Source organism: Erythrobacter sp. 3-20A1M (assembly GCF_018636735.1).
GTDB lineage: Bacteria > Pseudomonadota > Alphaproteobacteria > Sphingomonadales > Sphingomonadaceae > Alteriqipengyuania.
In genome coordinates this window covers 1,563,881-1,677,718 of the sequence record NZ_CP045200.1, presented here as the reverse complement: position 1 = coordinate 1,677,718, position 113,838 = coordinate 1,563,881, and the positions used below count along the sequence as shown (strand labels likewise).

110 protein-coding genes and 3 pseudogenes (2 of these 113 only partly in view) are annotated in these 113,838 nt (G+C 61.3%); 49 read left to right on the top strand and 64 right to left on the bottom strand.

What is annotated here, in order from left to right:
* Positions 1 to 534, bottom strand: the 5' portion of a protein-coding gene (locus tag F7D01_RS08290; protein ID WP_050775909.1) for an acyl-homoserine-lactone synthase. Its footprint begins 93 nt before the window's first position; only the first 534 of its 627 coding nucleotides appear in the window; it begins with the start codon at positions 532 to 534; its stop codon lies off the left edge, out of view.
* A 219-nt stretch (positions 535 to 753) separates the two neighbouring features.
* Between F7D01_RS08290 and F7D01_RS08285 the strand changes: the two genes are divergently transcribed.
* Positions 754 to 1,833, top strand: a complete 1,080-nt coding sequence (locus tag F7D01_RS08285; RefSeq protein WP_054522828.1) for a sensor histidine kinase — start codon at positions 754 to 756, stop codon at positions 1,831 to 1,833.
* On the opposite strand, the gene F7D01_RS08280 is transcribed toward F7D01_RS08285, so the two are convergent.
* Complete coding sequence (locus F7D01_RS08280; RefSeq protein WP_010240358.1) at positions 1,826 to 2,230, bottom strand: response regulator; 405 nt, start codon at positions 2,228 to 2,230, stop codon at positions 1,826 to 1,828. The two genes, F7D01_RS08285 and F7D01_RS08280, sit on opposite strands and share 8 nt — an antisense overlap.
* Positions 2,231 to 2,369: 139 nt before the next feature.
* A complete protein-coding gene (locus F7D01_RS08275; RefSeq protein ID WP_010240361.1) occupies positions 2,370 to 2,792 on the bottom strand; it encodes a helix-turn-helix domain-containing protein in 423 nt (140 codons plus the stop codon).
* 59 nt (positions 2,793 to 2,851) lie between these two features.
* Here F7D01_RS08275 and F7D01_RS08270 point away from each other — a divergent pair, with 59 nt between their 5' ends.
* The 5 genes from F7D01_RS08270 to F7D01_RS08255 all read left to right on the top strand — a co-directional run bounded on the left by F7D01_RS08270 (position 2,852) and on the right by F7D01_RS08255 (position 5,565).
* Positions 2,852 to 3,214: a mercuric transporter MerT family protein gene (locus F7D01_RS08270; RefSeq protein ID WP_010240364.1), complete on the top strand. Its 363-nt coding sequence runs from the start codon at positions 2,852 to 2,854 to the stop codon at positions 3,212 to 3,214.
* Between the two features lie 11 nt (positions 3,215 to 3,225).
* Positions 3,226 to 3,567, top strand: coding sequence for a heavy-metal-associated domain-containing protein (locus F7D01_RS08265; RefSeq protein WP_047819462.1), 342 nt, complete (start codon positions 3,226 to 3,228; stop codon positions 3,565 to 3,567).
* Positions 3,564 to 3,794 carry a GDCCVxC domain-containing (seleno)protein gene (locus F7D01_RS15540; RefSeq protein WP_082379137.1) on the top strand — a complete coding sequence of 77 codons (231 nt, stop codon included), beginning with the start codon at positions 3,564 to 3,566 and terminating at the stop codon, positions 3,792 to 3,794. The genes F7D01_RS08265 and F7D01_RS15540 overlap by 4 nt, the downstream gene beginning before the upstream one ends.
* A complete protein-coding gene (locus tag F7D01_RS08260; RefSeq protein WP_215227156.1) occupies positions 3,688 to 5,157 on the top strand; it encodes an NAD(P)/FAD-dependent oxidoreductase in 1,470 nt (489 codons plus the stop codon). The genes F7D01_RS15540 and F7D01_RS08260 overlap by 107 nt, the downstream gene beginning before the upstream one ends.
* Before the next feature lie 81 nt (positions 5,158 to 5,238).
* A complete protein-coding gene (locus F7D01_RS08255; RefSeq protein ID WP_054522830.1) occupies positions 5,239 to 5,565 on the top strand; it encodes a YnfA family protein in 327 nt (108 codons plus the stop codon).
* Positions 5,566 to 5,577: 12 nt separating this feature from the next.
* On the opposite strand, the gene arsB is transcribed toward F7D01_RS08255, so the two are convergent.
* From arsB to F7D01_RS15530, 7 genes and pseudogenes are all read right to left on the bottom strand, one after another.
* On the bottom strand, positions 5,578 to 6,648 hold the full coding sequence (arsB, locus tag F7D01_RS08250) for an ACR3 family arsenite efflux transporter (protein WP_054522831.1): 1,071 nt from the start codon (positions 6,646 to 6,648) through the stop codon (positions 5,578 to 5,580).
* Positions 6,645 to 7,144, bottom strand: a pseudogene (locus F7D01_RS08245) (arsenate reductase ArsC). The gene arsB and the pseudogene F7D01_RS08245 overlap by 4 nt, the downstream one beginning before the upstream one ends.
* An 8-nt stretch (positions 7,145 to 7,152) precedes the next feature.
* A complete protein-coding gene (locus F7D01_RS08240) occupies positions 7,153 to 7,623 on the bottom strand; it encodes an ArsI/CadI family heavy metal resistance metalloenzyme (protein WP_010240701.1) in 471 nt (156 codons plus the stop codon).
* Positions 7,623 to 7,961: a helix-turn-helix transcriptional regulator gene (locus F7D01_RS08235; RefSeq protein ID WP_010240699.1), complete on the bottom strand. Its 339-nt coding sequence runs from the start codon at positions 7,959 to 7,961 to the stop codon at positions 7,623 to 7,625. Before F7D01_RS08235 ends, F7D01_RS08240 begins: the two co-directional genes overlap by 1 nt.
* A gap of 128 nt (positions 7,962 to 8,089) precedes the next feature.
* A complete protein-coding gene (locus F7D01_RS08230) occupies positions 8,090 to 8,842 on the bottom strand; it encodes a LuxR family transcriptional regulator (protein WP_054522832.1) in 753 nt (250 codons plus the stop codon).
* Positions 8,843 to 9,026: 184 nt separating this feature from the next.
* On the bottom strand, positions 9,027 to 9,428 hold the full coding sequence (locus F7D01_RS15535; RefSeq protein WP_050775923.1) for a DUF2285 domain-containing protein: 402 nt from the start codon (positions 9,426 to 9,428) through the stop codon (positions 9,027 to 9,029).
* Between the two features lie 190 nt (positions 9,429 to 9,618).
* The gene (locus F7D01_RS15530) at positions 9,619 to 9,810 is read right to left on the bottom strand and encodes a transcriptional regulator domain-containing protein (protein ID WP_029140658.1); all 192 of its coding nucleotides are present in this window, start codon (positions 9,808 to 9,810) and stop codon (positions 9,619 to 9,621) included.
* A gap of 246 nt (positions 9,811 to 10,056) precedes the next feature.
* Here F7D01_RS15530 and F7D01_RS08220 point away from each other — a divergent pair, with 246 nt between their 5' ends.
* From F7D01_RS08220 to F7D01_RS08210, 3 genes are all read left to right on the top strand, one after another.
* Entirely contained in the window at positions 10,057 to 10,800 is a 744-nt protein-coding gene (locus F7D01_RS08220) for an RNA polymerase sigma factor (protein WP_156501996.1), read from the top strand.
* 120 nt (positions 10,801 to 10,920) lie between these two features.
* Entirely contained in the window at positions 10,921 to 13,275 is a 2,355-nt protein-coding gene (locus F7D01_RS08215; RefSeq protein WP_082379134.1) for a TonB-dependent siderophore receptor, read from the top strand.
* A complete protein-coding gene (locus F7D01_RS08210) occupies positions 13,275 to 15,422 on the top strand; it encodes an Atxe2 family lasso peptide isopeptidase (protein WP_215227155.1) in 2,148 nt (715 codons plus the stop codon). Before F7D01_RS08215 ends, F7D01_RS08210 begins: the two co-directional genes overlap by 1 nt.
* Here the strand turns inward: F7D01_RS08210 and F7D01_RS08205 are convergent.
* From F7D01_RS08205 to F7D01_RS08115, 19 genes and pseudogenes are all read right to left on the bottom strand, one after another.
* Positions 15,408 to 16,940 carry an asparagine synthetase B family protein gene (locus F7D01_RS08205; protein ID WP_060703631.1) on the bottom strand — a complete coding sequence of 511 codons (1,533 nt, stop codon included), beginning with the start codon at positions 16,938 to 16,940 and terminating at the stop codon, positions 15,408 to 15,410. The two genes, F7D01_RS08210 and F7D01_RS08205, sit on opposite strands and share 15 nt — an antisense overlap.
* A 191-nt stretch (positions 16,941 to 17,131) precedes the next feature.
* Entirely contained in the window at positions 17,132 to 17,746 is a 615-nt protein-coding gene (locus F7D01_RS08200) for a lasso peptide biosynthesis B2 protein (RefSeq protein ID WP_010240191.1), read from the bottom strand.
* A 62-nt stretch (positions 17,747 to 17,808) separates the two neighbouring features.
* On the bottom strand, positions 17,809 to 17,946 hold the full coding sequence (locus F7D01_RS08195) for a benenodin family lasso peptide (protein WP_010240188.1): 138 nt from the start codon (positions 17,944 to 17,946) through the stop codon (positions 17,809 to 17,811).
* A 329-nt stretch (positions 17,947 to 18,275) separates the two neighbouring features.
* Positions 18,276 to 18,512 (bottom strand): DUF2274 domain-containing protein, encoded by a 237-nt coding sequence (locus tag F7D01_RS08190; protein ID WP_010240186.1) that lies wholly within the window; start codon positions 18,510 to 18,512, stop codon positions 18,276 to 18,278.
* On the bottom strand, positions 18,509 to 19,687 hold the full coding sequence (locus F7D01_RS08185) for a TrbI/VirB10 family protein (RefSeq protein WP_215227154.1): 1,179 nt from the start codon (positions 19,685 to 19,687) through the stop codon (positions 18,509 to 18,511). The genes F7D01_RS08190 and F7D01_RS08185 overlap by 4 nt, the downstream gene beginning before the upstream one ends.
* Positions 19,684 to 20,685 carry a P-type conjugative transfer protein TrbG gene (gene trbG / locus F7D01_RS08180; RefSeq protein ID WP_029140648.1) on the bottom strand — a complete coding sequence of 334 codons (1,002 nt, stop codon included), beginning with the start codon at positions 20,683 to 20,685 and terminating at the stop codon, positions 19,684 to 19,686. The genes F7D01_RS08185 and trbG overlap by 4 nt, the downstream gene beginning before the upstream one ends.
* Positions 20,685 to 21,365, bottom strand: coding sequence for a conjugal transfer protein TrbF (trbF, locus tag F7D01_RS08175; protein WP_010240179.1), 681 nt, complete (start codon positions 21,363 to 21,365; stop codon positions 20,685 to 20,687). The genes trbG and trbF overlap by 1 nt, the downstream gene beginning before the upstream one ends.
* A 113-nt stretch (positions 21,366 to 21,478) precedes the next feature.
* Positions 21,479 to 22,267 carry a relaxase/mobilization nuclease domain-containing protein gene (locus tag F7D01_RS08170; RefSeq protein WP_371819568.1) on the bottom strand — a complete coding sequence of 263 codons (789 nt, stop codon included), beginning with the start codon at positions 22,265 to 22,267 and terminating at the stop codon, positions 21,479 to 21,481.
* A 139-nt stretch (positions 22,268 to 22,406) separates the two neighbouring features.
* Positions 22,407 to 22,607: pseudogene (locus F7D01_RS15525) on the bottom strand (single-stranded DNA-binding protein); the annotation flags it as partial.
* A 269-nt stretch (positions 22,608 to 22,876) separates the two neighbouring features.
* Positions 22,877 to 23,146, bottom strand: coding sequence for a hypothetical protein (locus F7D01_RS08160; RefSeq protein ID WP_160661428.1), 270 nt, complete (start codon positions 23,144 to 23,146; stop codon positions 22,877 to 22,879).
* Between the two features lie 71 nt (positions 23,147 to 23,217).
* Positions 23,218 to 23,571: a hypothetical protein gene (locus tag F7D01_RS08155; RefSeq protein WP_010240464.1), complete on the bottom strand. Its 354-nt coding sequence runs from the start codon at positions 23,569 to 23,571 to the stop codon at positions 23,218 to 23,220.
* A gap of 708 nt (positions 23,572 to 24,279) precedes the next feature.
* Positions 24,280 to 24,951, bottom strand: a complete 672-nt coding sequence (locus F7D01_RS08150; protein ID WP_215227153.1) for a DUF2231 domain-containing protein — start codon at positions 24,949 to 24,951, stop codon at positions 24,280 to 24,282.
* A gap of 231 nt (positions 24,952 to 25,182) precedes the next feature.
* A complete protein-coding gene (locus F7D01_RS08145) occupies positions 25,183 to 25,914 on the bottom strand; it encodes a PepSY domain-containing protein (protein ID WP_215227152.1) in 732 nt (243 codons plus the stop codon).
* Positions 25,915 to 25,941: 27 nt separating this feature from the next.
* Complete coding sequence (locus tag F7D01_RS08140) at positions 25,942 to 26,460, bottom strand: nuclear transport factor 2 family protein (protein ID WP_160661430.1); 519 nt, start codon at positions 26,458 to 26,460, stop codon at positions 25,942 to 25,944.
* A 24-nt stretch (positions 26,461 to 26,484) separates the two neighbouring features.
* Complete coding sequence (locus F7D01_RS08135) at positions 26,485 to 27,798, bottom strand: copper resistance protein B (RefSeq protein ID WP_215227151.1); 1,314 nt, start codon at positions 27,796 to 27,798, stop codon at positions 26,485 to 26,487.
* A complete protein-coding gene (locus tag F7D01_RS08130) occupies positions 27,795 to 29,603 on the bottom strand; it encodes a copper resistance system multicopper oxidase (RefSeq protein ID WP_215227150.1) in 1,809 nt (602 codons plus the stop codon). Before F7D01_RS08130 ends, F7D01_RS08135 begins: the two co-directional genes overlap by 4 nt.
* Before the next feature lie 55 nt (positions 29,604 to 29,658).
* Complete coding sequence (locus tag F7D01_RS08125; protein ID WP_151884812.1) at positions 29,659 to 30,219, bottom strand: RNA polymerase sigma factor; 561 nt, start codon at positions 30,217 to 30,219, stop codon at positions 29,659 to 29,661.
* 6 nt (positions 30,220 to 30,225) lie between these two features.
* Complete coding sequence (locus F7D01_RS08120; protein WP_009823993.1) at positions 30,226 to 30,660, bottom strand: Spy/CpxP family protein refolding chaperone; 435 nt, start codon at positions 30,658 to 30,660, stop codon at positions 30,226 to 30,228.
* A gap of 3 nt (positions 30,661 to 30,663) precedes the next feature.
* Positions 30,664 to 30,960 (bottom strand): hypothetical protein, encoded by a 297-nt coding sequence (locus F7D01_RS08115; RefSeq protein WP_009823994.1) that lies wholly within the window; start codon positions 30,958 to 30,960, stop codon positions 30,664 to 30,666.
* A gap of 133 nt (positions 30,961 to 31,093) precedes the next feature.
* Between F7D01_RS08115 and F7D01_RS08110 the strand changes: the two genes are divergently transcribed.
* The 10 genes from F7D01_RS08110 to F7D01_RS08065 all read left to right on the top strand — a co-directional run bounded on the left by F7D01_RS08110 (position 31,094) and on the right by F7D01_RS08065 (position 38,732).
* Positions 31,094 to 31,798: a class I SAM-dependent methyltransferase gene (locus F7D01_RS08110; RefSeq protein WP_038283671.1), complete on the top strand. Its 705-nt coding sequence runs from the start codon at positions 31,094 to 31,096 to the stop codon at positions 31,796 to 31,798.
* Positions 31,795 to 32,259, top strand: coding sequence for a DUF411 domain-containing protein (locus F7D01_RS08105; protein WP_008603937.1), 465 nt, complete (start codon positions 31,795 to 31,797; stop codon positions 32,257 to 32,259). The genes F7D01_RS08110 and F7D01_RS08105 overlap by 4 nt, the downstream gene beginning before the upstream one ends.
* A gap of 286 nt (positions 32,260 to 32,545) precedes the next feature.
* Positions 32,546 to 33,898 carry an APC family permease gene (locus F7D01_RS08100; RefSeq protein WP_009823996.1) on the top strand — a complete coding sequence of 451 codons (1,353 nt, stop codon included), beginning with the start codon at positions 32,546 to 32,548 and terminating at the stop codon, positions 33,896 to 33,898.
* 130 nt (positions 33,899 to 34,028) lie between these two features.
* Positions 34,029 to 34,760: a glutaredoxin gene (locus F7D01_RS08095; protein ID WP_009823997.1), complete on the top strand. Its 732-nt coding sequence runs from the start codon at positions 34,029 to 34,031 to the stop codon at positions 34,758 to 34,760.
* Complete coding sequence (locus F7D01_RS08090; protein ID WP_008603934.1) at positions 34,757 to 35,173, top strand: potassium channel family protein; 417 nt, start codon at positions 34,757 to 34,759, stop codon at positions 35,171 to 35,173. The genes F7D01_RS08095 and F7D01_RS08090 overlap by 4 nt, the downstream gene beginning before the upstream one ends.
* Before the next feature lie 70 nt (positions 35,174 to 35,243).
* Positions 35,244 to 35,708, top strand: a complete 465-nt coding sequence (locus tag F7D01_RS08085; RefSeq protein WP_008603933.1) for a DUF305 domain-containing protein — start codon at positions 35,244 to 35,246, stop codon at positions 35,706 to 35,708.
* Positions 35,705 to 36,193, top strand: coding sequence for a DUF6692 family protein (locus F7D01_RS08080; RefSeq protein ID WP_009823998.1), 489 nt, complete (start codon positions 35,705 to 35,707; stop codon positions 36,191 to 36,193). The genes F7D01_RS08085 and F7D01_RS08080 overlap by 4 nt, the downstream gene beginning before the upstream one ends.
* Positions 36,194 to 36,301: 108 nt before the next feature.
* A complete protein-coding gene (locus tag F7D01_RS08075; RefSeq protein WP_215227149.1) occupies positions 36,302 to 37,006 on the top strand; it encodes an NAD(P)-dependent oxidoreductase in 705 nt (234 codons plus the stop codon).
* Positions 37,007 to 37,049: 43 nt separating this feature from the next.
* Positions 37,050 to 38,402 carry a rhodanese-like domain-containing protein gene (locus F7D01_RS08070; RefSeq protein WP_156842685.1) on the top strand — a complete coding sequence of 451 codons (1,353 nt, stop codon included), beginning with the start codon at positions 37,050 to 37,052 and terminating at the stop codon, positions 38,400 to 38,402.
* A 162-nt stretch (positions 38,403 to 38,564) separates the two neighbouring features.
* Positions 38,565 to 38,732, top strand: coding sequence for a hypothetical protein (locus tag F7D01_RS08065; RefSeq protein ID WP_182849628.1), 168 nt, complete (start codon positions 38,565 to 38,567; stop codon positions 38,730 to 38,732).
* Between the two features lie 358 nt (positions 38,733 to 39,090).
* Here the strand turns inward: F7D01_RS08065 and F7D01_RS08060 are convergent, their stop codons facing one another.
* The 4 genes from F7D01_RS08060 to F7D01_RS08045 form a co-directional block, all read right to left on the bottom strand.
* Positions 39,091 to 39,492: a hypothetical protein gene (locus tag F7D01_RS08060; RefSeq protein ID WP_156842684.1), complete on the bottom strand. Its 402-nt coding sequence runs from the start codon at positions 39,490 to 39,492 to the stop codon at positions 39,091 to 39,093.
* Between the two features lie 551 nt (positions 39,493 to 40,043).
* A complete protein-coding gene (locus F7D01_RS08055; RefSeq protein WP_215227148.1) occupies positions 40,044 to 40,706 on the bottom strand; it encodes a peroxiredoxin in 663 nt (220 codons plus the stop codon).
* A gap of 135 nt (positions 40,707 to 40,841) precedes the next feature.
* Complete coding sequence (locus tag F7D01_RS08050; RefSeq protein ID WP_054527526.1) at positions 40,842 to 43,406, bottom strand: NAD-dependent epimerase/dehydratase family protein; 2,565 nt, start codon at positions 43,404 to 43,406, stop codon at positions 40,842 to 40,844.
* A gap of 98 nt (positions 43,407 to 43,504) precedes the next feature.
* The gene (locus F7D01_RS08045; RefSeq protein WP_215227147.1) at positions 43,505 to 43,948 is read right to left on the bottom strand and encodes a CBS domain-containing protein; all 444 of its coding nucleotides are present in this window, start codon (positions 43,946 to 43,948) and stop codon (positions 43,505 to 43,507) included.
* Positions 43,949 to 44,404: 456 nt separating this feature from the next.
* On the opposite strand from F7D01_RS08045, the gene F7D01_RS08040 reads away from it, so the two are divergent.
* From F7D01_RS08040 to F7D01_RS08030, 3 genes are all read left to right on the top strand, one after another.
* Positions 44,405 to 45,028, top strand: a complete 624-nt coding sequence (locus F7D01_RS08040; RefSeq protein ID WP_215227146.1) for an isoprenylcysteine carboxylmethyltransferase family protein — start codon at positions 44,405 to 44,407, stop codon at positions 45,026 to 45,028.
* A gap of 275 nt (positions 45,029 to 45,303) precedes the next feature.
* Positions 45,304 to 46,773, top strand: a complete 1,470-nt coding sequence (locus F7D01_RS08035) for a multicopper oxidase family protein (RefSeq protein ID WP_215227145.1) — start codon at positions 45,304 to 45,306, stop codon at positions 46,771 to 46,773.
* A 16-nt stretch (positions 46,774 to 46,789) separates the two neighbouring features.
* Positions 46,790 to 47,236: a DUF411 domain-containing protein gene (locus tag F7D01_RS08030; protein WP_054527531.1), complete on the top strand. Its 447-nt coding sequence runs from the start codon at positions 46,790 to 46,792 to the stop codon at positions 47,234 to 47,236.
* 14 nt (positions 47,237 to 47,250) lie between these two features.
* Here F7D01_RS08030 and F7D01_RS08025 read toward each other — a convergent pair whose 3' ends face one another.
* Complete coding sequence (locus F7D01_RS08025) at positions 47,251 to 47,709, bottom strand: Cu(I)-responsive transcriptional regulator (RefSeq protein WP_215227144.1); 459 nt, start codon at positions 47,707 to 47,709, stop codon at positions 47,251 to 47,253.
* Between the two features lie 139 nt (positions 47,710 to 47,848).
* Between F7D01_RS08025 and F7D01_RS08020 the strand changes: the two genes are divergently transcribed.
* The 10 genes from F7D01_RS08020 (at position 47,849) to F7D01_RS07975 (ending at position 59,880) form a co-directional block, all read left to right on the top strand.
* Positions 47,849 to 48,115, top strand: coding sequence for a hypothetical protein (locus tag F7D01_RS08020; protein WP_008603835.1), 267 nt, complete (start codon positions 47,849 to 47,851; stop codon positions 48,113 to 48,115).
* An 83-nt stretch (positions 48,116 to 48,198) separates the two neighbouring features.
* Positions 48,199 to 48,483 carry a hypothetical protein gene (locus F7D01_RS08015; RefSeq protein ID WP_054523306.1) on the top strand — a complete coding sequence of 95 codons (285 nt, stop codon included), beginning with the start codon at positions 48,199 to 48,201 and terminating at the stop codon, positions 48,481 to 48,483.
* Positions 48,484 to 48,681: 198 nt separating this feature from the next.
* Positions 48,682 to 49,023 (top strand): hypothetical protein, encoded by a 342-nt coding sequence (locus tag F7D01_RS08010; RefSeq protein WP_215227143.1) that lies wholly within the window; start codon positions 48,682 to 48,684, stop codon positions 49,021 to 49,023.
* Between the two features lie 5 nt (positions 49,024 to 49,028).
* Positions 49,029 to 50,372, top strand: a complete 1,344-nt coding sequence (locus F7D01_RS08005; protein ID WP_231679378.1) for a TolC family protein — start codon at positions 49,029 to 49,031, stop codon at positions 50,370 to 50,372.
* Positions 50,373 to 50,380: 8 nt separating this feature from the next.
* Positions 50,381 to 51,877: an efflux RND transporter periplasmic adaptor subunit gene (locus F7D01_RS08000; protein WP_215229727.1), complete on the top strand. Its 1,497-nt coding sequence runs from the start codon at positions 50,381 to 50,383 to the stop codon at positions 51,875 to 51,877.
* Entirely contained in the window at positions 51,874 to 55,041 is a 3,168-nt protein-coding gene (locus F7D01_RS07995) for an efflux RND transporter permease subunit (RefSeq protein WP_215227142.1), read from the top strand. The genes F7D01_RS08000 and F7D01_RS07995 overlap by 4 nt, the downstream gene beginning before the upstream one ends.
* Positions 55,020 to 55,406, top strand: a complete 387-nt coding sequence (locus F7D01_RS07990) for a copper-binding protein (RefSeq protein ID WP_225082053.1) — start codon at positions 55,020 to 55,022, stop codon at positions 55,404 to 55,406. The genes F7D01_RS07995 and F7D01_RS07990 overlap by 22 nt, the downstream gene beginning before the upstream one ends.
* Positions 55,407 to 55,464: 58 nt before the next feature.
* Positions 55,465 to 57,006 carry a multicopper oxidase family protein gene (locus F7D01_RS07985; RefSeq protein WP_215229726.1) on the top strand — a complete coding sequence of 514 codons (1,542 nt, stop codon included), beginning with the start codon at positions 55,465 to 55,467 and terminating at the stop codon, positions 57,004 to 57,006.
* A gap of 13 nt (positions 57,007 to 57,019) precedes the next feature.
* Positions 57,020 to 59,359, top strand: coding sequence for a heavy metal translocating P-type ATPase (locus F7D01_RS07980; protein WP_215227141.1), 2,340 nt, complete (start codon positions 57,020 to 57,022; stop codon positions 59,357 to 59,359).
* Between the two features lie 29 nt (positions 59,360 to 59,388).
* Positions 59,389 to 59,880, top strand: a complete 492-nt coding sequence (locus tag F7D01_RS07975) for a hypothetical protein (protein ID WP_224801916.1) — start codon at positions 59,389 to 59,391, stop codon at positions 59,878 to 59,880.
* 17 nt (positions 59,881 to 59,897) lie between these two features.
* Here the strand turns inward: F7D01_RS07975 and F7D01_RS07970 are convergent, their stop codons facing one another.
* Positions 59,898 to 61,850, bottom strand: a complete 1,953-nt coding sequence (locus F7D01_RS07970) for a cytochrome c/FTR1 family iron permease (protein ID WP_215227140.1) — start codon at positions 61,848 to 61,850, stop codon at positions 59,898 to 59,900.
* 96 nt (positions 61,851 to 61,946) lie between these two features.
* Positions 61,947 to 62,564, bottom strand: coding sequence for a cation transporter (locus F7D01_RS07965; protein WP_215227139.1), 618 nt, complete (start codon positions 62,562 to 62,564; stop codon positions 61,947 to 61,949).
* Positions 62,565 to 62,639: 75 nt separating this feature from the next.
* Between F7D01_RS07965 and F7D01_RS07960 the strand changes: the two genes are divergently transcribed.
* The gene (locus tag F7D01_RS07960; RefSeq protein WP_215227138.1) at positions 62,640 to 63,038 is read left to right on the top strand and encodes a helix-turn-helix domain-containing protein; all 399 of its coding nucleotides are present in this window, start codon (positions 62,640 to 62,642) and stop codon (positions 63,036 to 63,038) included.
* Positions 63,039 to 63,176: 138 nt separating this feature from the next.
* On the opposite strand, the gene F7D01_RS07955 is transcribed toward F7D01_RS07960, so the two are convergent.
* Complete coding sequence (locus F7D01_RS07955; protein ID WP_251566643.1) at positions 63,177 to 63,503, bottom strand: aldehyde dehydrogenase family protein; 327 nt, start codon at positions 63,501 to 63,503, stop codon at positions 63,177 to 63,179.
* A gap of 573 nt (positions 63,504 to 64,076) precedes the next feature.
* Here F7D01_RS07955 and F7D01_RS07950 point away from each other — a divergent pair.
* The gene (locus F7D01_RS07950) at positions 64,077 to 64,808 is read left to right on the top strand and encodes a cytochrome c oxidase assembly protein (protein ID WP_251566641.1); all 732 of its coding nucleotides are present in this window, start codon (positions 64,077 to 64,079) and stop codon (positions 64,806 to 64,808) included.
* Positions 64,805 to 65,476 (top strand): cytochrome b, encoded by a 672-nt coding sequence (locus F7D01_RS07945; RefSeq protein ID WP_215227137.1) that lies wholly within the window; start codon positions 64,805 to 64,807, stop codon positions 65,474 to 65,476. The genes F7D01_RS07950 and F7D01_RS07945 overlap by 4 nt, the downstream gene beginning before the upstream one ends.
* A gap of 13 nt (positions 65,477 to 65,489) precedes the next feature.
* On the opposite strand, the pseudogene F7D01_RS15520 reads toward F7D01_RS07945, so the two are convergent.
* Positions 65,490 to 65,858, bottom strand: a pseudogene (locus tag F7D01_RS15520) (cytochrome c); the annotation flags it as partial.
* Between F7D01_RS15520 and F7D01_RS15245 the strand changes: the two are divergent.
* The 4 genes from F7D01_RS15245 to F7D01_RS07925 are packed head-to-tail and all read left to right on the top strand — an operon-like array spanning position 65,790 to position 70,392.
* Positions 65,790 to 66,506: a cytochrome c family protein gene (locus tag F7D01_RS15245; RefSeq protein WP_251566639.1), complete on the top strand. Its 717-nt coding sequence runs from the start codon at positions 65,790 to 65,792 to the stop codon at positions 66,504 to 66,506. The pseudogene F7D01_RS15520 and the gene F7D01_RS15245 overlap by 69 nt on opposite strands.
* The gene (locus F7D01_RS07935) at positions 66,499 to 67,521 is read left to right on the top strand and encodes a c-type cytochrome (protein ID WP_215227135.1); all 1,023 of its coding nucleotides are present in this window, start codon (positions 66,499 to 66,501) and stop codon (positions 67,519 to 67,521) included. The genes F7D01_RS15245 and F7D01_RS07935 overlap by 8 nt, the downstream gene beginning before the upstream one ends.
* The gene (locus tag F7D01_RS07930) at positions 67,518 to 70,106 is read left to right on the top strand and encodes a cbb3-type cytochrome c oxidase subunit I (RefSeq protein WP_251566637.1); all 2,589 of its coding nucleotides are present in this window, start codon (positions 67,518 to 67,520) and stop codon (positions 70,104 to 70,106) included. Before F7D01_RS07935 ends, F7D01_RS07930 begins: the two co-directional genes overlap by 4 nt.
* A gap of 4 nt (positions 70,107 to 70,110) precedes the next feature.
* Positions 70,111 to 70,392 (top strand): hypothetical protein, encoded by a 282-nt coding sequence (locus F7D01_RS07925; RefSeq protein WP_215227134.1) that lies wholly within the window; start codon positions 70,111 to 70,113, stop codon positions 70,390 to 70,392.
* A gap of 56 nt (positions 70,393 to 70,448) precedes the next feature.
* Here the strand turns inward: F7D01_RS07925 and F7D01_RS07920 are convergent, their stop codons facing one another.
* The 15 genes from F7D01_RS07920 to F7D01_RS07850 all read right to left on the bottom strand — a co-directional run bounded on the left by F7D01_RS07920 (position 70,449) and on the right by F7D01_RS07850 (position 88,429).
* Entirely contained in the window at positions 70,449 to 71,138 is a 690-nt protein-coding gene (locus F7D01_RS07920; RefSeq protein ID WP_215227133.1) for a ZIP family metal transporter, read from the bottom strand.
* A 185-nt stretch (positions 71,139 to 71,323) separates the two neighbouring features.
* Entirely contained in the window at positions 71,324 to 72,484 is a 1,161-nt protein-coding gene (locus tag F7D01_RS07915; RefSeq protein WP_251567254.1) for an aldehyde dehydrogenase family protein, read from the bottom strand.
* A gap of 226 nt (positions 72,485 to 72,710) precedes the next feature.
* A complete protein-coding gene (locus F7D01_RS07910) occupies positions 72,711 to 74,351 on the bottom strand; it encodes an acetolactate synthase large subunit (protein WP_215227132.1) in 1,641 nt (546 codons plus the stop codon).
* Between the two features lie 177 nt (positions 74,352 to 74,528).
* A complete protein-coding gene (locus F7D01_RS07905) occupies positions 74,529 to 75,398 on the bottom strand; it encodes a hypothetical protein (protein WP_215227131.1) in 870 nt (289 codons plus the stop codon).
* Between the two features lie 118 nt (positions 75,399 to 75,516).
* Complete coding sequence (locus F7D01_RS07900; protein ID WP_215227130.1) at positions 75,517 to 76,146, bottom strand: cation diffusion facilitator family transporter; 630 nt, start codon at positions 76,144 to 76,146, stop codon at positions 75,517 to 75,519.
* 13 nt (positions 76,147 to 76,159) lie between these two features.
* Positions 76,160 to 76,519 (bottom strand): STAS/SEC14 domain-containing protein, encoded by a 360-nt coding sequence (locus tag F7D01_RS07895; RefSeq protein ID WP_215229723.1) that lies wholly within the window; start codon positions 76,517 to 76,519, stop codon positions 76,160 to 76,162.
* A 34-nt stretch (positions 76,520 to 76,553) separates the two neighbouring features.
* The gene (locus F7D01_RS07890) at positions 76,554 to 78,626 is read right to left on the bottom strand and encodes a heavy metal translocating P-type ATPase (protein WP_251566635.1); all 2,073 of its coding nucleotides are present in this window, start codon (positions 78,624 to 78,626) and stop codon (positions 76,554 to 76,556) included.
* 182 nt (positions 78,627 to 78,808) lie between these two features.
* A complete protein-coding gene (locus F7D01_RS07885) occupies positions 78,809 to 79,156 on the bottom strand; it encodes a DUF190 domain-containing protein (protein ID WP_215227129.1) in 348 nt (115 codons plus the stop codon).
* Positions 79,157 to 79,193: 37 nt separating this feature from the next.
* Positions 79,194 to 82,469, bottom strand: a complete 3,276-nt coding sequence (locus tag F7D01_RS07880; RefSeq protein ID WP_215227128.1) for an efflux RND transporter permease subunit — start codon at positions 82,467 to 82,469, stop codon at positions 79,194 to 79,196.
* 25 nt (positions 82,470 to 82,494) lie between these two features.
* Positions 82,495 to 83,643 carry an efflux RND transporter periplasmic adaptor subunit gene (locus tag F7D01_RS07875; protein ID WP_215227127.1) on the bottom strand — a complete coding sequence of 383 codons (1,149 nt, stop codon included), beginning with the start codon at positions 83,641 to 83,643 and terminating at the stop codon, positions 82,495 to 82,497.
* Between the two features lie 13 nt (positions 83,644 to 83,656).
* Positions 83,657 to 84,922: a TolC family protein gene (locus tag F7D01_RS07870; RefSeq protein WP_215227126.1), complete on the bottom strand. Its 1,266-nt coding sequence runs from the start codon at positions 84,920 to 84,922 to the stop codon at positions 83,657 to 83,659.
* Positions 84,923 to 84,985: 63 nt separating this feature from the next.
* The gene (locus F7D01_RS07865) at positions 84,986 to 85,360 is read right to left on the bottom strand and encodes a hypothetical protein (RefSeq protein WP_215227125.1); all 375 of its coding nucleotides are present in this window, start codon (positions 85,358 to 85,360) and stop codon (positions 84,986 to 84,988) included.
* Between the two features lie 123 nt (positions 85,361 to 85,483).
* Entirely contained in the window at positions 85,484 to 86,437 is a 954-nt protein-coding gene (gene dmeF, locus F7D01_RS07860) for a CDF family Co(II)/Ni(II) efflux transporter DmeF (RefSeq protein ID WP_196847467.1), read from the bottom strand.
* 97 nt (positions 86,438 to 86,534) lie between these two features.
* Positions 86,535 to 87,206: a DsbA family protein gene (locus F7D01_RS07855; RefSeq protein WP_119511755.1), complete on the bottom strand. Its 672-nt coding sequence runs from the start codon at positions 87,204 to 87,206 to the stop codon at positions 86,535 to 86,537.
* A gap of 398 nt (positions 87,207 to 87,604) precedes the next feature.
* Positions 87,605 to 88,429, bottom strand: a complete 825-nt coding sequence (locus F7D01_RS07850; RefSeq protein ID WP_151884805.1) for a hypothetical protein — start codon at positions 88,427 to 88,429, stop codon at positions 87,605 to 87,607.
* Positions 88,430 to 88,756: 327 nt separating this feature from the next.
* Between F7D01_RS07850 and lnt the strand changes: the two genes are divergently transcribed.
* Positions 88,757 to 90,274 carry an apolipoprotein N-acyltransferase gene (lnt, locus tag F7D01_RS07845; RefSeq protein WP_225082058.1) on the top strand — a complete coding sequence of 506 codons (1,518 nt, stop codon included), beginning with the start codon at positions 88,757 to 88,759 and terminating at the stop codon, positions 90,272 to 90,274.
* Here the strand turns inward: lnt and F7D01_RS07840 are convergent.
* From F7D01_RS07840 to F7D01_RS07825, 4 genes are all read right to left on the bottom strand, one after another.
* The gene (locus tag F7D01_RS07840) at positions 90,234 to 91,667 is read right to left on the bottom strand and encodes a bifunctional UDP-sugar hydrolase/5'-nucleotidase (RefSeq protein WP_215227123.1); all 1,434 of its coding nucleotides are present in this window, start codon (positions 91,665 to 91,667) and stop codon (positions 90,234 to 90,236) included. The genes lnt and F7D01_RS07840 overlap by 41 nt on opposite strands.
* 145 nt (positions 91,668 to 91,812) lie before the next feature.
* Positions 91,813 to 93,993: a protein-disulfide reductase DsbD gene (locus F7D01_RS07835; protein ID WP_215227122.1), complete on the bottom strand. Its 2,181-nt coding sequence runs from the start codon at positions 93,991 to 93,993 to the stop codon at positions 91,813 to 91,815.
* A gap of 3 nt (positions 93,994 to 93,996) precedes the next feature.
* Complete coding sequence (locus tag F7D01_RS07830) at positions 93,997 to 94,698, bottom strand: DsbA family protein (RefSeq protein WP_215227121.1); 702 nt, start codon at positions 94,696 to 94,698, stop codon at positions 93,997 to 93,999.
* A gap of 2 nt (positions 94,699 to 94,700) precedes the next feature.
* Positions 94,701 to 95,501 carry a TlpA disulfide reductase family protein gene (locus tag F7D01_RS07825; protein WP_196847461.1) on the bottom strand — a complete coding sequence of 267 codons (801 nt, stop codon included), beginning with the start codon at positions 95,499 to 95,501 and terminating at the stop codon, positions 94,701 to 94,703.
* A gap of 94 nt (positions 95,502 to 95,595) precedes the next feature.
* On the opposite strand from F7D01_RS07825, the gene F7D01_RS07820 reads away from it, so the two are divergent.
* The 3 genes from F7D01_RS07820 (at position 95,596) to F7D01_RS07810 (ending at position 99,328) form a co-directional block, all read left to right on the top strand.
* Complete coding sequence (locus F7D01_RS07820; RefSeq protein ID WP_196847460.1) at positions 95,596 to 96,255, top strand: response regulator transcription factor; 660 nt, start codon at positions 95,596 to 95,598, stop codon at positions 96,253 to 96,255.
* Between the two features lie 29 nt (positions 96,256 to 96,284).
* The gene (locus F7D01_RS07815; RefSeq protein ID WP_215227119.1) at positions 96,285 to 97,619 is read left to right on the top strand and encodes a sensor histidine kinase; all 1,335 of its coding nucleotides are present in this window, start codon (positions 96,285 to 96,287) and stop codon (positions 97,617 to 97,619) included.
* 119 nt (positions 97,620 to 97,738) lie between these two features.
* Positions 97,739 to 99,328, top strand: a complete 1,590-nt coding sequence (locus tag F7D01_RS07810) for a bifunctional UDP-sugar hydrolase/5'-nucleotidase (RefSeq protein ID WP_371819566.1) — start codon at positions 97,739 to 97,741, stop codon at positions 99,326 to 99,328.
* Between the two features lie 55 nt (positions 99,329 to 99,383).
* Here F7D01_RS07810 and F7D01_RS07805 read toward each other — a convergent pair whose 3' ends face one another.
* From F7D01_RS07805 to F7D01_RS15235, 6 genes are read right to left on the bottom strand one after another with little or no spacing between them, the layout of a single operon-like run.
* Positions 99,384 to 101,582: a cation-translocating P-type ATPase gene (locus F7D01_RS07805; protein ID WP_215227117.1), complete on the bottom strand. Its 2,199-nt coding sequence runs from the start codon at positions 101,580 to 101,582 to the stop codon at positions 99,384 to 99,386.
* Positions 101,533 to 102,555, bottom strand: a complete 1,023-nt coding sequence (locus F7D01_RS07800) for a c-type cytochrome (protein WP_196847456.1) — start codon at positions 102,553 to 102,555, stop codon at positions 101,533 to 101,535. Before F7D01_RS07800 ends, F7D01_RS07805 begins: the two co-directional genes overlap by 50 nt.
* The gene (locus F7D01_RS07795) at positions 102,552 to 103,778 is read right to left on the bottom strand and encodes a c-type cytochrome (protein WP_196847455.1); all 1,227 of its coding nucleotides are present in this window, start codon (positions 103,776 to 103,778) and stop codon (positions 102,552 to 102,554) included. Before F7D01_RS07795 ends, F7D01_RS07800 begins: the two co-directional genes overlap by 4 nt.
* Positions 103,775 to 104,395, bottom strand: a complete 621-nt coding sequence (locus F7D01_RS07790; protein ID WP_215227116.1) for a cbb3-type cytochrome c oxidase subunit II — start codon at positions 104,393 to 104,395, stop codon at positions 103,775 to 103,777. The genes F7D01_RS07795 and F7D01_RS07790 overlap by 4 nt, the downstream gene beginning before the upstream one ends.
* A complete protein-coding gene (locus F7D01_RS15240) occupies positions 104,392 to 105,177 on the bottom strand; it encodes a cbb3-type cytochrome c oxidase subunit I (protein WP_371819718.1) in 786 nt (261 codons plus the stop codon). The genes F7D01_RS07790 and F7D01_RS15240 overlap by 4 nt, the downstream gene beginning before the upstream one ends.
* 29 nt (positions 105,178 to 105,206) lie before the next feature.
* Positions 105,207 to 105,986 carry a cbb3-type cytochrome c oxidase subunit I gene (locus tag F7D01_RS15235; protein ID WP_251566633.1) on the bottom strand — a complete coding sequence of 260 codons (780 nt, stop codon included), beginning with the start codon at positions 105,984 to 105,986 and terminating at the stop codon, positions 105,207 to 105,209.
* Positions 105,987 to 106,700: 714 nt separating this feature from the next.
* Between F7D01_RS15235 and F7D01_RS07780 the strand changes: the two genes are divergently transcribed.
* Positions 106,701 to 107,507, top strand: a complete 807-nt coding sequence (locus tag F7D01_RS07780) for a substrate-binding domain-containing protein (RefSeq protein ID WP_196847453.1) — start codon at positions 106,701 to 106,703, stop codon at positions 107,505 to 107,507.
* A 92-nt stretch (positions 107,508 to 107,599) separates the two neighbouring features.
* Here the strand turns inward: F7D01_RS07780 and F7D01_RS07775 are convergent, their stop codons facing one another.
* Entirely contained in the window at positions 107,600 to 108,529 is a 930-nt protein-coding gene (locus F7D01_RS07775; protein ID WP_196847452.1) for a DUF2493 domain-containing protein, read from the bottom strand.
* A gap of 450 nt (positions 108,530 to 108,979) precedes the next feature.
* Here F7D01_RS07775 and F7D01_RS07770 point away from each other — a divergent pair, with 450 nt between their 5' ends.
* The 5 genes from F7D01_RS07770 to F7D01_RS07755 all read left to right on the top strand — a co-directional run.
* Positions 108,980 to 110,389: a bifunctional UDP-sugar hydrolase/5'-nucleotidase gene (locus F7D01_RS07770; RefSeq protein ID WP_215227115.1), complete on the top strand. Its 1,410-nt coding sequence runs from the start codon at positions 108,980 to 108,982 to the stop codon at positions 110,387 to 110,389.
* A 114-nt stretch (positions 110,390 to 110,503) separates the two neighbouring features.
* The gene (locus F7D01_RS15385; RefSeq protein ID WP_255548752.1) at positions 110,504 to 110,638 is read left to right on the top strand and encodes a hypothetical protein; all 135 of its coding nucleotides are present in this window, start codon (positions 110,504 to 110,506) and stop codon (positions 110,636 to 110,638) included.
* A gap of 42 nt (positions 110,639 to 110,680) precedes the next feature.
* Positions 110,681 to 111,232: a DsrE family protein gene (locus F7D01_RS07765; RefSeq protein WP_119511773.1), complete on the top strand. Its 552-nt coding sequence runs from the start codon at positions 110,681 to 110,683 to the stop codon at positions 111,230 to 111,232.
* A 283-nt stretch (positions 111,233 to 111,515) separates the two neighbouring features.
* On the top strand, positions 111,516 to 112,868 hold the full coding sequence (locus F7D01_RS07760) for an alginate export family protein (protein WP_215229722.1): 1,353 nt from the start codon (positions 111,516 to 111,518) through the stop codon (positions 112,866 to 112,868).
* A 261-nt stretch (positions 112,869 to 113,129) separates the two neighbouring features.
* A protein-coding gene (locus tag F7D01_RS07755; protein WP_215227114.1) for a DUF3422 domain-containing protein crosses the window boundary here: on the top strand, positions 113,130 to 113,838 show its 5' portion. 530 nt of this gene lie beyond the right edge of the window; the window shows 709 of its 1,239 coding nt (coding positions 1-709); it begins with the start codon at positions 113,130 to 113,132; its stop codon lies off the right edge, out of view.

Genomic DNA, 113,838 nt, shown 5'->3' with positions numbered 1-113,838 from the left:
GATGTCGATCCGAAGAGCGACAAGCTGCTGCCCATCGATAGAAACGCACGGTCCAAGCTGCTGGCAGCGCCAGCCGAACTGGGCGATCTGACGGAACCAGGGCACTGGGGCGACCGCCGAATAACCAGAGATCCCTTCCGATATTGCAAAATCGGCGAGTGCGGAGACGAGCTGGTTGCGGACACTCCGGCGATCAGCGCGCGGCAACGTGGGATCGATACAGAATCGGGTAATCTCGCGAAATGCCTCATCCTGCGGAACAGGTCCGGTGCACAGCTGCGGAAAGAGATCGCGTAAGATATGAGGTCCATCAGAACGCAGGAGCCGGGCCGATGCGCGATGCTCGCACTTTTCGCCGGTGAGGACGAGATAGGCGGCCGAGGGCGTATCGAACTGGTCGATTTCAAAGGTCCCGTCGAGCACCGGAACGTCCCACCCAAGAAGATCCACGAACACGCGCTTGCGCGCCTCGAACATGGCGCGAAGTGCCGGATCGACCAAGTTTGCACCATTTATACCGCTGCTTTGCTGCATGAAGATTACCTGTGAACTTGATGACTGCTCGCATCTCATCAAATCCGGATAGGCAGCGACATACCAAGAACTGGGGAGGGCCACATCTGGCGCTCTACAGGGGAGAGTTTACTGGCCATCCCACCTTTGCGATGAGCGTCAGCGTTTGAAAATCATCAAGATACGACAGGTATCTTATCGGTCCGATTCTGTTCATCCCGGGAAGGTCACAAGCTGGCTATGAATGCAAAAGTCATCACGAACTTCCAGCTTGGCAGCCGCGAATCCTCTTCGGCGCCTGATGTCTTGCCCCTCGCTACAGAGCATGCGCTGCAATCCGCCGGAGCTGCTTTCCATGCGCTCGCCGACACCATGCCGCAGATGGTATGGTCGACTCTTCCCGACGGCTCCCACGATTATTACAATGCGCGCTGGTATGAATTCACGGGTGTCCCTGTCGGATCAACCGACGGCGAAGGATGGGCCGGGATGTTCCATGAGGATGACCAGGCCGACACATGGAAGAAATGGAACCACAGCCTCGCTACCGGCGAACCGTACGAGGTTGAATATCGCCTGAGGCATCACAGCGGCGATTATCGCTGGATGATCGGTCGTGCGCTGCCGATCCTCAACGAGGAGGGTGAGATCCAGCGCTGGATCGGCACTTGTACGGATATCGACGAGCAGAAGCGCACCGCCCTCCAAAACGAAATCCTGAGTCAAGAGCTCAGCCATCGCATCAAGAACATCTTCGCGATTGTTTCCGGTTTGATCAGCCTGACAGCGCGCGCAAATGAAGCGTTCGGTGAAGCGTCGCGCGACCTGCTGGGCCGGATTTCCGCGCTGGGGCGCGCGCACGAATTCGTCCGGCCCCACAGCGAAAAGTCCCAGCCCGAGGGCAAGGAAGTGACCCTCGCCACGCTGCTTGCGACGATCTTCGAGACCTATCCTGCCTTTTCCGAAAGAAGGATTGCTATTTCCGGCCCCGATATCGCGGTCGAAAGCCGCGCCGCCACGCCGGTTGCATTGGTGTTCCACGAGCTGGCTACCAACGCGATGAAGTACGGAGCTCTGTCCAATCCCGAGGGAAGGATTTCGCTGGACCTTTCAACCGAGGACGAGATGGTCCGCTTCCGCTGGAGGGAACACGGAGCTCACATCGACAAGGCGAGTGAGCCTCAAACGGGTTTCGGAAGTCGCCTCATCGAGTTGGCCGTGAAGCAACAGCTAGGAGGCAATTACGAGAGAACCTGGCATGACGATGGCGTTGAACTCGTCATGGATGTCCGAAAAAGCAGGTTGCAGGAGCCTAGTTAAAGAAGAGCCTAAGACGGGCTGGCGGATCGATTTTTTCGCCCTTCCGGACCGCAATGACATAGTCGAGAACCTGCTTGAGAATGCTAAGATCGACCGGTTTTTCCAGCGCGCCCAGCGTTCCGCTCACCCCTTCGCCGAGTTGTGCGGGATTGGCGGTTACGAAAATAACCTCGATCCCGAAATCCGCAGCAAGCTTCTCGCCGATCCTCGGACCAGTGGCTCCATCGGCCAGATTGACATCGACGAGCGCCACATCGATCGCGTCTGAAGCCTTTGCCAATGCCGATTGCATGTCGTCGGCTATGCCTGCGGATTCATGACCGAGATCGTGAACCACCGCCTCCATTTCGACAGCTATGAGGAATTCGTCTTCGACAATCAGAATGGTGGTCGGCATGGAAAGCTATCAAAAGTTAAATGACGAGGCTCTGTAGTGAGGGGACGGACAGGGCGCATATTCGTTCCCTCGCCTCGTCGCATCCGGCTTCGATCGAAATAGCTTCAAGACGCGCACCCGTTCCGACGGCATAGCTTCACTATCGGGCGCCAGGACCACGACCAAAGAGCGTATCTATGATGGGGCATTCCGGAACATCACCGCCTTCGCAGCGGGCTGATACATCGGCTAGCGTGCGCTCCAACCTAGTCAAATCAGCAATTTTAGCTCGCACGCTGGCCAGATGGTTATTGGTCAGATCCCGAACCTCGCCGCAGCTGTAGGGGTGCGAATCAACGAGGCTGAGCAGGCTTTTGAGCTCCTCGATCGAAAAACCCAGATCGCGGCCGCGCAAGATAAAGCCGAGCCGCGCCTGGTCGCCGGGTGGATAGAGCCTGTGCCCGCTTGCCGTACGCTCGGGAGGCTGAAGCAGACCGATGTTCTCGTAGTAGCGGATTGTCTCAAGGTTGCAGCCCGACCGTCTGGCCAGTTCTCCCCGTTTGATCACTTGCGATGCTGTCATGAGCCATATGCCAATTAGTGCTTGAACCTGTAGTTACTACAGGGAGTACATTGGTTTCCATGGTCGATCAAATGCACAAGAACGCGCAGCGCTTATGGGCGAGCGGCGGGACGCTCGGCGCGATACTCGCCTCGTCCTGCTGTATTGCCCCGCTGTTATTGCTGAGCCTTGGCATCAGCGGCGCGTGGATCGGCAATCTCACTGCGCTCGAACCGTACAAATGGGTATTTATCGCCATTGCGGTTGTCTTTTTGGCCCTTGGATTCCGGCACGTCTATTTTCGGCAAGCCGAACCTTGCGAAGACGGAACATATTGCGCGCGGCCCGGAGCAAACCTGCTCGTCAAAAGCTCCCTGTGGCTGGCGACCGTATTGGTCGCTGCCTCGTCCACGGTCGAGTGGTGGGCGCCGCAATTCTACTAGGAGTTCGAAAGATGAAGAAGACGATGATCGTCGCAGTTGCGATACTGGGACTGGCCGGAGCGGGTATCTGGGCAGCGACCTTGTTTCCGCCAAACTCCGACGAACGGGTTCAACAAAATTCCGCGCATCTGCAATCGGCAAGTTTTGCGGTCGAGAATATGACCTGCGCGACCTGCCCGATAACGGTTCGGCGCGCGATGGAAGGCGTGGCAGGCGTGCACGAGGTGACTATCGATTACGAGACCAGGACGGCGACTGCGCAGTTCGATCCTGAGCGAACAACCACAAGCGCGATCGCCGCGGCGTCGACCGAGGCCGGATATCCGGCGATCCTTTCAGAGAGCGCGCTATGATCGAACTGAAGTCCGAGATCACATGCCCTACTTGCGGGTACAAAAAGCTCGAAAGAATGCCGACGGATGCCTGCTGGTTTTTCTACGATTGCAATGGTTGCGGTGTGAAACTCCGCCCCAATGCGGGCGATTGCTGTGTCTTCTGCTCATTCGGCACCATCCCCTGCCCGCCGATCCAGGAAACGCGTGCCGATCGCAAGGGCGCCACATGTTGCGGAGGGCGGTGAGATGAGTACGCGAAACTTCGATCTTATAGTGCTGGGTGTTGGTATGGCGGCCGTAAATGCCGCCAACAAATGCGCCTCAGCCGGTTGGTCGGTCGCGGTGGTCGACGAACTGCCTTATGGCGGCACCTGCGCCCTGCGCGGCTGCGATCCGAAGAAAATGCTCCGCCGCGGGGCGGAAATCATCGACGCAGCGCGGCTCATGCACGGCAAGGGCATCGAACCGAACGACATCGCCATCAACTGGCCCGATCTGGTCGCCTTCACGCAGACGTTCACCGACAAAATGCCCGGTCGGATCGAAAACGGTCTGGAGAGCAACGGCGTCACTACCCTTCACGGGAAAGCGCGCTTCGTCGGCGAAGATACCGTCGAAATCGACGGCGAGGGGCAGTTTCAGGCAAACCATTTCCTGATCGCAACGGGTGCCAAGCCGCGGACGATAGATGTTCCCGGCTCCGAACACCTTACCGACAGCACCGAGTTCATGCGGCTCGATGCGCTGCCCGAACGCATCCTGTTCATCGGCGGCGGCTTCATCTCGTTCGAGTTTGGCCATATCGCAGCACGCGCCGGCAGCGAGGTGTGCATGATCGATCGCGGCGAGAGACCGCTTAAAGGTTTCGATGCCGATCTTGTTGAAAGACTCGTCGCGCGAGGCGAGGAAGTCGGCGTCCAACTGCGACGGCGCACGTCACTCAAATCCATCAAGAAGGACGGGACGGACTTTCTTGTCACGGTAGAAACGGGTAGCGAAACGAAAGATTTGCGCGCCGATCTCGTCGTCCAAGGCGCGGGCCGCGTCGCGGCAATTGATCAGCTCGATCTGGCCGCAGCCAATGTCGAGGCAGGTGACAAGGGCGTTGCGGTCAACGCCTACCTGCAAAGCACGTCCAACCCGAAAATCTACGCTGCCGGGGATGCCGCCGATACGCAGGGTGCCCCGCTTACGCCTGTCGCGGTTTTCGAGGGCAAGGTAGCTGCGTCCAATATGCTCAAGGGCAACCGGACCAAGCCGGATTATTCGGGAGTTCCGAGCGCTGTATTTACCGTACCGGAGCTAACCCGCGTTGGCATGCTCGAACAGGATGCACGAGAGGCCGGGCACGATATCCGCGTCGTCGAGAATGACACCGGCGACTGGTATTCCAACCTTCGCGTTGGCGAAAGCTGCGCTGCAACCAAGGTTATAATCGATAAGGACAGCGACACTATCCTGGGCGCCCATCTGCTCGGACCCGAATATGGCGAAATCATTAATTTCTTCGGTTTGGCCATCCGACTTGGACTGACAACAAGCGATCTCAAGAAAATGGTATCGGTGTATCCGAGCGTGGGCTCCGATCTTGGCTCCATGCTATCGTAGTTGCGCCTCGCTTGGTCCAGTAAAGCCATCAACCGGGTAATCCCGTTTGCGATCGACAGTCGAAATCTCGATAGAGGTCAGATGATGACCTTTCTCGCATATCTCGGTGCTGCAATTGCTGAAATTGCGGGCTGTTTCGCTTTCTGGGCGTGGTTGCGTATGGACAAGTCGGCTTGGTGGCTCGTTCCGGGCGTGGCTTCACTCGTCCTTTTTGCCTATTTGCTAACGCTGGTCGATGCCGAGCATGCAGGTCGAACTTATGCTGCCTACGGCGGGGTCTACATTCTGTCCGCGCTTTTGTGGCTTTGGATCGCAGAAGGCGTGAAGCCCGATCGGTGGGACACTCTGGGCGTGGCGATCTGCCTTGTAGGCGCCGGCGTCATCTTGCTCGCCCCCAGACCGGTATGAGGCACATCCGCATCAAGCCAAAGGGAATATACCACGCGTCCGATTGGCGATCGCTACCAGCGACAACATGACAGGCACTTCTACGAGGACGCCTACCACCGTAGCCAAAGCAGCTCCGCTCCCTAGGCCGAACAGGCCGATCGCAACCGCCACCGCCAGTTCGAAAAAATTGGACGTGCCGATAAGAGCGCAGGGCGCGGCTACTGCGTGCGGGACCTTCCACGCTTTGGCCCAGCCATAAGCGATGAAGAAGATGCCGTAGCTTTGGACAACAATGGGCGCTGCAATCAGCGCGATCAACAGCGGTCGGGCGACAATGGTTTCCGCCTGGAAGCCGAACAGCAGCAACACCGTCAGCAGCAGGCCGATGATCGAGAGCGGCTTCATGCGCCCCGTGAATTCGGACACCGCCGCTTCATCGCCGCCATGGGTCGCGAGAAGCCGATGCCGCACAATGGCACCGGCTGCGAGCGGCACGACCACATAGAGCGCGACCGAGAGCAGCAGCGTCTCCCACGGGACCGCAATGTCGGTCACGCCCAGCAGCAGCGCGACAATGGGCGCGAAGGCCACGATCATGATGAGATCATTCGCCGCGACTTGCACCAGCGTATAGGCAGGATCGCCCCTGGTGAGCTGCGACCATACGAAGACCATCGCGGTGCAAGGGGCCGCACCCAGCAGGATCAGCCCGGCGATGTATTGCTGGGCATCGGCAGGCGCGATCAGGTCGGCAAAGACGACCTCGAAGAACAACACGCCAAGTGCAGCCATCGTGAAAGGCTTGATGAACCAGTTCACTACCAGCGTGATGATCAGGCCCTTTGGCTTGTCACCGACGCGACGCACCGCGCCGAAATCGACCGCCACCATCATCGGGAATATCATCGCCCAGATCAGTACTGCGACGACAAGATTGACCGAGGCGTATTCGATGCCCGCTAGCGAGGCGAATAGCTCTGGCGCTGCATTGCCGAGCGCAATCCCGGCGAGGATCGCGCCGCCGACCCAGACCGAAAGCCATTTCTCGAACAGGCCTAGCCCCGCCGCGCGGGCGTCCATGTCAGCAGCTGCAGCGGTCATTGTTCATCCGCCTCGTGGCCAATGGCTTGCAGCTTTTCGCGCAGGGCAATCTGCTCGAAGCTGGCAATCGGCAGCGCCAGCATCAGGTCGATACGGCGCTTCAGCATGCGAAACGCATCGAGGAAGGCCGCTGCCTTCTCTGCATCGCTGCCCTCGACCGCCGCCGGATCAGGAATGCCCCAGTGCGCGGAAGTCGGACGACCCGGCCATACTGGGCAAGTCTCGGCCGCCGCGCTGTCGCAGACGGTGAAGATCAGATCGAATTCTGGTCCTTCGGCAAACTCGCTCCAGCTCTTTGAGGAATAGCCATCTGCCGGATAGCCCAGTGTCTTGAGCGTATGGATCGCCCAGGGATTCACTGGCCGATCGGATTGCTTCCGGCGCTGTAGGCCTTGAATCGACCCTCACCGTCTTGGTTGAGGATTGCCTCACCCAGGATCGAACGAGCGGAATTGCCCGTGCACAGGAACAGCACGTTCAGCGGTTGATCTAACATCAGTTACCTCAGCAGCAGGACGTCTTGGCAGGTGCCAGTTGCGGCGCGCAGCAGGCGCCCAAAGTGGCAATGGCAGATGCGAGCTGGTCGAGGTCAGGACTGCCGCCATAGGTCGTGCTCTCGCCATCGGTCAGAAAAGCTTCCCAGACGACGCCATCTGGATCGGCGATCCAGCTCTTTTCCGACTGCGCGTAGCAGCAAGTCGTCGCGCCTTCTTCGAGCACCGGGCGGTCAGCAGCCTTGAGGCGGCCATAGACCTCTTCGAGTTCGCTCTTGTCCTCGACCTGCAAGCCGACATGCTCGATGCCTTTGGCAGCAGCCTCGCGCATCGAAATCGCGAAGTTGATGCGCGGATCTTCCAGCATCCACTTGGCATAGTCGGCCTTCACCACGTCGGGCTCGGCACCGAACAGGCTTGAATAGAAGGCAATAGAGTGGTCGATGTCGGTCACGCCGACATGCACGTGAAAGCGTTTCATCAGGCGCTCTTTCGTTGAGGAGAAGGAAAGCATTCGGTATCCTGGGAACAGGACATGCCGCCGCAGCAGTTCTCGGTGAGGTAGCCCATCAGGCCATTCATCGCGGCATAGTCCGCCGAATAGATGATCGAGCGGCTTTCGCGCCGCTGGGTGACCAGCCCCGCATTGCCCAGTTGGGCAAGGTGAAAGCTCATTGAAGACGGAGGCACTTGGAGTTTCTCAGCTAGCACCCCAGCGGCAACGCCTTGCTCCCCGGCCTGCACGAGCAGGCGGAATGCGGCGAGGCGATGCTCCTGTGCCAGAGCAGATAGGGCTCGGATCACGCGGTCGGCTTGCATCGCTCACTCCAATGATTCGATAACTATTAAAATATCGAAATGCCGAGAGAAGTCAAATTGCTTTCTGAACGGTTGCGAAATAGGCAGTACGGCCATGTTCGAGTGATTGAGAGGCAGTGGCGCGAAAACTAGCCTGTGTCCCGCCAACGGATAATGTCGGCAAACCCGATCAACCCGTCGAACAGCGCCGCGACGACGAGGGACTGTTTACAATGGACCTGGTAGCGCTCGCGGGCCATCTTAAGATGCTGAATGACGGTTTCGGTGCTGATTTCGAGTATCATGGCCGTTTCAGCTGCAGTCTTCCCTCTTGCAACCCAAAGCAGACACTCCCGCTGCCGATCGGTCAGGGAAGGGACCTTCTCATCGAACTTTTCTGAACTCAGGCCCAGCGCACAGCTCAAAGCCAGCGTCCCGATCATTTCCGCGACGGCGAAGCGCCGTCGGGGCAGTTCTCGCTCGGGTCGAACAGCAAAGGTGCAGGTGCCGCGCCCTATCCCGGGCAAATGCCGCGGAACAGTATAACCATTGCCAATTCCGCATTCCCGGCCGACATTGAGCATTTGACGGTCGCCGCGCGTGAGAGGGACGAGTTCGTCAATCCAGTCCCAGGCGAAACCGATGATGGTCTTGTCACAGGCTCTTCGCACCGGATCCTGCCCTGCGAGGTCGAAGGCAATATAGACTTTCGCCCATTCGTCGGGATAGTCGTGCAATAGCAGGCCCGGTGCCTCGCACGATGTCGAACGCATCTCCAGGCTAAGCGCGAAGTGGTCGAAGCCAAGGCGCCGGGAAACCTGTTTAAGCGCACCGTCGAGTTCAGTGTCCGAACGGACATTGATAAGTTCAGTTGCGAATTCCTCCGCGAGATATGCGTACATAGACCTGCCGTTCGATCGGCAGCACGCAATCCAACACGCCGCCACCTGACCGCCTGCTCGGTGCCGGATCAGACGGTTCCATTCCACCTGTTCCAGCAGTTGCAGTTGCGACCCTCAAGGTCCGGTTCCAATCCGGGCGCGCCGCAAAATTCAGCAGCATGCCCCACGAAAAACCATAGTGCATTCAGTGCGTTTGAAAAGAGCGGAGCCGGCTTTGGCGAAGCAAGCCGAGATAGCCGTGCGACGCCATTCGCCGCGCCTCAACCACGAGACGCTGGGTCTGGCGGCGTTGCGATGACGATTTCCAGTCAATGGCGCGCTGCGCGGACAATCCCCGATAAACAATGGTTCCAGCGATATCTTTTAGCATAACACCCTCAGGCGCCCGGGATAAAGCATCAAGTATGGCGAGCAGCAAGTGGAAGCGGTGGGACTGATAGGCAGTGGGCTGCAACTGGTTTCGCACGCTGGGAGCAGCGGAACCATCTACACAGCAGTGAAACGCATCGAGCGCCGCCAGCCTGATCGGAAACGACTGGTCCCGAGGGATCAGATAATTGTCTCCACCCAACCGGGCGGAGGCCATAACGAGCAGCCGATGGCGAGCGCCACCACCGGCGAGGACCAGATGATCTCCCGCATTGCTGGTTCGCTTGGAGATCAGGTCGCACGTTGCGCGCGCCGCCTTGACTGCGCGCCCACCGCCAAGAATTACCACATGAGCGTTTTCCTCGGCTTGCCAGATCGCCGGATGGCTGCGAGCTGAAAGGTCGGGATCAATCGGGAAATTCAAGGCCCCATGAACGCGCCATTCGGCGGCAAGCTGGGGATTGCGGGTCGAAACCGCTTTCGCTGGCGATCCGTGCGTATTGTTGCCGGTACGCGGCATTGCGGCGCAGGAATTCCTGCGCGAAATCCGAATAGTCGAATGCGCCTGTCCGGTCGTTGCTGTCAAATGGTCGATCCATGAAGCACCTCCTTTCTCGCCGATTTCGCTAGAGGCGCCAGCACCGCGCCGACATTCCATGACCTAGGGGGCCGCCTCCCCAATATTGGGCATATTTGATCAGGCGCTCGCCGAGACCGTTGCTTTCTTAGGGAAGGCGACGACCGCCGCCACAAGCGGGTCCAAAACGGCTCTACTTACCTCTTGCAAGCCATTCCTATGTTGGGCAGATTGACAGCGCGCGGATTGATATTCTGGCACCATCCGCGTGGATCTTTCCGCCGGACATCATGCACGCCGGTCCATCGCAGGCCCGGCGGCCGGACCGATCAAGGGGCACAAACTAGGCCCCGGACGGCGGCACAGACCTGGAACCCGCACGCAGTTCGCCACGGCGAACTCAGGTTGCGGTCGCCTCCAAGTTCGAAGCATGACTCAAATTGCCGCCGAAATTCGGCACCAATCTCCCCAGTGCGTGGGTCCCGCATATTGCGCTGCAAAGGTAAGCCGAACGGTCGGTCGCCGCCGCACACTCGATGCCCTCTACCGCGAGGAACGGGCTGGACTGATCGCCTATCTTGCGCGCCGCGTGGGCTCCGAACGCGCCCGCGACCTGGCACAGGACGTGTTCCTGCGTGCGGCGACCAGCAAGCAGCTGACGGAACTCGTCAATCCGGCGGGCTTTCTGAGGCGGATTGCATTCAACTTGATGGTGGACGAGGCGCGGCGGCAAAAGTGCCGGGTCAGGACCCAGCCACTTCTGGAGAACGCAGACGCGCCAAGCCGTGCTGCGCAAGAAGATGCCGTGCATGTCCGTGAAACCCGGCAAGCGCTGGAAATCGCGCTCGCAGAGCTCCCCGAAAAGTGCGCGCGTATCTTCGCGATGAACCGCTTCGAGAAGAAATCCTACCGAGAGATACATATCGAACTCGGCATCGCACTGCCGACGGTCGACTATCACATGATGAAAGCTCTTGCGCATTTGCGTCAAGCGCTGGGTCACAGTTGGTGACTGCAGGCATCCGGCCAAAAGGGACCACTCAAAATTTAATTTCAATTGAAACTAAGGTGCTCGCAAAAGTGAGCGTCATCTTCTGTAGCGGCCGGTCCGCGCCAAAACAGGGAGATATCAATGTCGTCGACAATTCGCACACTTTCCGTCCTTCTAACCGGGGCAGCATTTGCAGGTGCCGCTCCTCCTCTTTTCGCCCAAGACAGTCCAGGCGAACAGGCACAAGATGACGCTGCCGAGGTTGGCGATACAGCTTTGGACGAAGAGAGTTCCGCGATCGTTGTCACGGGAACGCGTATCCGAGGCGCACGGGTCGTAGGTGAAGTCATCGAGCTTGATCGCGAGACGATCGTCGAGACGGGCCAGGTGGACCTCGGCGAAGCGATCCGCAACCTACCCCAGAATTTCTCGGGCGGTCAGAACCCTGGGGTTGGTTCGGGCGGCGGCATCGGCAATGAAAATGTAAATTCAGCATCGTCTCCCAATCTGCGCGGGCTTGGGCCCGATGCGACGCTGACATTGCTCAACGGTCATCGCCTTCCATACAACTCGGCGTCCCAGGGCGTCGACATCTCCGCCATTCCGCTCGCCATTGTCGACCGGCTCGAGGTCGTCCCCGATGGAGCTTCAGCGCTCTATGGCTCGGACGCGGTTGGCGGCGTTGTGAACGTCATCCTGCGCCGCGACTTTGAGGGCGTGACAACCTCGGCCCAGATTGGAGCGAGCACCGATGGAGGCAACTTTCGCCAACAGGCCGACATAGTCGCAGGCACAATCTGGAACAGTGGCGGCTTCGTCTTCGCCTACGACTTCGCGAACAATTCCGGGATTGAGGCGAGGGAGCGCGCCTATGCAGGATCACTGCTACCGGAAACCTTGCTTTATCCCTCAAACCGGCGCCACGCCGTAACATTTTCGGCGCACCAGAGCTTGTCAGAAGGCGTGGAGGCCAATCTCGACGCGCTCTATTCGTATCGCGAATCAACCACCATTGATGGCACGCCGGCCCAGCGCATTCGGCGTGAGCCCGACCTCGAGACCTTTTCCGTAGCGCCGTCGCTGCAGTTTGACCTTGGGCCGAGTTGGAAGGCCAATCTCGCGGGTGTCTTCGGGCGCGATCGAACCCGCTTCCAGACCAGTTTCATTCCAGAGACAGGTCCGGCGCGCGTCTCTACGGGAAGCTACCTGCATCAGATCACCTCGCTGGAAATGGGTGCGGAAGGCCCGGTTATCACTCTTCCCGGCGGCGAGACGCGCTTGGCTGTCGGCATCGGATTTCGTAACAATCGACTCGAGTACTCTCTGGAAAGCGCGATCCTCAATGCGCAATTCGATGCAACGCAGCGGGCTCGCTTCGCCTATGCGGAACTGTATGTTCCATTCGTGTCGGGTCGGAACGCCGTCGATGGAATCGAGCAGCTAACGCTATCCGCTGCAGTTCGCTACGAAGACTATCCCGGACTCGACCAGCTCGCCACCCCGCGCCTTGGGATTACCTATTCGCCAAGTGGTGATCTGATGTTCAGAGCGAGTTGGGCACGCTCGTTCAAGGCTCCCACGCTTTTCCAGCAAAACATCTTTTCTCAGGCCATTCTGGTGCCTGCTGCGGTGTTCGGAGCGGGCACCGGCTCCGACACAGTCTTTCTGAGCGGGGGCGGCAATCCCAACCTCCGTCCCGAGCGCGCCCGAAGCTGGACGGCGGGATTCGAGTTCCAGCCTGCGGCAGTCCGAGGATTGACCGCCTCCGCGACGTGGTATGATATCCGCTATGACAACCGCGTCGTTGCGCCGATCGCTGGATCGATCGCAGCTGCTATCAACAATCCGGGCTATGCCAGCCTCATCGATTTTTCACCTGATCCGGCCGATTTGGCCGAACTCATCGCGGGTGCCCAGTTCGGATTGGAGAACTTTACAGGCCGCCCGTTCGATCCTGCAGATGTTGTCGTTCTGTTCGATAACAGGAACATCAATGTCGCGGCGTGGAGCGTAGAAGGGCTGGATGCCAGGATTGCCTGGAACCGCGATCTCGGGAATGACCGCTCGATAGGATTGGATCTCAACGGCAGCTGGTTGCGCAGCAGGCAAACCATCACATCCGAACTACCTGAAGTCCAGCTTGCCGGTACGACTTTCAACCCGCCCCGCTACCGCGCGCGTGGAGCAGCAAGATATCGGGCAGGCCGCCTTACCGCCAATGCGGCAGTCAGTTATATCGGTGCGCTCGTCGACAGACGGCTTGCAACCGTGCAGCGGCTGTCACCAAGCGCAACTGTCGATCTTGGCATGCACTATGCGGTCATTCGCGGCGACGACCGTGATCCCGGCCTCGAGTTCTCGTTGACCATTCAAAACCTGTTTAACGATAAGCCGGACGTGATCGGCCAAACCGGTCCCAACACAACACCCTACGATTCAACCAATTATTCTCCGATCGGGCGCTTCATCGCGTTTGGCGTAAGGAGGCATTGGTAATGACTGCGCTCCTTACCCTAGCGCTCAGCCTGACGATCGTGCCGACAGCTGAAGATCCGCCATCGGCCGAAGATCCGTGTGATGCACTGCCCATCGCCCAGGAAACGGCAAATGCGGAATTAGGTGAGTGGACAGTGGACGGACAAGTCCGGATTGCGGATATTGGCGCACCGGTCGGAACTCCCAATCGAAGTGTATTTGGCATCTCGCCTGACGACAGCCAAATTGCCTTCACCGTCCGTCGCGCAATTCCCGAGACGAATAGCTATTGCCAAAGACTGCTGGTCGCGCCGTTGAACGGCGAAGGTTCTCCAATCGAGGTGGCGCGCGGCGGGGAATTCATTCGCGACGATTTCCGGCTTCGCGACTTCACCGCGATACTGGCCGGTTGGCCTAGGACAAGCGCGCCGCGATGGTCGCCGGATGGCATGCGAATTGCGTATCTGAGGAGAGAAGCCGGTTCGACACAGGTTTGGTTGGCCAGCCCAACCGGGCAAACGGGTGCGGTCCGAGCAACCAATCTGGCCGACGATGTCGACGATTTCGCCTGGGCTCAGGACGGAATGGGTCTCATTGTCAGCACAAGGCCTGCAATTCGCCTCGCCGCCGCGGCAATCGCCAGCGAAGGCAGACGCGGCTTTCTCTTCGACGCGCGGTTTGCGCCGCAGGCAGCCGACCGACCGATACCGACCGGCCATGCCGATCCGATCTATACATGGGTTTCGCTTCGGGACGGGTCATCGCGACCTGCAACCGAAATGGAGCAGGTGCTTATTGCCCCGCCGCGACCGGCAGCGATACCGGACAACGCACGAAATGTTCGATCAGGAGAGGGTGGATTTTCGGCCTGGCTCGAAGCAGAGTTCCCCGAGCGTCTCCTCAGCCCGACGCGGCTGGTTCTGGCCGCTCCGGACGGCAGCCGAAAAGTCTGCCCTGTCACGCAATGCGACGGCATCCGAGAACTGTTCTGGTCGGCCTCGGAGCGCGCCCTTTTCCTCGTCCAGCGTACTGGATGGGCCGACAGCCAGACGGCATTGTTGCGCTGGGATCCCCGCGATGCTGCGCCTCGCCAAGTCCTGATTTCCGATGATGTGTTCATCGGGTGCGCCCCTCATGCCAACGAACTTATTTGCGGGCGTGAGGGCAGCACACAGCCTCGCCGATTGGTGGCGCTCGACATGCGAACGGGATCAGAACGACTGATCCACGATCCAAACCCGCAGCTTGAGAACATGGAGTATGGCTCCGTCCAGCGTTTCCGCTTCCGCCTGGCAAGCGGTGTCGAGAGTTTCGCCGACCTTGTCCTGCCGCCCACTCATCGACCTGGCGAACTGCATCCCCTGATCGTGGTGCAGTACCGGAGCCGGGGCTTCCTTCGCGGAGGAACCGGGGACGAGGTTCCGATCCAGCCTCTCGCCGCACGCGGATTCGCGGTCCTCAGTTTCGACCGGCCTGATTTCCCGCCAGAGGCGTATCTGGCAACAACCGATGCAGAAATACGGACATTGAGCGAAGATGACTGGGCGGACCGGCGCCAGGTGCAGGAAGCACTAGAGCTCGCTGTACGACGCGCCGTCGAGACTGGTGCGGTCGATCCAACGCGCATGGGGATCAGCGGATTCAGTGATGGCGGATCGACCGTCCAGTGGGCGCTGATCAACTCGGACCTTTTCCAGGTCGCTTCGATGGGATCGTGCTGCGAGGATCTCTACTCCTTCGCTCTCGCTGCAGGGCCACGGTTTACCGAGTATTTGCGGGACATGGGTTATCGCTATTTCGAGCCCGGTGCCGAAACATTCTGGGAGCCCATGTCGCTCATACTCAATGTGGACCGGATCGATGTTCCAATTTTGATCCAGGCAGGGGACAGCGAGTACGAAGGCAGCCTCGATGTCGTTGAAGCCTTCTCGCATAACAATAAGGCTATCGAACTCTACGTGTTCCCCGATGAGTCTCATGTCAAATGGCAATCGTCGCATCGCCTGGCGATGTACGAGCGCGTCGTCGAATGGTTCGAGTTCTGGCTTATGGGCAGGCTGAACTGCAATCCTTCAAGAGAAGCACAGTACGCCCGCTGGAGCGCCATGGAGGGTGCCCCGCCCACACGCGACCTTCGCTGCCATGCTGAACCATTAGCGGGTCCATGAGCGAGCCCAATTCTCGGCTTCGAGCAGGTCAAGTATGCGACCGAACATGCTGTTGTCGTCTCGTTCATCAGTGCGCAGCGCGGCTTCCACGGCATGGCGGTCGATTACCCCGTTCGCGGCGAGCAACCCATCCAGCAAGCGCTCGGCGATCGAATTTCGGTTCAGGGCGAAAATTTGCCTTACGAAGCTGTCGGGTCCGGCCTTCGATGTTCTGGCCAGCACGGCAGGCGGCAATTCCTGTGCGAATGCCGCCCGGGCCAAAGCGCGGTTCCTGCCGCCGTGTGCCCATATCCAAGTCGGAACACCGAGACAAAACTCCATGAGCGGCTGACTCATTAGTGGCGAAAATCGAGGCGGGCCGGCGGCCAGTCCATGAATGTGGTTCTGTGCCCGCATGATCAGGACCATATGGTCGCGTTTTCCCGAACCTGAGATCCCTAGAGGACTCAGCCAGGGCACGAGTGGCTCGCTGTACGCAGCGTCAGTTCCGCAGGTAAGCAGACTCGCATCGACCGGCCAGCTTTCCCTCGTTCCCTTACCAAGCCGTCTGCGAAGAACTGCGGCGACCATGGTGGGGACCGAGCATCCGGTGATATGGCACATGTCAATCAGGGAGCGCAGCACGCCTGTCCCCAGACCCTCCGCTGCCAGCCGGTCGGCTACCGGCGCAGAGGAATGGAGGAAACAGAACAGATTGTCGCCTCCGTTGCCATCGTAGATGACCGAGGCGCCGAGGTCCGCCATCGCATCGACAAGCAAGGCGTCAAGAATGTGCTGGAATGAACGTCGGGCCGGTCGCGGCAACCCCCGGGAGGAAGACCTCGAAGGATCGTAAAACGCCGGGTCGTATATCCGTTCGACACACCGAACCCCGAACCATTCCGCCACGCGATTGGCGTATATGCGCTCGTCGCCGGACGGATCCGGAGTGGCGAGAGTAACGCAATCGAAGCGTTCGCCCGAATGGGCCAGAGCAGCGCAAATGAATGACGAATCGACGCCGCCCGATGCCGCTACGCTTGCTCTTCCAAACATGCCGCTCCAGCTTTGCAGCACTGCGGCGCCGAGCTCCTTCAGTTGCGCGGCGTAATCCGTGAATGCCGGGATCGGCATTCGTGGGAGAAAGTCGGTTGCATGCCATATCCTACGGATCTGCAAACCCTGGCGCGCGAGTAAATGCAGCGATCCAGGCGCGAGTTCGTCAATTCCCTCAAGACACGTTTTCCGGTGGCGTTGTTCAGGCCGTAGCAGGTGCGCGTGCAGCGCCGGGTACGAAACCGGCGTCTCCAATCCTCCCGCTTCCGCAATCAGGAGCGGGTCACTGGTCAGTATGACGTGCTCGGATGTGGAGAGAAGGTAAACGGGCAAGAGTCCGGAAGGATCGACCAGCACACCCATTGGCCCATTGCTCCAATCGCCTAGGATGGCGACATATCCACCCCAGACGTTGGCGACGAGATGCTTGGCGGCCTCCTCGGCTTCGGCCGGGGCCAACCCGAGTTCCTCGGCGGCGCGCACGCGGCGATATGTCGTTCGGGAAAAAGCGATCCCGATCAGGCAGCACTGTCGGTTCAGGAAATGGCAGGGCGTTTCGCTGTCACACCACAAGGCCGCGACATCGGAACAAACCTGACCCGGGGTTGCAACGATTGACGGCAAGATTTGGCCGTTCGCGCCATGAGGAACCGCAAGAACAAAACGTAGCGGTCTCATACGACAAGAATTGGTTCATAGCGGAGCACTTCTTCGACACTGTCGTTCAAGACCGTGTCTCGGTGCTGCGTCCAGCAGTGTGCTGCAAAAGGGGGTGTATGGACGCCGATGACGATCCGCGCCCGGTCGCCATATGCGGCAAGACAAGTCGCGAGAGCGATGGAGCGCGAAAGACACCGGTCCGCAGCGGTGCGCAACAATCGTGCATCCTCAAAAGCCCCGATACACCTGCGTCCCTTCTCACTGATCTCGAATTGGCTTTCCGACCTGGATTCGACAACGCTCCGTAATTGGGAAAGGACCAGCGCCAAAGAGTGTTTCGCGAGCCGCGCTTCAACGCGGCGTTGCATCCAAAGCGCTCTCGCGACTGCGGGCAGACTAAAGGTGTGCTCGGCGATTGCCGGGCTCGATTGTTCTGGGACGGTCCAGTCCGCAGGCCGGGCGAGGCTGCTCGGTTGGTGCCATTGCTTCTCGGGATACCGGCCAAGTTTTTCGAGACATCTGCGATTTTCGTCATCCGACAACCGAAAGTAGCGATCGTTGGAAACATCGAGAAATAGGAGCTGGCCATCCAAAATGCGCCACGCCAGTCCTTCGCGGTGGAGATCCATCGATTGGGAGCCCGAATCGGCGGGTCGCGCGGCAGGATTGCGCCGCACGGCCCGCCGAGGACTTATTCGTCGAGCAGGCCCGGGCTGTTGGCCAATTGCCCGCCGCTGGCGTCGATGTAGAAACCGACGGCGCCCTTGGTCTCAACCGAGGCCTTGCCGAGGTCGATAACCTCATTCTGGTTATGGTCGAACTCCTTCATGATTCACTCCTGTGGTTGGTATCGCGACTCGGACGTCGCAAGTGGAGAGTGAGCGCGGAGCGGAATTCAGACCAACTTATAATGGAATTATAAATACAGTGTGGTCGAAGATGCGACCGGGTGATGGAAACACCCGTTGGCGAGTGTATCGACACCTTTAGCTTTTCGCCTGGACATGCGTGTCGCCACCCGGTCGCTAGGAACATGCGTTCGCTACTTCACGATAAGGCCAATCATGCACGCGGAAACAGCGCAATTCTACCTACGTGTGCATTTCGCAAGTAAGAATGGCTTGGAAGAACCAGAAAAAGTTCCGATATTGTAGGTGCTTATTGTTTGGATAGTGCGCGCGATCCTCTGCGTGCCTTGGCAAAATCCCGGTCACTTGCAACAAAGCGCTCGATCATCGGCGGAATAAGCAGCTCAGGCACAGGCGCACCCTCTGATACCCCGCCATTGAGCACGGTCCCATATTCGATCAGCCGGCGATGGAGCCGGGCAGGGATTTCGATCGTTAACTTTACAGGCTTGCCATCGGTGATGTCGGAGAGTTTGAGCCGGGTCATGCTCCACCCTCCAGCACGATATCGCGCGTCACCAGCACCCGCACGGGAAAGCCGGGGCGGATCGTCAGCGTCGGGCGGATATCGAGCTCGCGTGCAATCACCTGCTCGCCAGCGCGATTGATGCTGTCCTGACTGCCGCGGCGAACAGCGCGCAGCAGATCATCATCTCCACCTGCGCCGAGTTCGCCACCAATCCCGAGCAAAGTGGAAACGAGCGCCGCCTTGACGACACCGCCCCAATGGTAATCGACGCCGTCTTCCAGTCCGGCATAGCCCGAGGGATCGGCGACTGGCTGGCGATCGAGCACAATCGAGCGACCATCAAGCAGGATGAGCCTGTTCCAGGCCAGCAGCACCCGGCGTTGCCCGAACCCGACATCGGATTCGTACTCACCGATCAGGCGCGCACCCTGCGGGATCAGAAGATGCCGTCCGGTCAGGCTGTCATAGATATTCTCGGTAACCTGCGCGGTCACGAGGCCGGGCTGGTCTGAGCGGATGCCGGTGATCAGCGCTGCCGGAATGATCGACCCGGCCTGAAGCAGCGCGCCAGATGGCACCGCCTCAAGCCGCTGCACGGACGCTGTCCGCGTCTCGGCAGGCTGTTGGAGAAAACTTGCCCGCGCGGTCGAGACGGAGGGCTGAAATGGTACTGCCGGTTGTGGCCCAGCCCCCGAAGCTGCCGGACCAGAACTGGCAGCTTGTGTCCCGCCGCCGAAAAACAGGCGGCTGCCGCGCGCCGCCTCGCGTTCCTGTTCTAGGCGTTCGCGCTCTATTTCTTCAGGGCTCGGCGCCGCCCGCTGGGGCGGGACCGGAGGCGGGGCGCCGACAGGGGGCAGCGCGGCAATAGCACCGCGATCCTGCGCCTCGAGGATCGGTTGACCGAGATCGCCCGGCAGCGGTGGCCCTAACCTCGGAACCTGGGAATAGTCCGCCGGGGCTGCGGCAAGCCCGTCTGCCACAGCGATCCCGTCGGTGTTCACCAGCTCTTCGCCGCTGTCCTGTGAGGGCGGCTGCAGGCCGTAGAGCAATATACCGCCAAGGACGGTCAGACCCGCGGCGCTGGCAATGCCGATAGCCTTGCGCGACAGCCTGACCACGCGCGGCCCTTCCCCGCGCAATTGAACGATACTTTCGGCATCGGGTGGCGGCTCGGTCTTGCTTTCCTCGTTCACGACCGCCCCCTCTTGCGGTTTTCAATCTTCACTCGGACCTGTCTGCGACCGGCACCGAGGCGCAGTTCGGCCTTGTGGAAGAGGCGGTCGACGATGAGATAGCGCCCGGAGACCCGGTAATTGACCAGCTCGGCTGCGCCACCGGCGCCAACCACGAAAAATGGCGGCATTTCGCCCCGGGCGATATCGGGTGGAAACTCGACCAGGGTCCGCTGTCCGTCGTCGAAGACCCGTAGCGGGCGCCAGTCAGGCTTGTCACCCGAGATGCGGTAATCGAAATTGAGCGCCTCAAGCGTGAACCCGTCGGCGACTGGTGTGGCTCGCGCCGCTCGCTCTTCTTCAAGGCGCAGCGCGATCAGTTCGTCTGCCGGATAGGACCAGCTGACCGAGGCCATATAGATGTCCGGATTGGCGCGCAGTTCGATATGATAGGTGCGGCGGTCGGTATTGATGACCAGATTGGTGGCGATGTCGGGCCGCGTCGGTTTGATAAGGATATGCACCCGCTGCGTCGCTCCCGAGCCGCTCAGCGTGTCGCCGATCATCCAGCGCACGGTATCACCTGCAGCGACCGGCCCGGGGCCGACCAGCGTTTCGCCCTCCTGCAAGGCGATGTCGGTCACCTGCCCGGGTTTGGCGTAGACCTGGAACAACGCACCTTCGCGATAGGCATAGCGCTGGATGGCATTGTCAAATCCGGCATTGTCCGGTTCGATCCTGGCGGCCTCGTTCGCCGCTCCCACATGGCTCTGAGGATCAGGGGCGGGGTCAGAGGCAGGGGAGCGGCGCGCGGCAGTGGGGGAGGCCTGCCGCGAGGGGGTGTTGGCATATGCAATGGCCTGAACAAGGCGGGATGCATCGGCGAGGTCGAAGGCGGTGATCGCCCGCGATGCGGCCCGGGCCTGCGGCGCAGGCGTCGCTGACGCGGGCGATCCGGCAAGGAGTAGAACGCCGGCTGCGAGCAGCGCCGGACGGGAGAATTGAAGTAAGTGCGTCATCAGCCAAGCTCCTTTGACCAGTTGATCGAGGTGACGAAGATCCCGAGCGGATTGCTGGTGAGCGCGTCGGGCGTTCTGGGAGGCTGGACGGCAACGCCGAGGATAGCGGTCCAGCGAGTGGTTTCGGCGAGCGCGCCGTCGCGGTAGCGCCGCTCGACCCAGGCCACGCGGAAGCTGCGCGGCGAGGCTCGGATCACGCTGGTGACATCGACCGCAACCTGTTCGCGGCCGATTGCCGCGAACGGGTCGTTGGCCCGCGCATAATCGTTGAGCGCCAAGGCGCCCTTGTCGCTGGCGAACTGGTAGGCTCTGAGCCAGTTCTCGCGCACCACAATCGGATCGTCGGGGATAGCGCGGACATGCTCGATAAACCGGGCGAGGTGAAAGGCGATCTGCGGATCGGTCGGCTCGTAATCCGCAGCGGCAGGAGCGACGGTGCGGGCCTCGCCGAGCCTATCGACCTCGACCACCCAGGGCACGATGGTGCCGCGCGCATTCTGCCACACGAGCCCGCCCGTCAGCGCTGCCGACAGGCCGAGGGCGCCGAAAAAGGCGTAGCGCCAGCTCTTTGCCTGGACGCGCGCGGAACCGATGCGTTCGTCCCAGACCTGCGCCGCGCGCTGGTAGGGCGTCTCTGCTTGAGGCGTTTTTGCGTAGCGGATCGAAGGCCGTTTGAACATTGAAAGCTAATCCTTCTCTTTGGTGTCGATGGAAGCGCCTGCACCGTGGCCATCACCGGAGCGCACGGTGTGCGCGGCAAGCGAGGCCGAGTGCCCCAGGCTCTGCCTGTGCTTCATGGACCGCGCCCAGGCCGGCGGGCCGTTCGTCTGTTCCGGATCCGGTGACGAAGCACCGTGAGCGGGCACGATGCGGCCACCCATGTTCCCGACCGACGCACGCGCCCCGTCGCGGAAATTGCTCCTGGCGCTGTCTGCCGCTTTGCGTAGCGGCGACATGGCGGCACCGCCTGCTGCGCGGCCAACAGCGCGCGCAATGTCGGTTCGAGGTCTGCGGTCAAGGTCCAGCGCGCCGACCCGACCCGCTCGGCCAATCCCATGCGTTCGAGCATTTGTGCGCGGCCAATAAGGAATGCGCGGTTGCTGCGGCGTGTCGCATCGTCCTCGGGGGACAAATCGACCACGCCAAGATCGTCGCGCTGATTTTGCAAGCGGCGGTCGAGCGAGGTCCAGCGCTCGGCATCGACCTCGCGGCGGAGCGCTTGCTGAATATTGCGCTCGCTGCGCGGGCCGAGCTCGACGGTGACGCGCTCCTGGGCGCGGGCCCGCATACCTTCGCTGATATAAGAGCGATCGATCACCAGGTCCCTGCCGTCCGAGGCAACGCCGCGGACCAGGACATGGACATGCGGGTTGTCGGTATTCCAGTGATCGACCGCCACCCAGTCGGGCTTGGTGTCGAGATCGCTCGCCATATCCTCAAGGAGTTCGCGCGTGAAAGCGCGCAGGTCAGCCATCTCGCTTGCGTCTTCCGGCGACACGATGAAGCGGAAGTGATGCCGGTCGTCTTCGCAGCGCGCGGCGAAGGCATCGCCATCGACCTCATCCGATAAGGCATCGAACATCTGGGCATCCGATCCGTCACGGGTGACGCCGTCGCGTTCGAGATAGGCGATGTGGCGGGCGAGCGGTGCCGAGCGGAACCGGCTGCCGCCATGGCGAACGACGCGCGCCTTGATGATGACCCGCCGCTGGAAAGCATGGGAGGCCGTTGAAGCAGGTCACACGGTGGAATTCGCTGTCCTTGGCGGTGTAGCCGTTCTCGTCCTTGTAGGTCTTGCCGTCCTTGTCGCGTGCAGGACGATCGGTGACGACAGTGATCCCGGTAACGCTGGTTCCGCCCTTGGTTTCGCGGGTGTCCGGATCGCGGGCGATACGGCCGGTGAGGATTGCGATATTGGTCATGAGATAAGTTCCTTCAGTTCCTCAAACCGGAGACCATCTCCGGCTTGCGAACATCCAGAAGAAGCAGGGCATGGGAGGACTGCACCGCAGGCCTGAAGGGCCGAAGGGAAACCTGTTCATGACGGGGGGTGCGGGCAGGCGGCGAAGCCGCCAACACGGCCGGAAAGGAACGGGTTGCGGCTCCTCAGCTGACCTGGTTCAGGACTGTTCGCGAAGAAAGCCGGATGGGTATCGGGTGCGGGTCTGAAGGTGCCAAGACCCTGCTGCAATCAGCTTACCTCATTGCCTTCCGATACCGCCAGGAGATCCATGAAGTTGCGGGCTGCTTCCCGGTCTTCCTCGTTCTCGAAGGCCACGTCGAGGTCGGGGGCAGACCCGAGCAGGTAGAGCATGGCCCACAGGGCAAAGCGTTTTCCCCGGTCCTGCTCCAGACCGAGATCGACCTGGCATCGCTCGATCCCCGAGGCCAAGGTTTCTGCGCCAACCGCTCCAGGATCGGCAGTGCCAAAATAGCGCATGAGAAGCGTATCGAGGTCCATCGCACTCTTTTCGGATCATCGGTCGGGCCGCGGCGAGGAAGGCCAGCATTCGTGGCCCGGTCAAGCGTCGCTCAATCAGCGGTGGGTTGCTCGCGAAGCCGCCGGGCGCGCTCGACGAAGTGCTCCATCTGGGTGGCGGCATGCAGGGTAAGCGGATGCGGCTTCGCATCGGCACGCGGGGATATGAATTCCGCGATTTCTTCGATTGCTGCAAGCTGATCGGCGCTGGCCTTCGACAGAAGGCCGAGCACCATGTTCTCAAGGGCGATCACCCTGATGCGCAATTGGATGATCTCGGCATCGGAAAGTGGCGGAATATCCCATTTCTCGCAGTCGGCAGCGAGCGCTTCCTGCGGCCCGCAGGGCAATGCCCCGCCTTCGTCTTCCCAGCGCGACAGCGCCCCGGCTTTTCCCGTTTCCGACATATGCGGTTCCTTTCATAACCAACGAGGCGATCGTCTGCACGCTGCTCACATAACACAAAGCCCTACCGGGATGCGCTTGGCACGGCGACAGCGAAGCCGGGCAAACGGAACCCCGCGCGTCGGGTTGGTCTTCACGCGTGGTTCCTGAACGACCCCTTGGGGGCACCTGCGACCCGCAGGGCGTCGGGGGGAGGCGGGGCCGTCCTTTCCTGATCTTGCGTTGTTCGTTGCGATTTCTTGCCGAGGATATCTCCTGAATTGCCGGGTCACCGGGAAACGCGTCCGATCACATACCTTCCATGTCGTGATCGGCCATCGAGGACATGTCATGGCCCGCATGGGGATCGGCGGGTTGGGTCCCTTCGCTCGCGGGTTGCGTCCGCGCTGCTGGCGCTGCGGGTGTGGCAGTTGCGCGTGATGCGGGGGAGGCAGGGTGCCGTGAGGCGGGCGTGGCGGCCCCATTTGTCGAAAGAGCGTCCTCCCGAGCGGTCGCTGCCTCATCTTCGGAGGGAGAGGCTGCCGGATCGGCAAGACCCGACTCGGGAGCCGTGGCAGCCACCACTGCAGCTTGGCCCATAGGCGAAACCTCGGTAATCGGTGTGCTCTCCTGCGCCTCGTCGCAAGCAGCAAGAGCGGACATCAAGGGCGCGATCGCGAGAAACCCGATCGCTGCATTCAATCTGGAAAAACGCATGCTCTTCAACTCCTTCAGAGCCAGGAAATACCGAGGTGGTTCGGCCCATGCGCGAGCTCGCCGCCAAGGAAGCCCTGGATGAGAACGAGCGCCGCGATGGAGAATATCGACGCGCGCAACCATGCGCGGCTCTGGCTCGGCCTGCTCGCGAGATAGGCCATCGCAATACCGAGAACGGCGATCAGCATACCGTTCCATCGATGCACCTGCATGACGGTGTCGCCGCCGAACCACAGACCGGTGTGAATCCATCCGAACAGGACTGCGACCACTGCGCCGATGGCTCCGCCGTAGACAAGCACGCGCACCGCACTTTCCAGGCCCGCTCCTTTCCGGCGCATCACGAACAATTCGGTGGCCGCAGCCATGAGAAACAAGGCGATCGGGAAGTGGATCGTTGCCGGATGCAGCTTCTTCAGTACGGCCATGACGCCGGTTTCACCCTCCTCCGCATGGCCACCGGCTTCGTCATGGCCTCCACTTGCTTCGTCGTGCCCGGCTGAGGGCTCGCCGGCCGCTCCGCCGTCGCCCATCTGCGCCATGGCCGCCTGGTCGGGCGCATCGCCATTGGTGACAGCAGGTGCGGCGCTCGTCTCTTCGCCGTGCTTTTCGTCGCCATGAGCCTGAACGGGTCCGACGAAGAGCAGGCTTGCGGCGAGCAGCGCCAAGAATGAGGGGGCTTTCATGTCTCGTATCTCTCCCGACCCTGCAGTTGCAGTGCGACCTATGTGCCTGATACGCACGGCAGCCGCGTGCCCCTCACATTAATTTGATGGTATTGGCGCGACAGATGTGCGTCCGCCGTATCACGTCTGATGGCGGCACCATCGCGATCGTCGAACGCAGTCGGCTCCTGGCCCCGTTCGGCCTGACGAACGGGGTTAAGGCGTTCGCCCACGCGCATTAGCCCCATGGGCTCAGGCGAGTTTGCTCTTCTTTGTGCGACGACGCAGCCGCGGCATCCGGTTCGCAAGCAGGACGAAACCCGACAGGGCTATGATCGTGCCGCCAATGCCGAACAGCAGAAGCCACCAACTGTTGATGCGATCGCGCTCGGTCCAGTCCATGATGTGCAGGCCCCAGATGAAATCGAACAGGCGCCAAGTATCACTACGCGCCGCCCCGAGGGTACCGCTGCTGGCATCGATGTAGAGGCGCGTCGAAGCCTCGTCAGCATAGGTGACCTGCCAGGCCGGAAAAGGGCCGCGAAACTCGGTCCCCACCGGTTCGTGAACGAGCCGCGCGCCTTCGATCGTCGTGCGCGGTCCGGTCCATGCGCGCAACGCGATGGATCTTGCCGTCGGAGCCGAGATGGGGGAGAGTTTGCGCCCTGTCACCGGATCGTGAAGGCTCACGCTACCGTCGACCTTTCGGACCTCGGTCACGGCATCGCCGTCGAGCGAACGTGTCGTCACCGCTGCAAGAGTACCGTCATTTGCGACCCAGGCCGGGAGCGGGGCATCGGCGGGCAGCGCCTCTCGTTCACGCGAAACGACATGTTCGGAGCGAACTTCTTCCAGGTCGAGAAACGACATGAGGGCGCCGGTTCCCATCCACAAGAGAACCTGGACACCGACGAAAATCGCCAGCCATTTGTGGATCTTGCTGCCGAGCACATGCAGGCGCAGCTTCAGCGACGGCGTTGCCAACCGGTGCTACCTCTTCGAAAGCCGTAATCAGTTGCGCAGCGCGCGCGACGAGGAATGGTACTGGACGATTCTCCACCCGTCCGCATCGTGAGCAAGCACCGATGTCGCCACGCCGTCGCGCTCGATCACCCGGCCATCGCTAAGTTCGATGCGATAGCCATACGTCTCATAGGCATGGGCCATGTGCCCCATCCGGGTGACGGTCAGCGTGGGGTCGGTAAAGGTGAAGCTCACAATCGCGTCGAGCTCGGGGCCCAAATGGTGCTCCATGTAATTGGCAAAGCTTCCTTCCGCCTTGCCATTCTCGAAGATCGCCGAGTCCTCGGCGAAGAGCGCGCGCATTGCCTGCGCGTCGCGCGCTTCAAGAGCGGTGCGATAGGCCTTGAGGGTTTCTTCAGCGCCCGCGACATCCTCCGCCGAGGCGTCCATCGCGTGCATCTGATGGTTCGCATGAGAAGAGTGGTCCATCTGCTGCGCGAAGGCTGGCAGCGGTATCAGCGCGGCAACAAACGCAGTCGCCGCGATGCGCGTCAAAGTCTTGGTCATGGAAGTTTTATCCTTTTTGAGATTTCAGAACCAGAATCGCACACCGACGACATAATTGGTGACGCTCGGATCCTCTCCGGCGGCCCGCGCAAAATCCGCGCTGTCGCCGATGCGCCATTCTTGCGAAACGCCGACATAGGGTGCGAATTCGCGCGCGAACTCGTAGCGAAGACGCAGGCCCGCCTCGATCCGATCGAGCCCGGCACCGATGCCCAGCTCGGGAATGTCCTGCGCAGAAAGCGCGAGTTCGGCTCTGGGCTGGAGGATCAACCGCTGCATGATGCGCTGATCGAGTTCGCCCTCGATACGCGCGGTCACATCGCCCTTGGTGGAGACGAAGGCCGCGGCATCGACCTCGAAGCGGTACGGCATGAGACCCTGGATACCGATAACCGCGTGCGTGCGCTCCGGACCGGTGAGGTCCTGGCGAACACCCGCCTGGAAATCGAAGAAGGGCGCAATGGCGCGACTCCAGAGCGCCTGGACCTCGGCGCCTTCTATGGGTTCGCCAAAGCTGCCCTCACCCTCGGACTTGAACCAGAATTTGTCGATGTCGCCGCCATAATATCCCTGGATGTCCCACAGATATCCATCCTTCCCCTCGCGGGCGCGGTATTCGAGCCGGTCGCCCTGAAACCAGAAGCGCATTCCTCCGTCGGTCTCGCGGACAAGCTCGCGGCGCGCTTCGTTCATGGCTTCCTCGCCCCAGATGGCGACCGCCGCGCGCGCTGGGCCGCTCCCTGCTTCTGGAGGAGGCGGCAGCAGCGGGATATCATCGTCCGAGCCCATCTGCATCGCCGAATGGTCCATGCCCTGCCTGTCCTGCGAAGGCGTCTCCCCATGGTTCATCTGGCTGTGATCCATCTGCCCATGGTCCATCGACGAACTGGCCTCCGCCTGACCCATCTCGCCGTGATTCATCTGCGAATGATCCATCGCGCCTTCGGCGGGCTTGCCCTGCGGCATCGAGCCGTGATCCATTCCTTCATGACTTTCGGGCGATGCCTGTGGACGGGCAGCGTCCACAGGCATTGTCATGCCAGAATGGCCATCCTGAGCGGTCATCGCACCATGATCCATGGTTGAGTGATCCATCTCGGAGCGGTCCATGGCGGCTTCAGGTTGAGCAGCCGGTTCGCATGCTCCATCTGCAACCGGATGCCCCATCGCGCGATGGCGCTCGGCTTCTTCCTCGCACTTCGTCTTCGCGTCAGCCTGCGCCTCGGCGCTTTGCTGCGGCTCCGCCGGCGAATGACCGGCATGCTGCGCCGCCGCGGGGGAGGCGAGAACTGAGCCGGCTGCGACCGATGCGAGCAGGCTGACAATACGAATTTTCATGCTTCGCTCCCGTCGGGATTGGCGACCGTGACGATCTGAAACATCCCGGCATGCATGTGGTAGAGAAGGTGACAGTGGAAGGCCCAGTCGCCCGGCTCGTCCGCCGTCAGGTCGAACTGCGCGCTGCCACCCGGCTGCAGGATTACCGTGTGCTTGAGCGGTTGACGATCGGCCGGCGCGCCATTGACCAGCTCGAAGAAATGACCGTGCAAGTGAATGGGGTGCGCCATCATCGTGTCGTTGACGAGCTTCACGCGCACGCGCTCGTTATAGGCGAAACGGATCGGCTCGTCTGAGACGGCGGAGAACTTCTTGCCGTCGAACGACCACATGTAGCGCTCCATATTGCCGGTCAGATGAATTTCCATTCGCCGGGACGGCGTGCGGCCCTCGCGGTGTGGAGTCAGAGCGCGCAGCTTGCGATAGTCGAGCGTACGATGCGGCACATCGGCGAGACCGATGCCGGGATCGCCCATGCGGTCGACCGGGTTCATCGAGACCATGTCGAGACCGGGCCCGACCTTCACATCGGGCGGCAGAAGCGACGTGTCGCGCATCTGCATCCCCGACATGCCGGCCATGCCTGCCATCTCGGATTGGCCGGACGAACCATGATCCATCCCCGCCATGTCGCCGCCACTTCCGTGGTCCATGCCCGACATGCCGGCATCGCCAGACGAGCCGTGGTCCATGCCGCTCATGCCCATGTCGGCCATGGTCAGAAGCGGCGGATCGCGCAGCGGCGGAATGGCGGCGCGAGCGCCGGGTGCGCTCGCGAGTGTGGCAATACCCATGCCCGAGCGGTCCATCGACTCCGCGACCAGCGTGTAGGCTTGTTGCGCGCCCGGCGTCACGACGACGTCGTATGTCTCGGCCACACCGATCTGGAACTCGTCGACCTCCACCGGCTCGACGTTCTGCCCGTCCGCCTGAACGATGGTCATCGGCAGGCCGGGAATGCGAATATTGAAGAAGGTCATGGCGCCGGCATTGATGAAGCGCAGCCGCACGCGTTCGCCCGGGCGGAAGAGGTATTCCAGATTGTCGAGCGGGCCATGGCCGTTCAGAAGATAGGTATAAGCCGCGCTCGACACGTCGAGGATGTCCGTCGGCATCATGCGCATTTTCGCCCACATCCGGCGATCCTCGCCCGAAAGCGGGTAATCGTCGGTCCAGGTGTTCTGGTTGTAGTTGAAGTAGCCTTCGCCCTTCTTGAGCTTGTCGAAAATCGTGTGGGGCGACATTTCGCTGAATTCGCTCAGCACCACGATATATTCGCGGTCGGCCTGGACCGGATCGGGTCCGGCGGGGTCGACCACGATCGCGCCGTAATGCCCGGCCTGTTCCTGCAGGCCGCTATGCGAGTGCCACCAGTAGGTACCCGACTGGCGAACCGGAAATTCGGCGGTGAAGGTCTCTCCCGGTTTGACGCCGGGAAAGCTCACGCCAGGCACTCCATCGAGCTGAAACGGCACGAGCAGACCGTGCCAGTGGATCGAGGTATCTTCCTCGAGCTGGTTATGGACATTGAGCCGGACGGTCATGCCTTCCTGCAATCGCAACAGCGGACCGGGGATCGTGCCATTGACGGCGATCGCGCCGCCGCGCCTGTTGCCGGTCGCGAAGGCCGATCGGGCAACGGTGAGGTCGATATTGGGGCCGGATATCTCGTCCAGCCCCTTGCGGGCGTTACCTGCGAGGATGTCCGCGCCCCGTGCCCAGGCAGGCATCGCCCCGGCAAGGCCGAGCAGACCCATTCCTCCTGCTCCGGCTCCGAGAAACTTGCGTCGATTGACGGCGATCATAAAGGGCTCCTGACTTGGCGTTTACCGTTACTTACGCGCGCGCCCAGCCAACCCCTCAAAGTTTTTCGAAGCGCTCCTTCAGCCTGTTGCGCGCGCGATATACGCGGGTTTCGATCGCCTTTTCGGTCGTTCCGAGAAGATCGGCCGCCTCGGCCTGGCTACGCCCCTCGATGGTCACGAGCACAAGCGCTTCGCGCAGCCTTACAGGCATTCGCGCGATCTCGGCCTGAACGAGATTGAGCTCTTCCCTGGAAACGGCCAACGCTTCAGGACCCGGCAAATCGTCGGCGATGGAATGGAGTTCGTCATCACCCGACAGTCCGAAAAAGCCCGCGACCTTGCGCCTGCGCAAACGGTCCCGGCAGCGGTTGAGGACGACGGTTGTCAGATAGGGTCCGATCGGCTTGTCCGGATCAAGCCGATGGCGCGTCAGCCACACCGAAGCGAGGCTGTCCTGAACAACGTCCTCGGCCTGAGAAGGAGAGGAAAGCATGCGTGTCCCGAGCGCGAGAAGCCGACCAGTTTCATGCTCGACGAGTTGGCTGAAAGCCCGCTTGTTTCCAGCCCTCGCCTGCGAAACAAGGGCCTCATCCGGATTGTCGCCCGCCCCCGACATGGCGCTTCAGTCGCGAGGGTCGCGGGTCAAGGCGTCGGAGACCTTGCGGTCGAACTGGCGTTGCTGCTCGGGTTCGAGAATTTCGCGCATGTCGAAGACATGGCGCACCGTTGCTTTCTGCAGATCGCCCATGCGTGCATGCACCTCGTCGATCGCGGCCGAGACCTCGGGACCGTACTCATGCTCGGTTTCCATCGCCTGGGCGAGCCGGGCATTGGCTGCACGCGCCGATCCTTCGAGCCGTGCCCTTTCGACAGCGAAACGAGCCTCGAGCGCATCGAGACGCTGCTCCTGGTCGGCCGTCAGGGTGAGTTCGTCGTGCACGAAATCGTGGAGGCCGGAGCCAGCCTCGTGATTGGCCCAGCGGTCCGCGGCAATCGCGCCGAGGCATCCTGCAAGTGCTGCGAGAAGCACCGCGAGAACGATATGCGTCGTCTTCAAACCCTATTGCTCCACATGGAGGAGCGCCGATGGGGACAGCTGTTCGCCGAGGATAAGACTCTCGCCAAATGACGCGGAAGACGTGCCATAGCCGCCGGGCCAACCGCTCGTTCCGGCGCCAGCTCCAAGCCCGACGACGAACAGACCGACGAACAGAGCCGTCCGGCGGCGTCGGTCGGCGATTTCGCCAAGCTGTCCGGCGCGCTGCCAAACGCCATCCATGAAGTCGGCGGGGACCTCGCTGGTGCCGGTGGCGGAAAGGGTTCCGAGCACCGCATCAAGAGAGTGATTGTCACGCATCCGAAAAACTCCTGTGGGTTGCACGTGTCCTATACGCGCTCGCCTGCACAATCCCTTAAACTTCTTTTTTTGAGGGAATGTCCACCACCATACGTAATCGAGACGGGTCTGTCAGAATCGGGTCGAACCCGGGATGAATGGAAACCAACTCGTGAGCAATATCACCGCACCTGAAGATCACGGCGAATTTACGCCTCTTCTTGGCAAGAGCTTTCTGACGCCGCTTTACGACCGGGCGATCGGTCTGTTCACCCGCGAACATCTCTGGCGCCAAAGGATTGTCGAAGAGCTGCACCTTGTCCCCGGCGACCGGGTGATCGATGTTGGCAGCGGAACCGGCACTCTTCTCAAGGCCTTGATGACGGATTGTCCGGAAGCGGGTCTGATCGGTGTCGAACCCGACCCGGATGCGCTCGCGCTTGCGCGGCGCAAGTTTGGCGCGGGAGCCGATCTCGTGAAATGGCACAATGGCTTTCTCGAAAGCCTCAAGCTACCCGCAGGGTGGCAGCCGAACAAGATCGTCAGCAGCCTCGTCCTGCACCAGGTCCCCTTGCGCAAGAAGCAGACAATCCTGGAAACCATCGAAAGCTTGCTCGTGCCAGGCGGAACCGTGTTGATCTCCGATTATATGAAGCAGGATAGCCCACTCATGCGGAGCCTCTTCCGGGCGACCGTCCAGTCTCTTGACGGCATAAGCGACACGCAGCCCAGCGCCGACGGCGAAGTCGAAAAACTGTTCGCCGAAATCTTCACCGAGCCATGCCTGCTCCAACGGTTCCCGACGGCAACCGGGACGATCTCGCTATGGCGCGGATACAAGAAAGGAATTGCACAATGAATTTGAAAAAGCCTTCGCTGCTCCGGCGATCGATTAGCGGCGCGGCCTTGCTCGTGCTGGCAGCCTGTTCGAACGTGGCTCAGGCAGCGACCTATACGATGTTCCGGGATCCAGGATGTGGGTGCTGTCTCAACTGGGCAGGCCATGTCGAAGACGGGATGAACACGAAGGTGGCATCGGTCGACAGCAACGACATGGCGGCGATCAAGACCGCGCGGGGCGTACCCCAAGAGTTATGGTCATGCCATACGATGGAGGTCGATGGATACATCATCGAAGGTCACGTGCCTGCAGAAGCCGTCGCCAAGCTTTTGCGCGAACGGCCCGCCGGCGTTGCCGGCCTCGCGGTTCCGGGAATGCCTCTGGGATCGCCCGGCATGGAGGCCGGAAACCGGATCCAGCCTTACGACGTCATCGCCTTTGGCCCAACCGGACAGAGCGTCTTCGCGTCCTTTCCGTAAGGGGGTGAAGCCACTCCATGCGTCGGCATGAAAGGTTGCAGGCGATGAGGACTAATTGCGGGAAGCGACACAGAAGCCTGTCGAACTTCTCGCCGGGTCCGGGCTGGCTGCCCCCACAGTCCCGGACCCTTCCAATTTGTATGATTGCAGCACGCACGAAATAGGAGAAATGCGATAGTCAAAAGCTCGGTCAGAAATGCTGGATCTTTTTAAGGGGTGAACCTCTGCCCAACGTACTGCTTGTCGTGATGCTTCTCGGACGGGATGACATAGACAGGGGAAAGACTTGCAGACAGATGGCGACGATCAACATAGCGAGAATGCGGGCTCGATAACGTTGCTGGGCGGTGTCGCGATGGGGACCGGCGTCATGATTGGCGCAGGTATCTTCGCACTGACCGGCCAGATTGCCGAACTGGCTGGACCGTTATTTCCGCTTTCTTTCATAGTCGGCGCGCTGGTTACCTCGCTTGCCGCCTACAGCTACATCAAGATGTCGAACCGCTGGCCCTCCTCTGGCGGCATCGCGATGATCCTTCAGAAGGCTTACGGACCGGGCGTCGTTGCAGCATCGGCATCGCTCCTGATGGCGCTGTCGATGGTCATCAACGAAAGCCTGGTCGCTCGGACCTTCGCGACCTATGCCTTGCGGCCCTTTGGGCTCGAAAGCAGCGGCATTCTGGTCTCCGTCGCGGCACTGGCCCTCATCGTTTTCGCCTATTTCGTGAATGCTGCCGGCAACAAATCGGTCAGCGGGTTTTCGCTCATTATGTCGGCAATCAAGATCGGCGGCATCGCCCTGTTCGCAATTGCGGCGATCTGGGCCACCGGATTTTCAGGCGGTGCCTTCGCAGAGCCGGTCGCGCTTTCGGGCCTCGACGCGTTGCTCGCTTCGGTCGCTTTCTCGATCCTCGCTTTCAAGGGTTTCACCACCATCACCAACAGCGGCGGCGAAATCATCGATCCGCATCGGAATGTCGGCAGAACCATTATCATTTCGATCGCAGTATGCGTGGTCGTCTACCTTCTCGTCGCGGTGGCGGTCGGCGCCAGCCTCAGCACTTCAGAAATAGCCGAGGCGCGCGATTACTCTCTTGCGGCAGCTGCGCGCCCCGCGCTCGGAGAGCTTGGCTTCTATTTCACAGTCGCAATCGCGATCGCAGCCACGACCTCGGGTGTCATCGCCAGTGTTTTCGCCGTTTCGCGAATGCTGACGATGCTGACCGAGATGAAGATGATCCCGCATAGCCATTTCGGCATGAGCGGACCGATCCGCAGTCACATGCTGGTCTATACCGTAGTGATTGCCGGCACGCTCGCGGTCCTGTTCGATCTGTCGCGGATCGCTTCGCTCGGAGCATTTTTCTATCTCGTAATGGACATGCTTGTGCATTGGGGCGTGCTGCGCGGTTTGCGGGAAGAGATCGGTGCGCGTGCCTGGGTGCTATGGTCGGCACTCGTGGCGGACAGCGTAGTCCTGACAGCTTTTGCCTTCGCCAAGCTCAAAACCGACCCTGCGGTCGTCGCCTATGCGGTCGCAGGCATTGCCGCCGTTTTCATCGCCGAATGGTTCTATTTGTCCAGGCGTTCGCAAGCGATGGACTCCGCTTCAGAAAGACCGGCGGAAGAGAGGCGATGACCCCGTTAGTAGAACACGAGCGCAAAGGCAGCGACCAAAAGCCGACGAGGATCGAGGCGCCAAGTTCGCGGATCAAAAGAAATTCAAGACGGAGCATATCGTGACGACTAAAACTGCCACCGTTTACCGAATGGTCATGCCGGACCACGTTTGTCCGTATGGATTGAAAACGGTCGATTTGCTCAAACGCGAAGGTTTCGAGGTGGACGACCACCATTTGAAAACGCGCGAGGAGACCGATGCGTTCAAAGAGCAGCATGGGGTAGAAACCACCCCCCAAACCTTCATCGGCGGGAAGCGCATCGGAGGTTACGACGATGTCCGTGAGCATGTCGGCAAGAAAAGAACGCAAGCCGGTGATGACGAGACCAGCTACCAGCCCGTCATTGCCATTTTCGGCGTCGCTTTCCTCCTGGGTCTGGCAATTAGCTGGTACGTTTTCGACACGATTTTCACGGTGGAAGCGGTCGAATGGTTTGTCAGCCTATCGATGGCCTTGCTCGCGATCCAGAAGTTGCAGGACGTGCGCAGCTTCTCGACCATGTTCCTCAACTACGATCTGCTGGCGCGACGCTGGGTACGATATGGATTTCTATATCCGTTCGGTGAGGGTTTGGCTGGAATATTAATGGTCGCGCACGCGCTTCCGATCGTCTCGGTTCCGGTATCGCTGTTCATAGGGACGGTCGGCGCGGTCAGCGTGTTCAAGGCGGTCTACATCGACAAGCGCGAGTTGAAATGCGCTTGCGTCGGCGGAAGCAGCAACGTGCCGCTCGGCTTCGTATCGTTGACCGAGAACCTGTTCATGATCGGTATGGGTCTTTGGATGGGTGCCAAGGCCCTGGGTTGGGTCTCGCTATGATTTGGGCACTGCTTCTCGGTTTCGCGCTGTTCGCGATCTCTCTCTACTTCCACATGTTGATGCTGCGCGGGGCGAAAGCCGTTTCTCCGCCAGGCAAGGACCCACGCCATTTCCGGCTGCTTGCAGGCTCCAGCCTCGTTCTTCTCAGCCATCTGGTCATCGCCGGCATATTCGCGGGCGGAATGTATCTCGCTTCCGTCTGGGGCCTTGGCGGGCTCGAGAAGGACGTCATCAACAGCTGGATGGATTATTACTACTTCGCGCTGATCACGATCTCGACGGTCGGTCTCGGCGATATTCTGCCCGCCGGGCACATGCGCGCCATTTCCGGCATCGCCGCCCTTACCGGGTTCCTGATGATCAGTTGCACCGCCCAATATGTCTATCAAACCATGAGCGAAAAGGAGAATTGATATGGCTGAAGCTAGGCACGATGCACACGAAAAAGGTGGAGGGGGCGGCAACTACTGGCGGTTCATGGCAATGGTATCGACCTCGACCGTGATCATGTTCTTCCTGATGTATGCCAACAGCTTCGACATGGACGACGTTTTCTGGAGCGAGACGCGCTTCTGGATGATGTTCGTCATGGGCGCGATGATGATGGTGGTCATGCTTCTCTTCATGTGGGGCATGTACAAGGACCGGACCAAGAACTTCATCATCTTGGGTGTCGGAGCCGTCGTCTTCGCGCTCGCGCTATGGCTCGTACGCAGCCAGACCACGGTGGACGATACCGAATACATGGCCGCGATGATCCCGCACCACTCGATCGCGATCATGACTAGCGAGAGGGCGAGCCTGAAGGATCCGCGGGTTCGCGAACTCGCGCAGGCCATCATCGTCGCGCAGCGGCGCGAGATCGCCGAGATGAAATATCTCATCCAGGACATCGAGGAAAACGGTCCGCGCACCGAAGAACGCCTGCCCGAGGAGATGCAGCAATGAACAAGATCGCAATCCTGACGCTTGCAGCCCTCCCTCTGGCGGCCTGCAACACCAATACCGCGGTCGGCAATGATCGCGAAGCACAGCTCGATCCCCCGGCAACTGCGGCGCCGATAGAGAGTGCTGCGAGCGCTCTTGCCAACCTCAGCCCGGGCCTCATGCTGCCCGAGACCATGAGCGACGCGGACCTCGCCACGCTGGGAGCCGAGAACACGTGTCAGTTTCGCCTGACTGAGGTCGCGTTTCCGTCGTTCGTCTACGACAACAGCGGTGGCGGCGCGATCAAGATCAACGGCAAGCTGATCCCTGTCACAGCAAGCGCCTCGGGTGAGTATGCGAATGGTGAGCTTCGTATCCGCACGCGCCTTCTCGATGACGAAGGAGACGCGGGCCTGCAGATGCAGGAACTCATCGTCGCCGGACCTCGGATGAAGGACGAGTTCGGGTTCTGGGGGTACACGACCTGCGGCAACAGCGAGGCGTGAACACGAGCGAGCGGGCGCCAGCGTGCGTCGGTGCCCGCTCTATGATCATGTTCGGCCCGGCACGCGCGGCCGAATTTATAATGAGGTGCTACAGTGGAAGCTGAGCCTGTGAGCGATGCAGCCCCCCTTGCGGTCTTCGGTGCCGGAGGAAAGACCGGCACGGAAATACTGCGCCATGCGGTTCACAAGGGCATCGAAGTTCGAGCGTTCGAGCACACCTTGCCCGAACCATCGGACCGGGTCGACAACGTCGAGTACCACCAGTGCGATGTACTCAATGACGACTTCAGCAGCGAGCTCGAAGGTTGCCGTGCTGTTATTTCCGCACTCGGTATAGGATTTAGCCCATCCACGGCGATCGATCCGCCTCCGCTTTACACGGAGGGAACCCGCAGGCTTGTGGAAGCGATGTCGGCGACCGGCATTTCCCGGATCGTCGTGATATCGGCGGCGTTCGTAGAGCCGCAGCCCAGCGTTCCTGCATGGTTCGAGCTCACAGCAAGACCAGCCTTGCACAATATTCTCGAACAGATGCGCGCCATGGAAGATCTTCTGGAGCGCGCGAAAGGCCTGAAATGGACGGCTGCGCGACCGGGCTGGCTCCTCGACGAACCCTATACGGGTGAAGCCGTCATTACCGACGAGCGCCTTGCCCAAGATTGCTTTCGCTGCAGGCACGCCGACCTCGCGGCAGCGATGCTCGAATTCGTCTGCGAGAACACCTGGGTCAACGCTAAACCCGCTATCGCCCGGCCAGAAGAAGACCGCTTCGAGAACGTCTCGGCGCTCAAGGCCGAACTCGGGATCGACTAGATCGATGCGGACTTGCGGAAACATTCCAACAACGAGGTAAGATATGCTGCTTGAGAAGATAAAGACCCCCGGCCTTTCGCACCTTTCCTATCTGATCGGTTCGCAGGGCAAGGCAGCGGTCATCGATCCGCGCCGCGACTGCGAGATATATCTCGAGCGAGCCCGCGCCGAAGGGCTGGAGATCACGCATATCTTCGAAACGCACAGGAATGAGGATCTCATCACGGGATCGCCGGTACTGGCCAAAATGACCGGTGCCCGCGTTCTGCACGGTCCAAACCCTGCGGATGAGGTTGTGTTCGCCGACACCGCGCGAGAGGGCGACGTTTTCGAGATCGGTAAGATCAGGGTCGAAGTGCTCGAAACCCCCGGTCACACCGACGATCATCTCGCCTTCGTCTTTCACGACGACGATTATCCCGAAGGACCGGTCGGCGTGTTCACCGGCGATGCGCTCTTCGTGGGCGACGTCGGCCGAACCGATTTCTATCCCGAGCGCGCGCGGGAGGTCGCGGGCCTCCTGTACGATTCATTGCAAAAGATTTGCGCTCTGGGTGACCAGACAATCATATACCCGGCGCACGGTGCCGGATCGGTTTGCGGGTCCGGAATGGCAGACCGGGAATTCTCGACAATCGGCCATGAGCGGCGCAACAACCCGCGGCTGCGCATTGCTGACCGCGACGAGTTCATCAAGGCGAAGGTAGAAGAGCATCATTACCAGCCACCTTATTTTCGGCTAATGGAGCGGCTCAATCTCGAAGGCGCCAATGCCGCGCCGCGAGTCATGCGGCCAAGGCTTCTGGGGCTGGAAGACCTCGGCGAGAGCGGCGCCGATCATCTGGTCGATGTACGCGAGCCGCTCGCCTATGCCGCCGGTCATATGCAGGGTGCCGTGTGCCTTCCAGTGGGAATGATACCCGCCTTTGCCGGGTGGTTCATCAGCGAAGGCGACACGATAGCCCTAATCGCTTCCGAAGAAGACGAGCTCGCTCAAGCTATGGCGCATTTGGTGCGCATTGGTCTCGATAATATTGTCGGCGGCTATGTCGGCGTGATCCCAGCCGCCGCACAGGGCAAAGCGATGCAAAGTATTGCCATGATCGACACCGAGGAAGTCGCACGCAGGCTCGCTGAGGACAGCGAAGATTGGACCTTGCTCGACGTGCGCGCCCTTGACGAACGGCAGCAAGGCAGCATCGATGAATCCGAACATGTCTATGTCGGCGAGCTCAACACCCGCTGGAAAGAGCTCGATCGCGACCGTCATTACACTTTGATGTGCGCCAGCGGCATGAGGGCGAGCGTAGCAGCGGGCTGGCTCGCAAGCCAAGGCTTCAAACACCTCGACGTCTATCTGGGCTCCATGGGCGCATGGACAAACGCGCAGGGCTAAAAAGCTGGAAAACCTCGAAAATGGCCAACCCGCGATCCCTTCAGGGCCGTGCGCGAAAGCTGTTTGGCCTACCGGAAGACACGCTGGTCTATCCTGCGCTTGATTGTGCAGGGGGGCGCGTCTCGACGATCATACAGGCAGGCAAACGCAACCCCCGCTTGAATGGCGATGTCTCACTTTTTCGAATTTCAGCAGATCAGGGCCGTGCTGGACCTGCCCTACCTTGAAAAAATCGACGTGGCCGTGCCTACCAATCTGAAATGCGGAAATTGCTCTGAAGATGCTGTCGAGCGACTGCACGAGCTCGGCGGGAAATCACCGCAGGGATAGGTTGGATTGCCTTGGCCACCGCGGAGCCATGTGCGGGCTATTGCGCGCTATCCGCATTCCCAATCATTTGAACGAACCGGGGAGGCTATCATCAGAACCACATCGGGATGACAATCGAATTGGAGTCCTTCGGGATTGGGGAGCTTTTTTGAACCTGTCGCAATTAAGACCGCTTTTTTTCGCTCGATTCCGAAAATGCTTACCCTCGAACATTGCCAAGGCGCATTTGTCTGTAGGACGTTGCGCGCAGAAGATCGTCTGAACCCTCATTGTCCGGTCGCGCTTTATAGATCCCCGCAAAGTTTCGCTATCGCAGTAAAAGGAGCCAATCCGAGTGTCGTTCTCTCAGAACCTCGGATTACATAAATGCTTTCATGAGAGTTGGCTCGAAATAGCCCCAGGCGGCCGCGATGAAGCTCATCACGGTTGCAACCAGGAGCAAAATTATCTGACGGTTCTTGAGCCATTTAACTGCGGCCCGGGAGTGGCAATGACTCGTGTGCCGATGTTTGCGCAGAACAATGAGCCAACTAGCCGCCACCGCAATCATCGAAAATGCGGTCATTGGCCAATGGAGCGAACCCAGAGGCGCCAAAACACTGCTCAGGCTCGCACTCAGCCCGGCGGCAACCAGCACCATCGGTAGAATGCAGCAAGAGCAAGCTGCCAAAACAGCAGCCGAACTGCTTATGACGCTCACAACGGTCGTCTTGCCGTCGTGCAAAGGTAGTGGTTCGACAGCATGAGTCGGTTCGGCCATCAAGCGACTAGCAACCACGAACGGCCCTTACCCATATGAAGTCTTCAAATAGGTCTGCCATAGTACTCGTTCGAACAGAGGCTTCACACGCGAGGGTTCATTGTATTTCGCCGATGTGGCATAGCCCTCCACCAATTGAAGGTCGAGGTCAATTGCGTCACACTGACAGCTCCTCAACCCCGTCACGCAGCTGAGGTGTCCAAGCTCGGCGGACGCCGCAGTCCTTTGACCAACATAGCCGCGCTCAACAGCTATTGTACCTGAAAGACGGAACCCGCGCCAGGGTTGGGTGAAGCGCGGGGTTCCTGAACGGCCCCGGGACACCTGCGATCCGCAGGGTTCAGGGGGAGGTGGGGCCGCCATTCGATTAACGAGGAGAAAACCGATCGGGACCGGATTTGGTTTTACCGTACACCTAATCGCTTACGCTTCTTGCCAATCTATATATCGAACAGATAGATCCACTCGCAGGTGTGGCGACGCGCTCAAATTCTAGCATGAGCATGCTATATTCACGCCGACATGCAATTGCTGGCAACCTGTTCGCGCAATTAGTCGATCGGTTCTTGGATCACACGCAAATACGGTTTCTTTTCGTCCCAGCCATCGGGATATTTGGCTTTCGCATCTTCGTCCGACAAGGAAGGCGGAATAATCACATCATCACCCTTCTGCCAATTGACCGGCGTCGCTACACCCTTGCGTTCGGTGAGTTGCACCGAATCAAGCAGCCGGAGCACTTCATCGAAATTCCGCCCGCTGCTCATCGGATAAAGCAGCACGGCGCGAATTTTCTTGTCTGGCCCGATGATATAGACAGCGCGGACGGTGGCGTTATCGGCTGCGGTTCGCCTCTCCGCATTACCCGCTTCGTCGGCCGGCAGCATATTATAAAGCTTGGCGACCTGTAGGTCGCTGTCGCCGACCACGGGATAGTCGACCTTATTTCCGCTCACCTCCTCGATATCGGGAAGCCAATCGCGATTATCCTGGCTGCTGTCGACCGACAGGCCGATAATCTTAGTGCCGCGTTTGGCAAATTCCTCGCCGAGCCCGGCCATGTAACCAAGCTCGGTCGTGCAAACCGGTGTAAATGCCTTGGGATGGGAAAAGAGGATTGCCCAGCTGTCACCCATCCAATGATGGAAGTGAATGCTGCCTTGTGTGGTCTGAGCTGTGAAGTCGGGGGCTGTCGAGCCAATTGAAAGGGTCATGTAGATACTCCTATTTATCTTGTGGGAACTCAGGGCACATTACTAGCGATGCTCTGAGAAGAATGCGGGTCCGACCTCGTCTTCATCCTGTTCCTCAAGGATGGGCACCAGATCCGCTTTGCTCGGGTCAACCGGTCATACGACAAACCGATCCCAGCCAGCATAATGCTCACCGCTACGCTTGCCTTGAGGCAGGCTCAGTCCGATCAAGAGCAGGCCGGCCACAACCGACGCCACCGTTCCGGCAGACGACGCCCCCGCAAGGAGGAATGGCGCTGCGACAAGCCAGGCACCGAATGCAGCATTGATGAAGCGGAGGGCGCGCGCGACTTCCGCAGTCGCGATGATTGCCACCGTAATCACCAAAGCACCCACCACGTGATCGCTGTTGGCCATCGCGCCCTCGCTGCCAAGCGTGATCCTTGTCAGCATCAGCCAGGCTCCCAGAGCCGTGCTGGCCATCAGGGTCCAGGGGAAGGTTACGCCGCGCACCGTGTTGTTCCAGATCGAGCGCGCATCGGTCATATAGTCGGTATCGTCGATTTCGCCGTGTGACACTGCGCCGCCCTTGAAGAAGGTTCGGATAAGCGGTTTGCCTTCCTTTTTCGACCAGTAGAGATACTGTCCCATGGCGATGACTTCATCGAGCGAGAACGGGATCATGATGAGCATCGCAAGGGCAGCGATCAGAGCCGGCGTACTCCACGTTCCGATCATGATCGGCTGAATGATCACGAAGTAGATACTGACCACGCCCAGCGGAATGACCAGAATGCCGAAAAAGGTGACCATCCACGGCATCGTGCGCCAGCGCGCGCGGGTTCCCATGACCGCCATCAGGATTTCGAGCACATAGCTGACCGCGCCAAGCCCGGCATCCGGGATCGGCCAGGCCTTGGATACATCCGAAGTGATGATTTCCTCGGTCCCGTTCTTGGGATCGGCGAGCGATCCGGAAAAAAACGGTTCCCACGCCACATCGATATGGCCCAGCTGGTAGGAGGTGAGCATGCGCGATATCAACAGGCCGATAATGCCCATCGCAACAATCGGGAATCGCTGGGCATCTGTCGAGGGACTGTAGGTCCACCCGGGCGGGATGGACTTCTTGTCCATCATCCCTTCCATGCTCATGCCGGGCATCATTGGCACCAGCACCGAAAATGCGATCGCCAGTGTACCGACAAGCAGATTGGTCAGATATTGGGCCGCGCTCGGACTCCAGAAGAACAACGGCGCGAAAAGCAGCCAGATGCCAATGAAGGCTGTCGCCCACTGTCCGAACCAGGCGGTGCGCTTCGAAAGCGACATCGCGCCGAAGATCATCAATGCGATCCCGCTCAGCATATCGCTTAGGGCAAGAGCGTTGGCCCGCCATTCGATCGATGGCAAACCCCGCTCCAGAGTGACCGCTACGACCGACGCACGGGCAGTATCGGCGGATACGACGTCATAGACACCCGGACTTGCAGCGAGCCACAGACCGAGCCCGATGACAGCAAACTGCGTCCAGCGGGTACCACGCTGGGGGCCGTCCATGTCGTGCATGTCGCCGTCCATCTGGTGCCCATCATGAGCCATATCGGTGTCATGCGATTGGGGCCGCGCCGGTTCGGTCTTCCCTGCATCCGAACTCTTTGGATGCCAAGCCACGCGGGACGTGTTCAGCTTATTCGTTTCGTACCAGTCCTGCGGGTCGGCTTTCAACGCGTCGATGATGGTCGGAAGCGTGTCGCGGAGCGAATGTTCTGGCTCCCACCCCAACAGGTTCCGGGCACGGGAGATATCAAGGATGTAGTGAGCGTTGGCATCATCGACCATCCATTGCTTGATGAATCCGTCATGGCCAAGGACTTCTTCCTCGATCCACGTGCCCAGTTTCGCCACGCTCTTTGGAATGCGCACTGTCGTCCATTCCTCGCCGTGGATCCGGCAATGGACGATGTCCTGAATCTCGGCGTAGCCCAGCGTTTCGGGCTCGCCGACAAGTATCGGCGTCTCGCCCTCGAGGTCAGCGCGATTTGCAATTGTACGCTCTACCGCTCTGGTCAGATCTTCGAGGTGCAGTGCCGATTGCGCTGCGCACAACATGCCGGGATACAGATGCGCCGACACGCGGTGCTCATAGACACCGGCAATTTGTTCGGCGAGAAAGGCGGAGTGCCCCTTATCGTCATAGACTCCGGCGAACCGCAGGAACACAACCGGAATGTCGCCACGGTTCTCGCGCAGTACCTGCTCGGCGTCGGCTTTCGACTGGGGGTAAGGCCAGGTTGGTCCGAGCGGGCTCGATTCGTCGATACGTACGCCCGGCAGCGGTTTGGGCTCGTGTACAAGCATTGAGCTTGCATAGATGAACTGTTCGATGTCGAAGGCCTGCAGCGCCGTGATCAGTCGGCGTGAACCCTCAACGTTGACCTTCTCGTAGAGAGGATTGGGCTCGCCGGTGATATCGAAATAGGCGGCCAGATGGATACAGGCAGCAAGCTCGTTTCCGAAATCGTCCCTGACCTTTTCGAGGGCAGCAGACACGGACGCGTCATCGGCGAGATCTATCGAATAAGAAGCGGCGAGATCGGGATTATCCTCGACGGGAGACCGGTCGAGACCAATCACGCGATATGTCCTGCCGAGGCGCTGCGTCAGCGCGCGCCCAATATATCCGTTCGCGCCTGTAATCAGAACGATACGCTTGTCCATGGGAGTGCCCTCGATTTGGTAGCCGGAAGATGTTCGACTTCGGTACGATGAAGACGGCAGCCGCTCCCTTCAAGGAGCGGCTGCTGCATGTCGCCGCCCTAACAACAGCCGGAGGATTTCCCATCTGCGCGTGACTGGGAAACTTCCTGCACGAGCTCGGCCGTCTTCGCATCGCTTCCGGTACGGGCGACATCGGCTTGCGAAACCATGCCGCAGCATTTCCCGTCATCGTCGATAACCGGGACACGGCGAACCTGGTTTTTCTCCATGGATGCTAGACAGTCTTCCAGAGAGGTGTCGGGGGTAACGCTTACAACCGACCGGGTCATCACGTCTCCGACGCGTGTCTTCGCCGACATTCCCTCGGCCACGGCCCTGCAACACACGTCGCGATCCGTGATCACGCCGACAAGACCACCTTCATCGTCGACGACCGGAATTTGCCCACAATCATTGTCAATCATAAGCCTGGCGGCGTCCTGAAGGCTTTGGTTTTCCTTGCAGCATGCCGGATCGCTAGTCATAATTTCGCTGGTTTTCATCTGTCTCTCCAAAAGTTCGGCGTTCCGTTCAATGGGAAGCCATCTCCGCCTAAGCAAATGGAGGACGTGACCGCCGCATCGAATCATCGGGTCCAGCAAACCTAGTGCTTGCCATCATTGGAAGGTCAAGGCCGGCTTGCGAGATTCCAGACTTCCAACAATCTGGCGCCGGGTCGGTTTCCATGGCCCAAGGCTGAAACGATCAAGCATTGGTTTGTCTCAATAGAGACGTTTATTCGTGCTCGATGCAAATACCTCCTGACCCTCCAACGATGGCAAGCGGCACCGTGGGGCCAGGGCCCGGTGAGTGGATCTTCGTAGGCTGTTCGGTTTGGAGCTACGGAACTCGACCCAGCATATTCGGGTCTGTGGCGATGCCAGAACTTCGTGGCAGCGGGCTGCATTACGCAAGACAGGAAACCCTGTCGGCATAGGCAAGCGAAGGGGGAAAGACCGATGGCTTGGGGTTTAGCGGCGATCATGGTCGTCATCGTATCGTGGGTTTTCTACCGGTACTTCGCCCCGCGCGAATGGACCGGCGCCGGCCTCGTGCAGGCTTTCATCATCGCCCTCTACGCTGAAATGTTCGGCTTTCCGCTGACAGTCTATGTGCTCATACGGACGTTCGGACTAGACCGGGAGTATATCAGCGCCAATCTGTGGTCGACACTCGTGGGTCTGGGCGAAACCGGGATGTTTGTCTCGATGCTGGTAGGCTACTCGCTAGCGATCATCGGCGTGGGAATGTTCATTCACGGATGGCGCGCGGTCTATAAGGCGCGTCACGATGACCGGCTTGTCACCGATGGACAATATCGTTTCGTACGGCACCCGCAGTATACCGGGCTGTTTCTCGCTCTGTTCGGAGAAGGCGTCATTCATTGGCCGACAATCTTTTCGGTCGTTCTCTTCCCGGTCATCGTGCTTGCCTACTATCTTCTCGCGCGCAAGGAAGAACGCGGCATGATCCGTAAATTTGGCGACGAGTATCGCGCTTATATGCGCAAGGTCCCAATGCTGCTGCCACGCCCCAGTCGTTGGAAAGAGCTGGCCAAGAAATCGCAGCAGCCAAGAAGCTAACGGGACCTGGGCCAAGCGCCAACTCTGCATACCCATATCAAGAGAAACGGCGCTGGACCCGGCGAACGGTAGGCGTGAAATTTCGGGGTGGAGGATAATTGTCCTGCACCTGCCTGCGCGTCCTCATACAGAGAAGTTTCGGGGTCTTCCGTGCCTTTAACGGCTGATGTCCAATGGGCCGCCTTGACCTTCCCATGATGGGAAGGACTACATTGTGGGTCGAACCTTAATCTGGCGCTGCGGAGATGCTTTCTATGCAATCAAAAGAATCACGATTGACGCGCCGCGCGGTCCTCGCCGGTTCCGGTGCTCTGGCCATTGGCGGCGGATTGGCCGCCGTTCTGGGAGCCGGAGGTAGAACGCCGGTGGGTGCCAGCACAACCGCCGGCCGCCGCGTCCTCAAAACCGGAACGACCAGCGCGCCACTCGTCGGCGAAGCCTCTCAAATACCGGTGTGGGGTTACAATGGCTCGGTACCGGGTCCTGCTCTCAGGCTTGGGCAGGGAGAGGCCTTCGAGGTCCTGCTGGAAAACGCTCTCGAGGAAAAAACAACCATCCATTGGCACGGCGTTCGTGTTCCCAACGCGATGGATGGCGTTCCCCACCTCACCCAGCCCCCCGTGGAGCCCGGCGAAAGGTTCAGATATGCCTTTACGCCGGAGGATGCGGGCACTTTCTGGTACCATCCCCATCAGCGCAGCTTCGAGCAGGTCGGTCGCGGCCTCTACGGACCGCTCATTATCGAAGAGGCAGATCCGCCGCAGGTCGATCGCGACCTCGTCTGGATGCTCGACGACTGGAGGCTCAATGACCAGGGGCAAATAAGTGGAGGGTTCGGCAGTCGGCACGACGCGATGATGGCAGGCCGGATCGGCAACACGATCACTATCAACGGAAAGCCGGCGGCACCACTGATCGCGAGGCCGAATGAGCGGATCAGGCTGCGGCTCGTGAACGCTGCCAATGCCCGCATCTTCGGGCTCGATTTCGGTGAACTCGATCCAATGGTCGTCGCGCTCGACGGCCAGCCCGTCGAGCCTCACCGTCTAAGCGCGCCCCTGCTTCTCGGGCCGGCAATGCGGGCGGATCTGATCGTCGATTTCGATTATCCCGCCGGGACCCGGCATTCACTGCGCGATGTCTTCTATGATGGACTGGAATACGAACTCACCACATTCGAGTGTCAGGGCAAAGAGGTCAGGGAAAGACGCCTGCCCGACCCCGCGCCGCTACCGCCCAACGCTCTCGCCGAACCCGAACTGGCAACGGCCGAGCGTCACCGGATCATATTCGGTGGCGGGATGATGGGCATGACGGGGCGAACAGCCAGCGGCTCTGACGCGAGGAACGAACAACGAACCGGCTCCGGCATGATGATGGAGCGGATGGGAGGTTCGGGAATGATGTCCGGAGGAATGATGGGCTGGACCGTCAACGGTGTTTCGGCGAGCGGCCATGTTCACGATCCGATTATTTCCGCCGCGCGAGGGACCACGCTTCTCCTCGACATGACCAATGAGACTGCGTGGTGGCACCCGATCCATCTGCATGGCCACAGTTTCCGTGTCTTGTCGCGCAATGGACAGCCGACACAATATCGCGAGTGGCAGGATACCGTGCTCATGGCGCCCGAAGAGCGCGTCGAGATCGCATTCGTAGCGGACAACCCGGGCGACTGGATGTTCCATTGCCATATTCTCGAACACCAGGCCGCAGGAATGATGGCCACCATTCAAGTTAACTGAAAGAAAGGAAAAACTGATGCGTTTGTTACCCAAGGTCTTGATGTCGTTTTCGGCCCTCGCGCTGCTGCCCTCGGCCGCGGCGGCACAGGAAGCAAGACCGTTTGCCACGATCTTCAAGAACCCTCAGTGTAGTTGCTGTGAAAGCTACGGCGACTATCTCGAAGCCAGCGGATATGAGGTGAAGATGGTCGCGACCCACGACCTCGCCCTAATCAAGGAACGCCAGGGTGTGCCCGCCGGGCTCGAGGGATGCCATACGATGCTCATCGGCGGCTACTTCGTCGATGGACATGTGCCGGCCGACAGCGTTGACCGCCTGCTGGAGGAACGTCCGCGGATTTCAGGCATCACGCTTCCCGGCATGCCTGCAGGTTCGCCGGGCATGGGCGGTGCCAAGACAGGCACGTGGACGATTACGGGGGTAAGAGCGGATGGTGCCACGAGCGTCTTTGCGCGATACTGAGCACCGTCCGAAGCCTAGCAAACGCGCTCGAAGCCAAACTTGTGACCAACGTCCTTGGGACGAGCCGGATTGGCATCGTCCGCGAGGTCCTTGAGGATGGGACAGTCGGGACGTTCGTCATTCGTGCAATTCTCGAAAAGATGTTCGAGCGCGTCTATCATCGAATGGATTTCGGCAGCCTTCGATCGCAGGGCCGAAAGATGGCCATCCGCTACTCGGCGCACGTCCTTGCTCGCTCGGGCACTATCTTTCCATAAATCGAGCAGTTCGGAAATATCGTCGACCGAAAAGCCCAGATTGCGGGCGCGCCGCACAAACCGGAGCGTATGAATATCTGCCGGAGTGTAGAGGCGGTACCCGGCATCGGTCCGGTCCGCCGCCTCGATCAAACCGATCTTTTCATAATGTCGGATCATCTTGGCAGAAACCCCGCTCGCTGCAGCCGCCTCGCCAATCGTGTGTGAATGTTTCATGCGGGCGCTTTAACCTTCCAATGATGGGAATGCAAGGTGGCTGGCTGAAAGCCGAGAAAATCTCCACAAAATGCCTTGACCTTCCAATGATGGGAAGCCCTATCTTCTTCGTATTGGTTGATTCGATGAAGGAAAAGAAATGAACATCCCGTCGTCCCGCGCCCTGGTGCCGGTCTCTGCGACCGCCAGTACCTCGAATAAGAAGTCGGGCGTATCTTGTTCGGGTGTTTCGAGCCAGCGGCGCAAATGGCTGCTCGCAGCCAGCGCTGTTTTGGCACTCGCTGCGCTTGCGCTCGGATCCATGTGGCTCGGCTTCGCAGCAATTCTTCCGTTTCTTTATGTACTGCCCTGCCTGGCCATGCTTGCAATGTGCATGCGCAAGAACGGGACATCTACCGGGACGTGATTTCGATACGATTCGCATGTGTGCTCGCACGATGACCTGAAGATTTGTGCAGCGCGCTATTTGATAAATGAAAGGAAAACCCCATGAACAACTTCAAAATTACCGCGCTTGGTGCTCTTGCAACGATTGGCCTCGCATCAGCGGCCATAGCGCAGCCGAAGGTCGATCATCAGCCCGACAGAGCGCAAGGCGCGCAGCAACAGGAGCGCGGCGAGATGCAGGGCGATATGTCCGGAATGGAGATGTCGGGCATGATGGCCATGATGAACGATCCCGAAATGCGCGCCGAAATGATGGAGATGATGCGTAACTGCAACGAAATGATGAAGAAAAAGCAGGAACAGATGTCGCAGGGCGAAGAAGGTTAAAACCGGGCGCCAATCTTTGTCGAATGCTTCACCCCCCACCTGCCCCGCACTAGCCTGCGGGGCAGGACCCTTTTGCTCATAAGAGCCAGCAAACTTCATGATAACACCTAGCCCGACAACAACGATTTTCCCTTGGCTGAGGCGGTTTGACTCGCGCCTGACTGCCAAGTCGCGCCCTCTTGGTGCCGGGTGATCGGAATGCTGCGCGCATTCGGCCTCATTCTGATTGGATTTGGACTTTTCGTCCAATCGGCAGCTCATGCGTCGACGCTTCCGCAGGAGCCGATAATGGTCGAGCGCCAGTGCGATGAACTGCTCACGTCTGGGGTTCCAAACGAAGGTGAAAAACCGCCTTGTGATAAGGTAGGCGCTGGTTGCCTTGTTTCGCTCGGCTGTATCGCGCCGATGGCGATTGGCAACGATGCGTCGGAAGTACGCACGCTGTCAGCCGCGCGCTTGCGATTCACCGGTTTCGGCAGCTCTACACCGGGTGAGACTGGAGCAGGACCGGAACCGCCACCTCCGCAAGCTGAGGCCTGAAATCGATGCAGGGGGATCTCTGCAAATTATGGCTGGACATTCTGCTGGCACCAAAGTCGCTGGCTGATTGTCCCGAACGCGTACTGGTCGCGCACTCTAGCGGAATGAGAATCATGAAACGACTACGTTGGACCGCACTTCCGGTTCTGCTGGCCTTGGCGCCCGCAAGTTACGCCCAGTCGATTGGGTATGAAGAAACCTTGAGAGCCGCCGTGGCCGACCAGCCCCAGGTTAGAGCGCGAGAACTACAAGTCGATGCCCGCCGCCAGGTCGCGGATGCTGCCGACGAACTGCCGGATCCCAGGCTGCGTGCGGGTATCCAGAATCTGCCAATCAGCGGCCCGGCCGCGTTTCAGCTGGATCGACAGCTTCCCACGCAGATCCAGGTCGGCGTCGAGCAGGATATTCCCAATCTTGCGAAACGACACGCCCGAGCCGGGATGGCCACAGCCGATATCGACTTCGCCACCGCGCAGCTCGCTCATGCGCGCCATATGGCGCGTCTTGGTGCGGGAAGGGCCTGGATTTCGCTCGCTTACTCACAACAGGCCCTCAACGTTGCCGATGACGCCCTTGCACAGATCGAAAGGCTGGTGCCCCTGGCGCGAAGCGCCGTTGCGGCGGGATCGGCGAGGCCAGGTGAAAGCCTCGAAATTCGCCGGGCCGTGCTGGAGGTCGAGGATATGCGGACGCGCATCGACGCTGAGCGCGAGGCGGCGCAGGCCATGCTTGCGCGATACATTGCCTTGCAAGACGCAACGGCGACTGGAAGCATTCCGGCGCCCGATGTCGATGTTGAACAACTTCGGGCGACCCTGGAATATAATCCTGAGATCATTCTCGCTGTCGCGCAGGTGCGCCAGGCCGAGGCGAGGATCGATCTCGCCCGGTCGGAGAAGCGGCCCGATTTCGGCATCAATGTCAGCTATGGCCGGCGCGATCCGATGTTCGGCGATGTCGTCTCGGTCATGGGCTCGATCACGCTCCCCATTTTTGCGGGCAGGCGGCAGAATCCGAGGATTGCCGCCGCTGAAACCGAAGCGAGCGCAGCGCAAGCAATCCAGCTTGATCGCTTGCGCGAACTGCAAGCGCAATTCGAGGCCGACCTTGCCGCCTGGCGCAGCGCATACCGGCAGTGGCAGCGAGCCACGGAGGAGTTGCTACCCCTCGCCCAAAGCCGTGCTGATCTGGAAAGGGCCAGCTTCGCGGCAAACCGCGCCGAACTGCTCGACGTCATCGAAGCGATCAAGGCGCTGGCGCTCTTACAAATCGAGATCCTTGAGCGTGAGGAGGCGACAGTTGAAGCCGCTACGACCTTGCGACTGACCTATACGGAGTTCCAGCCATGAGAGCCAAAATGGGAGCCGCGTGGGACAAACTGTCGCCGCGCCAGAAATCCTGGACGATGGCGGCAACGGTCGCCCTGATCAGCGTCACCGCAGGATACGGGTTATCGCAGCTGGGTGAGAGCGGAAGTCAGGCAAATGGCAACGGGGGATCATCCAGCGCCGAATGTGAGGACGTGCTTTACTGGTACGATCCGATGGTGCCGGGACAGCGTTTCGACGAGCCTGGAAAATCGCCGTTCATGGATATGGAACTTGTTCCCAAATGCGCTGGCGAGGAGGCCACCTCCGGGGTTCAGATCGACGCGGGGCTTGTCCAGAACTTCGGCATCCGCACCGCCGAGGCCGAATACGGCGTACTTGAGCCGGACGTGTCCGTTACCGGTGTTCTCGCTTACAACGGGCGGGACGTTGCAATTGTCCAGCCAAGGGCTGGCGGCTTTGTACAACGAACCTATGGGCGTGCTCCAGACGATGTGGTGAGCCGAGGCGCGCCGCTGGCCGATATTCTCGTACCCGAATGGGGAGGAGCGCAGCAGGAATATCTGGCCGTCCTGAACAGCGGCGATGAACAGCTTGCACAGGCCATGCGCGAGCGGATGCGGCTGCTCGGCATGTCGAATGGGCAAATTTCATCGGTGGGCCGGACCGGCCGCGCGCAGGCGACGATCACGGTCACCGCGCCGACCGGCGGGGCCATCACCATGCTCGGCGTGCGACCCGGCATGACCGTGATGGCAGGCCAGACCCTGGCGGAAATAACCGGATTCTCGCCGATCTGGCTCGAGGCATCGGTGCCCGAAACACAAGCAGCGAATATCCGGGTCGGCCAACCTGTCAGTGCAACCCTGACCGCGTTTCCCGATGAGAGATTTTCCGGACCGATCATCGCGATCTTGCCGAGCGTACAGGATGCCAGCCGGACAATCACCGTCCGCGCACAATTGCCCAATCCTTCCGGACGGCTCAAGCCGGGCATGTTCGCGCAGGTCTCGCTGACCCCCGACACCCGGCGCGCTCTGCTGGTTCCTTCCGAAGCGGTGATCCGGACCGGGCGCCGCACCATCGTCATGATCAAGCAGGACGAGGGCGGCTTCATGCCTGCCGAAGTCCGGATCGGCCGTGAGGCGGGAGGCAGGACCGAAGTGCTGGCCGGCCTTTCGCAAGGCGAAGAGGTCGTGACCTCGGGCCAGTTCCTGCTCGATTCCGAGGCAAGCCTGGCAGGGCTCGATGTTCGTGCGATCGATGAGGCAGGCCCGGACCGGGACGGTGAAGACCAACCAGCGACATTCAGCGCAATCGGGACGATCGAGAAGATTGCCGATGGCTCCGTCACGCTGCGGCACGGACCTGTCCCGCGGCTCGATTGGCCCGCGATGACCATGACCTTCCGCACGAAGAGCGCGGCGCAAATGCGCGGGCTCGAGACGGGAGACAGGGTGCGCTTCAACTTCACCCAGGAGGATGCCGGCCCCCGGATCGAGTCTATCACGAGGGCCGGACAATGATTGCTCGGATAATCGATGCCTCGATCGCCAACCGCCTGTTTATCGTTCTCGCCGCCGTCGCGGTAACGCTGGCCGGTTTCTGGGCGGTGCGCACGACGCCGGTCGACGCGTTGCCCGATCTGTCCGATGTGCAGGTTGTGGTCCGGTCAAACTATCCGGGTCAGGCCCCCCGGATCGTCGAGGACCAGGTCACCTATCCCTTGGCAACGACCATGCTTTCGGTGCCGGGGGCGAAAACCGTCCGTGGCTATTCGATGTTCGGTGACAGCTATGTCTATATCATCTTCGAGGACGGAACCGACCTCTACTGGGCGCGCTCGCGCGTGCTCGAATATCTCAACCAGGTGCAGAACCGCCTGCCCGATGGCGTCACGAGCACGCTTGGCCCCGATGCAACCGGTGTGGGGTGGATCTACGAATATGCGCTGGTCGATCGCAGCGGCGGGCACGACCTTGCAGGACTGCGCAGCCTGCAGGACTGGTTCCTGCGCTATGAGCTCAAGACGATCCCCGGCATTGCCGAGGTCGCCAGCGTCGGCGGCATGGTCAAGCAATACCAGGTCGTGCTCGAGCCTTACCGCATGGCATCGCTGGGGGTGACCCACGCCGAGATCGTGAGCGCAATCCAGTCCGCCAACCAGGAAGCGGGCGGCTCGATCGTCGAGATGGGCGAAGCCGAATATATGGTGCGTGCCTCGGGTTATCTCGGCGACCTCGAGGATTTTCGGCAGATTCCACTGCGCACCGCGAGCGGCGGCATTCCGGTCACGCTTGGCGACGTAGCGACGATCCAGGTAGGCCCTGAGCTGCGCCGTGGCATCGCCGAGCTCAATGGCGAAGGCGAGGTTGCCGGGGGCATTATCGTTCTGCGCCAGGGCGCGGATGCGCGAAGCGCGATCCAAGCCGTGGAACTCAAACTCGACGAGTTGCAGGCAAGCCTTCCCGAAGGCGTCGAGATCGTCACGACCTACGACCGATCCCAGCTCATCGATGCGTCGATCGAGAACCTCACCACGAAGCTCATCGAAGAGTTTATCGTCGTGGCGCTCGTATGCGCGCTGTTCCTCTGGCACGCGCGTTCGGCACTTGTCGCCATCATCACCCTGCCTTTGGGCGTGCTCGCGGCCTTCATCGTGATGCGCTTCCAGGGCGTTAATGCCAACATCATGTCGCTGGGTGGAATAGCCATCGCGGTCGGTGCGATGGTCGATGCCGCCGTCGTGATGATCGAGAACGCGCACAAGCATCTCGAGCGATGGGAATACGAGAATCCCGATACGGTGCTCGCGGTGAAGGAACGCTGGCGGATCATCGCCGATGCATCGAAGGAAGTGGGACCGGCGCTATTCTTCAGCCTGCTGATCATTACACTGTCGTTCCTGCCGGTCTTCACCCTGCAGGCGCAGGAAGGGCGGTTGTTTGCACCGCTCGCTTTCACCAAGACCTATGCCATGGCAGCCGCGGCCATTCTCTCGGTGACGCTGGTGCCGGTGATGATGGGATGGCTGATCCGTGGGAAGATCCCTTCGGAGGATTCCAATTTTCTCAACCGCTGGCTGACGAAAATCTATCGTCCGGGACTCGACTGGGTCATGCGGCGCCCCAAGGCAACCCTGGCGATCGCGGCGGTGATCTTCCTGACCACTGCGATCCCCTTCACCCGGCTTGGCGGCGAGTTCCTCCCGCCGCTCGATGAAGGCGATTTGCTTTACATGCCGAGTGCATTGCCCGGGCTTTCCCCCGGCGAGGCGTCGGCGCTGCTGCAGCGCACCGATCGCCTGATCAAGTCGGTCCCTGAAGTGGAAACGGTGTTCGGCAAAGCGGGGCGCGCCGATACGGCAACCGATCCGGCTCCCCTAACGATGTTCGAAACGACAATCCGCTTCAAGCCCCGCGAGGAGTGGCGCGAGGGAATGACGCCCGATCTGCTGGTCGAGGAACTTGACCGGGTCGTTCAGGTGCCGGGCCTCGCCAATGTCTGGGTGCCGCCGATCCGCAACCGGATCGACATGCTCGCGACCGGGATCAAGAGCCCAATCGGGGTCAAGGTGTCAGGCGACGATCTCGATCAACTCGAACGCGTTGCACTCGATGTCGAGCGTATCGCCAAGACCGTGCCTGGCGTGAGTTCCGCCCTGGCCGAGCGCCTGTCGGGCGGTCGCTATGTCGATGTCGATATCGACCGGATGGCGGCCGCACGATACGGGCTCAACATCGCCGACATCCAGCAGATCGTCTCTGGTGCAATAGGCGGCGCCAATGTCGCACGGACCGTCGAGGGGCTGGCGCGCTATCCGATCAATGTGCGCTATCCACGCGAAATCAGGGACAGCGTCGATGAACTCAGGGCCTTGCCGGTTCTGACGCCGTCCGGCCAACAGATCACGCTTGGCACTGTCGCCCGTATCGTCGTCAGTGACGGTCCGCCGATGCTCAAGAGCGAGCAGGGTCGTCTGACCAGCTACATCTATGTCGACGTCCGGGGCCGCGATCTTACCTCGGTGGTCGCCGATCTGCAGGAGGCCGTCGCAGCGGGCGTCGATCTTCCTGCCGGCGTCAGCCTGTCCTATGCGGGCCAGTTCGAATATCTGACGCGCGCCTATGAGCGACTGAAGGTCGTGGTTCCCGCGACGCTTGCGATCATTTTCCTGCTGCTCTATCTCATTTTCCGGCGCTGGGACGAAGCCTTGCTGATCATGGGCACGCTGCCCTTCGCGCTGACGGGCGGATACTGGTTGCTCTATCTGATGGGCTACAACCAGTCGGTGGCGACTGCGGTCGGTTTCATCGCGCTTGCCGGCGTCTCCGCCGAATTCGGCGTAGTGATGCTGATTTACCTGAAAGCCGCACTGGAGCGGCGACGCGGTGATCTGAGCGCCGAAGAAGTAGACGAGGCCATCCGGGAAGGCGCGCTCCTGCGCGTGCGGCCCAAGGCGATGACCGTCGCAGTCATCCTTGCGGGTCTCTTTCCGATCCTGATCGGCACCGGCGCGGGCTCGGAAGTCATGAGCCGCATCGCCGCGCCGATGGTTGGCGGCATGATCACCGCCCCGCTCCTGTCCATGTTCCTGCTTCCCGCCGCCTATCTGTTGTTGCGGCGCCCCCGTCCGGAAAAACCGGCCAACCCTCAAGGAGAAGAAGAGTGCGTACCCCAACCTACATGATCCTGCTCGCGGCACCGCTGGCGCTTGCAGCCTGCGACGCTGCAGACGACAGCTCAGAGACCATGATGTCAGACGACATGGCGAACTCGGACAGCATGCCCATGTCAGGCGAAATGCCGATGGCGGAGGAGACCGGCGGCGAGCAGAGCGCCAGCGCGGAGGGAACGGTTACAGCCATCGATTCCGAGGCGGGCACGGTGACCATCGAGCATGGTCCGGTCGAAAGTATCGGATGGCCCGCGATGACCATGACCTTCGAAGCCGACGCGCAAATCCTCGAACAGGTCAGTGTCGGTGAGGGAATAGCCTTTGAATTTCGTACTGGAACCGAAGGCAGCGTCGTTACCTCGGTAACGCCGCGATAGGACGGTGGGTGGGAGGCGCTCGGTTGCGCCGGTGCCTCCCACGCAAAAACAGGTGAATATGCCAGGTATCGACAGGCCCGACTTTAAGGATCGCCGCGACTTCATCAAGAGCGCCGGCCTCGCGGCGACGGGTTTCGCCGCGCTGCCGCTGCTGGGTTGCGGTACGCAAAGCAGGATGTCGCTCGATCAGGGAGGCGAAAGCAATCCTCTTGCCATACCTCGGCTACAGGCAGGAACGATCGAACGGGGCGAGCGTGTCTTTCGCCTGTCCCTGACACCGGGCGAGAAAGAATTCGTGCCCGGCACGGCGTCACCGACGATCGGTATCGACGCATCCTATCTCGGCCCGACCCTCGAAATGCGCCGCGGCGAACAGGTTCGCTTTCACATCGACAACAAGCTTGCCGAAGATGCGACCGTCCACTGGCATGGTTTCGAACTTCCCGCCACAGCGGATGGCGGGCCGCACCAGCTCATACGGCCCGGTGAGCGCTGGAGCCCGTCCTTCGAAATACGCCAGCGCGCTTCGTTATACTGGTATCATTCGCATCTGCATCGCCGGGCCGGACCACAGGTCTATGCCGGACTTGCTGCCCCGATCTACGTGCGCGACGAGGAAGAGGATCGCCTCGATCTGCCGAGCCGGTACGGTGTAGATGACATACCGCTCGTCGTGCAGGATCGCGTGATCGACGGCGCGGGCCGCCTTGTTTACCCGCTCGATATGCACTCGCGGATGATGGGGGTGATGGGTGAGCGCATCTATGTGAACGGAACGGCCAATGCCGTTTTCGAGGCCGCCGCCGGTCCGCTGCGCCTGCGGCTTCTCAATGGATCGAATGCGCGGTTCTACACCTTCTCGCTCGAAGGTGATCGTCCGATGCAACTCACCGCAAGCGATGGCGGCCTGCTTGCCGCGCCAAGCGAGATTCGCAGTCTTACCCTTGCCCCAGGCGAACGCGCACAAGTGATCGTCGATCTTTCCGAAGGGCGCCCGCTCCGGCTGATTGCCAGCAGCCCTGCTAACGCCATGGGCATGATGGGCGGGCAAGGCGGGGGTATGATGGGCGGCGGAATGATGGGAAACCGGACCGGTCGCGAGAGGCAGGGCCGCACATTTTCCATCCTCGATATGCGCCCCTCCGGCTCGTCGACTCCAGTGATGCTCCCGCCCACCCTCGCCGCGCTAGCCGCGCCAGACCCCTCGCTCGCCGTTCGCAGCCGCCGTTTCGTACTCGATATGGGCATGATGGGTCGGGGTATGTCGATCAACGGCCAGACCATGGACATGGATGTCATCAATCAGCGCGTACCGGTGGGTCAGTGGGAAATATGGGAAATCGCCAACGCATCGATGATGGCCCATCCCTTTCATATTCATAACGTGCAGTTCCGCTTGCTCGACCGGGACGGTCGGCCTCCGCGGGCGGAAGAGGCAGGTTTCAAGGACACCGTAATCGTCAACCCGCGTGAACAGGTCAGGCTGCTGTTGCGGTTCGAAGAAAATACCGATCCCGACAATCCCTACATGTATCACTGCCATATCCTCGAGCACGAGGACGCAGGCATGATGGGGCAGTTCGTGGTGATGGCCAATTAGGGGAGAACGACAGATGAGCGATGGGCACAATGCAATCGAGGGTATGGCGACCGACCCCGTTTGCGGAATGAGCGTGAAGATGGACGGCGCCCGCTTCGTCGATCGACACGAGGGTGGCGACCATTACTTCTGCTCCTCGCGCTGCCTCGACAAGTTCCGCGCGGATCCGGAGATGTATCTTTCGAAGGCGCACCTCGATGCTGTCGAGGATGTCCCGGAAGGTACCATATACACCTGTCCGATGCATCCGGAGATCCGGCAGCCGGGGCCGGGCTCTTGCCCGATATGCGGGATGGCCCTCGAACCCGAAACGGTCACTCTGAACGAGGGCCCCGATCCCGAACTCGTCGACATGCGGCGAAGGTTCTGGTGGAGCGCGCTCTTCACGCTGCCGCTCTTCGCCTATGCGATGGGCGACATGATCCCGTCGCGACCGTTCGATCAGGTCATCGAACCCGCTATCGCGCAGTGGCTGCAGCTCCTGCTGGCAACTCCGGTGGTGCTTTGGGGCGGCTGGCCCTTCTTCACCCGCGCGCTGCAATCGGTCCGGACCATGAACCTCAACATGTTCACCCTGATCGGCTTCGGCGTCGCCATCGCTTATCTGTTCAGCCTTGTGGCAACCCTCGCCCCGGACATCTTTCCCGAGGCATTCCGCGATCATGCGGGCCGGGTCGGCGTCTATTACGAGGCCGCAGCGGTTATCACGACCCTCGTGCTGCTCGGGCAGGTGCTCGAGCTCAAGGCGCGCGGATCGACATCGAGCGCCTTGCGAGCGCTTCTCGAACTCGCACCCCCGACCGCGATGAAGATCTTCGGTCGCGGGGACGAGCGCGAAGTTCCGCTTGATGAATTGACGTCTGGGGACCTGCTGCGCGTGCGTCCGGGCGACAAGGTCCCCGTCGATGGCACGCTCGAGGATGGAAGCAGCGCCATCGACGAGTCCATGATCAGTGGCGAACCCATTCCCGTCAAGAAAAGCGCGGGCGATCCCGTGATCGGGGGCACCGTAAACCAGACCGGCAGCTTCACCATGCGCGCGACGCAGGTCGGCGCGGACACCATGCTCTCGAAGATCGTGCAGATGGTCGCGGAGGCCCAGCGCAGCCGGGCACCGATCCAGCGGCTCGCCGACCAGGTCACCGGATGGTTCGTACCCATCGTCGTCCTTGTCGCTATCGTGAGTTTTGTCGTCTGGGCCATCTGGGGACCGGCACCGGCCCTTGCCTACGCGCTCGTCAACGCGGTCGCCGTTCTGATCATCGCGTGTCCCTGCGCGCTCGGACTGGCGACGCCGATGTCGATCATGACCGGTACCGGCAAGGGCGCGCAGCACGGGATCCTGATCAAGAACGCCGAAGCGCTCGAAACGCTGGAAAAGATCGATACGCTGGTCGTCGACAAGACCGGAACGCTGACCCGGGGCAAGCCTGATCTTGTCGACGTAAAACCGCAGTCAGATTTCGACGAGCAGGAATTGCTGAGCCTTGTCGCTGCCGTTGAGAGAGGAAGCGAGCATCCGCTCGCCCACGCGATCGTGGAAGGGGCTCAAAACAGGGGCGCTGCCATTCTCGACGCTTCCGATATCGAATCCGTGACCGGCGAAGGTATCCAGGCAAATGTCGACCAGCGCCTGGTCGCGATCGGGAATGAAAAGATGATGGAGCGTATAGGGGCGCTCGAAGAAGGCTGGCGGTCAACGGCGGACGAAGGCCGAAGCCTCGGACAGACGGTGATGTTCGTGGCCGTGGACGGGGCACCGGCAGGCCTTATCGCGGTCGCCGATCCGATCAAGGCAACCAGCCGCACCGCTATTGCCGCGTTGCATGAGCGCGGCATCAAGATCGTGATGCTTACCGGCGACAGCGAAGCCACCGCGCGTGCGGTAGCAAGCCAGGTCGGTATCGACGAAGTCGAAGCGAACGTCTCGCCCGAGGACAAACATCGCAAGATCGAGCAGTTGAAGAGCGATGGTCGCCGGGTCGCTATGGCCGGCGACGGCATAAACGACGCACCCGCGCTTGCCGCTTCGCATGTCGGCATCGCGATGGGAACGGGTACCGATGTCGCGATCGAAAGCGCGGGCGTGACATTGGTGCGCGGCGACCTCGTCGGCGTTGTTCAGGCGCTCGTCCTGTCTCGGGCCACTATGCGCAACATCAGGCAGAACCTGTTCTTTGCCTTTGCGTATAATGCGCTCGGCATACCGGTCGCAGCAGGTGTCCTCTATCCATGGACCGGGTTGCTTTTGAACCCGATGATCGCGGCCGCAGCGATGAGCCTGTCTTCGGTATCGGTGATCGGCAACGCCCTGCGCCTGCGCGGCCTCGCTCTTCCCAAATTCGATACCTGAGCGATGGGGACGGGACGGAGATCGCAGGAGTGACGAATCAGACGATGCAGGATCAGGACCAAATCTCTGAGGAATCGCGCGAATGGCGCGGTGCGCATCCCGCACTCTGGATCGCCATCTTCGGAATTCTCATCGCTTTCGCCTGGGAGATGCTCCAGCTTCCTTTCTACCAGTCGGGAGGTCTGTCGCCTGCCGAGGCAGCACGTCGCTGCGGCCTGGCCTCGTTCGGCGATGCCGGGATCATGGTGGCCGCTTATCTCGGCGCCTCTGTCGGCAGTGGTAAAACGCCGTGGCTCGTAGACTGGCCGATCTCGCGTTTTGTCGTGTTCCTGGGAATCGGCCTGGCCATTACTGCCATGGTCGAAGTGCTGGCTGTCGGTGCCGACTGGGGGTGGTCCTATAGTGCAATCATGCCGCTTGTGCCCGGGACCAAAATCGGCCTGGTACCGATCGTGATGTGGGTCGCGGTTCCCACGGCCACCTTGTGGCTCGCGCGCCGTCTCGGCACCGGACCCCGCTGATCGCAAACCGGGATCTCCTATCCCTCGACAGCTGCCGGCTGCGGTCCCGATGGTGATCGACTTACCCGAAATCCGGCAATCAGGGCCAGCAGCGTGAGCAATTGCGCGCCGATCGTCTCGACAGTCGGGAAGAAGCCGAGTTCGGCGAGGCGCGGCAAGCCGGCAATGAAAGTGGCGGAAAGAACTCCGGCCTCCTGGAAAGCGCCCACGCCCTTGCCCGCGAGAATGACCGCAAGGATCGCAATCAGGATAGCACTGTAGCGGAAGAACTGGGTGATCGGCAGTTTGCGGCTGTAGCGCAGCATGGCCCATGCAATGAGCGCCAGCAGCGCTACTGCGGACAAGGCACCTGCCAGTATGATGCCGCTGCTCTGCGGGTTCCACAGGGCAGCGTAGAACAGGATAGTCTCGAACGCTTCCCGGTAGACGACCACGAATGCAAGACCAAAGAGAAACCATGCCGATCCGCGCGAAAGCGCCTTGCCCATTTTTTCCTGGATATAGCGCCGCCATTCCTCGGCCTGGGATTTGCCATGCATCCAGATCCCGACCGACACGAGAATGACAGCCGCAAGCAGCGCGCCGATCCCTTCGGTCATCTCGCGGCTCGCACCGCTGATGCTCACAAAGTAGGTTGCCAGGACCCAGGTGGCGACACCTGCAAGAAGAGCAGCGATCCACCCGCCATGGACATAGGGCAGTACCTCGAAGCGGTGCGACTTTTTCACAAAGGCGATCATGGCGATCACAACCAGAAGTGCTTCGATCCCCTCGCGCAGCAGGATGGTGAACGCCCCGAGAAAGGTCGAGATTTCGCTGGCCGCCTCAGGAGCCAACGCTTCCTCGGCTCTTGCCAGCAGACTATCGATGCGAGCCCTTAGTTGCTGTAGTTCGGATGGATTCGCACCGGACTCTATTCCGGCCCGGAATTGCCCGAGCGCCTGTTCTACCTCCCGCATCAAACCGCCATCGCGCGTTGCCAGGAGGGCCTCCAGGGGTTCAAACCCGTCGAGATAGGCAGACAGGGCAAGCTGCCGCGCTTCCTCTCGGTTGCCAGCCCGATAAGCTGACAGGCTGCGATCGAGCGTATCGCGAACGAAGGCGAGCGAACCTGCGTCATTTGCCTGTCCCACCGCATCGGGATTGGCGCGAAGATAGGCCATGACGGCGAGCGCACGGTCCTCGCCGATCTGCTCGGCCAGACTTTCCGGTGTGAGCGCGGCGAGCGTCTCGAGATCGGGGACAAGCTGGCGTATGCCATCATCTTCCCGCCAAATACGCTCGCCCTTGGCCACATCTTCAAAAGCAATGCTGCCGGCATGGAATGCAAGCGCCCAGCGATCCTCGTCGGACAGCGATGCGAAGCTGGCCATGGACGTTCCTTCCAGCCCTTGCGTGATGACCTGGTAAAGCCCGAACGCACTGCGCTGCCGTGCCCGGTCGATATCGGTAAAGTCGATCGGCGGGGGATCAAGTGCCTGCATTGCGGCCGGTGGCGCACTTCCGGCGGCGCCGTGACACGAGGCGCAGTTCTGCGCGAAGAGAGTGCGGGCGCGGTCAAGGTCGGGCGCTTGCGAAGGGGCAAGCGGAACCGGGTAGGCTGTCAGCAACGAGGCTGCCAGCGCGCGCGCTAAGCGCCCAACTCGCTCGGCGGGTTCCTTATTGGCGATCAGAGCTCGCAGCTGGTCCGATCGGCGGATGAGTGCTTGATTGTCTTTAGTATCCGGCAATGCAGCGATCTGCCGCGCCACGACATCGGAAAACTCCACCATTTCGCGATATTCGAATTCGTCGGCAACACGTCCCTCGGAAACGGCGGAGGCGTAGTCGACCGCGATATAATCGAGCAGACGCCAAGTGGTTCGCACGTCGGGTTCTTCCGCGTTCGCGGTGACGGACAGACACAGCGCAAGCGCCAGCAGAATGAGCCGCAGTGCCGGATGGACGGTGGCGGAGACGATGCGATGCATGAGGGGTCTCTATATCTGTTGCAATTAATCCGCAATAGCAGGGTGTAGACGGAAATGTATTTCCTCCAACCCCCGATCGCGGGGATATTCTGGAGTTTAGGTAGAGCGCAGTTCGCCACGGGCCTGTTTGGAGACTTCGGCACTTCCCCACACCGCCAGTCCTGCCATGATGCTCGCCACAACCAGATCGGGCCACGCACGGCCGGTGCCGAAAACGCCAATCGCTGCCGCCAGCACGGCGATATTACCGATCGCGTCGTTGCGCGAACAGATCCACACCGAGCGCATGTTCGCATCGCCCGAGCGATACCGGAACAGCATCGCGGCGACGGCGAGATTTACCGCCAGAGCAAGAGAACCGATGGCGCCCATCGTTCCCGGGTCGGGCGACGCCCCGACAAAGAAACCCCAGATGGCCGAGCCGAGCACCCACAGGCCGAAAGCCAGCATGGTCGCCGCCTTTACGAGAGCCGCCCGCGCGCGCCAGACGAGCGCCATCCCGGCTACGCCGAGACTGATAGCATAGTTTGCCGCATCACCGAGAAAGTCGAGCGCGTCGGCCTGCAAGGCGCGCGAATCCGCAGCAATGCCTGCCACGATCTCCACACCGAACATGATTGCATTAAGGCCTAGCGCGATCCACAGAATGCGCCGCCATGTCGGATCGTTGTTGCTTGCACCGGCCTCATCGGGACCGCAGCAGGTCTTTCTCATTTACTCGACTCCTTGCGTCGATCCATCCTATGGACCTTGTAGTAACTACAAGGTCAAGCGGTAGGAGCCTTTGTAATGAGAATTGGTCAACTTGCCCGGATAACCGGCGTCAAATCAGAAACAATCCGCTTCTACGAGCGCGAGGGTATCCTCGCTGCCCCTCCGCGCACGCAGGCCAATTATCGCGATTATGGACCTGCAGAGGAAGCGCGCCTTAAATTCATACGGCGCGCGCGTGATCTCGGCTTCTCCATGGCACGCATCAGGGACTTGCTCGATCTCTCCGATGACGCCGACCGGTCCTGCGCAGGCATCGACGCTCTGGCCAGAAGCCATCTCGGCGAAGTCGAGTGCAAGATCGCGAGCCTGGAGGCGTTGCGGACGGAACTTGGGCGCATGATCGCTGCCTGCGAGCAAGACACTGTAGGCGATTGCCGCATCATCGATGCACTTGCTGATACCGCCGAGCCTTGATGCCCGCGCCTCGTGCGCCAGTTCGGTCGGGCTCGCCAATACCCGGCTATTGTCCGCCGCCCATGCCGGTCTCAACTTCGGGTAAGGCCGACGAGTGCGAAGCTGCCCGTGTCGCAATCCCCGGGTCTGTCGAATGGGTTATGATGCCGCCGCAGGCCAGTTCCAGACGGCCATTTTTTCAATGCTCATATCCGCCATCGTGTAGGCGATCCGGCCGACACCGAGCCGGGAGCGACGCGGCCCTGCAATAGGCATCCAGTCGACGCGGAAGGCCGTATGGTCGTTCAACATCACAGCCGATCCCGCCAGAGACTGGATACAATAATTGGCGATTGGCAACCGCTCGGTGAATACAAAGCCTTGATAGGCGTAAGGCAGGGCATTCGCCTGCTCGATAGCCAGATCGATTTCGTCGTAACCATATATGCAGAGTACGGGGGTGGCTGGTGGACTGGCCGAATTCACGTTTCCTTGTCTAGCTGGCGATCGGGCTCTTCATGACCGCAATGGTTGAGATGTTTGCTGCGGGCGCTGCCTGGGGGGTGGACCTACAGCGCAATCATGCCCCTGATGCCCGGGACCAGGATCGGTCTCGTGCCTGTCGTGATGCCGTTCCCACAGGGGCCCTGTGGGCGGCGCGCAGGCTCGGGACCGGATCCCGCTGATCGGGAGCCGGTTACGGGGACCGCTCATCCCCCGGCGCTTGCCACTGGCGGGCCATAGAGAAGGCGGGTTTCCGCGATCTTCGTGATCAGATTATCCGGCTTGGCTTGATAAGTACTCTTGCCACGATAGAATTGATTGGCTCGCTCCGCCCGAAGCACAACTCAGGCTCGCCGGAAATAAGCCGTCTCGGCATTGCCAGTGCGGAATGGTCCAAAGCGAGGTCCGCGTCGAAGCCGCCAAGAGATTTCGAAAGTCTCGGGGCTGTTTCGAAGGAGGAAGACAATTTCCGAGTGGCCTTGTCGATTTCACCTGTATTCGGCTAGTCTGGCTTGAATTTTGTTTTCCGACAAATCCAGGCTGAGGACCACACCCTTGCCCAATGCGCCTCTTATCTGGATTCCTTATTGCGGCATGGGACCGGGGCCGGGCGACTGGCTAAGCCGCTGGAATTTCGACCCGCTTCTCGGGCTTGGATTGCTGGCGGGCTTATTCGCCTGGCGGCAATGGGGCGCGCACCACGAGCGAAGGTCGGCCTTCGCCGCGAGCGCGGTTGCCGCAGGACTGTTTTTCAGCCCGTTCTGCGCCCTTGGATCGGCCTTATTCACGGTGCGGGTCATCCACGACGTCATTCTCGCGGCAATGCTCGCGCCCTTGATCATGCGCGCTTTTGCATTACAACGCCGGCACATTCCAGGATCCGTCACGCTTTGGACAGCTGCCCACGCGGCCATCTTTCTTGGTTGGCACGCGCCGACGCTGTACGAAGCTGCGATGAATTCCAGCCCGGTGTTCTGGGTCATGCAGTTCACGATCACGGGAAGCGCGGCGGTCTGGTGGAGCAGAGTTCTGCGAGCGCCGCCTACGAAAGCGGTGGGAGCGCTGCTTGCGGCGATGCTGGCGATGGGGCTCTTGGGAGCGATCCTGACCTTCGCCCTGGTTCCGCTTTACGCGCCGCATTTTTTGACGACCGCTGCCTGGGGACTGACTCCGCTCGAAGACCAGCAACTGGCCGGGGTCATCATGTGGGCACCCGCCTCGCTCATCTACCTGATCGCGGCACTCGGCATTCTCTTCCGATCGTTGTGGCCCGAGCCGGTCAGATGATCGGGCAGCTCCGCACCTGGGCCGAGCGTTATCGCGGGCGCGGCAAATTCACCCCGGTGGGAGTGACGTTTCACTGGGTGATGGCCGGGGTAGTACTGTACCAGCTGATTTCCGGTTGGGCGATGCAGCGCTATCTCGCGGGGCCAGACAAGCTTGAGGCGTACCGTCTACATTCGGAGATCGGCCTCACATTACTTTTCTTCGGGGCGCTGCGACTGCTCTGGCGGTTGATGGTGCCGGGTCCGATCAACGATGCCGACGACGCCGGATGGCGATCGAAGGTCGCTTACGCCACGGAAGGCGTATTCTATGCCCTGTTCGTGATCCTTCCCCTCTCGGGCTGGACGCTGTGGTCGGCGATCCAGCCCGCCCGCCCTCTGTCGCTTCTAGGACTCGTACCGGTTCCGCCCATGCCCTTTCAGGACTTTTCACCGGAACTGCAGTACCGGGTTCTCGATATCGCAGAAGATGTGCACGTCGGCGCGGTTATCTTGCTGGCTCTTTTGGTGCCTCTGCATACGTTCGCGGCGCTGAAGCACCATTTCTGGGATCGCGATGACGTTCTCGAGGGCATGTTACCGGAGGTGCCGGATACAAACTGGCACCCGGGAGGGCCGAACTATAGCCGGCCAGGCGCGCCCTCTCTTCCTCCGTCAAAAGCTGGCTGAGTTGCAGCATTGTCAGGTTGCCATACCGCTTTCCGGTCGCCCAGGCGTCCAGCTGCGCTCGGAGGTAGGGGGCGGGCTGGGCCGCAAGGGCAGGATTGCCTGCGCCCGCACCAGCACCATCATCACCATGGCAGCTCGCGCACGAAGCAATGCCGCGTGTCGGATCGCCAAGCTCGTACAGGGCTTGGGCCGCGCAATCGCCGGGGTTGGGAGCGCTGCCCGCTCCTGTGGGTATCGGAAGGTTCGCATAATAGGAGGCAAGCTTTTGCCGCGCCGGCCAGTCGAGGCGGCGTGCAATCCACGCCATCTGGGCGTGTCGCCGCTGACCTCGCGCGAAGGAGTCCAGCTCACGCACGAAATAGCCCTGATCGAGGCCAGCCAGGCGTGGCGCACGATTGCCGTCTCCTTCGCCTCGAAGACCGTGGCACGAAATGCACGCGCCGCGGGGTCCCGCATCGCCGCCACTCAGCGCAATGAGTTTGCCGGTTTGCTCGAAGCGATCCAGTCCAGGCTCAATTGGGCCACAGCCGGTCAGAACCGCAAGCGCCGCAACCATGATAGCAGGACGAATGGCCATCATCCTCCTTTTCGCACTACACGTGAGGCCAATTACAGCCTCCGAGCGATGGGGGGCGCCGGAACGAGGCCGGGGGGGCGAGCGATCGGAGTGGTCATGGCGCTGACGCTATGCGCGCTGCTAGCCGCTTGCAAGCAGCCACCGGACTCTCGCTACGCACCGGACCCGGCGGCCGCACAGCGCGGCCTTGTGGCAATGAAGCAGGTGGGGTGCGCATCGTGTCACGAGATACCGGGCATTGGCTGGCCCACCGGGCGCACCGGGCCATCGTTGTCTGGTTTCGACGATTTCGGTTTGATTGCGGGCTCCGTGCCGAACACCCCCGGGAACCTCTCCGCCTTCGTGCGCAATGCGCCACGGGTAAAGCCGGGTTCGACCATGCCGGCTATGCCCTTGAGCGAAAAGGAGGCTCGCGACGTGGCGGCGTACCTCTATGGTCTCGACGATGAGTGAAGGAAGTGATGTCTTCGATGCCTGGTGGGGCTGGCCGCCGCCGGTCCTCGACCCTGCCGGTCCCTATGGCGACAGCGTGGTGATTCTTGCCTGGGTGCTGATTGGCATGGGGGTGCTCGTCACCGCCATAGTCGTTGCGGCACTCTATATCGCGATCAAGGGGCCAGAGACGCTCAAAGCGGCGCTTGGCGGCGAGCGCGCGGTTTGGATAGGCGGTATTGCTTTCCCGGGCGTCGTGCTGACCGCGCTACTCATCTGGGGTTTGACTTTGACCGCCTCGCTGACCGACGACGTCACCGGCGATGAAATGCGCGTCCGCGTAACCGGCTACATGTGGTGGTTCGACGTCGAATATCTCGATCGCGCCGGGAACGTGACCATGCGCGATGCGAACGAATTGCACCTGCCCGTCGGCGAACCAGTTGTCCTAGAACTGACCAGCGGAGACGTGATCCACAGTTTCTGGGTGCCCAACCTGTCGGGCAAACGGGACATGATCCCCGGACGCACCAACCTGCTGCGCATCCAGGCGGACCAGGCAGGCCGCTACGGCGGGGTGTGCGCCGAGTACTGCGGCGGCCAGCATGCGCTGATGGGTTTCGTTACCGTAGCCCACGAACGAGCCGAATGGGACCGCTGGCGGCGACTACGCGCGGCGCCCACGCCGCGCGCCATCGACCAAGACGTGCCGGGTGAGATGCCGGCCTTGGCGCGCGATGAGCGCACGGACCCGAGCGGGCCGGTGTCGGGGAGACAAGTGTTCATGCAAAGCGGGTGCGCCGCTTGCCACCGCGTGGCCGGCACCGAGGCCAACGGCCTTGCCGGTCCCGACCTCACGCATGTGGGAAGCCGCCTATCGCTGGGCGCGGGCATCCTGCCCAACAATCGCGGGACGATGATGGGGTGGATCGGCGACAGCCAGGCGATCAAGCCGGGTAACCGCATGCCCAGCTACGACATGCTGTCGGCCCAGGAGCTCGAAGCGGTGGCGATCTGGCTTGAGCAGCAGAAATGAGCGGCAAGCCGCTGCAGGAGACACGCAGCGCCATGGAAGGGCGCAGGTCCGAGACCGGTTTCGACCACGATCTCTACCGGCGTTTCCCTACCCATCGCCCTCGTCCCGACGGCGAGGTCGAGGAACTCGAGCGCATCTGGGCCAATCCGAAGGGTTGGGGCCTGCTGACGGTCGTCAACAACAACTACATCGGCTTTTTCTACGTCGCCACCGCATTCCTCTTTTTCCTGCTCGCCGGCGTGCTGGCGCTTGGTATGCGCGTGCAACTGGCCGCGCCGATGCAGGATTTCCTGCCGCCGGAAACGTACAACCAGTTCTTCACCATGCACGGCACGGTGATGATGTTCCTGTTCGCGGTGCCCATGGTGGAGGCGATCGGGATCATGCTGCTGCCGCAGATGCTGGCCGCGCGCGACCTGCCATTCCCCCGCCTGTCGGCTTATGCTTTCTGGGCTTATTTCGTGGGCGGCCTGTGCTTCTTCGCCAGCCTGTTCGTGGGCTTGGCGCCCGACGGCGGTTGGTTCATGTATCCGCCGTTGACCAGTATCGCCTATTCGCCGGGGATCAACACCGATTTCTGGCTGCTCGGGATTGGCTTCATCGAGATTAGCGCGATTGCGGGAGCGATCGAGATCATAGTCGGCGTCCTGCGTACCCGCGCCCCGGGCATGACGCTCGACCGCATGCCAATGTTCGCCTGGGCCATGCTGGTGTTCGCGGTGATGATCGTCATCGCCTTCCCCAGCGTCATCCTCGGCACGCTGTTGCTCGAGCTGGAGCGCGCATTCAATTGGCCGTTCTTCGATCCGACGCGCGGTGGCGATCCGCTACTGTGGCAACACCTGTTCTGGTTCTTCGGCCATCCGGAGGTGTATATCATCTTCCTGCCCGCCGCGGGGCTGATGAGCATGATGGTCGCGACCGTGGCGCGGACAGAGCTGGTCGGCTACCGGCTCAATGTGCTCGCCCTGGTGGCGACCGGTTTCATCAGTTTTGGTGTTTGGGCCCACCACATGTTCGCCACCGGCATGCCGCGTGTCTCCACCGGCTATTTCAGCGCGGCGAGCATGGCGGTCAGTCTGCCGGCCGGCATCCAGGTGTTCTGCTGGATCGCGACTCTGGCTTCGGGAAAAATTCGCTGGACGACCCCGGCGCTGTTCGTCGTCGGCAGCATCGTCGTCTTTGTCATGGGCGGGCTCACCGGAGTGATGGTGGGCATGGTCCCGTTCGACTGGCAGGCGCACGACACCTATTTCATCGTCGCGCATCTGCATTACGTACTGCTGGGCGGGATGGTTTTTCCCATGTTCGCGGCGTTCTATTACTGGAACGGGATGACTTCGAAGAACCCACTGTCCGAGCGGCTCGGCAGATGGGTGTTCTGGCTGATGTTCACAGGTCTCCACATCACCTTCCTGCCGATGCATCTGACGGGCTTCATGGGCATGCCGCGCCGGGTCTATACCTACCTGCCCGATCGCGGACTCGACCTCCTCAACCTGGTGTCGACCATGGGAGCATTTACCATCGCCGCGGGTGTGGGTCTTTTTCTGATCGATCTGGCACGCAATTTCCGTTTCACCACCGATGCCGACGCGGGCAATGTCTATGGCGGCGGCACGCTCGAATGGCTGCCCACCGGCATGTATTCGACGCGCTCCATCCCGCTGGTGCGCAGCCGCGAGCCGCTGTGGGACGATCCCGCCATCTGCGCGGACGTTGAGGAAGGCCGCTATTTCCTCCCCAACAGCGTCACGGGCTTGCGCGAGACGATCATCACCTCGCCGATCAACGCCGAGCCGCAATATCTCCAGCTTATGCCCGGGCCGTCGCCTTATCCGGTGGGAGCAGCGGTGTTCACCGCTTCCTTTTTCCTGTCGTTGACCATCCAGGCCTATGCATTCGCAGCCTTCAGCGGCATCGTCGCGGTCGCTTGCGTTCTGCGCTGGCTCTGGGAGACTGATCGTCCGATTCAACAGGACACCGCCGATATCGGCGCGGGCATTGCCGTTCCGATTGCCATTACCGGGCCTTCGAGCCATGGCTGGTGGGCGCTGAACACGCTGATGGTGGTGATGGGCATGATCGCGTTCATGGGCCTGTTCAGCTATCTTTATCTTTTCGGCATTCATCCGGAAGTCTGGAGAGCCGCGCCCGCGGGGGCGGAGACGGGCGGAATAGCCGCGCTGCTGGCCGCGGGTTTGGGCTTGGCGCGGCTGTCTCGCCGCACTCTCGCGTCAAAGCCGGCGGGACAGTTTCCGGGCCAAGGGCCCTGGCTCCTGGCGGCCGCGAGCGCCTTGCTTCTTGCCGGCGCGATTTGGTGGGATTGGATGGGATGGACGGCCAGTGGGCTTGGTCCCACGGTCAGCGGCCAAGGCGCGACGATTTTCGCGTTACTCGCGTATCAGGGCTGTACCGCCGCGATCGGCATGCTCATGGCGCTCTACCTCGGCTATCGGAGCGGGAAAGGTCTTCTCGTCGCACCCGACAGCGTCACTCTCGATGTGGTCGTGCGTTTTCTCCAATATGCCGCGCTTCAGGGTCTCGTCCTCGCGCTCCCGGTTCGCCTTTTCCCCGGAGCCTGATGCCATGTCGACCGACTATCGCAACCGCACCGACTGGCTCACGCCGCTGCTCGCGCTTTCGGTTTGGGCCGCGCATTTTTCGCTCCTCTGGGCGGCGAGCAGCATCTTTCCCGGGCAACTCACGGCGCGCTGGATCGCCGCCGCGCTCACGGCGATTGCCGGAGGTATTATCTATCTACTTTGGAGACAGGCCCAAAGTCGCGCGTTGACCTCGGCGCCGGGATTGGGACTGGCGATCGCGACGCTGGGCATTGCCTTCGATTTCGCACCAGCGCTTCTCGCGTGACGTGGCAAAGCGAGGATCGAGTTGCCACGCGCCGGCAATTGCGTTCGGTTTGCCCGTCAGGTGGGCATCGCCTCTTCCAGCATCAGCAACAAGAGAAAGCCGACGAAGAACATCGATGTGACCAAGGGGCCTTCGGGTCCCTCGTGCGCTTCCACCAGCAGTTCCTCGGTAACCAGATAGAGCAGCGCAATGAGTCCGAAGGCGAACAGGCCCGTCAGAACGGATGTGGGCAGGCCAGCGGCGGCGATCCCGGCGAGGGTCCCCAGCGGCAGAAGCAGTCCGACGGCGGCCACTGTCAGCAGCAGTTTGCCGGTGCGCCAGCCCCGCGCGGCAAGGCCGAGAGCAAGCGCGACACCGATGAACAGGACCTCGAGGGATAACGCAATTGTGAGCAGCAGACCAGTTTGCAGCGCGGCAGTAAAGCCGATTCCCAGCACCAGTCCGTCAATGAAGAGATCGACCCCGATGAGCGTCGTCAGCGCCAGCGGCCCCTCGAACTTTTCGCCGATGCGCTTGATCGCCAGCATGAGCACGACGCCGAGCGCTCCGCCGACCAGAACTGCGACGGGCGAGCCGGTATGCTTGAGGTCCGGGAGAATTTCGCCCGCCGCCGCCGCAAAGACGACCCCCGCCGCCAGGTGTTGAACGCCTGCGGTAAAGGCAGGACCGGGCCGGCGCCAACTCGCGTAGGCGGCCCCCGCAATCACGGCGACGAGCGGCATAAGGGTGTAGAGGAGCGCCTGCATTCGCTAAGACCCGTTTTTCCAGGCTGTGCCGCCTGACAAGCCACCGCCGCGCTTGCCCTCGCACGAAATCTTCAGGCGCGGACCGCCCGTCTGTTCGTTTCGCTTGTGCGACGATTGCACAGCCATGGGAAGAGCGCGCCTCCGCCGTCCGCCTCCACTTCGCCCCATTCCCCGGCTAAAGCAAATCATGCCTGGTGGGACCAATTCAGAACGGCCATCTTGCGGACCGTCATATCCGCCATCGTATAGCCTATCCCGCCGGTCCCCAGCCCCGATTGCTTCAGCCCCGCAAATGGCATCCAGTCCACCCGGAAAGCCGTGTGATCGTTCACCAAGACCGTCGATCCTGCCAACATCTCGATACAGCGCTTTGCCACCGACATCCGATTGGTGAAAACGGCGGCCTGAAACGCGTATGGGATACCATTCGCCTGCGCGATCGCGTCATCCAGGTCGTTGTAACCGTACAGACAGATCACGGGACCGAATATCTCCTGACGTGATACCTTGGCTTCCGAAGGAGGATTTACGATCACGGTCGGTTCAAACATCGTGTCGCCGAGGCGGCGGCCACCCGCCGAAAGCGTCCCACCACCTTTTACCGCTTCCGCGACCCAGCTTTCGACACGGTCAACTTCGGCCGGCCGGATGAGCGGGCCGCATTCAGTGCGAAGGTCCGCGGGATCGCTCCCGATCAAGCTGGCAACGCGCCGTCCAAGCTGGTCCTCGAAGTCCGCGAGTTCGTCGGTGGGCACGAACACGCGCTGAACCGATACGCAGACTTGTCCCGAATGGTAGAATCCGCCTTTGAGCAACGAAGCGATCACGGATTTGCATTCGACGTCACGGTCCACGATGACGGGTGCCGCTCCGCCATGTTCCAGGGCTACACGCGTTCCGGGGGCAAGTTTCGAGCGAAGCGTCCAGCCGACGTTCGCTGACCCGATAAAGGAAACGAATGCCATCCGTCGATCGGTCACCATCTTCTCGGCAGTCTGGTTCGCACAGGGAGCAAACCGGCACCAGGCCTCGGGCAAACCCGCTTCATGAAGAATGTTCACGAAGCTTCGGCATGACAAGGGCGTTTCCAACGCGGGCTTGATGAGGACAGGACAGCCTGCCGCGACCGCGGGTCCCACCTGATGGACGATCAGGTTGAGAGGGTGATTGAAAGCGGAGATTGCAACGACAGGAGCGATCGGCTCGCAGAACGTGTACGCCGTCCTTCCCGCACCGGCCTGAGTAAGATCCATGGGGATCTCGCGGCCACCATTATCGAACAGCGCCTGAACGCACAGTTCGAGGCTGTTGATCGCGCGCTCGGTTTCCACACGGGCATCGACCAGGGGCTTGCCGCCCTCCCTGACGATTTGGAGAGCCAGTTCTTCGCTCGTTCGCGCATAATATCCGCCGCCCGCCGAAGAATGGCGATCCGCTCATGCACGGCAATCCAGCCATGACGGTTGCGGTGGAGCAACTGCGCTTTATTCAGCCATTCATCGATTTGAGGCCAGTCGACAAGCGCTACTTCTGCAATCGGCGAGCGGTCGAACGGATTGTGAACGATTGTCTTCATAGCTCGCACACCTTCGCGCCAAGTTCGTCGATCAGCACCTTCTTGTTTTCGGAATAGTCGATTGGCAAGTCGACAAGGTGCACGCCGCCAGCCTCGAATGCGGCGTTCAGGACCGAAACCAGATCCGCGCTTCGCTCGACATGGTGGCCGGTCGCTCCATAGCTTTGTGCGTAGGTGACAAAGTCAGGATTGGAAAAGGTCAGGCCATAGTCGGGAAAGCCGAGTTGGTCCTGCTTCCACCGGATCATGCCGTATGCCGCATCGTTCAGGACGAGCACGACGAGGTTCAGGCCCAGCCTGACGGCCGTTTCCAGCTCCTGCGAGTTCATCATGAACCCGCCATCCCCGCACACCGCGAGAACTCTTCGCCCGGGCGACAGCATCGCCGCCATCATGGCGGATGGAAGGCCTGCGCCCATCGTCGCCAATGCATTGTCGAGAAGGATGGTGCCCGGTTCATTCGCGATGTAGTTTCGAGCAAACCAGATCTTGTAGATGCCGTTGTCGAGCGCAACGATATCATCGCGCGCCATCACGCTGCGTACGTCGGCAACCACGCGTTGGGGGACCATCGGAAAACGTTCGTCGTCGCTGGTCTCGGAGATGTGCGAAGCAATTTCGTGATGCAGGGCAGTGTAATAGCTGCGATCACACAGCAGCTTGCCATCTAGGCGATTTCCTAATCGCTCGATCGATCCGGCGATGTCGCCGATGACCTCCAACTGCGGGAAGTAGACCTGATCGACTTCCGCCGCCTTGTAATTGATATGAATGACGGTGTGACCGTCCGGCTCCATGAAGAAGGGCGGCTTTTCGACCACGTCGTGACCGACATTGACGATGAGATCGGCCTTTTCGATCGCGCAGTGGACGTAATCGCCCGACGATAGAGCCGCGGTGCCTAGATAGAGGTCGCTATCTTCATCGACGACGCCTTTACCCATCTGAGTGTCGAAGAAGGGAAAGCCGGTTTCTGCCACAAATCGCCGCAGCGCCTTCGAAGCGCATCGGCGGTTAGCGCCCGCGCCTATCAATAGCAGAGGCCGTTCGGCGGCTAGGATGCGCTTTGCCGCTTCATCAAGCACTTCGTCTCCGGCGACAGCATAACGCCGATCGTGGGGTGGTATAATCGGTTCGATCGTATCTTCCTCAGCAATGTCCTCGGGCAACTCCAGCAGAACGGCGCCAGGTCGCTCCTCTTGGGCCAGGCGAAACCCCTCGCGGACCAGCGAAGGAATACGGTTCCCGTTCACGATCTGCGTTGATGCCTTGCACAGAGGGCTGAACAGCGAAACCACATCCACGATCTGGAATTGTGCCTGCTTCGACGTCTTGATTGGTTTCTGCCCGGTGATGATGATGAGGGGGAAAGCCCCGAGCGCCGCATAAGCGGCAGGTGTGGTAAGGTTTGTCGCACCAGGCCCGAGGGTCGCGAGGCAAACGCCCGCCTTGCCGGTTAGCCGCCCATATGTCGCAGCCATGAAGCCCGCACCTTGTTCGTGGCGGGTGACCACCAGTTGAATCGAGGATGTACGGAGGGATTCCAGCAAATCGAGATTCTCCTCGCCCGGAACGGCGAAAATGTACTCGACCCCCTCGGCCTCGAGCGCAGCGACGAAGAGGTCAGAGGCTTTCATGGGTTATCTTCCTCGCTGAATAGGCGATCTGGCGGGACGCCACGCCCGAAAGACCGCGGACGAACGGTCGAAAGGACGCTGATCCCGACCGCGGGACGAGGGTGACTATTGCTCCGACCTTGCCCGTCAGGGGAATGACCCTGACGGCCATGAACGAACGACGATGGAGTTTGGCCATCAGATGGTTTTCATACGAAAAAAGGTGACAACTTCGGCGGTCACCGATGGAGACGGATGACCCAAAGAGTTGGAGGCTTCAGGCGACAAAACAGCCTCCAGTCCCTCGGCGAGCAGGATCAAGCCAGCAAGGCTGGCGATCAGGACTGCAAGACCACGCCCAACCCTGGGGGCGGCGGCGGATTTCGTTGGGACTACAAGACCGAAAGCACCGACCAGGAGAAACCCCGCCTCGAAGGCGAACAACGCCGGCACCACCTCGGTGGGGAGCAATTCGAGCAAGGAATATGTTCCGAGCGCGCCGCCTAGAAACAGAATTGAAGCAACCGCGAAGTTGAGATCAAGCTTCCCCCTGGCGCCGATTCGGGTTGCGGAAGTGTCTGGAAGCCCTAGCCATAAAACTGCCCACGCCATGGCAAGGCCGATTGCAATTTTTAGTTCGACGTCGCGCGACGCGAGGGCGGCGGTTCCAAAAATGATACCACCGGCGAGTGCCAGCGCTGCGGTTCGAAAGTTCTTGCGCCAGCCATATTGCCGATCCGTAGGCCCCTCGTTCGGCATACGGTTCCGAGTGAGCCATTTTGATGGATCCAAACCAAGACACGCGGCGAAGCTCAGTCCTCCCGCCACCATGGCCAGAGTTTCCGGCGGTCCGAGGGCCTTCTCGCTGGCGAGTTCGAAAAGAAGAATAAGAGCGAGACCCAGGGCAAACCCTGCCGACAGAAAGGCGGCCAGATCCCCGGCAGGCTGCGACAACCGAAGGCCGCGGACGCACAGAACGGTCGCCCCTGCAATCACTGCCATGAGGATGGCTACGGTCAGGACGTGCGAAAGTCCTTCGGAAGCGATAATCAGATCGACCAAGGTCATGCAAGGAGCGCCGTTTCGCAGCGACGCCGCGCCGTAGCTTCATGTCGGCAAGTCGCAACGGCCCGGATACACTTGGGATGGCTTAACGTCGCGACGGGCCTGGGTGAAAACCTCCCAATCACCGCCCATCGCTCTGGTGGGTCGTTCCTTTCTCGTCATGCTTGTCGGAATGCGCATCCCGGAGGATATCGATCCCACCGTATAACGCGATGCCGGCGACCGCGACGCCCACCAAGAGATCGGGCCAGTTCGCGCCCGTGATCATCACAATGATACCGGCAATGATAATGCCGCCGTTGGAGATGAAATCGTTGAAGCTGAATGTGGTCGCGGCGCGCAGGTTGACATCCTTGTCCTGCATTTTCTGCAGCAGGCGGAGGCAATAGAGGTTCACGATCCCTGCTATAGCCGCCATCGCGATCATCAGGATGCCGCCGGGATCGGATCCCTCCAGGTAACGCCGGACAGCGTCGGCAACGACGCCGCCGGCGAATATCAGGAGCATGATACCCGAAAAACGCGCGGCGCCGCGCTTCCAGCTTCCCGACCGCGACAACGCAAGGAGGCTGAGGCCGTAGACGATGGCATCCGAAGAATTATCGAGACCATTGGCGAGTAGTGCGTTCGAGTCCGCAAAATAGCCGCCAACGAAGAATCCAACCGCGATCGCGACGTTGAGCCACAGCACGATCCACAATGTCCGGCGCTTATCCGCCGAAGCCAGGTCGAATTCTGATTTACCGGTCATCGTGCTGCCCCTGTTAGCTCCGTAGCCAAACCTTGGCGCTTGTTCGCTCCTCGCGTTCGAAAAAGCGCATCTCTGCAGAAGGGAATAGGGGATTCGACAGCTTGGTTCCCCACTCCTCCCATCTCTTGTCGCCGACGACCGCGATCCGCCCAAAGCTGTCCTTATGTTTCACGTCGAACTTCAGATCGCGCCACAGCCCGCCCAGATCCCAACCGGCAAAGTCGTCATCCAATTCTATCAGCATCGGAAGGCGCCCCGCCTCGCGCGCGGCTGCTTCTTCGAACGCGGGCACGAAGCGATCGTAATCCGCCAGGGTGAGTTTGCCGCCCGCTCTGATGACAAGGATGCGGTCTTCTTCGGTTAGTTCCAACATATTCAAACCTCACAGGCTGTTTGACTTTTCCTTTTCAGACACCGGATGGGCGGTGTCGCGGCCCATCACGATAGGCAAGCAGTCGGAGCGCGTTAAACACCACGACCAGGGTCGAACCTTCGTGCATCGCGACCGCGGGACCGATTCCGAGGCCGAGGATGGTCGCCGGCACCAGCACGGCGACCACGCCGAGGCTTACGTAGACGTTCTGCCGAATGATGGATTTCGTGCGCCTGCTGAGGCCTACCGCGAACGGGAGATGCGCCAGGTCGTCGGCCATCAGTGCGACATCAGCTGTTTCCAGTGCGACATCCGAACCGGCGGCGCCCATCGCGATGCCGACGGTGGCGTTCGCCATGGCGGGGGCGTCGTTCACGCCGTCGCCGACCATCGCGACCCTCGTGGTGTCCCGGATGGCCTTGATGACATCGACCTTGTCTTCGGGGAGGAGATCGCCGCGGGCCTCATCGATGCCAACCTCGGTGGCGACCGCTTCGGCGACCCGCTGGTGGTCGCCCGAGATCATGATCATGCGCCTGATGCCGAGCGCGCGCAATCGCGCCAGAGCATCCCTGGCGGGTCTCCGCGGCGTGTCCATCAGACCGATCGCGCCGAGGTCGCGCCTGCCCATGCGCACGGCCACGCTTGTCTGACCGGCCTGCCGCAGCCGCTCGATGGCCTGGGTCATCTCCGCGGACAACGGAGCAAGGCCGTCGGCTCCGAACATCTCCGCCTTGCCGATGATGACATCCTCACCATCAATCTTCGCCGAAACACCCCGGCCGGTCAGGCTTTCAAGTCCTGCAGCGCGCGGGATGGGCCTATCGCCCACGCGCTCGCGACCGTGCTCCGCGATTGCTCGCGCAAGCGGGTGATCGCTCAGGCTTTCGACGGCGACCGCAACCGCCATCAACTCCTCCTTGGTCACGCCCGCTGCGGGCACGATCTCCTGAATGCGTGGCTCTCCCATGGTCAGCGTGCCGGTCTTGTCGAACGCGATGACGTCGAGCGATCCCAGCAGTTCGAGGGGGGCGCCTCCCTTGATCAGCACGCCGCCCCGTGCGCCGCGCGCGATTCCTGAAAGGACCGCGCTGGGCGTGGCGATCGCCAGTGCGCAGGGACTGGCCGCAACCAGCACGGCCATCGCCCGGTAGAAGCTGTCGCGAAACGGCTCGTCGACGACCACCCAGGCGAACAGGAGCAGCACCGCGAGCGCCAGCACAGCAGGCACGAAAATTCGCTCGAAACGATCGGTGAAGCGCTGCGTCGGAGACTTTCGCGTGTTAGCCTCGCTAACCATCTTCACCACTTTGGCGAGTGTCGTCTCGCTCGAGAGGCGGGTCACTTCGATCTCGATCAGGCCGCTGCCGTTGATGGTCCCGGCGAAGACGCGATAGGTGGCATCGAGCCGGTCGGGATCTGCGCGCGCGGTCTCGTCGTTCATCACGAAGCGCTTGTCGACTGGCATGCTTTCCCCTGTTACCGGGGCCTGGTTAATCGCGGTGACGCCCTTCACGATGAACCCGTCCGAGGGAACCCGCTCGTCGGGCCTGACCACGACGATCGCGCCGACCGCCAGCTCATCGACGGGAACTTCGCGCAATTCGCCATCTTCACCGCGCATAGTGGCAGTTTTTGGAGCGAGCTCGGCAAGCGCCTCGATCGCGCGTTTCGCGCGGCCCATGGCGTAGTGTTCGAGCGCATGGCCAAGGCTGAACAGGAACAGCAGGAGGGCGCCTTCGGCGAACGCGCCGAGCGCAGCGGCCCCCCCAGCCGCGACGAGCATCAGTGTGTCGATCTCAAACTTGCGCTGTTTCAGGTTGTCGACCGCTTCGCGCACGGTGAAGAAACCGCCGAAGAAATAGGCCGCGACGTAAAGCGCGGTCGGCAACCACACGGGCGCATCAGCTACGAGCTTGTCGATGGCGAAGCCGATTGCGAGCAGGCCGCCGCAGATGAGCGCAAATATCAGTTCCGAGTTCGCGCCGAGCGCACCGCCATGCGCGTGATTGTGATCGTGCTTGTCGTGGCCCCGATCGGACGGCGGCGCGCCGGCGGCGCCGCTTTCGGGCGCGGGAGATTGAGTGATGGTCTGTGGCGGTATCATGATCGAACCTTACGAGCTTTGCGCAAGGACACCCGCGAAGGCTCCGTCTTAAGTGGAGCCGAGCACCGTCGCGTCCGGGGCGAACGCGTCGCATCGAGCCATGCCCCGCTCCCAGACCGGTGGAATAGGGCGTGAGGGCTAAAGGAGGCCACGCATTTACTTGCGGTCTGGCGTTGGCTCATTCAGGCCTCGCGTTTGCGGGAATGATCGGCGGCGAACAGGATTTCCACCGCCTCCAGAGTGATGAGCCCGATGCCGTGCATATCCGCGAGTTGCGGGACGAACTCGCGCAGCCGGTCTTCGCGGTCGACGAGTTCGATGACCATCGGCGGATTATCGCCAATGCCCAGCGAGTAGTGCCGATGCACCGCCGAACCCGATGCGAAGCCGAGCCGACCGCGTAGCACGGTCGCCCCGGCAAGGCCCGCCTGTCGCGCCCTGCCGACGACGACATGCACAGCTTCTTCGTCGCCGTGCATCGCCGCCTCGTCGGTGTAAATCCGCATCAGCATGGATTTGATCTGCGTCATCGATGCTCTCCTTCAATCTACACTCAGCAAAAGACGATCACACTGCGCCCCGTCGCCGCCAGCGCGCGAGAGGACCGAAAGCCGGCAGCGTGGGCATCCATTTGCGCAGATCCCATCGCGCTCCCCCGTCGCCCTGTCGTGCGAGGATCAGGCGGGTTATCGCCGGAAGCACGAACAGGGTCAGAATCGTGGCCGTGACCAGCCCACCGATCACGACGATCGCGAGCGGCTTCTGCACTTCAGCCCCGGTTCCCGTTGCGATCGCCATCGGCACAAAGCCGAGCGACGGCACTATCGCGGTCATCAGCACCGCCCGGAATCGCTCCACGGCTCCGCCATAGATCGAGTCGTCGAGCGTCATCCCTTCGCGCAATCGGCCCTGCATGCTCGTCATCATTACGAGCCCATTGAGCACCGCCACACCGGCAAGGACGATGAATCCCACCGCCACCGAGATCGAAAACGGAAGTCCGGTCAACGCCAGCGAGAATATCCCACCGGCGATCCCGAGCGGAACCGTAACGAAAACGGCGGTAGCCATGCGTAGGTTGCCGAGTGCCATGACCAGGAGACCGAAAATCACCAGACCCACCACTGGAACGACGATGCCTATGCGCGCTTGCGCAGCTTGGAGGTTTTCATACTGTCCGCCCCATTCGAGGTAGGCGCCGGACGGCAATTGCACCTGTTGGGCAATCTTCTCTTTCGCTTCAGCCACGACCGAGCTGACATCTCGTCCGCGCACGTTGAGCTGAACCACAACCCGTCGTTTGCCGTTTTCGCGGCTGATCTGGTTTAGCCCTTCAACCTCGCTCAGGCTGGCGAGCGATCGCAACGGTACCGAGGCGCGCTCTCCCGCTCCGTTCTCCGGCAGCATGACGGGCAGGGCTCCGATGGCATCGAGATCGTTGCGCACGTCGTCGGGCAGTCGCACAACGATGTCGAACCGACGGTCGCCCTGGAACACGAGGCCGCTCTCCGCTCCGCCGAGCGCGGCCGATACCGTTGCGGCAACTTCGTCCACTGTCAGACCGTGCGCGGCAATCGCGGGACGGTCAAATTGGATATCGAGGGTTGGAAAGCCCTCGGTTTGCTCCACGGAAACTTCGGTTGCGCCCTTGATGCCCGAGAAGACCCCGGCAAGTTCGTTCGCGGTAGCGGTCAGTTGCTCCAGATCGTCGCCGAATATCTTGACCGCGATGTCACCGCGAACCCCGGCGATCAATTCGTTGAAGCGCATCTCGATCGGCTGACTGAACTGGAAATCGCTGCCAATCCGCTTGGAAATGGCCTTCTCCATTTCAGCGATGAGTTCAGGCTTTGACAAATCAGGATCCGGCCATTCGTCGCGGGGCTTAAGGATCACGAACGCATCGGAAATATTCGGCGGCATCGGGTCGCTCGCAACTTCGGCCGTTCCAGTCTTCGAATAGATGTAATCGACCTGAGGAAACTGGCTGACGGTCCGCTCAATGCCCTGCTGCATCTCCAGCGACTGTGCGAGCGACGTTGAGGGAATGCGGATCGACTGGATCGACAGATCCTGCTCGTCGAGCTGGGGCATGAATTCGCTGCCAATGAAGCCGAACACTACGAGCGAAAATGCGAAAACGCCGAAACCTGCCAAAGCGGTCCGCTTCGGCCAGTCCAGGGCCTTGCGCAACGCCGGCTCGTACTTCTCCCGCAGCCAGCCGACCGCGCGCACTTCCTTTTCCGCGACCTTTCCCCGGATGAGCAGCGCAAGCAGTGCCGGCACGAGCGTCAAGGAAATGACGAATGCCGAGAGAAGCGCCAGCATCACGGTGATGGCCATGGGCGAAAACGTCTTGCCTTCGACACCCTGGAACGTGAGCAAGGGCACGAAGACCAGCAGGATGATCGCTTGTCCAAACAAAGACGGTCGGATCATTTCTCGGGTCGACGCGATGACCTCTTCGAGGCGCTCGCCGAGCGCGAGCACGCGACCTTCCTCGTGCTGGCGTTCGCTGATGCGCCGGAGGAAATTCTCCACGATGATCACGCTACCATCAACGATCAGGCCGAAATCGAGCGCCCCCAGACTCATCAGATTGCCCGAGACACCGACCCGGTTCATCCCGATTGCCATCATCAGGAACGACAGGGGAATGACGAGCGCGGTGATCAGCGCCGCACGAAAGTTGCCGAGCAGCAGAAAAAGCGACGCGATGACCAGAAGCGCACCCTCGGTCAGGTTCTTTTCGACCGTCGCGATCGTCGCATTGACAAGCTTCGACCGGTCGAGAACGATGTCGAGTTCGACGTCCGGCGGCATTGTCTGCGCGAGTTCGGCGAGGCGATCGCCAGCAGCGGCCGCGACCGCACGGCTGTTCTCGCCCAGCAACATCAAGGTGGTACCGACGACCGCCTCTTCCCCGTCCTTGGATGCTGCGCCGGTACGCAAATCGCCGCCGTTTTTGACGGTGGCGACATCGCGTACGCGCACGGGGATGCCTTCGCGCCGCGCTATGATTGCGTCCTCGATTTCGTCAATCGTGCGGAAGCGGGCATCGGAGCGAACGAGGAAGGCCTCACCACCGCGCTGGACGTAATTGGCCCCGACCGAGAGATTGATACTTTCCAGCGCGCTCGCCAACTCGTCGAAGCCAATGCCGAATGAAGCAAGCCGTGCAGACGACGGAGTTACCACAAATTGGCGGGCATAGCCCCCGATCGAATCGACGCCTGCGACGCCATCGACGTTGCGCATTTGCGGCGCGATGACCCAGTCTTGCAGCGTTCGCAGGTAGGCCGAACGCGAGACTTCATCGGTTAGGCGTTCGCCTTCGGGCGTAAGATACGATCCATCGGCTTGCCAGCCTGGCCCGCTACGCTGCTTGCCGGGTGTTGGGTCAGCGTAGCTCACGGTCCACATCAGAACCTCGCCCAGGCCCGTCGAGACCGGTCCCATTGAAGGCTCCGCCGTGGCCGGCAGATTGTTGCGCACCGTGGTGAGGCGCTCGGCGACCTGCTGGCGCGCGAAATAGACGTCGGTGCTGTCGCTGAAGATCGCGGTGACTTGCGAGAAGCCGTTGCGAGAAATCGAGCGAGTCGACTCCAGCCCCGGAATACCGGCCAGTGAGACCTCGACGGGGTAGGTGACCAGGCGCTCGACATCGAGCGGCGACAGCGTCGGATCGACCGTATTGATCTGGACTTGGTTATTGGTGATGTCCGGTACCGCGTCGATCGGCAGATTGAGGAGATTGATAGTACCCCAGATCGCGACCGCCGCCGTTACGAACAGAACGAGGATGCGGTTGCGGACCGACATCTCGACTAGACTGGAAATCATCTTGGCAACTCCGGCTCAATCTGGATCAATGTTCTGCTTCGCCGCGTCCGAGCTCTGCCTTGAGCAGGAACGCCTTGCGGCCCGCGATGCGCGTGCCGGCGGCAAGCCCACCAAGAATCTCCACCCTTTCCGAAGTGCGCGCGCCGATCTGCACGGGTTGGACCTTGAAGCCGTTGGCGGTCCGGACGAACACGACATCGCGGCCGTCCACCGATTGCACGGCCTCGGCCGGCACCACCAAGGCACCGCCTGTTCCTTCCGGTGTGCGACTTTCGATCCGCACTCTTACATACTCTCCTGGGAGGAGGCCTGCGCCGGAGGCGGGAGCGAGGACGACGGTGGCCGAGCGGTTCTCGACATCGGCGGTTGGCGTCACGCTGAGAACCCGCGCAGAGATCTCACCTCCGGGCGCTTCGACGCGGGCGGATGCTCCGATCAGTATACGCCTGGCATCCTCGGCAGGAACCGCAGCCTCGATCTGAACGCTGTTGGCGTTCGCAATGCGGTAGAGCTCGTCTTGGGCCGTCACGTACGAACCGAGGACTACTGGGGCGCCCGTCACCCTGCCCGCAATCGGAGAACGTACGGCAATGGTGCGGCCCGACGCATTTGCTGCCGCCGCGGCCTGCCTTGCCCGCGATACCTCGGCGAGGGCTTGCTGGTATTCAGCCCGAACCGTCTCAAGATCAGCACGCGCCGTTACCTGCTCATCAAAGAGCTTTTGTTCACGTTCGAGCCTCGTCCGCGCGAGTTCGGCGCGAGCCTGCGCCGAGGTAACATCGGCAGATATCGCCGCCGCTTCCCGGCTGTCGATCGTGGCTACGGTCTCGCCGCGGCGAACAGGGTCGCCCAGCCTTTTCGCAATACGTGCGACCCGCCCCTCCGCGCCCGCGCTTAGCACGGCTTGGCCTTGCGGCGATGTGGCGACGCTACCTTGAGCGATGATTTCGGCACCGAGCGAACTCGCGCTTGCCGCTACTATGTCAAGCTGGGAAGCCTTGATCTGCTCATCGGTAAGCTCAACAATCCCCTCGGCTGCATGATTTTCTTCCGAGCCTTCGGTCGCTACTGCGTCCGAGCTCTCGGTCCCGTCGCCTCCCCCCCACAACCAGAGAACTGCGATTAGAATAAGCACGGCTCCCACCAGCGCTACGATCAGATTTCTGCGGTTCATTTTTTGAAGACTCCTAGAGCGCTGAAAGACGGATGAGACGCGCCGCGGCCTGTCCGCGGGTCTCCTGCGCGTCGATCAGCGCGTTACGGATGGCATCGCGCGCTTCGGCGGCGCTAAGAACTTCGATAAGCGGAAACCGACCTGCCCGGTATCCGATGCGAACCAGGCGCAAGGCCTCTTCAGCCTGCGGAAGCGATGTGTTCGACAAAGTGTCGACGCGTGCTTCAGCGGCCAGGAATTCGGCGCGCGCCTGCGCGACTTCCTGCCGGAAATCGGCTCGAACGATAGCTTCGCGCGCAGTAGCCGCCTGCAGCCGCGCTTGGGCGGCGGCTATGTTCCCCTGGTTACGGTCCCGGAACGGGAGCGGGATGGCCACGCCGACGAGGAAGGCGTTGTCCTTGCTCTCGGAGAACCGGCGGACGCCGGCGGATATGACCGGGTCCGGCACGCGCAGCGACTGCTCGCGAGCAATCGCTGCTTCTGCGGCTGCGGACTCCGCCCGCGCGACTTGTAGCCGCAGGGTGTCCTCGCTTGCGACAAGCCCCGCGGGTGGTTCGATGTGCGGAATGTCGGGAGGAACGGAAGGAAGTGTTTCGGACGCGCTCCACAGCGATCCGAGAGCCGCGCGCGCCGCAATACTCGCGGCTTCGGCGGCCTGCAGTTCGGCTTCGGCCTCCGCTAGCGCCGCCTTCGCGCGAAGGGCCCGCAAAGGCGGCTCGCGCCCTGTCTCGACTAGCAAATCGGCTATGCGGGTTAGTTCGCGATTGCGACCAACGATATCCTGGGCCAGCTCGACCCTCGCGGCGGCGGCGGCGGCACTGACGTAGCGCTCCCGCACAGAAAAGCCCAGTTCCGCTAACGATAGATCGCCTCTGAGCGAGGTGACACGCGCTTCGGCTTCCGCGGCCCGAACGCGCGCACTCCGCTTCCCTCCCAGCTCAATGCGCTGGCCGACGGCTAACGTGTATTCTGTCGCCCGGAGACCCGAAAATGCACCGGTTCCGGCTATATTTTCAGCCTCGAACGATATTTCGGGGTTCGGGCGTAGTCGCGCTTGCCCGACCAAGGCTTCGGCCGCTTCCGTATCGGCGCGCGGTCCAATTATACGGGGATTAAGCTCAGGACCTTGTCTCTGCTGATCCAAATCCTCCGAGGCCCCCGCACGGACCATCGCGTCCTCCAACGTCAGGAGATCTTGCTCCTGCGCCGCCACGGTCGTGGCTTGAGCGGCGAGGAACAGCCCTCCAAGGAGGACCCCTCGCCAATGAATGGCTGACATTTTTCGAAAATTCCTCTGCTGACGATCCGAACTGCACTGCGGCATGCAGCGCGGTGACGGTCGTCAGGCGCGAGGGGGGCGCTTCAGTCGCTCGGTAATGTTCGAAGCAAGCGTCTCGGCAGGAGGCGCATCGGGAACCACCACCGAGTGAGGGACCGAACCCTTCTGCACAGAGCCGGCAAAGCTCGCCCCGTGATGACAATGGCCGTGTCCACACACGCCGTGTTGCTCGACCGGCGCATCCGAATCGCCTGGATCTTCGTCGGCGGCTGCGGATGACGCAGACGCGCTATCGAGCGAAGCCAGAATAGGCGTGCTTCCGGGCGCCACCTCGGCGCCGCAAGCAGCAGCATCCGCCGCCGTCACGAACACCATCGCGACCAGCAGGAGCAGGACGACGAAAGGGTGCAGGACAAGGCGACGATAGCTTGTAGTCATGGATCCCGACGGCCCCTAGCAGACCGGATCAAGAATGCAAGCTCCGTAAGACAATGAAGTATAAGGCGCTTGTTACAGTATAACAGTCCTCGAATACTGTTTCGGTCTTAAAAATTGGGACGATCAGGCCGCGCGAAGCTCGGGATGCGGATGCTCGCAGCGATGAACTTCGATCGTGACGTGCACATATTCTGCATGCTCTGAAAGTCGGCTGGCATAATTGTCGGGCGCGAGCGGATCATCGGCGATGAGCGAGGCGATGACTGCATACTTGCCAGGACCGATCCGCCAGATGTGCAGATCGCCGATCGCGGCGTCCCGGTCCTCGAGCGCCTCGCGCACCTCTGTGTACCGTTCAGAGGCCGCTTCGGCGTCGACAAGCACGGCAGCGGTATCGCGCAGCAGTGACCATGACCAGCGCCCGATCACGAATGCACCCACCAGCCCCATTGCCGCGTCCATCCATGCCCAGCCGAGGTACATGCCGGCGAGAAGGGCCACGATAGCCAGGACCGAAGTCAGGGCATCGGCAAGCACGTGGAAATAGGCGGAGCGCAGATTGTTATCGGCATGCGCATGGTCGTGGTGATGATGATGGTCGTGATCATGCCCGTGGTGATGATCGGCACCAAGCAGCCAGGCACTCGCGAGGTTCACCACGAGGCCGAGCACGGCGATCCAGATAGCCTCGGTATAGGCAATCGTGAGCGGACTGACGAACCTTTGAGCCGATTCAACCGCGATCCCGATTGCGAAGATGGCGAGGACAAGCGCGCTCGCGAAGCCGGCGAGGTCGCCCACCTTGCCGGTACCGAATGTGAAACGCGGGTTGTTCGCATGGCGCTTGGCAAACCAGTAGGCGAAGGCCGCGACGCCCAAGGCACCTGCATGGGTCGCCATGTGGATACCATCGGCGAGAAGCGCCATCGATCCGGTCCACAGGCCAGCGACGATTTCGACCACCATCATCGCGGCGGTCAAGGCAACGACATAACGCGTGCGCCGCTCATGGGCGTCGTGCGAGGCGCTCAGGAAGTTGTGATCATGGGCGAGCGGATTGGAGCTGGAATGGTGCATTGGTCGATGATTAGACCGTCGAAAAGAAGATAGAAATATGCGTAGCTTCTAAGACCGCCGCAATGATAAGCGAAGAATTGCTGGATGCTGCTAAGCTCTATCGCGCTTCCGGCGCGTTACCGTTGGGATACTGCCGCGCGATAGCAACGGCTTGGCGAAGCTGCTCGGGCGGCAGAGCCCCGGCGACCAGGTAAGGCCCGACAAACATAGCCGGTGTGCCGCTTATCCCGAGCATCCCAGCCTGTCGGTCCGCTCGCGCAAGCGCTGCATCGATTTCCTTGCCATGGGATTTGAGGTCGCTTTCCAGACGCTGCCAGTCGACGCCCGCCTGATCTGCTGCGGCACGGATTTTCTCGGAACTAAGCTTGCCCTGGATTTGCATGAGCGCATCGTCGAAGGCCTGGTCCTTCCCCTGATATTTCGCCGCAAGTGCGCGGCGCGCCGCTTCGATGGAAGGCTGGCCGAAAATCGCCCAGTCCTTGAACACGATACGGACATTGCCGTCTTCCATGGCGAGAGCTGTCAGACGCGGGTGCATCTGGCGGCAGAACGGGCACTGGTAATCGGTAAATACCACCAGGGTCAGATCGTATGATTGAGGCTCGATCCGCCGGGCCGCCGGATCTTCGGCGAGCTCCGCGATCATGGCATTGCGCGCTTTGGCAAAGGCCTCCTCGCCCGTCTCCTGCTGGGCCGTTGCCGGTACCGCGACCGCCATGGAAACACCGGCGGCTAAGAGAAAATTCAATAGAAGCGGGCGCTTGTGCATCTGGTACTCTCCGAAGTCTTGGGTATTGGGTTCGTAGGATGATTGAGATATTCCAGGTGCAGCCCGGTTCTTAAGGGCGGCTTACGGCGCCCCTGATCGTTCAGGGCGAGCGAGCAAGGACCCGTCGCGAGACCCAAGCGAGCCTTGCAATGGATCCCACGAAGGCAGCTCGCACGCAGGGACGACGGATTCGAAAAACCGTGAAAGATCTACAACGCGCTCAAAAAGGCGGGCTCAACCGACGCGCCGAGAAGTTCATTCAGGAATGCGGAAACATCCGCACGGATACCCGCCGCCGGAACGCCGGTCCGATACACAAGCTCGTTCGCCCGGATGGCCCGCGCGAGCAGCATTGCCGGGGGAGCCGTGGCTCCGATAGGGGCCAAGTGCTTGCCATATTAATCGATGGCCATGGGCGCGAGACGTTCCGGCTCGCGCATGAGAGCCTCGCATGCGCGTTCGTAGGCATCGAACACGCGAAGCAAGGCACTTCGGCGCGGCGGCGTTTGCAGGACCTGCTCGGAGGTATGCAATCCGCCGATCGGCAGCTGGCCTTCGTCGAAACTGCGAAAGCCAGTGAACATGGCCTGCATATCGATAGCCGAAAGCGCAATATTGCTGCCCCCTTCGCTCCCCATTCGCGAGCGCATGACCATGCCGGTGCTGCCAGGGCTCGGGATAGTAATGCCGGCGGCCTGTCCGGCAGCGACTTGCGCGATACCTGCCTTGGCCGGCATGTATGCGACCTCCAGATCGCGACCGGGATCGAGGTTCGCGCGCCGTACCGCAGCCTGGAAAATAATATCGCCGCCACCGTTTCGGCCGGAGCCCATCGGCCCGCTGACGATAACCTTGTGGCCGCGCAACTCGGCAAAGCTGCGGATGTCCCGCGGCACCACCTCGAAGAAGCCGCGCCAGATGTTGATCGAGACGAGCCTCAGACCGAGATCAGGTGCTGCGAGCTGCTTCTTCGCCCCGATATAGGTCATGCCCAGAAAGGCATCCGCCTCGCCGGTTCGAAACATTGAATCGATCTCGGCCGATTCCTTGATCGGACTAAACGACAAGGGGAGGTCCGGTTCGAGAGCGAGTGCCAGCATGAGCGGAAAGACATGGGGGTTAGCCGCGGAGACTAGCCTCAGCGATGTATCGCTCCTTTCCAGCGCGGCAGAAAGGGATGCTCGTGGCACACAGCCGCTGGCGATTGATGCCGCCGCGGCCATAAGTACCGATCGCCTGTGCAACATGCGCCACTCCTACTGATCGAATGGATTGACGATCGAGGCTGGGTCTTACGGCAGCCTTAAGCCCAGTCGGAACTTGCTCTTTCAATCAGCGAGCCCACTCCTGCGAAAGTGCGCGCAGCCCGCTACGATCCCTGGCTGGTCAAGACGACAGCGACCAGGAAAACGATGCGCGCTCTATTGCCATCGATGAGCCGGGCGTTGCTGCCCATATGGGGATAGTCGTCACCACCCCTTTTGAAGGCCGCCTCCGGCAAGCCGTTCACGCTAAGCCGCGCTTAAGACACATGCGTTTTGGCACCTGCCATGTTTCGCCGGACTTCGCGCCTGTTGATCGCCGCCATCCTCGGAACCATCGCGGCGCAAGGCTTTGCGCCTGCCAATGCGACTGTCCTTTCGCTAGCCTCGCTTAGCGGCCTTTTCTACCTGATCCGCCACGATCGGGCTGCACCCATATTCTGGATTGTGACAGCCTACGCGGGAGCCATGTGGATTGTCGCGCTACGCTGGCTTCCGAGAGCGTTTGTGATGATGGACCCGCCAGCCGTTACGGCTGGCTGGCTGGCACTCGTCGCCTTGTCCGCGATCCTGTCGCTCTTCTGGTCCGTCCCCTTCGCCCTTGCCCGGAGATACGCCAACAGAAATCACGGCACGCAGCTCTTGGCGACAAGTTCGCTTCTAGCGCTCGGCGAATGGGCGAGGTCTACCACTATCATCGGTTTCGCGTGGAACCCGCTTGGCGCGATCTGGCTCGACGTTCCGGCGATCGTGCGGTCTGCTTCGGTTATCGGCATAACCGGACTCTCATTTGGGACGGTGCTTGCTGCCGGACTCGTTCTGCAGATCGCCGGGCATCCGCGACGTGTCGGGGCAAGCCTCGGATTTATCGGGGCCCTCGCAATCCTCCTCGGGCGTTCGTCGGTTGCTCCTCCTGATACCGCGCAGCAGGTCGCGCTGATCCAGGGCAACATACCGCAAAGGGTCAAATGGGACGAAAACCGGCTCGACGAGCAGGTGGATATCTATCTCGGTTTGACAGCCGGCATTTCTTCGACTGCGCCGGACATGCGCATCTTCTGGCCTGAAGCCGCGATCCCCTATGTTCTCGAGGACCGGAAGGCGGTGCTCGATGAAATCGGGAAAACGCTTCGGACCGGCGACATGCTCTTCGCCGGAGCTCTGGGGCGCGACGCCGACGGACACTATGCCAATAGTGTCTACCTGATCGATGCCAGCGGGCGGGTTCGCAACCGTTACGACAAGCGCATCCTCGTCCCGTTCGGGGAATATGTGCCGTTCGAGTCCTTGCTCGAGGCATTGCGCCTCGCCCGGTATGCCCCTGGCCGCGACGCCCTTGCGCCGGGGGCAGCGATCCCGGCCATTCCTTTGGCCGACGGCGAGGCAGGCGTGGCGATATGTTTCGAGGCCACTTTCCCCGGCTTCGGCTCCGGGTTCACTGCGCGCCCCGCTTACATCGTCAATCCCACGAACGACGCGTGGTTCGGTCCTGCCGGCGCTCCGCAACATCTGGCGCAGGCGCGCATCAGAGCGCTTGAGAACGGTTTGCCGGTGCTCCGCGCGACGCAGACGGGCATATCCGCGATAATCCGGTCCGATGGTTCGATCGCCGGGCATCTCGAGAGCGGTGTCCGCGGCGTTCTTGTCGGTCGTCTTCCCGCCGCTGCGCAGGCGACCGTGTTCTCAAAAATCGGCGCGGGCTACGTGCTCGTGTTCCTTGTCGGGTCCTTTGGCCCGATCCTGGCTAGCCGTCGGCGGAACGCCGTCAGACAAGGTCGATGGAACTTCCGACGGAAGCGTGAGTGAAGGGACGCGCGAGCCGTTTGCGCAGGGCTGTGATCGCATCGATGGGAAGCTGTCGCCGGTTCTTGCCGAACTGCGCGGGCACGCCCTGCTCGGTAATGAAGCCCACAGCATAAACGGCGCTATCATCCACCGGACGGCCTTCCAGAAACAGGCGCTCGATCCGCTGACCCTCGGGATTTTCGGCCTTGAAGGCGAGACCCACTCCGCGCATGCGCTTGATGTAACCGCCCATCTGGTCATAGGGATTAGCCGCAAAGGTTCGTTCGAGGTTTTCCTCGATCATCTGCCGGATTTCAGCGCCGGTCACCTCGGCAAGGGTGACGGGAGGATTGGTTGGAACCATGTTCCACAAATCGCCCAGCGTAATCGGTCCCGCCGGTATCGGCGCGCCGTAACGCCAACCGTTGGAGAAGGCGATCTGCGTACCGGCGACTTCGGCAATCGCCTCGAGCAGAAGATCGTCCATCGGGCTCGACAGCATGGCATAGCGATGCAGGGCTACATCGGTCCTGCCCACGACCTCGGCCATGACATCGCGTTCTCCGGCGAGTGCTTCGCTTACAGCGGCTTCGAGTGCCGGATCGGGAGAAACGCTTTCATCGACTGCGATGAGCGCGTGCGTCCAGCCGATGAGTTCGCCGTCCCGCAAATCGAGGTCGAGCCGTCCGACGAAGGACCCGTGGCAGCCGGACTGGAAGATGAGGCAGCCGTCGACCTCGATAGCATGCTCCATGCGGTTATGGGTATGGCCGCTGACGATCACATCTATGCCGGGCACATCCTTGGCAAACTGCACGTCCTGCGGGAAGCCGACATGGGAGAGTACGACCAGCAGATCGACATGCGGGCGCATTTGCGCGACGTGAGCATGAAGTTCCCTGGTGCCGATCTCGAAGCGCAGACCTTCGCTGAAATGAGGCGGCATGGTCTTGTCGACGATCGGACAGGCAAGGCCGATCAGACCGATCCGCAGCCCGGCGCGCTCAACAATCGTGGCGGCGGGCAGGAACAGCTCGCCGCTTTCCTCGCGATAGATATTCGCGGCCAGCACCGGATAAGGCAGCTCGCTGGCGAGCGCCTGCACCCGGTCCGGACCAAAGGCGAATTCCCAATGGAGCGTCATGGCATCGAAGCCCAGCTCGGCCACAAGCGGAGCAAGAGCTTTCGCCTCGTCCGCAACCGCGAAATGCGTCCCATGGAAGGTGTCGCCATTGTCCAGCGCCAGCACGCCGCCCGGATTGTCGGCGCGGGCACGCTCGAAGATCGTCTTGATGCGGGCTAGACCGCCTAGCGTCTCGAACATGGGAGTTCCATCGGCGCCATACCGGATCTCGTTATGCGGTTCGGCGTATCCATGAAGGTCGTTAAGCTGCAGTATCGTCAGGCGGGTCATGGTCTCGACCTCTCAGTTTTTCGTATTGCCAAGTGGGTTGCGCTGCGGTGCACCGCCAGCGCATCGGCAGGGGTGGGCATCTCTTGCTCTATCGCGATCGTGATCGAGGCTTACGTTCCGCTGCAGCCATCCCGGGCGAGGAGGGTCACGAAGCAGCCTCACCCACTTCCTCTGCCTTGCCGATGAGAACCTGCGGAGTAAGGACCTGCGGTAGCACCTCGGCAGCCTCGCCGGGCGCATAAAACTGGTAGAAGGGTATCGAGTTGCGCCCGTGATCGGCAAGATAGGCCGTGATCTCGGGGTCCTGACGCGTCCAGTCGCCCGTGAGTGTCACCACTCCGGCTTCGGCAAAGGCCTCCTGCGTCGCCTCGGTATCGATGGCAACGCGTTCATTGACCTTGCAGACCAGGCACCAGTCGGCGGTGAAATCGACGAAGACAGGAGTGCCTGCCGCCCGCAGTTCCGCCAGCCGGGCGGTGCTGAACGTTTCGTGGAGGTCCCCTTCCGCGACCTCGCCCGAGGCCGTCGCCGCGCTCGGCGCTTCGGGAATACCGACCGTGAGGACGGCTGCCAGCGCCAGCGCCGCTGGCGCGAGCGTCAGCCATCCTGCGGAGCCGCGCCGTTGGCGCAGGCCGTACCACCACAGGGACACGGCAAAGAGCGAGAGAACCAGCAGGCCCAAAGCCATTCCGTTAACGCCGGTCTGGCGACCGAGAAGCCAGGCGAGGGCCAGCGCCGTCGCGAACATCGGCAGTGACAGCATTTTTCGCAGCGTATCCATCCACGCGCCGGGCTTGGGCAGGCGCCGCTGGACCGCAGGAATGAAGGCGACGGCAAGGAACGGCAGCGCCATTCCCAGGCCCAGCATTGCGAATACCGCAAGGGCGAGCGGCGCAGGAAGCACGAGGGCCGCCCCGAGCGCGCCGGCCATGAAAGGCCCGCTGCATGGCATGGCGATGAAGGCGGCCAAAGCTCCGGTCGAAAATGCGCCGAGGAAGCCGCCGGTCTGGCTGCCGCGCGCAGCGAATGCGGGCATCGGCAATTCGAACAGGCCGGCTAGGTTCAAGGCGATAGCGCCGGTCAGGACAAGCAGCACCAGAATGACGCCAGGGGACTGCAACTGGAAGGACCAGCCTATTTCCATGCCGATGGCACGCAAGCCGATAAGCAATGCTCCGAGCAGAAGCGAGGTGGCAATCACGCCGGCCGCATAGCCCACCCCCTCCACCCGCGCCGCGCGCGGATCGCCCCCGCTCTTGGCGAGCGACAGCGCCTTCAGGCTGAGGATCGGAAAGACGCAGGGCATCAGATTGAGGAGCAATCCGCCAAGGAGCGCGCCGACGAGGGCAATGCGCAGGACATCGCCTGAGACGGCCTGCGTTGCCAAAGAGGGCGCGGCGACGCTTACCGTGGCTGGAGCCGGCTCGACCATCGTCGGCGATGGCTCCCGGTCCGCTTGTGACAGCATCTCGTCGTCGGAGATTTCGCCCGATTGCGCTGATGGTTGCGCGTTGGCCGACGAGCTCGCGACCGGGCGCGCGCTTACGAGATAGGATTTCGTCCCGTTTGAGAGAACGCCGCGAAAAGCCGTACCGGGGGCCGTTCCTGCGGCGGGAATGCGCAGGCTGACGCCATCGCCATTGCGGCTGACGGTCTGCTTTGCCGCGGCATCGAACCAGTCTTCCTGCTCGGGGAAGAGGCGGTAATTGCCTCTTGCTACCCCAGCGGACGAGAACACCCAATCTTTTCCGTCGCGGGTCAGCGTCGCGCCGCTGAGCGGTTTGGGCATGGCCCTTTGCGCTGCGGCGACGATCCGTGCTCCGGCAGCATCGGGGGCTCCCGATCCGACCTCCAGATTTGCCGAAAGCGTCGCGCGTTCGGGTACGCACAGCGTATCGGAACAGACCAGCCAGCTGAGCGCGACTTCGACGGGCAAGGCTGTTCCTGGCGCGAGAGATTGCGGCACTTTCATCGTGGCGAGAAGCGTGAACGGTCCGTCGTGAACATAGCTTGCGATACCCTGCACATCGAGCAGATGGGGTGCCGGATGGCGCAAGGACGAAACGGAGACGCCGGCCGGCACATCCCAGTCCGCTTCGACCGGCAGGCCCGCCGCACCGGGATTGGTCCAATATCCATGCCAGCCCGATTCAGGCTTCATCCTGATCGCAAGCGTCACCGATTCCCCGGGCTTGGGCGTCCGTGTTTCGAAGGCGAGCGATGCCTCGATATGGCGTTCCTGTGCGGATGCAGGAGCAAGGGCGATGACGCCGACCCCGAAGGCCAGCGTCACCAGAAGCGTAAGCAGGCGGCGCAAGACAATCATGGATTATGCCTCCTTGCCTGCCGCATGCTCGGCGTTGAATCGCCTCGCCTCTGCAACCGCGCGCGTAAGGCCGGCATAATCGACCGCGCCGGGGATCATATATGGCCCGACCAGCATGGCAGGGGTACCCTGCAGGCCCATCTGGGCAGCCTGCATGGCCGTCCTCCGCAGGACGCCATCGATGTCGTCCTCACGGGTTTCCATATCGCGTTCTAAACGGGCAAAATCGATGCCGGCGGCGGCGGCGGCGGCCCTGATCTTTTCCGAACTCAGCTTGCCGTCGGTCCGCATGAGCGCGTCGTTGAACTGCCGGTGCTTGTTCTGCCATTGCGACGCGATCGCCATCCGCGCGGCCTCTTCCGATGCAGGGCCGAAGATCGGCCAGTCGCGATAGACGATCCGGACCTTTCCATCTTCCTGCGCCAGGCGTTCGAGTTCTGGGTGAATCTTGCGACAGAAGGGACACTGGTAATCGGAATAGCTGATGATAGTGACATCATAGCCTTCCGGCGCGAGTTTGGGGGCGATCGGGTCATCGGCGATCTCGGCGCGCGCCGCCATGGCTTCGGCGCTCGCCGCGGTGTCCTCATCCGAACCCGCATCGCCTTGCGATGCGGGGTCTCCCTGCACCAACTGGGTGGTCACCAGCGCGGTGCCTCCCGCCGTTGCGAGCAGCAATGCAGCGACCAAGGGCCATCTAGGCATGGTCAGTCTCCTTGAAGTTGTTGAAGCTTATCGGACAGGGCTGCCCGTGAAATTTCACCGACATGGGTGGCGACGATCTCGCCCTCGGCATCGACGAAGATCGTGGTCGGAAGGACACCGTTGCCGGCCACGTCCATGAGACCCATCTGCTTGTCGAGCACCACCGAGCGCGGCGATATCCCGCTCGCGAGCAGGTAGTCGGCAACGGCCTGCCGGTCCTCACCTTGGTTGGCGAGCAGTATAGGGATGTCCGAGTTCGCCGCTTCCTCGGCGAGCATGGGAAGCTCCCGTCGGCAAGGCGGACACCAGGTCGCCCACAGATTGATCGCGAACGGCTTGCCCGCGAGATTTTCAGGCGTGATCTCGGTGCCATCCATTCCGACCAGGACCGGCAAATCGGGAAGGGGCCGGGCTTCGGGTTGAAGCATGGCCGAGGCGGCGAACCAGATTGCGGCGAGGACCGCCAGCACGCCGAGAGCCCTGCGCATCGCGCGCACCGGGCGCATTCGCCAGGCCAGAATTGCAGCGGTCGCGAGCAGTCCGGCCCAGGCTGTGAACCCGCCTTGCCAGACAGCGAGTACAGTCCACGGATCCACCGCGTAGGCCTCCCAATGAAGCACGACATAAGCGACCCTTGCCGCCACGAGGCCGACGAGGACGGCCATGCCTGTCGCGGGCGCGGCCCTGCCGTTTTCGGCAACCAGGATCCGATCGACCAAGAACAGGAATGCTATCAGCAGGCCGACTGCCAGCAGGCGATCGGCTGCGAATGCGAGAGGTCCAAGGGAAACGCTGCTGCTCATCGCGGGCCATCTCGGGACCGCAGCTTAAGCGAGACTTACGGCGGTTAAGACTGCTATAAGCCGCAGGCGTCATTCGCCGCTATCGGAGGTTCGAATGCGAATTCTGGTAGTAGAAGATGACGAAGTGCTACGCGAGGGGCTCGACGCCGGCCTCTCGCTCGAAGGGCATACGGTAGATCTTGTCGAGACCTGCATGGATGCGCGGGAGGCTGCTGCGAGCTATTCGTATGACGCCCTGGTTGTCGATATCGGTCTTCCGGACGGGTCGGGGCTCGATCTCGTTCACGACTTGAGGCGTTCCGGCAACACCACCCCGATACTTGTCCTGACGGCCCGAACGATGGCAGAGGACCGCATCGAAGGCCTCGACCGCGGCGCGGACGATTATCTGGGTAAGCCGTTCGATCTGGGCGAACTCGCCGCACGGCTGCGGGCTCTGGTTCGCCGGGCCAACGGTCGCACCGAGCCAAGCGTCACGATAGGACCGCTCGCGATCACCCTGGCAACACGCCAGGTGACGCTGAAGGGCCAAGAGATCGAGCTGTCACGCCGCGAATTCGCAGTGCTCGAAGTGCTCGTGCGCCACCCCGGTCACGTGATCTCGCGTTCCCAGATCGAAGAGGCAATTTACGGTTGGCAGGAGGAAGTCGGCTCGAACGCCGTCGAGGTGCACATCCACAAGCTTCGCGGCAAGCTTGGGACGAATTTCATCGAGACCGTGCGCGGTGTCGGCTACAGGGTACGCGAACAATGACATCGCTAAGGATACGCCTCTTCCTTCTGGTGGCAGCGGCCACCGCTATCGTGTGGGCCCTGGCTGCTGCCTGGACCGTGCTGAGCGCGCGCGCCGATGTCGAACGGGTGCTCGACCGAAGATTGCAGGAGGCTGCCATGATGGTGGCTTCGCTCGGCTACGATACGCAGCAGAAATCGGATGCGGCGCAAAGCGGTGCCGCCTCCGTCGCGCTGCCGTCCTATGATCAGCAGCTCTCGTGCCAGATCTGGTCCGTTGGCGGGCAGTTGCTTGGCGCCTCGCAGGGTGCGCCCGGGGCTGCGATGTCGGACGGCGAGGCGGGATTCAGCGAGCGGATGATCGCTGGCAATGCCTGGCGGGTCTATACGCATGTCTCACAGGACAGCGGCTTGCGGGTGATGGTCGGAGATACGATTGCGATGCGCAGCCGGCTTATCGCCGATCTCATGCGCGGATTGATCGTTCCGGCCACGATCGGCCTGCTCGCGCTCGCGTTGCTGCTCTGGATCGGGATCGGACAGGGCCTTTCGCCGATCCGGCGCATAGCCGCGGAAATCGGTGATCGTCGCCCCGACGACCAGTCTCCGCTCGTGGTCGACCGCGTACCGGATGAACTATCCCCGCTGACCCGGGAAATCGATGAGCTGTTCGCGAGGATAGCGCTCCTGCGGGATGGTGAAAGGCGATTTCTGGCCAGTGCCGCGCATGAAATGCAGACCCCGCTGGCCGGTCTCAAGACGCATGCGGAAATTGCCCTGTGTACCGAGGACGAGAATGCGCGCCGCAAATCGCTGGAGCGCATCAGGCAATCCGTTGACCGCACCACACGCCTGGTTCGTCAGCTGCTGGATCTTGCGAAGGAGCGCTCTGCCAGGGTGCCGGCCACCGAAGCCTCCGCAGCGCTCGGTGACGCCTTCGATGAGGTCATCGAGGAGCTAGAGCATCTGGTTGCCGAGCGTAACGCCAGCGTCCAGATAAGCCAAGCGGCCAGGGATTTTGTGGCACCCTTGCCGCGTAATTCACTGGTCATTGCCCTGCGCAATCTGATCGAGAACGCCCTTTTGCACGGTCCAGCGAACAGCGAGGTGCGGGTGGATTCGGATGGTACGGGGTTTTGCGTGCGAGACGCAGGGCCCGGCCTATCGGACAGCGCGAGCCGGGCGATGCTCGAGCCTTTCACGAGGGACCCGGGCTCGAAGGCTCCGGGAAGCGGACTAGGTCTTTCCATCGTCAGTTCGGCGCTCGCGCCCGCCATGCGTCTGCATTTCGAGCGCATCGCCGGCGGATACCGGGTGTGCGTCCTGCCGGCAGAAACGCAAGTGCTGCCGGAAGAGGTCGCGACCGACGCCAGCGAGTTCGCTTGAGGGTCCATCCAGGATGCGCGAGAGGGCCTCGAATTGCCGTCTCGCCGCACCCTCCGTAAGGATGCCTTAAGGCAGGTTTTGTCTGCACGCGCGCACGAAATCTGAGAAGGTATTTGCCAATGAACATTCTGCGCACGTGCGTAATAGCCATGGCTGCGGCCACTCCCGCGATCGCGGAGGACGACAGGACGTCGCGTCACTCATCGCCGACGACGATCACCATCCTGCACACGAACGACATCCACGGTCGCCATGTTCCGTTCGAGGCCGCCCCGGGGGACGCTACCTCGCAAACAGGCGATCCCGGGCGCAGTCCCGCGCAGTTCGACCAGGCAGGTATGGTTGGCGGATTCCAGTATCTGGCGGGGAAAGTGGGTGAGATTCGCAAGCGCGAGGGTGAGAACAAGGTTCTCCTTCTCGATGCCGGCGATACATTCAGCGACGATTATGTCGGCAATCAGACACGCGGAGAGGCGATCATATCGCTGATGAACGCGCTGGGTTACGACATGATGGCGCTGGGCAACCACGATTTCGACTACGGAGTCGAGCGCACAAGGGAACTGCAGGACCTTGCGGACTTCCCGATCAGGGGCGCCAACGTTACCGAAAACGGCGAACCTGTCTTCGGCCAACCCTGGAAAGTTTTCACTGTCGACGGGGTCAGGATAGCGATCCTGGCCCTCACCTATCATTCGACCGACAAGACGGCGAGCGCGCAGAGCATTGCCGGACTGACCTATTCGAGCGGCATCGAGGCAACACGCCGCTATCTGCCTGAAATGCAGCGATCGGCGGATATCGTGATGCTGCTGTCACACCAGGGCACGGCCACCGACCGCAAGCTTGCGCGCGAACTCGATGGCGTGGACATCATCGTCGGCGGGCACTCGCACGATATTATTCGCCAGCCCGAACTCGTTGACGGAACATGGATTGTCCAGGCCATGGCCGACGCGGCAGTCCTCGGCGAACTGCGCCTGGAAGTCGGCGCGGACAAGAAGCTGCGAAAGGTTACCGGCGCAGCACACCAAATGTGGAACTACCAGATAAAGCCGGATGCAGGTATTGCCGAACTCATATCCCGGATCGACGAGCCCTTTGCCGAGGCCATGAATGAAGTGCTGGCCTATTCGGTCGACCGCATTCCCCGCGATTACCGCTCGGAAAGTCCATTCGACAAGATGGTCGGCGAATACATGATCGAGGAAACCGGTGCCGATGTGGCCCTGATGCCGGGCGTTGGATACGGCATTTCGATCTACCCCGGCAACGTGACGCGCGACCGTCTTTACACGCTCCTGCCCCACCCTGCGAAACTGGTGACTTTCGAAATGAAAGGCAGCGATCTTCTTGCTGTCCTGGAACAAAGCGCGACAAACCAGAATCCGGGAGATCCCATGAAGGTGGTCGGCGGGCTGGTGCAAGCGGCCAACATCGGCTGGACAGTGGATCTTAACCGGCCTCTGGGCGAGCGCGTAAGCGAGGTGACGGTCGGCAACACACCTATCGACCGTGAGCGCTGGTACAAGGTCGCGACCAATTCCGGGATGGCGAACGGACTTCACCGCTACGATTTCTCCGGCATTCGCGGCAAAGAGGTCCACGAGCGCAGCGTCACACAGCTTGTCGAAGACGTCATGAAGCGCAAGCGCGTAATTTCCCGTCCGGCGAGCGGATCGACCCGCCTGGTCAAGGTCTACGAGTAAGGCAGACAATGCGAGGCTCGGCGTGCCGTACCGACGCGCCGGGCCATTGCTTGAATCAAGCGTCAGATGTGAGATGTTCGTGACGTATCGGTGCTCCAAGAGGCCGCGCTTTTCCAACGCGCAGGGAATTGGCGATCGCGAGCAAGGAACTTGCAGTCATTGTGAGCGCCGCCAGCAGGGGGCTCATCGTGCCCATAACGGCAAGCGGGATCACAATCGCGTTGTAGCCCAGCGCCAATGCGACATTGCCCCGGCCCGTCGACCGATACTCGCTTGCTATGGCCATTGCCTCACGCACTCGTCCTAGCCCGCCGTCAAGGATTGCCACCGAGGCACTGGCGGTCGCGGCAGCATGAGCGCGCCGTACCGAAATCGAGCAGTCCGATGCCGCCATGGCGGGTGCATTGTTGACCCCATCGCCCACGAAGACAACCGGATGGACAAGCGCGCGCATCAGATCCGCCTTCTCCAGCGGGGAGAGGCTTGCCGCAACCTCCTCCGGTTTCAATTCTACCGCCCGTCCAATGGTGAGCGCCGATGGCAGGGCGTCTCCAGTCGCCATTTGCAAACGGGCACCCTGGCGACGCAGATGACCGATCAGCGGCGCGACGTCAGGATCGACCTGATCGTCGAGGTATATCTGGCCGACGGCAACGCCCTCGAGCCTGACCTCAAGCGTTGCTGCGCGCGTCGGGCAGTCACCGTCCGGAGCGATGCCGGCCACCTCGACGGATTTCCCGTCCGCGTCTGTACCGATGGCCTTGCGCGCAAGCCGCAAGCCCCCTGGACCGTTTGCACCTGCTGCGGCGACAATGGCGCGCGCGATCGGGTGATCGATGCCGGTTTCGGCGCGCGCTGCAAGCGAGAGCAACTCTCGTGTCGACAAATGCGAGAGACTGACGACCCGCGTCACCTGAAGCGTTCCGGACGTCAGCGTCCCGGTCTTGTCGAAGACGACCGTTCCTGGCCGGGCCAGAGCGTCGAGAGAGGAAGGATTGGCAATACGCAGACCGCATTTGCGCCCCGCGCTTACCACGGCCAGCGACGCAAGCGGACGCGCGATTGCCAGCGCGCAGGGGCAGATCACGATGAGCGTGGTCAGCGCCCGCGCCAGTGCGCCCTCGATGCCGACGCCTTGAAGCAGGCCGAGTCCCAGGGCAAGCACCGCCAGTACGGGCGTTGCGCGCGCGAGCACGGCCAGCAGGCTGTCGTCAATCGAGGTATGCACTCCCTTTGCGGCCAACTCGAGAGCAACCCGCCCGCCCATGCGGTCGATCAACCGATCATCGAAGGGGCGTGCGACTTCAAGAACGAGCTGACGATCTAGATTGAGGCAACCGGCCTCGACCAAATCGCCTTCCCCGACGGGCAGGGGTGTGGATTCCCCGGTCAGGAACGCGGTATTAAGGTGGCTGCGTCCCGCAACAATTCGTCCATCGATAGTTACCTGCGCGCCTGCAGGCACCCGCACCCTGTCTCCCAGGCCCAGCTCTGAAATCGAGACCGCGGGACCGCCGGATGCGGGCCAGGCCGTTTCCGGTGCCGCAGATTCCAGTTCGATAAGGGCCGCTATCGAGCCTGCCCGCACGCGGGTCTCGATCCACTGTCCGGTCAGGCGCAGCACGATAAGCATCGCCGCTGCGTCGAAATATACACTGGAGTTGCCGCGCATGAGCTGCAGGCCGGAAATCAGGATCGCGCCAAGGACCCCTCCGGAGATCAAGGTATCGATAGTGTAGCTGCGCAAGCCGAGCGAGCGCCAGCCCATCGCGAGGATCGCGCGACCGGCGACAATAACCGGAACCAGACAGGCACCGGACGCCAGAGCGAGCCACCAGGCGGCCGAGCGCGGGACGCCGCTGCCGAAGTATAGCACGAATGCAGCCCCCATCGACCACATCGCAAAAAACACGCCGATGGCCAGTCTGTAGGTCAGAACCTCGGTGGCTGCACTGAGCCGGGCCAGCACCACCGGCAAATGAAAGCGCTCGACCATGCGGTAGCCGGCCGAAGCGATGCAGGCCTCGATCTCGCGAAGCGAGCAGAGGCGAGGATTCCAGTGAACAAAGGCCGAAGCCGTCAGGTAGTGAACCCCGGCGTCGAGAACACCTTCGAGCTTGCGCAGGCGCTGTTCGAGGCCGCGCGCGCATCCTCCGCAAAACAGTCCGTCGACGGCCAGCAGCTGCCGCGAACCTTTCCCGGTTTCAGCGTCCCGTGCCGGTCCCCAGCAATCTGCCTTCGACGATCTTTCCATAGTAGGTGTCCTGACCGTGGTTCGCCGCGGCATTGTCCGCCACGCTGCCCGTCTGTCGCGGATCTCTGGGTCGCTCCTGGCTATCGATGAAGGCTGCGGCATCCCAGGCTTGCTGGTCCGTCAGCGTGCCGCCCTGCCCCATCGGCATATTGGCCTTGATAAAGGATGCAGCGGTATTGACCCGCGCCATGCCCGCGCCCCAGTTGTAACTGTTCGGCCCCCAGAGAGGGGGGAACACCAGCTTGCCGTTCAGATCACGTTGCCCTTGCCCGTCACCGCCATGGCAGGCCGCACAATTCTGCTCGTAAACCTGTGCGCCGCGCTGCGGATCATAGCCAAGCGCGGTTTTTTCGAGTTCCGGATAGCCTTGGCCGGGGAGGCTTTCACCCACCGGCGCCCCGCTCGCGAGCCAGTGAAAATACATCTGGAGATCCTTGTAAATCGGATGGCCGGCGGGTGGAGGGCCGCCCGAGGGCGAATCCTGACCATTCATGGAGTAGGTAAAGCAACCCCGCAGCCGGTCCTCCATCGTGTTGATCTGTTTGTTCTTCGAGCGGTATTTCGGATATATGACGTAGGCGGCCCACATCGGCGCCGAATTGGGTTCACGGCCCTTGTCGAGATGACAGCTGGCGCAGGACAGTTCATTACCCACGAAGTCGGCGGCATTGGTCTTGGTGTTCACGAACAGCGCCATACCCCGGCGGATTGCATCGCCATCGGGCCCGTCGGGGATGGACGTTTCGGCAGGAGGGCTGAAATAGGCGGCAGCCATGTCGCTCTCGCGCTTCGAACTGGTCGTAGGCCGACTGCCATCGTCGCCGAGGATGCCGAGGTCGAAGGCAATCGAGCCAAGAACAAACAGGCCGGCACCTCCCGCAAGGGCCAGAATGGCGCGCTTGGCTCCGTCGCCAGCCTTGCGCTGCTGCGGACTATCGCCGCCCTCGACGATCCGGCGTTCATCCTGGTTCATCTCTTCACCTCGTCGGCTGTGGCAGCAGGAGCGGGCACGGGGGGCAGCGTTGCGAGATAGTCGGCTACCGCCGCGCGATCGCGATCGTTCAAAGCGTTGGCGATGACATTCATCATCTTCTGGCGAGAATTGTCGCGCTCACCCGATACCCATGCCGCAAGCTGCGAAGCGGTGTAAGACGGATGCTGCGCCGCCAGACCGGGAAAGCCCGGAGCGACACCGAAAGCCGATGGGCCGTGGCACGATGTACAGGAGGGAACTCCAATCGACCAGTCACCTGAGAGGACGAGCTCGCGTCCCCGTTCGAGGTTACCGCCAAGAGAAGGTCGAGCGGTCGACGCCGCGCGCATCGAAGCGTAGTATCGACCGAGTCCCTCCCGGTCCTTCTCAGAAAGCGAGCGAGCGACAAGCTCCATATTCTCGTTGCGGCGGCGCCCCTCGGTGTAATCGAGCAGCTGCTTGGCGATATAGGCTGCGGGAAGTCCGGCTATGCGCGGAACGGTATCGGCACCCTGGCCCCGGTCCCCATGGCACGACGAGCAGGACCAGACCTCGCCGCGGCCTTGATTGACCAGTTCGAGAATGCCGGACGATATGCCCTTACCGCCTGTCAGGGGCGTCACTTCCGGCTGGGGAGAAAGCGAGGAATCGAACCTCGCGGCGATCGCCTGGCCTCCTGCAAACGGACCGGCATCGGCAAACTCGCGCCTGAGGGCCGCCACCCCGTCACCGGAGATGGCCTGTTTCCGGCCCGTGAAGCGCACCTGCAGATAGGTTGCGAGCCGGGCAATTTCCGCGTCGTCGAGCGCCGAGGCAAAGCTCGGCATATGACCGTCGAAGGTTTCATCGCCCACTCTGATTGGTCCGTCGATGCCGCGCAGAAGTATGCTGGCGGCGATTTCCGGTCCCCCGGCGAGGAAAGGCGATTTGTCCAGCGGCGGAATGGCAAACTCGACGCCCTCGCCGCCAGGCTGGTGGCACGTCGTGCAATTGGCTTCGAACAGCTTGGCACCGGTCAGGCCGAGACCCTGTTCGCTTTGCGGCGAGAGCACCGTTTCGTCAGCCCGCCCGACAGCGACCGCATAGGAACTCTGATAAAGCAGAACTCCGCCCCAGAGTGCCAGCGCGACCGCGAACATGATGACGCCGATCGGTATCTGGCGCATCTCCTCGTAGGGTTCGAAGTTCTCGCCCGGACGCGAAGGTTCCTCGGGGCGCGTCACTCGCGAGGCTTCCGGCTTTCATACCCGTAGTCGCGAACCGAATCCTCGGGTGGGGGCATCGTGCGGTCGAGCGCCAGCAAGTAGGCGACGAGATCCTCGGCATCCTGCGTGGCTACAACGACACCCTGTTCGGGCGCATGATCCTTCGGGAGTGCGACGACGACATCACCCGGTTCCGCCTCCGGTTTCACCTCGAACAGGTAGGGATAGGCGGGCATGATGCTCCAGTCGAAGATGGCGCGCGGTTGATAGAGATGCGTGAGGTGCCAGTCCCTGCTCGGAAGGCGAGCGCCGACGTTCAGCAGGTCGGGTCCGGTGCGCATGGTGCCAAGCTGGTGGGGACGATCGTAGACATAATCAGAGGCGACCGCGGCCCGCCCCCAGCCGCGCTGGGCATCGGGTGCCTGCTCGGGGCCACGCGGCTGCTGGCTGTGGCAATATACGCACCCCTGCTCGACATAGACCTCGCGACCACGCAGCTCCTGCTGCGTATAGGGTTGCAGGCCCGGCGTTCCTTCGAGCGGCCTGATCTGCGCGGCTGGCGCAATGACCAGAAGCACGGTCGCGAAGGCCAGGATACCGAGAGCAAGCGTGGCCAGGGGAACAATGCGGTTCATGATTCCACTGCCGGTTCAGGATGGTACCCGGTTTGCGGAACCCAAGCGGGTCCGCGGGCCAGCAGGGCGAGGACATGAATACCGAGAAGAAGGTGACCGGCGGTCATCAGCGCCCCGCCGACCGAGCGCCATTCGAGATAGACAAGCGTGACGCGTACGCTGTCGGCGAACGGACGGGTGGCATCGAGCATGGCGAAGCCCTGCAGCAATCCGCCCGCCGTGAGCGAAACAAAATAGATCGTGAAGCCGACCACGACGAGCCAGAAATGCCAGGCGATGGCGCGCGGCCATGGCCAGGCGCGCCCGGTGGTGCGCGGCAACATGTAGTAGATAGCGCCGAACATGATCAGCGACACGAAACCATAGGCTCCCAAGTGCGCATGACCCACGGTATAATGCGTAAAATGCGTAACCGAGTTCACGCTGCGCAAGGCTTCGATCGAGCCCTGGAACGAGGCGAGCGTATACATCAGCGCGCCGAAGGCGATGAACCGCAAGGGCAGCGATTCCTTTACCGCCCACAGATTGCGGGCGACCAGGACGTGCTGGTTGATGGCCACGGCAATCACCGGGATGAACATCATGACCGAATGCACGATCGACAGCGTGACGACCCACGTCGGAACCGGTCCGCCGATAAGATGATGCATGCCCACCTGGCTGTAGAACAGAGCGAGCCCCCAAAACCCCAGCAGGGACAGACTATAGGAATAGATCGGTTTGCCGATGATCTTGGGGATGAAGTAATAGGCAGCCCCGACCCCCAGGGGCGTCAGCCACAGGCCCAGGACATTATGGGCGAACCACCAGTTTACGGTTGCCTCCTGCGCGCCGGAATGGATGTAGGGTATATTGGCGATGGCGAACAGGATCGGAAACCAGCAGAGCGCGCGAGGTAATACCAGCCCGTGACATAGATATGATCGACGTCGCGCCGGGCCGCCGTCGCCAGGAGCGGGACGACGAAGAAGGCCCCCGCTACGGCGAGCAGGATGTCGATCTGCCAGGGTATCTCCAGCCACTCCTCACCGTCGGTCCAGCCATTGGCGATCGCAACAGCGCCTGAAGCCACACCGATATTCCAGAGTATCGCGCCGACAACGGGAAGGCGCGCGAAGCGCAGTGGAGTGTGGAAAATCCTCGGTGCCACCCACATCGCAACAGCGATGCCGGTCATCGAAAGCCAGCCATAAGCGACAAGATTGAGATGTACGGTGCGTGCCCGGCCGAAGGTGAAAAACGCCTGCTCCGTCAAAAGATCCGGCAGATGAAGCTTGAGAGAGGCCAGCAGCCCGAAGGCCGATCCGATCACCAGCCAGAAGACCCCGCTCCCGACGAGCAGCAGGACGGCGGGGCGGGAAACAACGTCGAGACCGGCCCTGCGCACATCGTACTGGTTACGGTCGATTTCGGGGGCATGCTTCGGCGTGTCGACGTCAGGCGTCCCGGCCTCGCCTTCAGCGAAGATCGTGTACGCGTCTTCCTGCTCGACCTTCAGCTGATGATTGCTGATCGCCCAGATAAGTCCCGCGAGCGCAAGCAGTGACACGGCAAAGCTGAGCGCCAATAGAAGCCCGACAGTCAGCGGCATGCGAGCCTCGCTGCCAAAAATATCGAATTATTTGCCCGGGAAAAACTTGCGATCGGGCGAGCGCTAGTTGGATGCGGCACAATTCAATCCATAATCCGGGAAAAGAGGGCGTCCCCCAGCCTCGCGCTGTTGCTGGACACACCCGCCGAACCGATCTGGATTTCGAGGGCCCTCGCCATCCAGCGCCAATCTCGATCATTCTCGCCTCTCTCCCGCACACGCAATCCGGAGTGTACTCCTCCGGTGAACTGGCGCGCATGTTCCGCGAACCTTAAGGCAGTCTTAAGAGAAAGGCGCGCGCCTCCGCCGCTGTGTTACCGCTCCCAATCTCCCTCGTGACGAAAGTACCTCGTACACAGTCCAAACGGAGTCATTGGTGGTGGGCGTATACTTTTCCAGCCACCTAAGCTTGTCTTAAGATTGGCAGGAGAGCCTGCTTAAATTGTGTGGTTCCGGCTTCGACCGCCAGCAAGGTGGGTCGCTGATTTGTTTTTTTGAAAGGTCGACTATTTCCAGAACTCGCAATCTCGATCGCTCCACCCATCCTCTCCCCCCGAACGGGGCGTTCGGTCGGGCTCCCTGCCAAGACAGTCTCTTGGCAGGGAGCTCTTTTTTGTTCGGGAACTGGGGGGAATTCTACCGTTAGAGGATCAAGACGCGCGGGCGTCCACCTGCGCATTCCGATCGACGATGCAAGCACGGGGTACAGGATCGATGAGCGAGAAGAATATCGAGATATTGACCCGGCGTACCCTCCTCGCACTTTGCGGTGCGGTTGGCATGATCACCTTCACGGGTGCATGTACGACGCTAGCTGCCGAGCCGACCGCGGATTCGATACATGTTTATGGCCCCGGTGGACCTGCCCCGGCCATGAAAGCCGCGGCGGAACTCTTCGAGCAGCGCACCGGTACCCGCGTCACGATCATGTCCGGCCCCCTGCCGAAATGGAAGGATGCGGCGCGGCTCAATGCAGACCTCATTTTCTCGGGCAGCGAGAACATGATGACCGAGTTGTCGACCGTGTTCGAAGGACAGATCGACACATCGACGGTCGAGCCGCTCTACATCAGGCCTTCGACTATCCTGGTCAGGCCGGGCAATCCCAAGGCCATCACCGGCATTCGCGGTCTTGCCTCGGGCGGCAGGCGCGTGATGGTTGTTGCCGGAGCTGGCCAGATCGGAATGTGGGAAGATGTCGCGGCGCGTAGCGGCGAGCGCGAATTGCTCGCCGGTTTCCGTGCCAATATAGTGGCTTTCGCCGACAACAGCGGTGCGGCGCTCGAGCGCTGGAAGAGCGATCCGACCATCGATGCTTGGCTAATCTGGAATCATTGGCAAATCGCCAATCCGGAGATCGCGGACCAGGTCCCGGTTGAATCCGATCTGACCATCTGGCGGCCGATGGATATTGCATTTACCTATAAGGGCAAGGGAGATGCGGATACGCGCGCGTTCGCCCGATTCCTGACGTCAAGCGAAGCGAGGGCGATCTTTGAATCACAAGGCTGGAAGCGATAGGCCGCTCTCCGGTAGGATTCGCGGATACCGGGCACATGAAAGGGGATGGCTTCGTGGTTCCATGACAACCGTCCAGCCGCAGGGGTGGCCCCTCAGCGTGTGGCTGAGGGGAGAATGCGCCGATCGACGATGGTTACGCGCCGAAGTTTTGCCTCGATGACCAGTCGCTCGAGTACGCCATTCCCCGCAAAGGCGACGACATAGCGGGGCTTCAGGTCGAGCATCTGCTCGTTGCGCTTGAACCCTGCACGTGCGCCAAGCCGCCTGTCGAGCGAGAAAACGAGCTGCTGCACATTATGGCGTTCGGCCCAGCTCGCTGCGAGCCGGTCGGCACCCTTGCTGTCACCGCCATGGACCAGAAACATGTCGGGAACCCGGTCACGCACCTTGTCGAGGGTCGCCCAGACCGCATTTGCGAACATCTTGGCTCCATCGGTGCATGGGAAGGACGAACGGCCCCCTGCAAAGACGACCGGTGTCCCTTCGGGTGAGTGGGCATTGCGTCGCCGTTCGGCGCGTGCCCGCAGGAAGTCCCGGGCGTCGATGACGGCCGATGTGAAGGTCCCGGAATGGCGCGAACGGGAACCGGACATGGGCCGCCAGGACGAGCCCATTTCTTCCCGGTACAAGGTGGCCGCCATTTCTCGCATCTGTTCAAACGCAACCATGCTGGCCTCGGCCGCCTGCGCGCGTCCGATCTGTTCCTCAAGGTTGCTCGAATGTACTTCGGAGCCGTCGGCGCACGCAAGCAAGGCTCGTATTTCGTTGCTCGCGCGGTCGAGCTGGGATGATTTGCGCGTAGCTGCGCGGTGGAAGAGATTGACGAGGCCCCAGGCGATGTCCTCCGCATCGGCCTCGAGTGCCGTATCGGCGAACATCGCAAAGAGGTCAGACCAGACGCCTGTGAGCGTTTGATCGATGGCATCGTCGCACGGAAAGTCGGTCTGATCGAACGGCGCCGGTTTGATACTGAAACCTGACAGATCGAGCCCTGCCAGTTGTTCGATGAAGCTGTCATACATGATCTGGTCTCCTGTTCTTGAGCGGCGGAGCAAGGACTCGATTTGCTCATCTCGTCACCGGTCCGCCGGAGCCCGATCAGGGCCGGGACAAGGGGGCGGGCGCACCGCGAGAGCGGGAAACCTGCGGCCCTAGGCTGGCGCGGGCCACACGGGCCGACGGGCCGCAGGTTGCGCCAGCCCCCGCCCGGCCCAGGGCCTCTCCGAGCGGTCCAGGGACGGGAAACATCGACCTGTCGCGCCGATGAAGAGCCTGGAGCGGTTCGAGGAAAGCAACTGGATGGCGGCTCCCCGATGTCGTCTTCCGGACGCAAGTGCCCGCCGCTTTCCTGTCTTGCATCGTCATCGGGTCCCACCGTGTTTCCCGTGCGCGCTCATCAGCGAAAAGCCGACCTAAGTTTGCCTTAAGCTTGCCCTGCAATTCGCTCTCAAAATCGTGAGGGGAGAGATTGCGTGGTACTGAACTTCAAGCGTTCCACCGTATTCATGTCCGCCGCCGCCTTGGCTCTAGGCGGCGTGGCCAACGCCGCTTCCGCATCGGATGCGGAACCGACTGGCGCCCAATCAGAGGATACTGTGGAGGTTACGATCCTCCAGCTTGCCGATCTGCATGGACAGATGGACCCCCACCAGGATCTGTTTCTCGAAGACGGCGAAATCGTCTTCCGCGAGCGTGGCGGTCTTGCCCATATCAAGACGCTGGTCGAACAGGAACGCGCGGCCAACCCGGGACGAACGCTTCTGATCGACGCGGGCGATCTTTACCAGGGCGACGGCTATTCGGCCATGTCCAAAGGCGAGGCCCTGATCGGCCCGCTGCGCCATCTCAAATATGACGTGATCGTGCCGGGCAACTGGGCGGTGGTCTATGGCAAGGACCAGATGATCAGGCTCGAGAACAACCTCGGGACGACACCGATCGTCGAGAACATCTATCATGCCGACACCTTCGAGCCGATCTACGAGCAGACCATGATCCGCGAGATCGAGGGTGTGAAGCTCGGTTTCCTGGGTCTCGATGATCCTGATGTCCCGCGGCGGCAGAACCCTGCGATGAGCGATGGCCTGGTGTTCAGCGAGGTCGACGGTCGCCTCAAGAACAAGATCGATGAGTTCGTGGTAGCCAATGATATCGATGTGATGTTTCTCATCACCCATCTTGGGGTCTTCAAGCAGATTGCCATTGCCGACAGTCCGGTCAGCGAGCACGTCGATTACGTGCTCGGCAGCGACACGCACGAACGCATCAGGCAGCCTTTGCAACGGCGCCATGCGAAAGTGACCGAACCGGGTGCCTTTGGCACTTTCGTCGGCAAGCTCACGCTGACGATCAGGGATGGCGAGGTTGTCGGCGACAGCTATGAACTGCTCGACGTCGACCCGGATAAGTATCCAGCCGATCCCCAAATGGCCGCTCTCATCGAGCAGGCAAAGGCACCGCACCGCGAGGAACTAGAGCGGGTGATGGGGTACACCTCGCCCCCCATCTATCGTTATCTCACCGTCGAGACGCCGATGGACCACATGATAACCGACGCGTTTCGCTGGAAAACAGGCACGCAGATCGCGCTTTCCAATGGCTTCCGTTACGGCAATCCCGTCGTACCGCAAAACGATCGACCGGCGCCGATCACCATGGCGAACCTGTGGAACTGGATGCCGCTCAATACCAAGCTCAAGACAGGAAAGGTAAAGGGTGAGGTGTTGCATCAGTGGCTGGAAAACGAGGTCAACAACGCCTTCTCGCCCAAGCCGGCCGAGCGCTTCGGAGGCTATCTCGTTCGCTTCTCCGGTATCAGAATGCGCTTCGAGCCATCGCTCCCGAAGGGGCAGCGCATTACCGAACTGCTTGTCGACGGATAGCCCTACCAGGCCGATGCAACCTACACCGTCACCTCGGTCATCCGTACGGGCGCGCCCGAAAGCAATTTCAACCGGCTACCCAATGTTACGGACGTCGAGGAACAGCCTTTCACCGTGCACGAAGCCATCGCCGGCTATCTCGACGAACAAGGCACGATTTCACCGAAACTCGACGGCAGGGCCGTTTCGAATGAGCTCGGCGAATACAGCTTCTCCACCATTCCAGGCGCGGATTACGAATTTCGTTAGACCGATCAACAAACCCAACATTTCACAAGGAAAGACAACGATATGATGAAATCAATCATGGTGAGCATGGCGGGCGTGTCGCTTGCGATAGCCGGTCCCGCCGCAGCACAGTCGCCCGAATGGACCACGCCGACGATCCAGGGCTACGGGAAGATCAAGAACTATCCCAACGCCGCCGAACGGCCCATTCCGGGTATGGAATACAAGCTGGTGTGGGCGATCGATTCGGATGCCCAGCGCGAAGGCGTGAACCGGACCCTGTGGTCGGCCGCCCGCGTCGTGAACCTCCTGACAGCCGGCGGTGTCCCGCAGGACGATATCGACATCGCGATCGTGCTCTACGGTCCGGCAATCGATGCCGCGCTGACCAACGAGGCCTATGCGGCTGCTCATGACGGTGCCCAGAATCCCAATCTCGAGCTGATGAAGGCGTTGCACGATTTCGGGGTGAAGTTTTACGCCTGCGGACAGACAATGGCGGGCAGCGACATTGCCGAGAGCGATCTCAACGAATTCACCGAGATGAGCCTCTCGGCCCAGATCGTCCTGACCAATTATGCGCTGCAGGGTTACGTCACAATGCCGGATGGCTGACCTGATGCCGGGGGCCGGAGCGATCCGGCCTCCATTGCCAGCGGCATGCCAGGCACACATCGTCGTGTCTGGCCCTCCTGTCGGCCGTCTTTGGAGCCGCTGCCCGCTTTTTCGCTTCAACGCTCCCGAAGGATATCTTCGCTTATGGCGATCACGTGCCGGTTTGCTCTTGGCCGCGAGGCCCGAACCAGTTCTTTCCTGTTAAGTGCTTCAGCGCTTTTCTCGGCGTTTCCGGCAACAGCCCAGGAAAGCCCGTCGCGGACAGTGGAAGTGACCGTCCCGGCTGGACCGGTCGATACGCTCGGAAGGTCCGCAGCGGTCGAACAGGATTTGCCTCCGGCCGCGCGCGCGCGCGCGCGCCGCATCCGGTCCGGAGCAGAGCGAGGACGGGTTCTCGATCACCGGCCAGTTCCGCGTTCGGGGTGAGGCAATCGATGGGCAGTTCAGATCGTTCGGCCCTGATAGCGAAGAACTCCTGCTCCTGCAGACGCGTGTCGACGCGCAATACAAGATGGGCGATCTTGTCTTGGGCGGAGAGATAATGGACGCGAGGGCCTACAGCACCGCCGACAACAGCACACTGCGGCAAGCGGAGGTCAACGCGCTTGAGCCCTTGCAGTATTGGGCGCAGTACGATCTTGGCGATGGGCTTGGCGAGGGCACGAACACCACGCTGAAACTTGGGCAGCAACGCATGCTGCTCGGCTCTGCCCGTTTGATCAACAATCCGTTGTTTCGCAACACGGCAAACACGTATCTCGGTCTGCGCGGCGATATAAAGCGCGGCAACACGGACGGCCTGACAGCCTTCTACATGTTGCCGACCAGGATCCTCCCAGACGACATCGAAGGGTATTACGACAACCGGATCGAAATTGATCGCAATGGTTTCGACCTCCAACTCGCTGGCGCATTTTATCATCGCAAGGTCGCTGATCTAAATCTCGAACTCTACGCTTATTACCTCGGCGAAAGAGACAGTTCCGGTTTCCAGACACGCGACCGAAGGCTTTTGACACCCGGCATGCGTATCTACCGCGAGCCGAAGCGCGGAAAGCTGGACTTTGAGCTTGAAGGAATTCTCCAGCGCGGAAAGGCGCGGCGTACGGCGGCGGCCACCGACCTCGTCGACAAAGATGTTCGCGCCTTCTATCTTTATGGCGAACTCGGTTACCGGCTCGACAATGCGATCGGCCCGCGTTTCGCCGTGTCGGCCACATACGGCTCGGGACAGGACGAGAGCGATAAAATTACGCGGTTCGACCAACTCTTCGGGGCCATCTTCCCCGACTACGCTCCGCCCGGACTTTATGGCCCGACCACTCTGTCCAATGTCTCCTCGTTTGGCGCGGACGTGATCTGGACACCGGGAAAGTGGACTATCTGGAACACTTTCCGGCGCCTGCGCGCGCCCGAGCCGAACGATGTGTTCGGGCGTACAGGGATCAGGAATGGTCCCAACGGCGAGGTTGGGGACCAGTTTTTCCTTCGCGCGCGTTATCGCCTTTCCCCGAAAGTTCGTTTCGAAGTCGGCGGCGCCTTGTTGCTTAAGGGAGATTTCCTGAAAGAGGCGCCAGGCGTGATCAGTCGGGACGACACCCGCTACATTTATTCCGATTTGACCTTCGTATTCTGAGATGTGGCGGCCTCAAAGCATACGGGTTCTCGAACGACCTCGCGCGAAGTGCGGTAATCATCGGGCTTGCATCGGGGCGGGTCGAAACCTCCTTTCGATCAGCGCATCTGCCGCCAACACTCGTAGACCCGCCTGCCCGCCTTGGGCGCGACGCTCGATGTCTATTTTCCAGAGTTCGCCACACTTGCGGCGGATACGGTTCTCCGACTCGCTCGGTCATCGAACACAGGCGACACAGTGGAGACAACACGGATGCAGCCGATGATCGAGGTTGACCCTGTTCGGCGGCAAGTTGTCGAAGAGATGCATCTGCGCCCCAGTCCGTCGGTCGATGCCCCGACCGCGATGGTTCAATTCCTTCTCCTCCAGACGCAGGCGGGCACCCAGAGGCTCATTCGGCGGCTGGAGGGCGATGCGCAAGACCGCAGGGCCACGCGCCATGGTCACTTTTCCTGCGACGGGATGGACTTTCTTTGGGAACGGCACAGCGAAGCATGCACGTTCACGGTGGTTGCACGCGTCAGCGGGGTCGGTGAACTATGCCGGCAACTCCTGCCGCTGCTCGACCCTATTCCGGGCCAGGTCCTGCGAGCCATCAAGATTGCCGTCGAGAATGACCCTGTACGCATTCGCAATCTGCAACAGGAATGGCAGCTCAACCGGTCGGAAACTGTGGCAGGGCAAATCGGCGAACTGCAATTCTGGTCAAATTTCCGGCTGAACGAAGAAGACGGGTTCGGGCAGCTTCTGATCAAGCCCGGATCGATGGGACCCAACGAGACCGGTCGCGCGATCCAGCAGCTTCAGGAGCTGGGTAACTACCGCAACCTCGCACTGCTCTCGCTTCCGTTGGTGCGCGAACGCGAAAGCGAGCTCGCGAGATTGGAAGAACGCGCGAGCGCGATAATCAACCAGCTGGCGGGCCCGACCGATGATCTGGAGATCCTCGACGAATTGATCATCGCGGCAG

Excerpts from the sequence above, each read along its gene's own strand:
- F7D01_RS08005 (WP_231679378.1), top strand. The coding sequence starts at position 49,029 with ATGCAGGGGGATCTCTGCAAATTATGGCTGGACATTCTGCTGGCACCA.
- F7D01_RS15235 (WP_251566633.1), bottom strand. The coding sequence starts at position 105,986 with ATGCCGCTGACTGTCGGGCTTCTATTGGCGCTCAGCTTTGCCGTGTCA.
- F7D01_RS08085 (WP_008603933.1), top strand. The coding sequence starts at position 35,244 with ATGGTATCGACCTCGACCGTGATCATGTTCTTCCTGATGTATGCCAAC.
- F7D01_RS07960 (WP_215227138.1), top strand. The coding sequence starts at position 62,640 with ATGAGAATTGGTCAACTTGCCCGGATAACCGGCGTCAAATCAGAAACA.
- F7D01_RS08055 (WP_215227148.1), bottom strand. The coding sequence starts at position 40,706 with ATGACCCTTTCAATTGGCTCGACAGCCCCCGACTTCACAGCTCAGACC.
- F7D01_RS07805 (WP_215227117.1), bottom strand. The coding sequence starts at position 101,582 with ATGGAAAGATCGTCGAAGGCAGATTGCTGGGGACCGGCACGGGACGCT.
- F7D01_RS08155 (WP_010240464.1), bottom strand. The coding sequence starts at position 23,571 with ATGTCGGAAACGGGAAAAGCCGGGGCGCTGTCGCGCTGGGAAGACGAA.
- F7D01_RS07965 (WP_215227139.1), bottom strand. The coding sequence starts at position 62,564 with ATGAGAAAGACCTGCTGCGGTCCCGATGAGGCCGGTGCAAGCAACAAC.
- F7D01_RS08130 (WP_215227150.1), bottom strand. The coding sequence starts at position 29,603 with ATGATCGCCGTCAATCGACGCAAGTTTCTCGGAGCCGGAGCAGGAGGA.
- F7D01_RS08210 (WP_215227155.1), top strand. The coding sequence starts at position 13,275 with ATGACTGCGCTCCTTACCCTAGCGCTCAGCCTGACGATCGTGCCGACA.
- F7D01_RS07765 (WP_119511773.1), top strand. The coding sequence starts at position 110,681 with ATGATGAAATCAATCATGGTGAGCATGGCGGGCGTGTCGCTTGCGATA.
- F7D01_RS07995 (WP_215227142.1), top strand. The coding sequence starts at position 51,874 with ATGATTGCTCGGATAATCGATGCCTCGATCGCCAACCGCCTGTTTATC.
- F7D01_RS07820 (WP_196847460.1), top strand. The coding sequence starts at position 95,596 with ATGCGAATTCTGGTAGTAGAAGATGACGAAGTGCTACGCGAGGGGCTC.
- F7D01_RS07870 (WP_215227126.1), bottom strand. The coding sequence starts at position 84,922 with ATGTCAGCCATTCATTGGCGAGGGGTCCTCCTTGGAGGGCTGTTCCTC.
- F7D01_RS08070 (WP_156842685.1), top strand. The coding sequence starts at position 37,050 with ATGCTGCTTGAGAAGATAAAGACCCCCGGCCTTTCGCACCTTTCCTAT.
- F7D01_RS08235 (WP_010240699.1), bottom strand. The coding sequence starts at position 7,961 with ATGCAAGCCGACCGCGTGATCCGAGCCCTATCTGCTCTGGCACAGGAG.
- F7D01_RS08270 (WP_010240364.1), top strand. The coding sequence starts at position 2,852 with ATGGTCGATCAAATGCACAAGAACGCGCAGCGCTTATGGGCGAGCGGC.
- F7D01_RS08190 (WP_010240186.1), bottom strand. The coding sequence starts at position 18,512 with ATGACCCGGCTCAAACTCTCCGACATCACCGATGGCAAGCCTGTAAAG.
- F7D01_RS08240 (WP_010240701.1), bottom strand. The coding sequence starts at position 7,623 with ATGAAACGCTTTCACGTGCATGTCGGCGTGACCGACATCGACCACTCT.
- F7D01_RS07905 (WP_215227131.1), bottom strand. The coding sequence starts at position 75,398 with ATGACCTTGGTCGATCTGATTATCGCTTCCGAAGGACTTTCGCACGTC.
- F7D01_RS08065 (WP_182849628.1), top strand. The coding sequence starts at position 38,565 with ATGGCGATGTCTCACTTTTTCGAATTTCAGCAGATCAGGGCCGTGCTG.
- F7D01_RS07930 (WP_251566637.1), top strand. The coding sequence starts at position 67,518 with ATGAGCGGCAAGCCGCTGCAGGAGACACGCAGCGCCATGGAAGGGCGC.
- F7D01_RS15540 (WP_082379137.1), top strand. The coding sequence starts at position 3,564 with ATGATCGAACTGAAGTCCGAGATCACATGCCCTACTTGCGGGTACAAA.
- F7D01_RS08040 (WP_215227146.1), top strand. The coding sequence starts at position 44,405 with ATGGCTTGGGGTTTAGCGGCGATCATGGTCGTCATCGTATCGTGGGTT.
- F7D01_RS07865 (WP_215227125.1), bottom strand. The coding sequence starts at position 85,360 with ATGACTACAAGCTATCGTCGCCTTGTCCTGCACCCTTTCGTCGTCCTG.
- F7D01_RS07900 (WP_215227130.1), bottom strand. The coding sequence starts at position 76,146 with ATGACCGGTAAATCAGAATTCGACCTGGCTTCGGCGGATAAGCGCCGG.
- F7D01_RS08150 (WP_215227153.1), bottom strand. The coding sequence starts at position 24,951 with ATGAAAGCCCCCTCATTCTTGGCGCTGCTCGCCGCAAGCCTGCTCTTC.
- F7D01_RS07890 (WP_251566635.1), bottom strand. The coding sequence starts at position 78,626 with ATGATACCGCCACAGACCATCACTCAATCTCCCGCGCCCGAAAGCGGC.
- F7D01_RS07980 (WP_215227141.1), top strand. The coding sequence starts at position 57,020 with ATGAGCGATGGGCACAATGCAATCGAGGGTATGGCGACCGACCCCGTT.
- F7D01_RS07840 (WP_215227123.1), bottom strand. The coding sequence starts at position 91,667 with ATGACCCGCCTGACGATACTGCAGCTTAACGACCTTCATGGATACGCC.
- F7D01_RS08280 (WP_010240358.1), bottom strand. The coding sequence starts at position 2,230 with ATGCCGACCACCATTCTGATTGTCGAAGACGAATTCCTCATAGCTGTC.
- F7D01_RS08200 (WP_010240191.1), bottom strand. The coding sequence starts at position 17,746 with ATGGATCTCCACCGCGAAGGACTGGCGTGGCGCATTTTGGATGGCCAG.
- F7D01_RS07780 (WP_196847453.1), top strand. The coding sequence starts at position 106,701 with ATGAGCGAGAAGAATATCGAGATATTGACCCGGCGTACCCTCCTCGCA.
- F7D01_RS07925 (WP_215227134.1), top strand. The coding sequence starts at position 70,111 with ATGTCGACCGACTATCGCAACCGCACCGACTGGCTCACGCCGCTGCTC.
- trbF (WP_010240179.1), bottom strand. The coding sequence starts at position 21,365 with ATGTTCAAACGGCCTTCGATCCGCTACGCAAAAACGCCTCAAGCAGAG.
- F7D01_RS07810 (WP_371819566.1), top strand. The coding sequence starts at position 97,739 with ATGAACATTCTGCGCACGTGCGTAATAGCCATGGCTGCGGCCACTCCC.
- F7D01_RS08255 (WP_054522830.1), top strand. The coding sequence starts at position 5,239 with ATGATGACCTTTCTCGCATATCTCGGTGCTGCAATTGCTGAAATTGCG.
- F7D01_RS07920 (WP_215227133.1), bottom strand. The coding sequence starts at position 71,138 with ATGCAGGCGCTCCTCTACACCCTTATGCCGCTCGTCGCCGTGATTGCG.
- F7D01_RS08160 (WP_160661428.1), bottom strand. The coding sequence starts at position 23,146 with ATGGACCTCGATACGCTTCTCATGCGCTATTTTGGCACTGCCGATCCT.
- F7D01_RS08090 (WP_008603934.1), top strand. The coding sequence starts at position 34,757 with ATGATTTGGGCACTGCTTCTCGGTTTCGCGCTGTTCGCGATCTCTCTC.
- F7D01_RS08265 (WP_047819462.1), top strand. The coding sequence starts at position 3,226 with ATGAAGAAGACGATGATCGTCGCAGTTGCGATACTGGGACTGGCCGGA.
- F7D01_RS08115 (WP_009823994.1), bottom strand. The coding sequence starts at position 30,960 with ATGCGTGACAATCACTCTCTTGATGCGGTGCTCGGAACCCTTTCCGCC.
- F7D01_RS15530 (WP_029140658.1), bottom strand. The coding sequence starts at position 9,810 with ATGGATCGACCATTTGACAGCAACGACCGGACAGGCGCATTCGACTAT.
- F7D01_RS07945 (WP_215227137.1), top strand. The coding sequence starts at position 64,805 with ATGATCGGGCAGCTCCGCACCTGGGCCGAGCGTTATCGCGGGCGCGGC.
- F7D01_RS07825 (WP_196847461.1), bottom strand. The coding sequence starts at position 95,501 with ATGAGCAGCAGCGTTTCCCTTGGACCTCTCGCATTCGCAGCCGATCGC.
- F7D01_RS08010 (WP_215227143.1), top strand. The coding sequence starts at position 48,682 with ATGCTGCGCGCATTCGGCCTCATTCTGATTGGATTTGGACTTTTCGTC.
- F7D01_RS08080 (WP_009823998.1), top strand. The coding sequence starts at position 35,705 with ATGAACAAGATCGCAATCCTGACGCTTGCAGCCCTCCCTCTGGCGGCC.
- F7D01_RS08195 (WP_010240188.1), bottom strand. The coding sequence starts at position 17,946 with ATGAAGGAGTTCGACCATAACCAGAATGAGGTTATCGACCTCGGCAAG.
- F7D01_RS08060 (WP_156842684.1), bottom strand. The coding sequence starts at position 39,492 with ATGGCCGAACCGACTCATGCTGTCGAACCACTACCTTTGCACGACGGC.
- F7D01_RS07935 (WP_215227135.1), top strand. The coding sequence starts at position 66,499 with ATGAGTGAAGGAAGTGATGTCTTCGATGCCTGGTGGGGCTGGCCGCCG.
- F7D01_RS08140 (WP_160661430.1), bottom strand. The coding sequence starts at position 26,460 with ATGACCAAGACTTTGACGCGCATCGCGGCGACTGCGTTTGTTGCCGCG.
- F7D01_RS07850 (WP_151884805.1), bottom strand. The coding sequence starts at position 88,429 with ATGGCCGCGGCGGCATCAATCGCCAGCGGCTGTGTGCCACGAGCATCC.
- F7D01_RS07790 (WP_215227116.1), bottom strand. The coding sequence starts at position 104,395 with ATGAACCGCATTGTTCCCCTGGCCACGCTTGCTCTCGGTATCCTGGCC.
- F7D01_RS07775 (WP_196847452.1), bottom strand. The coding sequence starts at position 108,529 with ATGTATGACAGCTTCATCGAACAACTGGCAGGGCTCGATCTGTCAGGT.
- F7D01_RS08230 (WP_054522832.1), bottom strand. The coding sequence starts at position 8,842 with ATGTACGCATATCTCGCGGAGGAATTCGCAACTGAACTTATCAATGTC.
- F7D01_RS07970 (WP_215227140.1), bottom strand. The coding sequence starts at position 61,850 with ATGCATCGCATCGTCTCCGCCACCGTCCATCCGGCACTGCGGCTCATT.
- F7D01_RS08285 (WP_054522828.1), top strand. The coding sequence starts at position 754 with ATGAATGCAAAAGTCATCACGAACTTCCAGCTTGGCAGCCGCGAATCC.
- F7D01_RS07985 (WP_215229726.1), top strand. The coding sequence starts at position 55,465 with ATGCCAGGTATCGACAGGCCCGACTTTAAGGATCGCCGCGACTTCATC.
- F7D01_RS08110 (WP_038283671.1), top strand. The coding sequence starts at position 31,094 with ATGAATGGAAACCAACTCGTGAGCAATATCACCGCACCTGAAGATCAC.
- F7D01_RS08105 (WP_008603937.1), top strand. The coding sequence starts at position 31,795 with ATGAATTTGAAAAAGCCTTCGCTGCTCCGGCGATCGATTAGCGGCGCG.
- F7D01_RS08260 (WP_215227156.1), top strand. The coding sequence starts at position 3,688 with ATGCGGGCGATTGCTGTGTCTTCTGCTCATTCGGCACCATCCCCTGCC.
- F7D01_RS07875 (WP_215227127.1), bottom strand. The coding sequence starts at position 83,643 with ATGAACCGCAGAAATCTGATCGTAGCGCTGGTGGGAGCCGTGCTTATT.
- F7D01_RS08045 (WP_215227147.1), bottom strand. The coding sequence starts at position 43,948 with ATGAAAACCAGCGAAATTATGACTAGCGATCCGGCATGCTGCAAGGAA.
- F7D01_RS08135 (WP_215227151.1), bottom strand. The coding sequence starts at position 27,798 with ATGAAAATTCGTATTGTCAGCCTGCTCGCATCGGTCGCAGCCGGCTCA.
- F7D01_RS08275 (WP_010240361.1), bottom strand. The coding sequence starts at position 2,792 with ATGACAGCATCGCAAGTGATCAAACGGGGAGAACTGGCCAGACGGTCG.
- F7D01_RS07830 (WP_215227121.1), bottom strand. The coding sequence starts at position 94,698 with ATGCCTAGATGGCCCTTGGTCGCTGCATTGCTGCTCGCAACGGCGGGA.
- F7D01_RS08000 (WP_215229727.1), top strand. The coding sequence starts at position 50,381 with ATGGGAGCCGCGTGGGACAAACTGTCGCCGCGCCAGAAATCCTGGACG.
- F7D01_RS08030 (WP_054527531.1), top strand. The coding sequence starts at position 46,790 with ATGCGTTTGTTACCCAAGGTCTTGATGTCGTTTTCGGCCCTCGCGCTG.
- F7D01_RS08095 (WP_009823997.1), top strand. The coding sequence starts at position 34,029 with ATGGTCATGCCGGACCACGTTTGTCCGTATGGATTGAAAACGGTCGAT.
- F7D01_RS07855 (WP_119511755.1), bottom strand. The coding sequence starts at position 87,206 with ATGCACAAGCGCCCGCTTCTATTGAATTTTCTCTTAGCCGCCGGTGTT.
- F7D01_RS07880 (WP_215227128.1), bottom strand. The coding sequence starts at position 82,469 with ATGATTTCCAGTCTAGTCGAGATGTCGGTCCGCAACCGCATCCTCGTT.
- F7D01_RS07895 (WP_215229723.1), bottom strand. The coding sequence starts at position 76,519 with ATGTTGGAACTAACCGAAGAAGACCGCATCCTTGTCATCAGAGCGGGC.
- trbG (WP_029140648.1), bottom strand. The coding sequence starts at position 20,685 with ATGACGCACTTACTTCAATTCTCCCGTCCGGCGCTGCTCGCAGCCGGC.
- F7D01_RS08020 (WP_008603835.1), top strand. The coding sequence starts at position 47,849 with ATGAACATCCCGTCGTCCCGCGCCCTGGTGCCGGTCTCTGCGACCGCC.
- F7D01_RS07835 (WP_215227122.1), bottom strand. The coding sequence starts at position 93,993 with ATGATTGTCTTGCGCCGCCTGCTTACGCTTCTGGTGACGCTGGCCTTC.
- F7D01_RS08125 (WP_151884812.1), bottom strand. The coding sequence starts at position 30,219 with ATGTCGGGGGCGGGCGACAATCCGGATGAGGCCCTTGTTTCGCAGGCG.
- dmeF (WP_196847467.1), bottom strand. The coding sequence starts at position 86,437 with ATGCACCATTCCAGCTCCAATCCGCTCGCCCATGATCACAACTTCCTG.
- F7D01_RS08025 (WP_215227144.1), bottom strand. The coding sequence starts at position 47,709 with ATGAAACATTCACACACGATTGGCGAGGCGGCTGCAGCGAGCGGGGTT.
- F7D01_RS07800 (WP_196847456.1), bottom strand. The coding sequence starts at position 102,555 with ATGAACCAGGATGAACGCCGGATCGTCGAGGGCGGCGATAGTCCGCAG.
- F7D01_RS07910 (WP_215227132.1), bottom strand. The coding sequence starts at position 74,351 with ATGAAAGCCTCTGACCTCTTCGTCGCTGCGCTCGAGGCCGAGGGGGTC.
- F7D01_RS08050 (WP_054527526.1), bottom strand. The coding sequence starts at position 43,406 with ATGGACAAGCGTATCGTTCTGATTACAGGCGCGAACGGATATATTGGG.
- F7D01_RS07885 (WP_215227129.1), bottom strand. The coding sequence starts at position 79,156 with ATGACGCAGATCAAATCCATGCTGATGCGGATTTACACCGACGAGGCG.
- F7D01_RS08215 (WP_082379134.1), top strand. The coding sequence starts at position 10,921 with ATGTCGTCGACAATTCGCACACTTTCCGTCCTTCTAACCGGGGCAGCA.
- lnt (WP_225082058.1), top strand. The coding sequence starts at position 88,757 with ATGTTTCGCCGGACTTCGCGCCTGTTGATCGCCGCCATCCTCGGAACC.
- F7D01_RS08015 (WP_054523306.1), top strand. The coding sequence starts at position 48,199 with ATGAACAACTTCAAAATTACCGCGCTTGGTGCTCTTGCAACGATTGGC.
- F7D01_RS08170 (WP_371819568.1), bottom strand. The coding sequence starts at position 22,267 with ATGTTCGATGCCTTATCGGATGAGGTCGATGGCGATGCCTTCGCCGCG.
- F7D01_RS15535 (WP_050775923.1), bottom strand. The coding sequence starts at position 9,428 with ATGGCCTCCGCCCGGTTGGGTGGAGACAATTATCTGATCCCTCGGGAC.
- arsB (WP_054522831.1), bottom strand. The coding sequence starts at position 6,648 with ATGACCGCTGCAGCTGCTGACATGGACGCCCGCGCGGCGGGGCTAGGC.